Below are 102936 nucleotides of genomic sequence, written 5' to 3'. Positions count from 1 at the left end.
GGATATCCCCTAAGTTGAAAGCCGGTGAGGCAAAAACAAGCGGCCATTGTAGCGACCAGACGCCGACTTATCCACACGAAGGTGGTTCATCGACCAAGAAGAATCACCGTTTCATACCCAAAAAAGTCGACCAGTGGTCTGTGCATAAGCTCTGTGGATAACCGGGGTTAAGGTCATTGCACAAGTGGGGGCGAAACTCGGTGGATAACCGGCCTGTGGATAAGGCGACCTTTCACACACAGGTTATCCGACAGCGCAGCACAGGCTGAACACTGTTTTCCACCGTAGTTGTCATTCTCTGTACATCAGGTAAAACAAGGGCTGAATTGAGTTATCCACAGAAGGATGCGGGCCTAGCTTTTATAAGCTTTACAGAAAAGCTTTAAATACTTTCCTTTCTTATTTTTATATCTACGCAAGGTGCAAGCGCCGAAAAGCCTCTGGAGATCTATTTGTAAGGAAACGCTGGTTGGAAATTGACCTGAAGGCTTGCTTTCTCTAGAATCCCCGGTCTCTTAAAACGGGGGCCATTCCGGCCCGTTGTGGACGAACCAGGTAACACGACAATGAAACGTACTTTCCAACCAAGCACTATCAAACGCGCTCGTACCCACGGTTTCCGTGCTCGCATGGCTACCAAGAACGGTCGTGCCGTCCTGTCGCGTCGTCGCGCCAAAGGTCGTGCGCGTCTGGCAGTTTGATAATCCGGCACTGGAGGTGAGTCAGGACTTCAGTCGGGAAAAGCGTTTGCTTACCCCCCGGCATTTCAAGGCAGTCTTTGACTCCCCTACCGGCAAGGTTCCGGGGAAAAATCTCCTGCTCCTTGCGCGCAACAACGATCTTGATCACCCCCGTCTCGGGTTGGTTATCGGGAAAAAGAGCGTAAAGCTCTCCGTCGAGCGCAATCGCCTCAAACGTCTGATGCGCGAATCGTTTCGCCTGAACCAGGATTCTCTGGTCGGCTGGGACATTGTTATCGTCGCGCGCAAAGGTTTGGGTGACGTAGAAAACCCCGAATTGATTCAGCATTTCGGCAAACTCTGGAAACGACTGGCTCGCAGTTCGCCGGTACCAGCAGTCAAAGCCGAACCTGTAGGGGTAGACAGTCCGGATGCGTAAACTGGCACTCGTTCCGATCCAGTTTTATCGCTATGCCATTAGTCCCCTGATGGCCGATCACTGTCGTTTCTACCCCAGTTGTTCCTGCTACGCGTTAGAAGCCATCGAAAATCATGGCCTTCTTCGCGGTGGCTGGCTGACCTTTCGTCGTTTAGGTCGCTGTCATCCGTGGAATCCCGGTGGTTATGACCCGGTTCCACCTATCCCTACCTCCCGTTCTTCTTCGATGGCCGAGTAATCATGGATATCAAACGCACGATCCTGATCGTCGCCCTGGCAATCGTGTCCTACGTTATGGTTCTTAAATGGAACCAGGACTATGGCCAGGCTGCCCTGCCGACTCAGAATGTTGCCACCAATACGACTGCATCGGGCCTGCCGGATACGGCATCTGGCTCCAACGCTTCCGCCAGTGACGACATTCCACGTGCTGCAAGCGACACCAGCGCACCTGCCGAAACGCCGGTGGCTGTGAGCAAGGACCTCATCCAGATCAAAACGGATGTACTGGACCTGGCTGTCGACCCACAAGGTGGCGATGTTGCCCAGCTGACGTTGCCTAAATATCCACGTCGCCAGGATCACCCGGAAATTCCGTTCCAGTTGTTCGATAACGGCGGTGAACGTACTTATCTGGCGCAAAGCGGTCTGATCGGCACCAACGGTCCGGATGCCAATTCGGCCGGTCGTCCGGTTTATTCCTCGGAGAAGAAGGTTTATCAACTGGCTGACGGTCAGGACCAATTGGTCGTGGACCTGAAGTTCAGCAAGGACGGCGTCAACTACATCAAGCGTTTCACCCTGAAACGCGGCCTGTATGACGTAACCGTTTCCTACCTGATCGACAACCAGAGCGCCCAGCCCTGGACCGGTGCGATGTTCGCCCAGTTGAAGCGCGACGCCAGCGCCGATCCTTCGTCGACCACGGCTACCGGCACCGCGACTTACCTGGGCGCCGCCCTGTGGACAAGTTCCGAGCCGTACAAGAAAGTGTCCATGAAGGACATGGACAAGGCGCCGTTGAAAGAAACCGTCACTGGCGGTTGGGTTGCCTGGTTGCAGCACTACTTTGTGACCGCATGGATTCCGGCCAAGGGCGAAAACAACGTCGTCCAGACCCGTAAAGACAGCAAAGGCAACTACATCATCGGCTACACCGGCCCATCGATGAGTGTTGCACCGGGTGCCAAGGCCGAGACCAGCGCTGTTCTGTACGCCGGCCCGAAAAGCCAGGCCGTGCTGAAAGAGTTGTCCCCAGGTCTGGAACTGACGGTCGACTACGGCATTCTGTGGTTCATCGCCCAACCGATCTTCTGGTTGCTGCAACATATCCACGCCATTGTGGGTAACTGGGGCTGGTCGATCATCTTCCTGACCATGCTGATCAAAGGGATCTTCTTCCCACTGTCGGCTGCCAGCTACAAATCCATGGCGCGCATGCGTGCAGTGGCACCGAAACTGGCCGCGCTGAAAGAGCAACATGGCGATGACCGGCAGAAAATGTCGCAAGCCATGATGGAGCTGTACAAGAAAGAGAAGATCAATCCGCTGGGTGGTTGCTTGCCAATCCTCGTGCAGATGCCGGTTTTCCTCTCGCTGTACTGGGTTCTGCTGGAAAGCGTCGAGATGCGTCAGGCGCCGTTCATGCTGTGGATTACTGACCTGTCGATCAAGGATCCGTTCTTCATCCTGCCGATCATCATGGGTGCAACCATGTTCATCCAGCAGCAGCTGAACCCGACTCCTCCGGATCCGATGCAGGCCAAGGTGATGAAGCTGATGCCAATCATCTTCACCTTCTTCTTCCTGTGGTTCCCGGCTGGTCTGGTGCTGTACTGGGTAGTGAACAACTGCCTGTCGATCGCCCAACAGTGGTACATCACACGTAAGATCGAAGCGGCCGCTAAAGCAGCTGCCTGATTTACACTGTGGATAACCACTCAAAACGCCCCCTAGTGGGGCGTTTTGCTATCTGTCACTTTTGTCTGGATACCGGTTTATGAGCGTTCCTCGTGAAACCATCGCAGCCGTCGCCACCGCTCAAGGTCGCGGCGGTGTAGGCATCGTGCGTATTTCCGGGCCGTTGGCCAGCGTTGCGGCCAAGGCCTTCACCGGTCGCGAGCTCAAGCCGCGATTTGCTCACTACGGTCCGTTTTTCAGTGAAAACGACGAGGTGCTGGACCAGGGCATTGCCTTGTATTTCCCCGGCCCGAACTCGTTCACAGGCGAAGATGTGCTGGAGCTGCAAGGCCATGGCGGTCCGATCGTTCTGGATATGTTGCTCAAGCGCTGCCTGGAACTGGGTTGCCGTCTCGCCCGACCGGGGGAATTCAGTGAGCGCGCCTTCCTCAACGACAAACTGGACCTCGCCCAGGCCGAAGCCATTGCCGACCTGATTGAAGCCAGTTCTGCCCAGGCTGCGCGTAACGCATTGCGCTCCCTGCAGGGTGCTTTCTCGTCACGTGTGCATAACCTTACCGAGCAATTGATCGGCCTGCGCATCTATGTCGAAGCGGCCATCGATTTTCCGGAAGAGGAAATCGACTTCCTCGCCGATGGCCACGTCCTGAGCATGCTCGACAAGGTGCGCGACGAGTTATCCACCGTCATCCGCGAAGCCGGGCAGGGCGCCTTGCTGCGTGACGGTATGACCGTGGTCATTGCCGGTCGTCCGAATGCCGGTAAGTCCAGCCTGCTCAATGCCCTGGCCGGGCGTGAAGCGGCGATCGTGACCGAAATTGCCGGCACCACCCGTGACGTCCTGCGTGAACATATCCACATCGATGGCATGCCCCTGCATGTGGTGGATACCGCCGGTCTGCGCGATACCGATGATCATGTGGAAAAAATCGGTGTCGAGCGTGCCTTGAAAGCCATCGGCGAAGCGGATCGGGTATTGCTGGTGGTCGATGCCATGGCACCGGAAGCCCTCGATCCTTTCGCACTCTGGCCGGAGTTTCTCGAAATCCGTCCCGATCCCGCGAAAGTCACCCTGATCCGCAACAAGGCCGACCTTACGGGCGAAGCCATTGCCCTGGAAGTCAGCGAGGACGGCCATGTCACCATCAGCCTGAGCGCCAAGTCTGGTGGTGTCGGGCTGGAGCTGCTGCGTGATCACCTCAAGGCCTGCATGGGCTATGAACAAACGTCCGAAAGCAGCTTCAGCGCTCGCCGGCGACACCTTGAGGCACTACGTCATGCCAGTGCTGCCCTTGAGCATGGCCGTGCTCAATTGACCCTGGCCGGTGCTGGCGAGTTATTGGCCGAGGATTTGCGCCAGGCTCAGCAGTCGCTGGGTGAAATCACCGGTGCTTTCAGTTCCGATGACCTGCTGGGGCGGATTTTCTCCAGCTTCTGTATCGGTAAGTAGCCCTCCTGTTATTCACAGACAGGCCATTTGTGCCTGTCTGCTCTCTCCTTTTCTGAAAAAAACCTCCAGTGCCGAGCGGACTTCGTCTGCTTGAGCGGAATTCCTGTACCCGAATTTCGAGCAAACAGCACTTTTCTGTGGATTAAGCCCTGTGAATAACCGCGGCTAAGGGCAGTTGATAACAGGGCCTGAAAACTGAACATAACCTCCTCTGTGGATAACCACCCCTTTCATCCACAGGCTTACACCGGTTATCCAAGGGCCTCATTGGCACATGAACACAGGGTTTTGAATCTCTGTACACATTGAAAATAAAGGCCTGTATCAATCTATCCACAGAAAGTCAGGTGTATAGAAATAAACATAAAAACAAAGATTTAATAAATTTCTTTCTTTTTAATTTCTATAACTCCGACTTTTCCACAGCTGGTTAAATTTTGTGCAAAGGGTTCTTTAGGAAGGGCGAAGTCCCTATACTTGTCGACCAGGTCCAAAAACCTGAGCTCAAACTATTCCTGAATTACCTACTTAAGCAGGCACGAGGTGCGTGGTGGATTTCCCTTCCCGTTTTGAAGTGATCGTCATCGGCGGCGGTCATGCCGGTACCGAGGCAGCACTGGCCTCAGCACGTATGGGGGTTAAAACCCTGTTGCTGACGCATAACGTGGAAACCCTCGGTGCCATGAGTTGCAATCCGGCCATTGGCGGGATCGGCAAAAGTCACTTGGTCAAGGAAATCGACGCCCTCGGCGGCGCGATGGCCATGGCTACCGATAAAGGCGGTATCCAGTTTCGCGTGTTGAACAGCCGCAAAGGCCCGGCCGTGCGAGCAACCCGCGCACAGGCAGACCGGGTTCTGTACAAGGCCGCTGTCCGCGAAATCCTGGAAAACCAGCCGAACCTGTGGATATTTCAACAAGCCGCTGACGACCTGATCGTCGAGCAGGAACAAGTCCGTGGTGTTGTCACGCAAATGGGTCTGCGTTTCCTCGCCGATTCCGTGGTGTTGACCACCGGCACGTTCCTCGGTGGACTTATCCACATCGGTTTGCAGAATTTTTCCGGCGGTCGCGCCGGTGATCCGCCATCGATCGCACTGGCTCACCGTCTGCGTGAACTGCCATTGCGTGTGGGTCGTCTGAAAACCGGTACACCACCGCGTATCGATGGCCGGTCTGTGGATTTCTCGGTGATGTCCGAGCAACCGGGTGATACGCCGATCCCGGTGATGTCGTTCATGGGGTCCAAAGAGCAGCATCCGAAGCAAGTCAGCTGCTGGATTACCCACACGAATGCGCGCACACACGAAATCATTGCCGCGAACCTCGACCGTTCGCCGATGTATTCCGCTGCCGGTGAGATCGAAGGGATCGGCCCGCGTTATTGCCCGTCGATCGAAGACAAGATCCATCGCTTTGCCGACAAGGAAAGCCATCAGGTGTTCATCGAACCGGAAGGTTTGACCACCCATGAGCTGTATCCGAACGGGATATCCACAAGCTTGCCGTTCGACGTGCAATTGCAGATCGTGCAATCGATCCGCGGCATGGAAAACGCGCACATCGTGCGGCCGGGCTACGCGATCGAGTACGACTACTTCGATCCACGGGATTTGAAATACAGCCTGGAAACCAAAGTCATCGGCGGTCTGTTCTTTGCCGGGCAAATCAACGGCACAACCGGTTACGAAGAAGCCGGTGCCCAGGGTTTGCTCGCCGGGACCAACGCTGCACTGCGTGCGCAAGGCAAAGACGCCTGGTGCCCGCGTCGCGACGAGGCCTATATCGGCGTGTTGGTCGACGACCTGATTACCCTTGGTACCCAAGAGCCGTACCGGATGTTCACGTCCCGCGCCGAATATCGCTTGATCCTGCGCGAAGACAACGCCGACCTGCGCTTGACCGAAAAAGGTCGCGAACTGGGCCTGGTCGATGACGTGCGCTGGGCGGCTTTCTGCAAAAAACGCGAAAGCATCGAACTGGAAGAGCAGCGCCTGAAAAGCACCTGGGTACGCCCGGGCACCGAACAGGGCGATGCCATTGCCGAAAAATTCGGCACGCCACTGACTCACGAATACAACCTGCTCAATCTCTTGAGCCGTCCGGAAATCGACTACGCTGGTCTGATCGCCGTGACCGGTGGGGGCGCAGAAGATCCACAGGTTGCCGAGCAGGTCGAAATCAAGACCAAGTACGCCGGCTACATCGATCGTCAACAGGATGAAATCGCCCGCCTGCGAGCCAGCGAAGACACCAAATTGCCTGTGGATATCGATTACACGAATATTTCCGGTCTCTCCAAGGAGATCCAGAGCAAGCTCGGTGCGACCCGTCCAGAAACCCTGGGCCAGGCCTCGCGTATACCGGGCGTTACGCCGGCAGCCATTTCGCTGTTGATGATTCATTTGAAAAAACGCGGCGCGGGCCGTCAGTTGGAGCAAAGCGCTTGAGTTCGTTGGTCACTTCGCAACACGCAGAAGAGTTATCCACAGGTGCTCGCCAACTCGGTGTCACGCTGACAGAAACCCAGCACGCACAACTGCTGGGTTACCTGGCCCTGTTGATCAAATGGAACAAGGCTTACAACCTCACCGCCGTGCGTGATCCGGACGAAATGGTTTCCCGTCACTTGCTCGATAGCCTGAGCGTGATGTCGTTCATCGAAAACGGTCGCTGGCTCGACGTCGGCAGTGGCGGCGGCATGCCTGGCATTCCGCTGGCGATCCTGTTTCCCGAGTCCCAGGTGACCTGTCTGGACAGCAACGGCAAGAAAACCCGCTTCCTGACCCAGGTCAAACTCGAACTCAAACTGGATAACCTGCAAGTTATCCACAGTCGCGTCGAAGCGTTCCAGCCTGCCCAGCCGTTCAACGGGATCATTTCCCGGGCGTTCAGCAGCATGGAAAACTTCAGCAACTGGACTCGCCACCTCGGCGATAGCGAAACACGCTGGCTGGCAATGAAGGGCGTTCATCCGGCCGATGAGCTGGTAGCATTGCCGGCAGACTTCCACCTCGATAGCGAACACGCCCTGGCCGTTCCTGGTTGCCAAGGCCAACGCCATCTGCTGATACTGCGCCGCACGGCATGATTGGGAACACAAGCAAGAATGGCTAAGGTATTCGCGATTGCGAACCAAAAAGGTGGCGTGGGCAAAACCACCACCTGCATCAACCTCGCAGCATCCCTGGTCGCGACCAAGCGCCGGGTGCTGTTGATCGATCTTGATCCACAGGGCAACGCCACCATGGGTAGCGGTGTGGATAAACATGGCCTGGAAAACTCGGTCTACGACCTGCTGATCGGAGAATGTGATCTGGCCCAGGCCATGCATTTCTCCGAACACGGTGGTTACCAGCTGTTGCCGGCCAACCGCGACCTCACCGCGGCCGAAGTGGTTCTGCTGGAAATGCAGATGAAGGAAAGTCGTCTGCGCAGCGCGCTGGCGCCGATCCGGGAAAACTACGATTACATCCTGATCGACTGCCCGCCGTCGCTGTCGATGCTGACCTTGAACGCACTGGTTGCCGCCGACGGGGTCATTATCCCCATGCAGTGCGAGTACTTCGCACTCGAAGGCTTGAGCGACCTTGTGGATAACATCAAGCGTATCTCTGAACTGCTGAACCCGAACCTCAAGGTCGAAGGCCTGCTGCGTACGATGTACGACCCGCGCCTGAGCCTGATGAACGATGTCTCGGCGCAGCTCAAGGAACACTTCGGCGAGCAGCTCTACGACACCGTCATTCCGCGCAACATCCGTCTGGCCGAAGCGCCAAGCTACGGCATGCCGGCGCTGGCGTACGACAAAGCGTCGCGAGGCGCCGTTGCCTACCTGGCATTGGCGGGCGAAATGGTTCGTCGTCAACGCAAAAACTCACGCATCGCCGCTGCTCAGGCAACTTAAGGAATCCCCATGGCCGTCAAGAAACGAGGTCTCGGACGTGGACTGGATGCTCTGTTGAGTGGTCCGACTGTCAGCTTGCTTGAAGAACAAGCGACGCAAGCCGATCAGCGCGAGCTGCAACATCTGCCCCTGGATCTGCTCCAGCGTGGCAAGTACCAGCCGCGTCGTGACATGGATCCGCAGGCCCTCGAAGAGCTGGCACAGTCGATCAAGGCCCAGGGCGTCATGCAGCCCATCGTGGTTCGCCCGATCGGCAGCGGCCGCTTCGAGATCATTGCCGGCGAACGTCGCTGGCGCGCCAGCCAGCAAGCCGGGCAGGAAACGATCCCGGCGATGGTGCGCGATGTACCCGATGAAACCGCGATCGCGATTGCGCTGATCGAGAACATCCAGCGCGAAGACTTGAACCCGATTGAAGAAGCGGTGGCCTTGCAGCGTTTGCAGCAGGAGTTCCAGCTGACCCAGCAACAGGTGGCCGAAGCTGTGGGCAAGTCCCGGGTGACCGTGGCCAACCTGTTGCGCCTGATTTCCTTGCCGGAAGTCATCAAGACCATGTTGTCCCACGGCGACCTGGAAATGGGTCATGCCCGTGCTTTGCTCGGTTTGCCGGAAATTCAACAGGTTGAAGGGGCGCGACATGTTGTCGCACGCGGACTGACTGTGCGCCAAACCGAGGCACTGGTTCGTCAGTGGTTGAGTGGTAAACCGGAGCCTGTGGAAGCGGCAAAACCGGACCCGGATATCGCCCGTCTCGAACAGCGCCTGGCCGAGCGCCTAGGCTCTGCGGTGCAGATCCGCCACGGTAAGAAGGGTAAAGGGCAGTTGGTGATTGGCTACAACTCACTGGATGAGCTTCAAGGCGTACTTGCACATATCCGCTGAAACATTTCCTCATGTAGCGCGCAGTCGGAAATCACTACCTGACAGTTGAATAGGGGCAGAACCGCCCCTATACTCTGCGCGCATTTTGTCGGCACAAATTATGCCAAGTTATTGAATTTCGGCAGCCGACCATTGGGGAGTAAAAGTGATGGAAACCCGCACGCCAAACCGCCTGCCCTTCCATCGCCTGGCAGTTTTTCCGGTGTTAATGGCTCAATTTGTCGTGTTGCTGATCGCCGCTTTGGCGCTCTGGTACCGATATGGAGTCGTTGCCGGGTACTCGGGACTCTGCGGAGGCCTGATAGCCTTGCTACCCAATGTTTATTTCGCTCACAGGGCATTTCGGTTTTCCGGCGCCCGAGCAGCCCAGTCCATCGTCCGGTCTTTTTATGCCGGCGAGGCAGGCAAACTGATTTTGACGGCAGTGCTGTTTGCACTGGTGTTTGCAGGTGTGAAGCCACTGGCGCCGATTGCAGTATTCGGTGCCTTCGTGCTGACTCAGTCGGTCAGCTGGTTCGCTCCCCTGCTGATGAGAACAAGACTTTCGAGACCTTAGGGCGTTTGAGGCAACCATGGCAGAAACAACCGCTTCGGGCTATATCCAGCACCACTTGCAGAACCTGACCTTCGGTCAGCACCCTACCGGCGGCTGGGGCTTTGCCCACACCGCAGCAGAAGCCAAGGAAATGGGCTTCTGGGCTTTCCACGTCGATACCCTCGGCTGGTCGGTCGCATTGGGTCTGATTTTCGTTCTCCTTTTCCGCATGGCGGCGAAGAAGGCGACTACCGGTGTACCTGGTGCTTTGCAGAACTTCGTTGAAGTATTGGTCGAATTCGTCGATGGCAGCGTGAAAGACAGCTTCCATGGCCGTAGCCCGGTGGTTGCACCACTGGCACTGACCATCTTCGTCTGGGTGTTCATGATGAACGCCGTCGACCTGGTACCGGTCGACTGGATTCCTCAAGTAGCCATGTGGATCTCCGGCGACGCGCACATCCCGTTCCGCGCCGTGTCGACCACCGATCCGAACGCGACTCTGGCCATGGCCTTCTCGGTGTTCGCGCTGATCATTTTCTACAGCATCAAGATCAAGGGCCTCGGCGGCTTCATCGGTGAGCTGACCCTGCACCCGTTCGGCAGCAAGAACATCTTCCTTCAGGCGCTGCTGATCCCGGTGAACTTCCTGCTGGAATTCGTGACCCTGATCGCCAAGCCGATCTCCCTGGCTCTGCGTCTGTTCGGCAACATGTACGCCGGCGAGCTGGTCTTCATTCTGATTGCTGTGATGTTCGGCAGCGGTCTGCTCTGGCTTAGTGGCCTGGGCGTTGTTCTGCAGTGGGCGTGGGCTGTGTTCCACATCCTGATCATCACCCTGCAGGCGTTCATCTTCATGATGTTGACCATCGTTTACCTGTCGATGGCACACGAAGAAAACCATTAAGACCAGTCTCGACTAGTCTGATGTCCTTCCCGGTAAAACGGGAAGGTGCTCCTTACGGGGCATCTGAAACGATTTGTTTTACCGCTTTAATCTAAAAAACCTAAACCATACGACGTAAAAGTCGGGAGGAAAGATGGAAACTGTAGTTGGTCTAACCGCTATCGCTGTTGCACTGTTGATCGGCCTGGGCGCACTGGGTACCGCAATTGGTTTCGGCCTGCTGGGCGGCAAGTTCCTGGAAGGCGCAGCGCGTCAGCCAGAAATGGTTCCAATGCTGCAAGTTAAAATGTTCATCGTTGCCGGTCTGCTCGACGCCGTAACCATGATCGGTGTTGGTATCGCTCTGTTCTTCACCTTTGCGAACCCGTTCGTTGGTCAAATCGCTGGCTAATTACTCGGATCTTCCGGGTAATTTGGTGTGATGGACAACGTAACTGCGAGGTGTTGGCGTGAACATTAATGCGACCCTGATTGGCCAGTCCGTTGCGTTCCTGATTTTTGTACTGTTCTGCATGAAGTTCGTATGGCCTCCGGTCATTGCGGCACTGCACGAACGTCAAAAGAAGATCGCTGATGGTCTGGACGCTGCCAGCCGTGCAGCTCGCGACCTGGAGTTGGCCCAAGAGAAAGCGGGTCACCAACTGCGCGAAGCGAAAGCTCAGGCAGCTGAAATCATCGAGCAAGCCAAGAAACGCGGTAACCAGATTGTCGAAGAGGCTGTTGAAAAAGCCCGTGTCGACGCTGACCGTGTGAAGGTTCAGGCTCAGGCCGAGATCGAACAGGAACTGAACAGTGTCAAAGACGCGCTGCGTGCCCAAGTGGGCTTGCTGGCAGTCGGCGGCGCCGAGAAGATCCTGGGTGCCACAATCGATCAAAACGCGCACGCAGAGCTGGTTAACCAACTGGCTGCTGAAATCTAAGCGAGGGCGATCATGGCAGAACTGACCACGTTGGCCCGACCTTACGCTAAGGCGGCCTTCGAGCACGCTCAGGCCCACCAGCAACTGGCCAATTGGTCAGCCATGCTCGGCCTGGCTGCAGCGGTGTCGGAAGACGACACCATGCAGCGCGTGCTCAAGGCCCCGCGACTGACGAGCGCAGAAAAGGCCGCCACGTTTATTGACGTGTGCGGCGACAAGTTTGATGCCAAGGCACAGAACTTCATCCACGTCGTTGCCGAAAACGACCGTCTCCCGCTGTTGCCGGAGATCGCCGCTCTGTTCGACCTGTACAAGGCCGAACAAGAGAAATCGGTAGACGTTGAAGTCACCAGTGCTTTCGCATTGAACCAAGAACAGCAAGACAAACTCGCCAAGGTTCTCAGTGCACGACTCAACCGGGAAGTGCGCCTGCAAGTTGCGGAGGACGCTGCCCTTATTGGTGGTGTCGTCATCCGCGCCGGCGACCTGGTTATCGATGGCTCGATTCGCGGCAAAATCGCGAAACTTGCCGAAGCATTGAAATCTTGAGTTTGAAGGGGCAGCAGAGCAATGCAGCAACTCAATCCTTCCGAAATAAGTGAAATTATCAAGGGCCGCATCGACAAGCTCGATGTGACCTCCCAAGCCCGTAACGAAGGCACTGTCGTCAGCGTATCTGACGGTATCGTGCGGATTCACGGTCTGGCCGACGTAATGTACGGCGAGATGATCGAGTTTCCGGGCGGCGTCTTCGGTATGGCCCTCAACCTGGAGCAAGACTCCGTAGGTGCCGTTGTATTGGGCGCTTACCAGTCTCTGGCTGAAGGCATGAGCGCCAAGTGCACTGGCCGCATCCTGGAAGTTCCGGTTGGTAAGGAACTGCTGGGTCGCGTAGTCGACGCATTGGGTAACCCTGTTGACGGCAAAGGTCCACTGGGCAACACCGAGACCGACGCGGTCGAGAAAGTTGCTCCAGGCGTGATCTGGCGTAAGTCGGTAGACCAGCCTGTACAGACTGGCTACAAGGCTGTCGATGCCATGATCCCTGTCGGCCGTGGCCAGCGTGAGCTGATCATCGGTGACCGTCAGATCGGTAAAACCGCTCTGGCGATCGACGCGATCATCAACCAGAAGAACAGCGGCATTTTCTGCGTCTACGTAGCGATCGGTCAGAAACAATCGACCATCGCCAACGTGGTTCGCAAGCTGGAAGAAAACGGCGCCCTGGCCAACACGATCATCGTGGCTGCCAGTGCTTCGGAATCTCCTGCGCTGCAATTCCTGGCACCGTACTCCGGTTGCACCATGGGTGAATTCTTCCGCGACCGCGGTGAAGACGCGCTGATCGTTTATGACGATCTGTCCAAGCAAGCAGTGGCTTACCGCCAGATTTCCCTGCTGCTGCGCCGTCCACCAGGCCGTGAAGCTTACCCAGGCGACGTGTTCTATCTCCACTCCCGTCTGCTGGAGCGCGCATCCCGCGTTTCGGAAGAATACGTAGAGAAGTTCACCAACGGCGCAGTGACCGGCAAAACCGGTTCCCTGACCGCACTGCCGATCATCGAAACCCAGGCTGGCGACGTTTCCGCGTTCGTTCCGACCAACGTGATTTCCATCACCGACGGTCAGATCTTCCTGGAATCGGCCATGTTCAACTCGGGCATCCGCCCTGCAGTGAACGCCGGTGTTTCGGTATCCCGTGTGGGTGGTGCCGCTCAGACCAAGATCATCAAGAAGCTGTCCGGTGGTATCCGTACCGCTCTGGCTCAGTACCGTGAACTGGCGGCATTCGCCCAGTTCGCTTCTGACCTGGACGAAGCGACCCGTAAGCAACTTGAGCATGGTCAGCGCGTTACCGAGCTGATGAAGCAGAAGCAATACGCACCAATGTCGATCGCTGACATGGCGCTGTCGCTGTATGCCGCTGAGCGTGGGTTCCTGACTGACGTTGAAATCGCCAAGATCGGCAGCTTCGAGCAAGCGCTGATTGCTTTCTTCAACCGCGATCACGCCGATTTGATGGCGAAGATCAACGTGAAAGGTGACTTCAATGACGAAATCGACGCTGGCATGAAAGCCGGTATCGAGAAGTTCAAGGCCACCCAAACCTGGTAAGCCGCAGCGGGAGCCGCAAGGCTCCCGCTTGCTAACCTGATAGGTGTTACATGGCAGGCGCAAAAGAGATTCGCAGTAAGATTGCGAGCATCAAAAGCACGCAAAAGATTACCAGCGCCATGGAAAAAGTGGCGGTCAGCAAAATGCGCAAGGCACAAATGCGCATGGCTGCTAGCCGTCCTTATGCGGAGCGTATCCGCCAGGTAATTGGGCATCTGGCCAACGCCAACCCGGAATACCGCCACCCGTTCATGATCGACCGCGAAATCAAGCGTGTCGGTTATGTCGTAGTGAGCAGTGACCGTGGTCTGTGCGGCGGCTTGAACACCAACCTGTTCAAGGCCCTGGTCAAGGACATGGCGGTAAACCGCGAAAACGGCGTCGAGATCGATCTGTGTGTCGTTGGTAGCAAGGGTGCGGCCTTTTTCCGCAACTTCGGCGGTAACGTCGTTGCAGCTATCAGCCACCTGGGTGAAGAGCCGTCGATCAATGATCTGATCGGCAGCGTCAAGGTGATGCTGGATGCCTACCTGGACGGCCGTATTGACCGCTTGTCCGTGGTGTCCAACAAGTTCATCAACACCATGACGCAACAGCCTACCGTGGAGCAGTTGATTCCACTGGTGGCAACCCCGGATCAAGACCTCAAGCACCACTGGGACTATCTCTACGAACCGGATGCCAAGGAGCTGCTGGACGGCTTGATGGTCCGTTACGTGGAGTCTCAGGTCTACCAGGCGGTGGTCGAGAACAACGCGGCTGAACAAGCTGCGCGGATGATCGCGATGAAGAACGCTACCGACAACGCCGGTGATTTGATCAGCGATTTGCAGCTGGTCTACAACAAGGCGCGTCAGGCTGCGATCACCCAAGAGATCTCGGAAATCGTCGGCGGCGCTGCCGCGGTTTAACGGTTCAAATATTCAGAGGATCCAGCTATGAGTAGCGGACGTATCGTTCAAATCATCGGCGCCGTTATCGACGTGGAATTTCCACGCGACAGCGTACCGAGCATCTACAACGCGCTGACTGTACAAAGCGCGGCCGGGACCACCCTGGAAGTTCAGCAGCAGCTGGGCGACGGCGTGGTTCGTACCATTGCGATGGGTTCCACCGAAGGCTTGAAGCGCGGTCTGGACGTTGTCGACTCTGGCGCAGCCATCTCCGTACCGGTCGGTAAAGCGACTCTGGGCCGGATCATGGACGTTCTGGGCAACCCGATCGACGAAGCTGGCCCTATCGCCACTGAAGAGCGTTGGGGCATTCACCGTCCAGCGCCTTCGTTCGCTGAACAGGCAGGCGGCAACGACCTGCTGGAAACCGGCATCAAGGTTATCGACCTGGTTTGCCCGTTCGCCAAAGGCGGTAAAGTCGGTCTGTTCGGTGGTGCCGGTGTAGGCAAGACCGTAAACATGATGGAACTGATCCGTAACATCGCCATCGAGCACAGCGGTTATTCCGTGTTCGCAGGTGTTGGTGAGCGTACTCGTGAGGGTAACGACTTCTACCACGAGATGAAGGACTCCAACGTTCTGGACAAAGTGGCACTGGTTTACGGTCAGATGAACGAGCCGCCGGGTAACCGTCTGCGCGTAGCACTGACTGGCCTGACCATGGCCGAGAAGTTCCGTGACGAAGGTAACGACGTTCTGCTGTTCGTCGACAACATCTACCGTTACACCTTGGCCGGTACTGAAGTATCCGCACTGCTGGGCCGTATGCCTTCCGCAGTAGGCTACCAGCCGACCCTGGCTGAAGAGATGGGCGTTCTGCAAGAACGTATCACTTCGACCAAGGAAGGTTCGATCACCTCGATCCAAGCGGTATACGTACCTGCGGATGACTTGACCGACCCGTCGCCAGCGACCACCTTCGCCCACTTGGACGCTACCGTCGTTCTGTCCCGTGACATCGCTTCCCTGGGTATCTACCCAGCGGTAGACCCACTGGATTCGACTTCGCGCCAGCTGGACCCGAACGTAATCGGCCAGGACCACTACGACACCGCTCGCGGCGTTCAGTACGTTCTGCAGCGTTACAAAGAACTGAAGGACATCATTGCGATCCTGGGTATGGACGAGCTGTCGGAAGCCGACAAGCAGTTGGTAAACCGTGCTCGTAAGATCCAGCGCTTCTTGTCGCAACCGTTCTTCGTGGCTGAAGTCTTCACCGGTGCATCGGGTAAATACGTTTCCCTGAAAGACACCATTGCTGGCTTCAAAGGCATCCTCAACGGTGACTACGACCACCTGCCAGAACAAGCGTTCTACATGGTTGGCGGCATCGAAGAAGCGATCGAGAAAGCCAAGAAACTGTAATCCCGGCGCCCGGCAACGGGCGCTAATTTAGGTTGAGGCAATCAGATGGCTATGACAGTCCATTGCGATATCGTCAGCGCGGAAGGAGAAATCTTTTCCGGTCTGGTCGAGATGGTGATTGCGCACGGTGCACTGGGTGATCTTGGTATCGCTCTGGGTCACGCGCCGCTGATCACTAATCTGAAGCCAGGTCCGATCCGCCTGGTCAAGCAGGGCGGGGAAGAGGAGGTGTATTACATCTCCGGTGGTTTCCTCGAGGTTCAGCCGAACATGGTCAAGGTTCTTGCCGACACCGTGCAACGTGCTGCCGACCTGGATGAAGCCTCCGCTCAGGAAGCCGTTAAGGCAGCCGAGAAGGCCTTGCATGAACGTGGTGCAGAATTCGATTACGGTTCTGCTGCCGCACGTCTGGCCGAGGCTGCAGCTCAGCTGCGCACCGTCCAGCAGATCCGCAAGAAGTTCGGCCACTAAGGCAGCACTTGTTGTGTGATTGATTAAAAAGGGTAGCCTCGGCTACCCTTTTTTCTTTTCCGATTTTTACAACCTGGTCGCAGCCGCTGACCACCCAGGATTGGTAGCCAGTCATGTCTCTTGAAATCGTTATTCTTGCTGCTGGCCAAGGCACGCGTATGCGTTCCGCTTTGCCGAAGGTCTTGCACCCGATTGCCGGCAACTCCATGCTCGGCCATGTTATCCACAGCGCCCGGCAACTTGATCCACAGCGTATCCACGTCGTGATCGGTCACGGTGCCGATGCCGTTCGCGAACGCCTGGCGGCGGATGACCTGAACTTCGTCCTGCAGGATAAACAGTTGGGTACCGGTCACGCCGTTGCTCAGGCAGTGCCATTCATTCAGTCCGACACCGTGCTGGTGCTCTACGGCGATGTGCCGTTGATCGAGGTCGAAACCCTGCAGCGTCTGCTCAAGCAGGTGGGTACGCAGCAGCTGGGCTTGCTGACTGTCGAACTGGATGACCCGACCGGTTACGGTCGCATCATTCGTGACGCAGCCGGCAAGGTTGCGGCCATCGTCGAACAGAAAGATGCCAACGAAGCCGAACGCAAAATCACCGAAGGCAATACCGGAATTGTGGCGTTGCCTTTTGCCCGTCTTGGCGACTGGATGAGCCGACTCTCCAATAACAATGCCCAGGGCGAGTACTACCTGACCGACATCATTGCCATGGCCGTGAGCGATGGTCTGGTGGTGGCCACCGAGCATCCGCACGACGCCATGGAAGTGCAGGGCGCCAATGACCGCAAGCAGCTTTCCGATCTGGAACGGCATTATCAATTGCGCGCCGGTCGTCGTTTGATGGCTCAAGGTGTGACGCTGCGCGACCCGGCAAGATTCGACGTGCGCGGAGACGTGACCGTAGGCCGCGATGTGTTGATCGACATCAACGTGATCCTTGAAGGCAAAGTCGTCATTGAAGATGACGTGGTCATTGGCCCGAACTGCGTGATCAAGGACAGCACCCTGCGCAAAGGCGTGGTCATCAAGGCCAACAGCCATATCGAAGGTGCCATTCTGGGTGAAGGCAGCGATGCCGGCCCGTTTGCGCGTCTGCGTCCAGGTACCGTGCTGGAAGCCCGGGCCCATGTGGGTAACTTCGTCGAGTTGAAAAACGCTCACATGGGCGAAGGCGCCAAGGCCGGTCACCTGGCTTATCTGGGTGATGCCGAAGTGGGCGCGCGCACCAACATCGGTGCAGGCACCATCACTTGCAACTATGACGGCGCCAACAAGTGGAAAACCGTGCTGGGCGAAGATGTGTTCATCGGTTCCAACAACTCGTTGGTGGCGCCTGTGGATATCCTCGACGGCGCGACCACGGCGGCCGGCTCGACCATTACCTCGACTGTGGATAAATCCCAGTTGGCTATCGGGCGTGCTCGTCAGAAGAACATCGATGGCTGGAAGCGGCCGGAGAAAATCAAGAAGAGCTGAGTTATCCACATGTGGATGATCGTCTGAAGTTATTCACAGGCTGATCTTTCGTATTCGCGGGCAAGTCGGATCGTCGCTCCGACTTGCCCGCGATGCTTTTATCCACAGTTCTTTTTATCGCTTGGCGCTTGACGAAGTTTCGCTGATAGGTTTTGATTGCTTCCGTTATCTTTCGAAACGAAACTTACCAGCTCATGTCGAAGCGCAACACACCTCAGCGTCGTCACAACATCCTCGCCTTGCTCAATGAGCAGGGCGAAGTCAGTGTGGATGAGTTGGCCAAGCGCTTCGAAACGTCGGAAGTTACGATTCGCAAGGATCTGGCGGCGCTTGAAAGCAATGGCCTGTTGCTGCGTCGTTACGGCGGGGCGATCACCATGCCTCAGGAGCTGGTCGCCGACCTCGGTCAGCCGGTTTCCAAGTACAAGCAAGCCATCGCCCGTGCCGCCGTCGCGCGGATTCGCGAGCATGCGCGGATCATTATCGACAGTGGCAGTACCACCGCCGCCATGATCCCGGAACTCGGACAGCAACCCGGCCTGGTGGTGATGACCAACTCGTTGCATGTCGCCAATGCCCTGAGTGAACTCGAGCACGAACCGGTGCTGTTGATGACAGGTGGAACCTGGGACCCGCATTCCGAGTCCTTTCAGGGGCAGGTTGCCGAGCAGGTACTACGCTCCTACGATTTCGACCAGTTGTTTATCGGCGCCGATGGCATCGATCTGGTTCGCGGTACAACCACCTTCAACGAACTGCTCGGGCTGAGCCGGGTCATGGCCGAAGTCGCCCGCGAAGTGGTCGTGATGGTGGAGGCCGACAAGATTGGCCGCAAGATTCCCAACCTGGAGCTGCCCTGGAGCAGTGTCCATACCCTTATTACCGATGAACGCCTGCCGCTAGAGGCTCGCGATCAGATTCAGGCCCGCGGCATCAATTTGATTTGCGCGGCTGTCAGTCAGGAGAAATAGCATGTGTGGAATTGTCGGCGCAGTCGCAGAACGTAACATCACCGCCATCCTGGTCGAAGGCCTGAAGCGCCTGGAATACCGTGGGTATGACAGCGCTGGCGTAGCGGTCTACACCAATGACGAAAAACTCGAGCGCGTGCGTCGCCCGGGCAAGGTCAGTGAGCTGGAACAAGCACTGGCTGCCGAGCCTCTGGTCGGTCGTCTGGGCATCGCCCATACCCGTTGGGCCACCCACGGTGCACCGTGCGAGCGCAATGCTCACCCGCATTTCTCCGGCGACCTGGCGGTGGTGCACAACGGCATCATCGAAAACCACGAAGCCCTGCGTGAACAACTCAAGGCCCTGGGTTATGTGTTCACCTCGGACACCGACACCGAAGTCATCGCTCACCTGCTGAACCACAAACTCAAGGATCTGAACGACCTGACCGTGGCCCTCAAGGCAACTGTCAAAGAACTGCACGGCGCTTACGGCCTGGCAGTGATCAGCATGCAGCAACCTGATCGCCTGGTCGCAGCCCGCAGCGGCAGCCCGCTGGTGATCGGTCTGGGCCTGGGAGAAAACTTCCTGGCGTCCGACCAGTTGGCCCTGCGTCAGGTCACCGACCGCTTCATGTACCTGGAAGAAGGCGATATCGCCGAAATCCGCCGCGACAGCGTGCAGATCTGGGACGTCAACGGCCAGGCTGTCGAGCGCGAAGCCGTGCAGTATCGCGACGGCGCCGAAGCCGCTGAAAAGGGCGAGTACCGCCACTTCATGCTCAAGGAAATCCACGAGCAACCGTCCGTGGTGCAGCGCACCCTGGAAGGTCGCCTGAGCCAGAACCAGGTGCTGGTACAGGCATTCGGCCCACAGGCTGCCGAGCTGTTCGCCAAAGTGCGTAACGTACAGATCGTCGCGTGCGGCACCAGCTACCACGCCGGTATGGTCGCGCGTTACTGGCTTGAAGAGCTGGCCGGTATTCCTTGCCAGGTCGAAGTCGCCAGCGAATTCCGCTACCGCAAGGTAGTGGTGCAGCCGGACACCCTGTTCGTGACCATTTCCCAGTCCGGCGAAACCGCCGACACCCTGGCTGCGCTGCGCAACGCCAAGGAACTGGGCTACCTCGCCAGCCTGGCGATCTGCAACGTCGGCATCAGCTCGCTGGTGCGTGAATCCGATCTGACCCTGTTGACCCAGGCCGGTCGCGAAATCGGTGTGGCATCGACCAAAGCCTTCACCACGCAATTGGTTGGCCTGTTGTTGCTGACGCTTTCCCTGGGCCAGGTTCGTGGCACCTTGGCCGAAGGTGTCGAAGCGACGCTGGTCGAAGAACTGCGTCGTTTGCCGACCCGTCTGGGTGAAGCGCTGGCCATGGACAGCACCGTGGAAAAAATCTCCGAGCTGTTCGCCGAGAAACACCACACGCTGTTCCTCGGCCGTGGCGCGCAGTTCCCGGTAGCGATGGAAGGGGCACTCAAGCTCAAGGAAATCTCCTACATCCACGCCGAAGCCTATCCGGCCGGTGAGCTGAAACACGGCCCGTTGGCGCTTGTGGATAACGATATGCCAGTGGTGACAGTGGCGCCGAACAACGAACTGCTGGAGAAGCTGAAGTCCAACCTTCAGGAAGTCCGCGCCCGCGGTGGCCAGTTGATCGTCTTCGCAGACGAGAAGGCCGGCATGACCAACGGTGAAGGCACCCACGTGGTGCACATGCCGCACATCCACGACATCCTGTCGCCGATTCTCTACACCATCCCGCTGCAACTGCTGTCGTACTACGTCGCCGTGCTCAAAGGCACCGACGTTGACCAACCGCGCAACCTGGCGAAGTCGGTCACTGTGGAATAAGTTATCCACAGATGAAAAACCCCCTTCTCAGGGGGTTTTTCTGTTTCTAGGCGGTCGTAATTCGACGTTGGCGCCGTGTGTCCAGCAGATAGACCATGACGCAGGCGTACAAGGTCACCAGGATGAACAGGCCCATACGAATGGCGAAGGCGGTGTAGACATCCTTGCCCGCTGCGCTGTCCTGCACCGATTGGCCGAGCAGAATGATCAGGGTCGCCAGGCTGTTGAGCCAGAAACTCGGTGGTTGTCGGGTCAGGGCCAGGCCATAGAGCTTTCTGGCCGCCAGCAAACCGAACAGCAACATCCACAGAAAGAACATCCACAGGTTGACGAACAGGCTCAGCGCACACCAGAAAAGAATCGCCATCAGGCCACCGAGCAGGGTTGAGCCGAGCAATTCCTGGCCAGCGGTGCGGGCGCTGGTCGCGCAGCTTTGTTGGCCGAGGCTGACGGCTTTCATGATGATTGGCAGGTAGCTGGCCGGGTCGATCATGGCCAACAGGAAAGTCGGCAGCACCACCAGCGTGGCCCGTAGCGCCAGCCAGCCGCTTTCGGTTGGGGTAAGGCTCGGGCCGGGTTTGGCCGCGGGGGCGCTGGCGGGGTCGGGAAACAGCCAATGGCTGATGGTCAGCGCGGTGACGGCCAGGAACAGGCCCTTGACCAGGGCCACGATCACCTCAAGCGCCAGGGCGAATTCAGCGGTTCCGGCCGAGCTGATCAAGGTCAGGCCCACCACCAGGAAAGTCGCCACCAGCGGGTTGCCGCCACGCAAGCCATAACCAAAGGCCAGGAACAGGCACAGTCCGACCAGCAACACGCCACTGAACGGGTAGTAACGCAGCAGGGGAATGAGCAGCAGGCCGGTCCCGGTGGTCAGCATAAGGATCAGGATCAGGCCCAGGCTGGCCTTGAACGGCAACGGTCGGTTCATCGCTGCCAGCATCATCAGCGCCAGCATCGGCGAGAGGAACGGGATGGGCAGGGCCAGACCAAAGCTAGCCGCCAGGCACAGCGCCGTGCCGAAGCTCAGGCGCAGGGCGCGCTGAACCCGGGCCGGGCGCTCAATACGCATAGGACATCCAGCTCATCACGCGCAGGAACAAGCGACCCAGGATATTCAGCGGGTTACTTTCACTCGGGAATGCCATGACTTCGGCCTGTCCGCCGGACCGGATACCTTGCGGGCCGGTCAACTCACCGGGCTCGAACTCGATGATGACCGGAAAGCGCTGGGCAGGGCGTAGCCAATCGCGACTGTTCTCCACTGTCGGCAGGCTGCCCGGCTGGGTGGTCTGGCCGATATCGACGCCATAGCCGACGCTGCGCACATGGCCTTTGAAAATTCTGCCCGGGTGGGCGTCTAGGATGATGGACACTGGCGTCCCGGGCTGGACACTGCCCAGATTGTTTTCGGTCATGTCGGCGCTGATCCACACATCGTGGATAGCGATCAGGGTCATCACCGGAGCACCGGCGGCGGCGAACTGGCCGACATCGGTGCGCAGATCGGTGATCAGGCCGGCCGAGCGCGCGTGGACCTTGGTATTGCTCAAGTCCAGTTCGGCTTTTTCAAGGTTGCTGGCGGCGCTGAGCAATTGGGCGTTTTCGTCTTCATTACCGCCCTGTTGTTCCCGCGCGCGTTGCACTTCGGCCTTGGCCGCGGCGACCTGGCTGATGGATTCTGACAGGGTGGCGCGGGATATCTCCAGGCGGCGCAGCGAGATGGTACCCGGGTCTTCGCTGTACAGGCGTTCAAGCCGCTGGATGTCCTGGCGTGCCTTGAGTTCGTTGGCCTGGGACGCGCGCAGGGAGGCTTGCTTGGAGTCGACGCCGGCGGTGTTGGCGCCCACCTGGCGACGGGTCGATTCAAGGTCGGCGCGGGCGCGATCGACGGCGATCTGGTACTGCTCCGGGTTGACTTCAAACAGCAATTCGCCGGCCTTGACGTCCTGGTTGTTGCGTACATTCACCTTGGTCACCCGGCCGGATACCTCGGCGGCCACCGGCACAATGAAGGCCTGCACTCGTGCCTGTTGCGTGTAGGGGGTGTAGCGGTCGGCCATCAGGTACCAGACCAGACTCAGGATGATCAGCAGCACCACCCAGTTGATCGCTTTTTTCGCAGGGTCGGCGGCAGGTGCCGGGGCTTTCTCGTCGACCGGTTGTTGGCTGTCAGTCATGGGCACTTTCCTTCGGTTCGTCGAGCAGATCGCCCCAATCGGTCCGTTCTTGCATTTGTTTGCGGGTGGCCGGGTCGATCAGCGGCTGGTCGCTGTACCAGCCGCCGCCCAGGGCTTTGTACAGCGCGATCAGGCTGTTGACCGCGGTGCCACGGTTGACCAGGTAGATATCCTGTTGGGCAAACAGGGCCCGCTGGGCATCCAGCACGCGCTGGAAATCGGAATAGCCTTCGCGGTATTGGGCGTTGGCCAGGGTCACCGAACGTTCGGCGGCCACCGATGCATCTCTGAGGATAAGGTCGCGCTCCAGCGCTTTGATCAAGCCGGTCGCGGCATCGTCGGCCTCACGGGCCGCCTGGCGCACGCTGTCCTGGTAGATAACGATCAATTGCTGCAAGCGCGCATCCTGCACGCGGATGTTGTTGGTGATGCGGCCGTGGTCGAAGATGTCCCAGCGCAGGCTGGGGCCGGCCACCATGTCGAGGGTATTGGGCGCAGCGTTGAGCGAACTGGCGGACCAGACGATGCTGCCCAGCAGGCTGATGGAGGGGTACAGGTCGGTCTCGGCCACACCGATCAACGCCGACTGCGCTGCCACTTGCAGTTCGGCAGCGCGTACATCGGGGCGCCGCACCAGCAGGTTGGCCGGCACATCCTGCAAGACCGCAGTATCGAGCAGCGGCACTAAGCCGGTGTTGCGATTGAGGTCAGGGATCGAGCCGGGTGGCCGGCCGATCAGGGTGGACAACGCATTGCGCAGGCTCGCCACTTGGCTCTCGAATTCCGGGATGGTGCTGAGGGTGCCCAGGTACTGGGTCTTGGCTTGTTGCAGATCGAGTTCGGCTTCGGCCCCGCTGTTGAACAGGCGCTCGGTGATCTCGTAGCTGCGCTTCTGCAATTTGGCGTTACTGCGGGCGATGGCCAGGCGCGCCTCGGCGGTGCGCAAGGCGTAGTAGTTTTGCGCCAGTTGCGCGTGCAACAGCACCAAGGCATTTTCATAGTTGGCCTGGGCGGCAAACCAGGACGCATCCGCCGACTCGATGGCACGGCTGAAACGCCCCCAGAAATCCAGCTCCCAGCCGATATCGAAGCCGACGCTGTGTTGCCAGAAATGCGTGTCCTGGGGGTTGGCGCCGCCCGACTGTCGACGGTTCAGGTACAGGCTGTCGGCGCTGGCTTGTTGCAATTGCGGGTAGCGCCCACTCAGGGCGATACCCAATTGTGCCCGGGACTCCATGACCCGCAGCCCAGCGATGTGCAGGTCGGGGTTGTGGGCATCGGCTTCGGCCATCAAATGGTCCAGCACCGGGTCGTTGAACACGCGCCACCATTGGCGGCTGTCGGGTTGCGCGTGTTGTTGGCCGACGATCTCCAGGGCCGGGCTGTTCCAGTGGTCGACCCAGGGCTGGGCCGGCGACTGGAAATCCGGGCCCAGTTGCACGCAGCCCCCCAAAACAACGGTCCCACAGAGCAGTAGCCGGCTGACGCGAGCAGGGCGTGGCATCAAGCGCAAACTCCTCAGACAGGACGCTGATCGTTCGTTGCCTCTATCTTCGGTGTCTCGTTCAACGCCTCGATCTCGGGTGTCTCGTTCATGACCTCGGCAGACGGTTGGTCCTGGACCCATTGCCAGAACAGTTGGTAGCCCACTGCCAGCGCAACCGGCCCGATGAACAAACCGATGAAGCCGCCGCTTACCATGCCGCCCAGGGCGCCAATCAGAATTACCGGCATCGGGACATCGACGCCGCGGCCCAACATCAATGGCTTGAGGACGTTATCGGCCATCCCGGCAATCAGGCTGTAGATGCCAAACACGACGGTGGCCAGGCTGGTCCCTTCAGTGGCGAAGACATAAGCGATCACCGGGATGGTCACCAGCAGCACCGGCAATTGCATGATCCCCATCAACAGCGCCACCATGGCCAGCAGCCCGGCACCGGGGACACCCATGAGCACAAAGCCTACGCCAACCAGCAACATCTGGATGAACGCGATGCCCACTACGCCCTGGGCGACTGCGCGGATGGTTGCAGTGCAAAGCACGGTAATGCGCGGCCCACGCTCTGGTCCGGAAAGGCGCGAGGTGATGGCAAGGGCGCTTCTTTCGCCGTTTTCGCCGTAGGCCATGAACACGCCGGCAATGATCAGGGCACCGATGAACAACAGAAAGCCCACGCCAACGTCGGCCATTTTGCCCAACAACGTCAGGCCGACGGACTTGATATAGGGCAACACCTTCATCACCACGCTGCTCATGTCGGTGGCGGCCTGCATCCAGTAGCCATAGAGCGGCTTGCCAATGAGTGGCAGGGAGGCGATTTTTTCGCTAGGAAGCGGAATCTGCAACGTATCGGACTTGAGGATCGCCAGGGTGCCCTGGACCGATTCACTGATCGAGGTGCCCAGCAGGTAGATCGGTACCATCAGCAAAGCCAGGGCGACCACCACGATCAGGGTGGCGGCACGACCGTCCTTGTTGACCAGCTTGCGCTTGATGAGCCCATGCAGTGGATACAGGGTGATGGCCAGAATCATTGCCCAGAGCATCAGGTTGAGGAAAGGGTGGAAAATCTGGAAGCAGAACAGTACCAGCACCGTAATCAACCCGGCGCGAATCAGTACGTCGAGCAAACCACCGGACAGTGCTCTAGCGGAAATGTTAGTGCGCAACATTGTCGAACTCCTTGCGGTGTCACACAGGTTAGCCAGGCCGTTGAAGTTCAACTCTTCCCTACTAAGTGAATCCATAAAGCAGGATCGACGGACAGCCGTCCAAGCGTTAAAAACCCATAACGCCTTACTTTAAGTAGAGAAAACTTCAACGAGGTACCTACCAAAAACCCAATAGGTAACGGGGTGGTTTGTAGTATAGGAGCAGTCGTATATTCCGCCTGTTTATACAGGCTGGAATTCTGCTGTAGTTGATGGAGTCCGCTGCGAGCCCTTGCCTGAAGCGGTTTGGAAGCTGAACCAATGGCTCTTTTTCTCTACCGGGCATTAGTCGTTGCAACGGGCTGATCAGGATAATTGCCAACAGTTGCACCCGTCGCAAGAAAATAATCCTCATTAATTATCAATAATTAAGGTTTGTGACACGCTTGGTTTTTACTGTGCAGGCGCTAGAGTGCAGTAGCCCATTGATTTACCTGATGGTCGGGCGCCCAACTATGTTGTTGAACATTTGCGCTTAACATTCCGGCCTTCGGTTGCGATTCATCTATCTGAAATGAGGACAGTCCCATGGACCGCTTCCAGGAAATGCAGGTCTTCGCTGCTGTCGCCAAGGAGCAGGGTTTTTCGGCGGCGGCGCGGGGTTTGGGTCTGTCGGCGGCCAGTGTCACCCGAGCGGTAGCGGCGCTGGAGAAGCGAATAGGCACACAACTGCTCACGCGTACCACGCGCAGCGTGTATTTGAGTGAGGCTGGCCAGCGATATCTGGAAGACTGTCGGAGAATTCTCGCCGAGGTGCAGGAAGCCGAGGACTCGGCAGCGGGCAGCCATATCCATCCCCGTGGGCAACTGACCATCACCGCACCGGTCTTGTTTGGCGAGCTGTTTGTCACGCCGTTGATGGTGAATTATCTGACGCAATTCCCCGAGGTTTGCATCAACGCGATGCTGGTGGACAGGGTGGTGAGCGTGGTCGAGGAGGGTGTCGATGTGGCAATTCGCATCGGCGAACTCCCCGACAGCAACCAGCATGCGATTCGGGTTGGCGAGGTGCGGCGGGTGATCTGCGCCTCGCCACAGTTTCTGGCCGGCCATGGTCGGCCCAGGCATCCCCGGGAACTGGCCCAGGCGCCGATTATCGCGACCTCGGCAATCGGCCAACTCAGGAGTTGGCCATTCATTGAAGACGGCGAAACCTTGAGTGTCCGGGCTGAACCGCGACTGGTGGTGACGGCGAATCAGGCGGCCATCACGGCAGCCTGTCTGGGGTTGGGATTCACGCGGGTACTGTCTTATCAAGTGGCGAGCAAGGTAGCTGCCGGTGAGCTGGAAATCATTCTGGCCGACTTCGAACTGCCGCCGTTGCCCATCCATGTGGTCTATCAGGGCGGGCGCAAAGCGCCGGCCCGGGTGCGCAGTTTTGTCGATTTCGCGGTGAAGACCCTGCGCGAGCATCCGGCGCTCACGCGTTGAATTATTTCAACCACTGAAATAATGGATTGCGTTGGCTGGTGATTCTGTTGGTTTGGATGTGAGTAGAAGATACGACCCATCTCTCTCCTGAACAGCACCACTCACCCGAGGTGTCGACCATGCAAGCGATCAAACTCTACAACTTCCCCCGTTCCGGCCACGCTCACCGTGTCGAGTTGATGCTGTCCCTGCTGAAACTGCCGACCGAATTGGTCTTCGTTGACCTCGCCAAGGGCGAACACAAGCAACCGGCGTTCCTCGCGCTCAATGCATTTGGTCAGGTGCCGGTGATTGATGACCAGGGCGTGGTGTTGGCCGACTCCAACGCGATTCTGGTTTACCTGGCGCAAAAGTACGGCAACGGTCGCTGGCTGTCGGCTGATCCGGTAGGGGCCGCCAAGGTCCAGCGCTGGTTGTCGGTGGCTGCCGGTCCGATTGCCTTCGGCCCTGCCCGGGCAAGATTGATCACCGTGTTTGGCGCGCCTTACAACGCTGCGGAAGTGATTGCCTATGCCCATACCGTGCTCAAAGTAATCGATCACGAACTGGCCAATACGCCGTATCTGGCCGGCACTGAACCGACGATTGCCGACGTCGCCGCCTACAGCTACATCGCCCATGCGCCCGAGGGCAATGTGTCGCTCGACGAGTACGCCAACATTCGCGCCTGGCTGGCCCGCATCGAAGCCTTGCCGGGTTTTGTCGGCATGCCGCGCACCGTCGCCGGTCTGCAAAAAACCGCCTGATGCTGGCGGCCCGGCAACACCGGGCCGCCCCGTTCTGCGCCAGTGGCGCAAGGGAGCAGCCGTATGGACCGTTCACCCTGGCATGCCGGCGAGAAACAATTGCAGGCGCATGTGGGCGTTGCCGAACGAATGGAGGCGTTCGGGCGTAAGGTGATTCGCAGCGAGATGCCGGACCAGCACCGCACCTTCTATCAGCAATTGCCGTTCATGCTGTACGCAGCGGTGGATGCCGAGGGTCATCCCTGGGCCAGCATCCTTGAAGGTCAGCCCGGTTTCGCGCACTCGCCAGAACCTGGCCTGCTGCAATTTCGCAGCTTGCCGGCCTTTGATGATCCTGCGCAGTTGAGAGACGGCTCGGCCATCGGACTGCTGGGCATCGAGTTGCACACCCGCCGCCGTAACCGCATCAACGGGCATGTCAGTGCCATGACCACAGATGGTTTCGCGGTGACGGTGGATCAATCTTTCGGCAATTGCCCGCAGTACATTCAGTTGCGCCAGTTTCGCTCGGTGCCGCTGGCCGATCCCTCGACGCGTGTCGCCCAGCATTTCGGCGAACTGGATGACGCGGCCAAAGCGATGATTGCCGAGGCGGACACCTTCTTCGTTGCCAGTTATGTGGACGTCGACGGTGATCGCTCGGTGGATGTTTCTCACCGCGGCGGTCAGGCCGGTTTCGTACAGGTGGAAGGCAATCGCCTGACCATTCCGGACTTCGCCGGCAACCTGCATTTCAACACCTTGGGCAACCTGCTGCTCAATCCCCGGGCCGGGTTGTTGTTCATCGATTTCAATACCGGTGATTTGCTGCAGCTCAGCGGGCGCACCGAAATCATCCTGGACGGTCCTCAGGTCGAGGCGTTCCAGGGGGCCGAGCGCCTGTGGACAATGGATGTCGAGCAAGTCGTGCGCCGTCCCGCTGCCCTGGCGTTGCGCTGGCGCTTCGACGGTGTTTCACCCACCAGTTTGCTCACCGGTACATGGGAGCAGGCCAAGGCGCGTTTGCAGGCCAAGGCCCTGGGTGATCAATGGCGGCCGTTGCGGGTGGCGCGGATTGAAGCGCAAAGCCACAGCATTCGCTCGATTTACCTGGAGCCCGCCGACGGAGCCGGGTTGCCACTGTTCCAGGCAGGGCAGCATTTGCCCCTGCGCTTCAACATTGACGGCGATGTGCACATCCGCACTTACAGTTTATCGAGCGCGCCGTCCGATGATTTTTTCCGCATCAGCGTGAAGCGTGACGGGCGGGTGTCTACGCATTTGCATGAGCAGATTCGTGTTGGCGATGTATTGGAGGCACGGGCGCCGCAAGGGCATTTCACCGTGGCGCCCCATGAGCGTCGGCCACTGGTGTTGCTGGCGGCCGGGGTCGGCATCACGCCGCTGTTGTCGATGCTGCGGGAAGTGGTTTACCAGGGGTTGCGCACCCGCCGTATCCGGCCGACATGGTTCATCCAGAGTTCGCGCACGCTGGCCGACCAGCCGTTTCGCCGGGAGCTGGATCGCTTGCTCGAGGATGCCGGTGAGGCGGTGCGGGTGGTGCGTTTGCTCAGTCAACCGGAAGCCGAGGCGATGCAAGGAGAGGACTTCGACCTCCGCGGCCGGATCGACGTTGCGCTGCTCAAGGAACTGCTGACAGTCGAGGACTACGATCAGCCTGATTTTGTCGTCTGCGGTCCCGGGAGTTTTACCCAGGCGTTGTACGACGGCTTGCGCGAGTTGGACATTCGCGATTCGCGGATTCACGCCGAAACCTTCGGCCCGTCCACCTTGCGCCGGCGACCGGACCCCGATGCGGTGGTCATCGAGCAACCGCCAGCCGCCATTACGTCCGTGCCCGTGGTGTTCCAGCGTTCGGCCAAGGAGGCGCGCTGGCAACCGGATGGCGGCAGCTTGCTGGAGTTGGCGGAAAACCGGGGTCTGCGTCCGGAATTCAGTTGTCGCGGCGGCTCCTGCGGCACCTGCAGCGCGCGCCTGATCAGCGGTCAGGTGCATTACCCACTGCCGCCAGCGGAGGTGCCGGATGACGGACAGGTGCTGATTTGCTGTGCGATTCCGGCGCAGGGGACGCAGCCGTTGGTACTCGATATATGAAGGAAGATTGCTGGTGAACATTGCCCGCCGGTCGATGGCTGGGTAGGGTAGTGAGCAGAACGAAAAAGGGCCGCAGAGGCCCTTTCTGCATTTCAGGAACAGGCGTTTTAATGGTTTTTTTCACTCGCTCGATGGTCTTGCTGATGGCGCTGGCGCTCACCACCGGTTGCGAAAGACAGGATGCACCGCCGCTGGATCAACAGCTTTACGTCTGGCAGCGGCAGTGGACGCCGGCCCACGACGCCGCCCTCAAGGACAGCCGCGCCGATTTTTCGACGTTGCGGGTGCTGGCCTTGCAGGCCTTCCCCAACGCGGGCTGGAGTCGGGCCCGGATTGATCCTGCATTGCTCAAGCTTGATGGCCGGCCGGTGATTGCGGTGATTCGTCTGGATGGGCAGCTCAAGGCGCTGGATCAGGATGAGATCACAGCGCAAATCCAGCAGGTGATCAGCGATTGGCAGGGACAGGGGTTGAACCTCGCCGGCGTGGAAATCGACCACGATGCGGGTAACGCTCGGCTACCGGCATACCGCCAATTTCTTGCGCAGTTGCGCGGAGCATTGCCGACGTCGCTGCCGCTGAGCATCACCGCGTTGCCGTCCTGGCTCGACAGTCGCGAACTGCCGGCGCTGTTATCCACAGTCGACAGCAGTGTGTTGCAGGTACACGCGGTGAGCGATCCTCGTCGTGGCTTGTTTGATGCCGATCAGGCCCGGCAATGGGCGAAGGCCTGGAGCCGAATCACGACGAAACCCTTCTATCTGGCGCTGCCGGCCTATGGCGTGGCGTTGCTGCCGTCGGCGGGTGGCGCACCCGTTGTGGAAAGCGAAGTCACACTGGAGCGCGAAGGCCTGCGCCGGGAGTTGCTCGCCGATCCGCAGTCGTTACGCACCCTCGGTACCGAGCTGCGGACCGATCCACCGAAACATCTGGCGGGCCTGATCTGGTTTCGCCTGCCATTGGCCAACGACCGTCGGGCCTGGAGCTTGACCACTTTGCGCGCCGTGGCGCGAGGTGATGCGCTCGACAGTCAATTGAACCTGAAACTCTCGGCTGACAATGGCCTCTATGACATCGGCATCAGCAACCAGGGCAATCTCGACCGCGCCTGGCCCGAACGCCTGACACTGGCGGTCAGCGGTTGTGAGGGCGCCGATGCCTTGGCCGGTTACGCGTTGCAACAGCGCCCGGATCTGCTTACCTTCACCCGCCTGCGCGATGGCCGAATACCGGCCGGCGGACAGCGTGCCATTGGTTGGGCTCGCTGCGCACACATTGATCAAGGAGGTTCGAATGTTCACCCGTAACTGGCCGCGTCATTTGCTTTGCCTGAGCCTCAGCCTGCCGCTGGGTTCGGCGCTGGCCTGCGGCCCGGACTTCCCCATGCGCCTGCTGGATAACCGAGGCCAGTCGCTGGCGGAACTGCCGGAAGGCAACTTCAGCTTTGAAATCAGTCGCCTCGGCCACGCCATCAACGGGTTGAAGAACGTCTCTGCTGGCGCCGACAACAGCGATGAACCTGACCTTGTAGCGCTGCGGGATCAGGCCGAGCAGGCGGGACTTTCCGCTGAGCAACAGGTGTTGGTGAAACACTTGCGCAGCCTGACCGATGCCCGCCAGGTTGAAAGCTCAGGCGCGCAATTGCCGCCTGAGCTCAGGTTGTACCTGGCGGGCGCCGTGGCATTTGGCGCGGGTGATCCTGCCTTGGCCGCCGGGTATTTCAAGAAAGTGCTGGCCCTGCCCGCTGAGCAACGGGCTTCGCGCAGCACTTGGGCGGCTTACTCGCTGGGGCGCGCGTTGTTCGCCATGAGCGTCGAAGCCGATGCGGCTCCGGATCTGCTCGAGCAATCCGCCAAGGCCTTCGAGCAAGCCCGGCAACTGAGCATCGACGGCTTCAGCGATCCGCTGGAACTGGGGGTCGCCAGCCTCGGCGAAGAAGCCCGGGCGGTGCGCACCGCCGGCGACTGGAACCGCGCCATCGAGCTGTACGCCACGCAGAATCTGCACGGCTCCGCAGTGGGCTACACCTCGCTGAAACTGTTGATGTCGGACCTGATGACGCTACCGGATGATCAAGTGGCCGAACTGCTCAAGGGCCAGCCGGTGCAGCAGTTGGTGACCGCATCGCTGATCAGCCGGTTGGGTTGGTCGTTCGGCGATCAACCGCCCAACGAACAAAAAATGATCAAGCTGCTGCAAAACAGTACCCGTGGCAGTCTCGAAAACGCCGACCGCCTGGCGGCGATGAATTATCAACAGGGCGATTACGCCAGCGCCAAGGCTTTCCTCGAACATGCCGGCGATGGTGGGTTGGCCTGGTGGTTGCGGGCAAAACTGGCGGTGCGCGAGGGCGATAAGACTGCGGCCGCCGCAGCCTATGCCAAAGCGGCCCAGGCCTTTCCGCAGAATGAATCCTGGGGCGAGCGACGGACCCCGGACTTCGATTACGAAACGCTCCAACCCAAATGCCGGGTCGAGGGTGAAAGCGCGATCCTGGCCCTGCAACGCGGGGATTACCTGCAAGCCTTCGATCAGCTGTATCGCAGCCAAAGCATTTACTGGTTCGACGCTGCCACCGTTGCCGAGCGCGTGTTGACCCTCGAAGAACTCAAGCACTACGTCGACACTCAAGTGCCGGCACCGCCGCCGCTCAGCCAGCAGGACCGCGACAACTACGTGCCCTTGCCGGTGGCGGCGAGCCTGCGCAATTTGCTGGGCCGGCGTTTGTTGCGCGAGGGGCATTACGAGGAGGCGCCGGCGTACTTCGATAACGTCGATTTGCAGAACAAGGCCAAGTCGTATGCCATTTTGCGCAAAGAGGCCGACGCCGCTTGGTGGCCGACGACGCGGGCGGCAGCCTTGTTTAACTCGGCTGTCGTCGCGCGTAAGGCGGGAATGGAAATTCTCGGTTACGAAATGGCCCCGGATTTCGCCACGTTTGACGGCAACTACGTGCTGGGCAGCGCGGAACTGAAGGTCGGGCCGCTGGTGGCCGCAGACGAAGTGAGGCGCCAGCAGGCCAGCGCTGCCCAGCCAGATCAGCGTTACCACTACCGGTATGTTGCCACGGCGCTGGCCAGCCAGGCGGCGGACCTTTTACCTCACAGCAGCCAGGCTTTTGCCGCGGTGCTGTGTCAGGCGTACGGATGGAATAGCAGTCTCGAAGAACAAAGTGCGCTGTACCAACGCTATGTCAAAGAAGGTCCCTACGTGGATTGGGCGTTCAACTTCGGCTCTCAATGTCCGTATCCGGATTTCCAGAATGCCGACAAGCGTTATGTAACGCAGGTGACCGATGCCGCGCGTTCGTCACTGCGACCCTATAAAAAACCTCTGCAATATGGCGCAGTGATTGTCATAACGGCTGTCGCGTTGTGGCTGATAAACCGTCGCCGCCGCAAGGTGCAGTGAGGTTCAAGCCTGTTGCACAAAGGTCAGCCGCACGGCGAAACCGATCAACAGGCTGCCGAACAACCATTGTTGCAGGCGCTGGGCTGAGGGGCTGCGTTGCAGCCAACGGCCGAGTGCCGCGCCGACCAGGGCGTATGCGCTGTCGAACAGCAAACCGACACCGACCAGCACCACGCCCAAGGTCGCAAATTGCCCGAGCACCGGCCCGGCCTGTGGGTTGATGAATTGCGGCAGCAGCACCGAGCAGAACAGCAGTGCCTTGGGGTTGAGCAGGTTGGTCAGCAGTCCGCGTCGGATGGCTGCGCCCCAGCACGGTTTTTCGCCGGTTGTGTCGGCGCTGGTGAGGCTCGGCAGCATCGTGGTTCGCAGGCACTGAATGCCGATCCACAGCAGATACGCGGCGCCAGCCAGGCGCACCACGTCGAAGGTCCAGGGCGCCGCCTTGAACAGTGCCGCCAACCCCAGCGCCGCCAATGCCACATGGCAACCCCGGGCGATGCCCAGGCCCACGGCTGTGGCCAGCGCAGCGCCTTTGCCCTGGCGGGCACCGGTCTGCAACAGCAGGATCATGTCGGGCCCGGGCAACAGGTAGACCACTGCCAGTGCCATGAAAAACAGCCAGAGACCTTGCATGTTGCACCCCGTTCGTTGTCGATTTGGTCGTGCCAGTCTAGGGCTGGAGGGCGGGGCAGGTGCTTGCGTTGTCAGCTTCTATCGGGTCGTGTATTGGCATAATCTGCCACTTAATCAAGCTTGAACCATCAGGATCTGCCAAACCATGAAACTCGACGCCTTCGACCGCAAGATTCTCGCCGCGCTGCAACGGGATGGCCGCCTGAGCAATGTGCAACTGGCAGACGAGATCGGCCTGTCGGCATCGCCATGCTTGCGCCGGGTGCGGATGCTTGAAGAGGCGGGGGTGATTCGCGGCTACCAGGCCAATCTGGATCGCGATGAAGTGGGGTTGGGGCTGACGGTGTTTGTCGGGGTCAAGGTCGAGCGTCATAACGATGAACAAGCCGAAGCCTTTCGCCTGGCGGTGACGGCATTGCCCGAGGTGATTTCGGCATTTCTGGTGTCAGGGGAGTCGGATTTTTTGCTACAGGTGGTGGTGCCGGACTTGCGTGCCTATGACCGCTTTCTCACCGGGCGTTTGCTGAAGCTGCCGGGGGTGAGCGACATTCGCAGCAACTTTGCGATTCATACGGTGAAGGCCCCGGGGTCGTTGCCGCTGGAGCATCTGCCGCTGTAGACCGAGTTGCCTGCCATCGCGAGCAAGCTCGCTCCCACAGTGATTGTGTGAACACCACAAATCCAATGTGGGAGCGAGCTTGCTCGCGATGGCAATAGACCAGGCACCCAAGCCCTTCGGGTCTTACATCTGCGTCGCCATCCCCTCCACATTCATCGCCGCCTGGCGCAAGGCCTCTGAGCGGGTCGGGTGTGGATGGCAGGTCAGGGCGATGTCTTCGGCCGAGGCGCTGAATTCCATGGCCACGCAGTACTCGCCAATCATTTCACTCACGCTCGGGCCGACCAGGTGCACGCCGAGGACTTCGTCCGTGCGCTCGTCGGCCAGCACTTTGGCGAAGCCTTCGGTTTCGTGGTTGATCTTCGCCCGACTGTTGGCGGTGAAGGGAAACTTGCCGACCTTGTACGCCCGGCCTTCGGCCTTGAGCTGCTCTTCGGTCTTGCCGACGCTGGCCAGTTCCGGTTTGGTGTAGACCACACTGGGGATCAGGTCGTAATTGACCTCGCCCGCCTTGCCGACGATCTGCTCGACGCAAGCCATGGCTTCGTCCTCGGCCTTGTGGGCGAGCATGGGACCCGAGGTCACGTCTCCAATCACCCAGACCCCGGCGGCTTCGGTGCGATGCCCCTTGTTGGCGAGCATGCCGCGCTTGTCCGTGGCGAGGCCGACGTTCTCCAGGCCCAGGCCCTGTGTATAAGGTCGGCGCCCGATGGCCACCAGCACGTAGTCGGCTTCCAGCAATTCGGCAGCACCGCCAGCGGCAGGCTCGATGCTGAGCTGAACGCCATTGGCGGAGCTGGTGGCGCTGGTCACTTTTGAACTCAACTTGAAACTCAAGCCTTGCTTGCTCAGGGAGCGCTGCAGGGTTTTTCCGGCTTCGATGTCAACGCCGGGGCAGATCCGGTCGAGAAACTCGACCACTGTTACCTGTGCCCCAAGGCGGCGCCAGACCGAACCCAGTTCCAGGCCGATCACGCCGGCGCCGATCACCACCAGATGCTTGGGCACCTCGCTCAGCGCCAGGGCGCCTGTGGAATCGAGGATGCGTTTGTTATCGATGTCTACGCCGGGCAGGGGCGTGGGCTCGGAACCGGTGGCGATGATGATGTCCTTGGCGTTCAGTACGGTCTTGCCCCCGGCGCTATCGGTCACCGTGACTTTGCCCGGCCCGTCGATGTGGCCCCAGCCTCTGATCCAGTCGACCTTGTTCTTGCGAAAAAGAAATTCGATGCCCTTGGTCAGCCCGGTAACGCTTTCATTCTTTTGCTTCATCATCTGGGCGAGGTTGAGGCTGGGTTTGACGTCGATCCCCAGGTTGGCGAATTCCGCACCCATGGCCGCGTCGTACAACTCGGAAGCATGCAGCAACGCCTTGGATGGCATGCAGCCGACGTTCAGGCAGGTGCCGCCGAGTGTGGCGCGTCCTTCTACGCAGGCAGCTTTCAGACCCAGTTGCCCGGCGCGGATCGCCGCGTTGTAACCGCCGGGGCCACCGCCGAGTATCACGACGTCATAAGTGCTCATGGATGTACTCCTGGATCGAAAGGGGAAGGGATGGGTAAAAGTAGTTCCTGGATAAAATTACGATCGTAATATGTGCGTTCTACCGCATTTCGGTCAAGGCTTCAGCTAAGTGACAGGTTGGGAATCTTTAGATGGCGCACTTGAATACGGAAATTTCACCATTTTCGTTATATCGTAACGAATTGTTCTGTAAGCGAAGACACTCTGGGGTGGTATGCAAGTCGATCTCGATGTTGATGAAGCGCCGTTAGCCGGGTTGCCGCGCTTTCAGCAGGCGTTCATTCAAGGGCGGCGTTTGCGCCAGTTCGCCATCGGTGCGGGCGTACTCGCGACGGTGGGTGTGCTGCTGGCGTTTTTTGTCGGGCTGTTTTCGTCGCAAACACTGTGGCCGGCGTTGCTGCTGAACCTTAGCGCGGCGTCTGTGGTGTTGATGGCCGGTTTGCAATCGGCCGGGTGGGTAGCCCAGTGGCGTGCTCGCGCCATGAGTCCCGAAGTGCCGGTGGTCGTTGTCGACGAGTCTGTCGCGCCTTCGGGATGGTATGAGCGTTTGCTGGACCGGATCAGCCACCAATCGCAGCACCTGCTCGGGCAAATCGGCGCGCCGACGCTGTGGCTTGGCGGCTGGGCATCGTTGGCGGTATTGGGCGTCGAACAGGCCTGGAACCTCACGTTGCCCCCGGCAGCGCTGGGCCTGTCGGCCACTGTCGGGGCTGCGTGCTTTTTGCTGTTGGCGTTCGGCCTGTTGGTGATGGAGCGCCATCTGGCGCAGGAAAACACCGCGCAATGGCCTGAAGCCGCTACGTTGGCGCAATTGATCCGTGTGGCGATCATCAGCCTGGTGCTCGGTGTTTTTTGTCTGTTGTTTGCCGATGAAACCTCGGTATGGCCTGTACGCCTGGCGGTGTTGATCGGTCTGCTGCCGGGGCTGGTGGCGGCAGAACTGTTGCTGCGCGCGGTGTTGTCATTGTTCAGCCCGCGCCGCGAACGCCTTGAACCGGAGCTGTTGGCGCGCAGCTTTGTCGCTGACATGCTGCGCTGGCCACCACAGCCATTGCTGGCGTTGCAGCACGAATTGCATAACCGCTTCGGCATCGATCTGCGGCAGATCTGGGCTTTCACTTACATGCGTCGGGCGTTCCTGCCGGTGTTGGCGGTGGTGTCGCTCGTTGGCTGGTCACTGACCGGCATTCACGAAATTGGCCTGCAAGGGCGTGGCATCTACGAACGATTCGGCAAGCCAGTGGAGGTGTTCGGCCCAGGTTTGCATATGGGGTTGCCTTGGCCATTGGGCCGGGTGTTGAGCGTCGAGAATGGCGTGGTTCACGAGTTGGCCACCAGTGTTGGCGAAACCACGGCCCCTGCTCAGGCAGACCCCGCTGAAGGCCCGGCCCCGGCAATCGCCAATCGTTTGTGGGACGCCAGCCATGTGAACGACAAATCCCAGGTGATCGCCAGCAGCCGAGCCGACAAGCAGAGCTTTCAGATCGTCAACATGGACGTGCGCTTCGTCTATCGCATCGGTCTGAGCGATGAGGCTGCGTTGGCCGCCACCTATAACAGTGCCGATGTGCCGATGTTGATTCGCAGCACCGCCAGCCGAATCCTGGTTCACGACTTCGCCTCGCGCACCCTCGACGGTTTGCTTGGCGAGGACAGGGTAGGGCTTGCCGAAGAGATCGGCCGCGCCGTCCAGGCGGACCTGCAAAAACTCGACAGCGGCGTGGAAATTCTTGCCACGGTGGTCGAGGCGATTCACCCTCCGGCCGGTGCAGCCAATGCCTATCACGGCGTGCAAGCGGCGCAGATTGGCGCGCAAGCCTTGATTGCCCGTGAACGCGGCGCCGCCGCTGAGGCCACCAACCAGGCGCAGTTGCAGGCCAGCATCGCCCGCGATCAGGCGACGGCCAGCGCCCGAGAAATCAACGCTGGCGCCCAGGCCGCGAACCTGAAATTCAACGCCGAGCAGAAAGCTTATGCCAGCGCTGGTCAGGCCTTCGTGCTGGAGCAGTATTTCAGTCAGTTATCCCAGGGTTTGGCCAACGCCAAATTGCTGGTGCTCGATCATCGTCTGGGCGGCAGCAGCAATGCGCCGACCATCGACCTCCGTACTTTCGCGCTGCCGGTTGACCCTGCGCCGTCGCGTAAAACCGCTCAGCCAGGAGCTGCCAATTGAGCCAGTCCCATACCCACGATCACGATGACCACGCCGGACACGATCACGGCCATGGCGGGCATCATCACCACGGCCATCACCATCATCACGGCGATCATCAGGAGGCCGGTCCATTCCCGTGGCGTCGGATGGGTTGGGCGGCATTGCTGGTGGCGTTTGCGGTCGCCGCCGCGAGCCTGGTACAGGTGCGTTCAGGTGAGGCCACGGTGATCACGCGCTTTGGCAATCCATCGCGAGTCTTGCTGGAGCCGGGACTGGGTTGGCGCTGGCCGGCACCGTTCGAGGCGGCGATCCCGGTGGATCTGCGACTGCGCACCACGTCCAGCGGTTTGCAGGATGTCGGTACGCGGGACGGTTTGCGCATCATCGTTCAGGCCTACGTGGCGTGGCAGGTGCAGGGCGATCCGGACAACGTGCAACGTTTCATGCGCGCGGTGCAGAACCAGCCCGATGAAGCCGCGCGGCAGATTCGCACCTTTGTCGGCTCCGCACTGGAAACCACCGCCAGCAGTTTTGATCTGGCGAATCTGGTGAATACCGATGCCAGCCAGGTGCGCATTGCCGATTTCGAAGCACAACTGCGCAAGCAAATCGATCAGCAGCTGCTCACCACTTATGGCGTGCGCGTGTTGCAGGTCGGTATCGAACGATTGACGTTGCCTTCGGTGACGCTCACCGCGACGGTCGACCGGATGCGTGCCGAGCGCGAAACAATCGCCACTGAACGCACAGCCATCGGCAAGCGTGAAGCCGCGCAAATTCGCTCCGCCGCCGAGCGTGATGCGCGGATCGTGCAGGCCGATGCCACGGTGAAAGCAGCGGATATCGAAGCACAATCTCGCGTGGAAGCGGCGCAGATTTATGGTCGTGCCTACGCCGGATCGCCGCAGCTTTACAACCTGCTGCGCTCGCTCGACACCTTGGGCACGGTGATAACGCCGGGGACCAAGCTGATTTTGCGCACCGATGCCGCACCGTTTCGGGTGTTGGTTGACGGTCCGCCTAGCCTCGACAACAAGTCCGGATCGCAGCCATGAGTTTGGTTCCACGTGGAACAAATGAGTTGAGCAGCCCCTGGATTCAGGCCGGGCGCTTGGCGTTTCTGGCCTTGTATGCGGTGACAGTATTGGCGGCGTTGGCTTGGGCATTTTCCAATGTGCGGCAGATCGATCCGCAAAATCGCGCGGTGGTTTCGCATTTCGGCGCGCTGGATCGCATTCAGAATGCCGGGCTGTTGTTGGCCTGGCCGCAACCGTTCGAGCGGGTGATTTTGTTGCCGGCGGCGGAGAGGGTAATCGAGCGTCGAGTGGAAGGTCTGTTGCGCAGTGGTGCCGCGATACAGGCAGATCGCGTGGCCAGTTTTGCCACGCCAATCAGTGATGCATTGGCAGGCTCAGGTTATCTGCTGACCGGTGATGCCGGGGTGGTGCAACTGGATGTCCGGGTTTTCTATAAAGTCACCGAACCTTACGCGTTCGTACTTCAGGGCGAACATGTGTTGCCGGCACTGGATCGGTTGGTCACCCGCAGCGCTGTGGCACTCACCGCCGCACGGGATCTGGACACTATCCTGGTCGCTCGCCCGGAATTGATCGGCGCTGACAGTCAGGCGGCGGAACGACGCGAGCGCTTGCGAGGCGATCTGGTGCAGGGCATCAATCAACGGCTGGCCGACCTCGCCGCAGCAGGGCAGGGACTGGGGATCGAAGTGGCGCGGGTCGATGTGCAATCGAGTCTGCCAAGCCCGGCGGTCAATGCCTTCAATGCGGTCCTGACAGCCAGTCAGCAGGCCGACAAAGCCGTGGCCAACGCGCGTACCGAAGCCGAGAAGCTGACGCAAACCGCCAACGAGCAAGCCGACAGAACATTACAAGTTGCCCATGCCCAGGCCAGTGAACGACTGGCCAAAGCATCCACCGACACGGCCACTGTGTTGAGTCTGGCCAAGGCGCAACAACAGGGCACTGACCCGCAAATGCTGCTGCGCATTTATCGCGAGCGGTTGCCGAAAATTCTCGGTCAGGCCGGTTCGGTCACGACGGTCGATCCCAAAGACGATTCCCGCCTGATCATTCAGGGAGCTGCACAATGACCGCTCAAACCGCTGCCGCACCGAGCCTGTTGTCTTCGGCCGAACAGCGCCGCGCCGCGCGCCAGTTGACCCTGGCCATGCTCGCATTGGGCCTGCTCGCGCTGGGCTTGATCTGGCGTTGGCTGGTGCCGGAGCAGACGGGTGTCAGTCAGCTGCTGCTGGGTTTTGCCTCGTTGCTGGTCGCCGTGCCGGTCATGCGCTCGGCCTGGTACAGCCTGCGTTATCCAAGCCTGCACGGCATCACCGATCAATTGATCGCCCTGGCCATGCTGGGCGCCTGGGCCACCGGGGATCTGCTGACGGCGGCCCTGTTGCCGATCATCATGATCTTCGGTCACGTGCTGGAGGAGCGCAGCGTAATCGGTTCCCAGGAGGCGATTCACGCCCTCGGCAAACTGACCCGCAGCCACGCGCGCAAGGTTCAGGCGGACGGCTCCATCATCGAAGTCGACAACGGCACGCTCAAGGCGGGCGACCTGGTCGAGGTCCGCGCCGGGGACCGGGTGCCGGCGGATGGTCGGGTGTTATCCGGCCAGGCCAGCCTGGACACCGCCTCCATTACCGGCGAATCGGTACCGATGGAGGCGGGCGTCGGCATGTCGGTGTTCGGTGGCGCGATCAACCTCGACGGTCTGCTGCGAATCGAAGTGACCCGCACCGGCCATGAATCGACCCTCGGCAAAGTCATCGCCCTGATGCAAAACGCCGAGCGCTCGAAACCGCCGATCACTCGCCTGCTGGAGCGTTACGCCGGCAGCTATATGGTGTTGGTGTTGCTGTTGGCTGCCGTGACCTGGTTTATCACCAACAACGCTCAAGCGATGCTCGCGGTGTTGGTGGCGGCCTGTCCTTGTGCGCTGGTGTTGTCGGCACCGGCCACGGCGATTGCCGGGGTAGCGGTAGCGGCACGCCACGGGATTCTGATCCGCAGTTCTGCGTTCCTCGAAGAGTTGGCGGACCTGACTTCGCTGGTGGTCGACAAGACCGGGACGCTGACCTTCGGCACCTTGCGCCTGCAATCCATCGACAGTCCGCTTGAGGATCGCAGCCATGTCCTGAAGCTCGCTGCCAGCCTTGGCTCGGCCAGCAGTCACCCGGTCAGCCGTGCGCTGGCAGGGTTGGTGACCCAGGAGCATTTCCTGCTGCTTTCTGACATTCATGAGCGCCAGGGCCTGGGCGTGGTGGCGATGACCGAGCAGGGCGAAGCGGCGCTCGGCCGGCCGGAGTTGTTTGCGCAACTGGGCATCAGCACTACGGCTGTTCCCGATCATGACGGCCCGATTGCCGGGCTGGCGCTCAATGGTGAATTCCTCGCCTGGCTGTTGTTGGCCGACAGCGTCAAACCCGAGGCGCAATTTGCCCTGGGTGAGTTGCGCGAGTTGGGCTTGGGTCGCCAGTTGTTGCTCACCGGTGACCGGCACAGCGTCGCGCAAACGCTCGCCCGGGATGTCGGGATCAGTGACGTTGAAGCGCAAGCCCTGCCCGAAGACAAACTGAACCGTGTGCTCAAGGAAATCGACAGCGGCTTTCGGCCGATGGTGGTCGGCGATGGCATCAACGACTCCCTGGCCCTCAAGGCTGGCGTGGTGGGTGTAGCGATGGGCGCGGGCGGTGCAGACATCGCCCTGGCCTCGGCTGACATCGTGCTGATCGGCAGTGACCTGCGCCGCCTCGGTACCTGCGTGCGCCTGAGTCGTCAGTGCCGCCAGACGTTGCAGGTGAATGTAATCATCGGACTGGGCTGGACCCTGGCGATCGTGGCCTTCGCCGCGTTCGGCTGGCTTGGCGCTGCCGGGGCGATGATTGCGGCGCTGCTGCATAACCTCAGCACCTTGCTGGTGTTGGGCAATGCCGGTCGTTTGCTGCGGTTCCAGGAGCCGTTGCTCAAACTGAAGGACGAAGCCTGAAGGCGAATGCTCTAAACCGGGTCATCACGGGGGCTTCAACTTTTTAGAACTGTGCGCCCGGTTCGTAGTCATTGGAGATGAGGGCACATCATTTTTTGTGTTCGCGGCGGCAGGTGCAGGCGTCGCGAATCATTGAAATCGGCTATTAATTCGATAGCCAGCTATTTTTCAAAGATGGTCTACCCTCTGTTTAGACGTCTGAAACAAGGGAGATTCTCCATGCTCGCGCATCTTCCACCGGCCTTACAGAATCTGCAATTACCGCTTCGCCTGAGACTCTGGGATGGCCATGAACTCAATCTGGGACCGGCGCCCAGCGTCACGATTGTGGTCAAGGACCCACAAATGGTCACCCAGTTTACCCATCCAAGCCTGGACGCCCTCGGTGCTGCTTTTGTCGAAGGCAAACTGGAACTCGAAGGCTCCATCAGCGAAGTGATCCGCGTCTGCGATGAATGGAGCCAGGCGTTGCTGGATGAAAACGACGACAATCAGCCGGTTCGTAGCGCCCACGACAAAGAGATGGACGCCAAGGCGATTTCCTACCACTACGACCTTTCCAACGCGTTCTATCAGCTGTGGCTCGACAGCGACATGGCGTACTCCTGCGCTTACTTCGAGACCGGCAGCGAAAGCCTCGAACAGGCCCAGCAAGCCAAGTTTCGTCATCTGTGCCGCAAGCTGCGCCTGCAGCCCGGCGAATACCTGCTGGATGTGGGTTGCGGGTGGGGCGGATTGGCGCGTTTTGCGGCGCGAGAATTTGGCGCGAAAGTGTTCGGTATCACCCTCAGCAAGGAGCAGTTGGCCCTGGCCCGGGAACGCGTAAAAGCGGAGGGCCTGGAGGATCTGGTCGAACTGCAACTGCTCGACTATCGCGATCTGCCACAGGATGGCCGTTTCGACAAAGTGGTCAGCGTTGGCATGTTTGAACACGTTGGCCACGCCAATCTGGCCGAGTACTGCAATACCTTGTTCGGCGCGGTGAAAGAGGGCGGCCTGGTGATGAACCACGGGATCACCGCCAAATACACCGATGGCCGTCCGGTGGGGCGCGGTGCCGGTGAATTCATCGGGAAATATGTGTTCCCCAACGGCGAGCTGCCGCACCTGTCGATGATCTCCGCGGAGATCAGTGAGGCCGGGCTGGAAATCGTCGACGTCGAGAGCTTGCGCCTGCACTACGCACGCACGCTCGATCACTGGAGCGAACGCCTGGAAGACAACCTCGAAGCGGCCTCCAGACTCGTACCGGAGCAAGTCCTGCGCATCTGGCGGCTGTACCTGGCCGGTTGCGCTTACGCGTTTGCCCGGGGCTGGATCAACCTGCACCAGATTCTCGCGGTGAAGGCCCACGCCGATGGCAGTCATGAACTGCCATGGACCCGTGACGATATCTACCTCTAGAGAATCGGTGAAATAAGCCGGGCGACCCGCATGCCGACCTGCTGCAGACGGTGGGTCTCCCGGCCTTCTCCTTTGGCGATTTCGTGGGCGTTGGCGAAGTCATCGTTGAGCATCTGTTCCACCTCGGCGGCAAAGGCTCTGTCGACGGTCAGCAACATCACTTCGAAATTCAGCCGGAACGAACGGTTGTCCAGGTTGGCGCTGCCGATGGCGCTGATTTCGCTGTCGATCAACACCACTTTCTGATGCAGGAATCCGGGTTGGTAACGGAACACCCGCACACCGGCGCGCACGGCTTCGAAAGCGTAGAGGCTGGAGGCGGCGTAGACGATTCGGTGGTCGGGTCGAGACGGCAACAGCAGGCGCACATCCACACCCCGCAGCACCGCCAGGCGCAACGCCGCGAACACGGCTTCATCGGGGATGAAGTACGGGCTGGTGATCCAGACCCGTTCCGTCGCCGCATGGATCGCTTCGACAAAGAACAGAGAACAGGTTTCGTAGGGATCTGCCGGCCCGCTGGCGAGCAACTGGCACAGCACGCCGTCTTCCGGATAAACCTCGGGCAGAATCAGTGGCGGCAGGGCATGAGCCACCCAGAACCAGTCTTCAGCGAAAGACTCCTGCATGCACGCCACCACTGGCCCGCGCACTTGCACGTGGGTATCGCGCCAGGGGGCCAGGGGCGGTTTCTCGCCCATGTATTCATCACCGACGTTGTGCCCGCCAACGAAGCCGAGAATGCCGTCTACGACCACTATCTTGCGATGGTTGCGGAAGTTCACCTGAAAGCGATTGAACCAGCCATTACGGGGGCCAAAAGCATTGACCTCGACCCCGCCATCACGCAGGGCCTGCACGTAGCCGTTGGGCAGGGAGTGGCTGCCGATGCGGTCATACAACAGGTAGATCGCCACGCCTTCGGCGGCTTTCTTCAGCAGCAAAGTCTGCAGGCGTTGGCCGAGGCGGTCGTCGTGGACGATGAAAAACTGGATCAGCACGGCTTCTTTCGCCTGGCTGATGGCATCGAAAATGGCGTCGAATGTCGACTGGCCGTTGATCAACAGCCGCGTCTGGTTATTGGCCAGGCAGGGCATGTGTCCGAGCTTGGGCATCGCTCTGAGTGAGGCGTAGGCAGAAGAAGCGCGGGCGGTGAGGGCTTCTTCTACCCAGGGTCGCCAGTTGAGTTCGGAAACGGCCTTGCGCATCTCCTCGTTGGCCTGCCGCCGGGCCTTGATGTAGCCATCAAAGGTACTGCGGCCGAACATCAGGTACGGGATCAGCGTGAGGTAAGGGATGAAAAACAGCGACAGGGCCCAGGCAATCGAGCCTTGGGCGGTACGGACGGTCAACACGGCGTGTATGGCCGCGATCATGCCCAGCGAGTGCAACAGGGCGATGGTATAACCGAAAATATGCGGTCCGAAATAATCCATGGGGGGCTGCCTTGCTCCTGAAGATTCAATGCTTAACAGACCATGTTCCGTGCAGAATGTCGCTAATTAATTGGCTCATGAACCGAAGCTTGCGGCTGACGTCTAACGGCCACTACTGATCAGGAGTTACTCGATGAACGTTCGTCTGCTGGGTTTGGCCATGGCACTGGGTTTGGCACTTCCTGTGGCGGCTCACGCGCAAATGCTGCAACCAGGATTGTGGGAGCTGACCACGAGCAACATGAAGGTCGACGAGCAGAATATGCCGGACCTGCAATTGATCCTCGGCCAGCTCCAGAACCAGATGACCCCCGAGCAGCGTGCCCAGCTGGAAAAGCAGGGCATCACCATGGGCGGCAAAGGGATCCGGGCGTGCCTGACCCCGGAACAGGTCAAGACCGACAACATTCCGCTGACCGATCCGCAGTCGGGCTGCAAACAGGAAATCACCGACCGCTCCGGCAATCAGTGGAAATTCCGTTTCAGCTGCCCGAGAGCTCAGGGCGCCGGCGTGGCGACGTTCCTCAGTGATCGCGAATTCACTACCAAGGTCAACGGGACGTTCAACGCCACCGGCATTCAGCAGAAGGGCAGCCTAGAATCCCGCGCCGTCTGGTTGGGGCAGGATTGCGGCACGGTGAAGCCAAGAGCTTAAAAGCTTCGCGAGCAGGCTCGCTCCCACATTGGTTTTGTGAACACCACAGATCCAGTGTGGGAGCGGGCTTGCTCGCGAAGGCGTCCTTCCAGCCTTCCTAGATCCCCGGCCGACTCAACCACTCACACGCCGCCTCGACAGCCATCCGGCCAAAATCCTCCCCCGTGCGACTGCGCACACTGACGAACCCCCCAGCCTGTTCCTTTTCGCCAACCACGACCAGGTACGGCACGCTCTGGCTGTGCTGGCGAATCTTGTAGCGGACCTTTTCGTTTCGCAGGTCGGCTTTGGCACGCACGCCTTTTTGGCGCAAGGATTCGGTCACCGCTTGTGCATAAGTCGCCTGGCGGTCATCCATGCTCACGACGACCACGTGGGGTGGAACGCGCCAGTGTTGCAGTTCCTGATGGCTGGACCAGCAGGTTCCGTAGATCCGTTGCTGTAACGTGCCGCTGATGTGATCGAGGGCAAACGCCTGCAAGACTTTAGTGGTGGGGACGTGCGGTCCATGGCTCTGGTACTCGGTGTCCCCCAGGCGGTACAGCGACACTGCTTCGCGCGCCGGCCGTCGACGGATCGAGTGATTGGTCGCTGCCAGTGACTGCATGCGCGCTTCGATGAGGGGCAGGTCTGCCGGGGTCAGCGGTTGCTCGACTGTAAACTCGTAAAAGAAACCGTCGCCCAATTCCTTTCCCGCACGCATTTGTGCATGAGGGTGGAGTTGCTTGACCGCCATGGCCAGCATCAATGCACAGGAGCGGCGCAGGATCTCCAGGCCGTCCGGCTCCCGGGGGGTGACAATACTGACCCGGGCATCCGCCTCGATCATGTATTCGCAGTCCACCAGTACACCATTGACCCTTCCCGCTACGGCCGCGATGGCCAGCTCGGGGCCGATACTGGCGGCCACCTCATGCACGGACAGTGGCTGGTCGTATTCACGCAATGAACCATCGGGCAGGGTGATCTGGATCATGGTCGGCGTACTCACGTGCTTCTAACGAGCGTTATCGCATAAACCGTAGGGGCAAACATTAAGACGTTTGTCGTGCCAGGCAATTTGTCCTGACACGATGGCTGTTTTTGGCCACCCGCGTCAGAACTCGTTTTGCAGGGCTTTGTAGCCGCGCACCAGGTCGACGTTGGTGCGCGCCACGTCTTCGGAAAATTCCGAGGCACTGACGCTCACCGGCGGGTATTGCGAGAGGTCGGTGTTGGGGCCGATCCGCGTGGTGGAGGGTACGTAGAAGACTTCAGGCAGGTCACGACCGTCGACTACCGAGTTGTGCCGCACCACGCAACCGTCACCGACCACGCAGTTGAACAGCACGCTGTTGAAGCCGATGAACACTCGATTGCCCACGGTGCAGGGGCCATGCACGATCGAGCGGTGGGCGATGGAACTGAACTCGCCAATGGTCACCGCCGCACCGGATTTGGAATGGATCACCACGCCGTCCTGGATGTTCGAGTTGGCGCCGATGGTGATCGGCTGCATGTCACCTGAGTCATCGACCTCGTCAGCGCGGATCACCGCGTAGGGGCCGACGAACACGTTTTCGCCGATCACCACTTTGCCGCAGATGATCGCCGTCTTGTCGACGTAGGCCGACTCGGCAATCAGCGGTAAATCTCCTGAAGGGTTCTTGCGGATCATGGCTTGCTCAACGCGTTGTACAGGGTGTTGAGGTTGTACTCGAACAACCCGGTGAAGGTGCTGGCCGGACCACTCGCCGCCAGGGCATCGGAGTACAGTGTGCCGCCGATCTGCGCGCCGCTTTCATCCGCGATCTGCTTGAGCAGGCGAGCGTCCCTGATGTTTTCCATGAACACGGCCTTGACCTTGGCCTGACGAATCTGGGTGATCAGTGCGGCCACTTCGGCAGCTGAAGGTTCGCGTTCGGTGGACAGACCTTGAGGTGCCATGAACTCGATGCCGTAGGCTTGGCCGAGATAACCGAAGGCGTCATGGGACGTCACAATCTTGCGGTTGCCCGGTGGCAATGAGCCGAGCTTGGCCTTGGCTTCGGCGAGCAGGGCGTAGACCTGTTTCAGGTACACCTGGCTGTTGCGCTCATAGTCGGCGGTGTTCGCCGGGTCGGCGGCGATCAGCGCCTTGGTGATGTTGGCGATGTACAACTCGGTGTTCGCCAGGTTATGCCAGGCATGCGGGTCGGGAACGGTTTCGCCGTCTTCATCCAGGCTGCGCGGGATCACGCCGTGGCTCGCGCTGATGACAGGCGCCTGGGTCTCGGTGCTGGTCACCAAGCGATCCAGCCAGGGCTCGAAACCCAGGCCGTTCTTGATGATGAGTTTGGCCTTGAGCAGCGCTTTGGCGTCGTCCGGTGTCGGCTCGTAGGTGTGGGCATCCGCGTCCGGGCCGACCATGTTGGTGATCTGGATATGATCCTTGCCGACCTGCCGGGTCATGTCGGCAAGGATGCTGAAGCTGGTGACCACCTGAAGTTTTTCAGCGGCAGACAGCGACATCGACACCATCAAGCTGAACAGCACAAGTAAAGCGCGCATCGGGTAACACCTCATTGGGATGTGAGCAAAGGCGGGCGGCGCAGCAAGCCGTGCACTGGTCCGAACACCACGGACAACAGATACCCACCGCCGGCCACCAGTACGATTGCCGGGCCACTGGGCAGCGAGTAATAGAACGAGATCAATAAACCGAGACACACCGAGAGGCTGCCGAGAAGGGCGGCGACGACGATCAGCACCGGCAGGCGACGACTCCAGAAACGCGCCGCGGCGGCAGGCAACATCATCAGGCCGACCACCATCAACGCGCCGATCGCCTGGAAACCGATGACCAGATTCAACACCACCAGCGTCAGGAACACGCCGTGGGCCAGTGGGCCGAGTCGGCTGACGGTTTGCAGAAAAAGCGGGTCGAGGGTGTCGAGCAGCAGTGGTTTGTAGATCAATGCCATGGCAATCAGGCTCAGGCCCGAGACCCAAAGCATGCCGGTCAAGGTCGGGCCGTCGACCGCCAGCGCCGAACCAAACAGCAGGTGCAACAGGTCCAGGCGTTTGCCGGCGATGCCGAGAATCAACACGCCACTGGCCAGTGAAATCGGGTAAATCGCCGCGAGACTGGCGTCCTCTCGCAGGCCGGTGCGTCGCGTAATCCAGGCCGCGAGGCCGGCCATGCTCAGGCCGGCACCGAGGCCGCCGATGGTCAACGCCGGCAGGCTCAATCCGGCAAACCAGAAGCCCAGGGCCGCACCGGGAAGGATGCCGTGGGCGACGGCATCGCCGATCAGGCTCATGCGCCTGAGGATCAGAAACACCCCAAGGGGCGCCGTACTGCACGCCAAAAGCAAACCACCGAGCAGCGCCCGACGCATGAACACGAACTCGTGGAACGGTTGCCAAAGATGCGCGGCAGCGATCATCAGGCCACCTGCGCTTGTGGTGGTTGGCGAATCAGTTCGGTGCTCGGGCCGAATGCGCAGCCACTGCTTTTGATCAGCAACGTGTGTGGGATGTGCTCGCGGACAGCGGCGAGGTCATGGCACACGACCACCTGTGTCCGGCCTTCGAGGTGCCATTCGTGTATGTGCTTCCAGAGCAATGCCTGGCCGAGTTCATCGAGGGCCGCGTGGGGCTCATCCAGCAACAGCAAGGGTGCATCGGTCAGGCTCAATCGGGCGAGCAGGGCGCGTTGCAATTCGCCGCCGGAGAGGGCCATCAACGGTCGATCTTCCAGGCCGGTCAGGCACCAATTTTCGAGGACGGTGTTCAGTCGTTGGCTGCGGATCTCGGGTGACTGTTTGTTGCCCCAGAAACCGGCGGCGACCAATGCCTGAAGGCTGATCGGAAATTGCCTGTCCAGGTGTTGTTGCTGGGGCAGGAACGACACACCGCCCTTGAGTGGAACACTCAGTCGAACCTTTCCGGCCAACGGTTTTTGCAAGCCGGCGATGACCTTCAACAGGCTGCTTTTCCCGGAGCCGTTCGCACCGATGATGGCGGTCAGGCTGCCCTTCGACAGTTCGAAGTCCAGCGCGGGTGTGAGTGGCTGCCCCGGTGCACCCCAGCGCAAGGCGTGGCAAGCAATCATGCGAGCTCCCAGTTGAAACGGCTTTCGGCTACGGCGTCATGGGCGTGCAGGCTTTCGGCGTGGATGACACGAATGTGGAAGGCATTGATGCCTGTGGAGCGCTTGAGGGCCAGATTCAAACGGCGTGCGGCGTCCTCGCAGAACATCAGGTTCTGACCATTGGCCAGGGCGAAGGCCTGTTCGTCGGCGCGTTTTACCGCTGTTTGAACGGCGGTGCCGAGTGCGGCTTCGACGTCGTTGATGACGGCGATCAGAGGCAACTCGTCCAGAAAATCAGCCAGCCGTACGCGCAACTTTGCGCTGCTGCGTTGGCTGTGAGGTGTGGCGACGATGCCGTTCGTGGAGCCGAGCCACGCTAAAACGTCGGCGTGCTGCAGTGCCTTGTTGGCGAAGTCATCGACGAACTGCTGCTGAATCAACAGTCGAGAAAGGGCCGCGGAACACGGGCAGGTTGAGGAATAAGGCACATCGATTTTTAGTTCCACGTGGAACATTGCGTTTTTCAAACGTGCTTCGATGCTGACCGGATAGCTTTTCCAGCCAGCCAGTGGACTGATCAGCGCCGGCCTTTTCAGCAACAAATCGGCGTGAAGGGTTAAGTGAGCGCTGCTGGACAGCCCCTCATGGCTCTCAAGAAAACGCTGCAAAACCCGCCGCAATAAAGCCGGTGAAAGGTTTTCCTGCTCCAACAATTCGAGCGCCAGATAGAGCCGTGACATGTGAATGCCGCGCGCGTTGCCATCGTCGAGGCTCACGCCGGCATCGGCCTTTGCATTCAGTCGTTGGCCATCAAACAAAACGGGAAGAGCAATGCCGCACATGCCCACCCACTCCAGTGGCAGGGCTTGGCGTGAGGCCTGCGCGGCGATATCCGGCAGAGTCAGCGCATTCATGAGCAGGTCCATCGTGGGAGTAGATTTGGCATGTTATAGTATAACAATGCAATCGACGATGCCTTTTCCATGAGCGGACTTTCATCATGGGCAACCACCACATGCTCAGCCTGATTTCACGCCATCAACAGAAAAACAAAGAGGCCTAACAGCCAGCGATCCGGCTGCAAGTGAACCTGGCGCTGCTGCCGCCGGAGCTGGAAAAGCGGTTGATCGTGGTCCAGCCGACGCGCCGGTTGTAGCCAACCCAGGCCTCGCCATCGGAAGCGATGCCGGTGAAAAACGTCAGCTGACCGTAGCGGCTGTTGGTTTGTGCCCAATAGCGTTTGCCGGCCGTTTCGAAACCCCGCAGATAGATCGTGCTTCCGGCAGTATTGACGCTGTAGGCGTTGCCATCCGCATCCACGCAGGCCAGCAGGTTGGCGCTGCGGGTGCACTTGGCCAGGCTCGGGGCCTGGGCCATCGCGTCGGCAGCCACCAGCAGGGAAAGCATGATCAATGCAGGTTTAAGGGCGTTGCGCATGGGTTTTCTCACGAGGGGAGCGGCATTCAGCATCGTGTCCTTTGTCCTGCCGGGCAAGAGGGGATGGTTTATTTGCTATGTTACAGTATAACATTGTGTAAGCCCGACACAGCGACCGGGCATCCCTGTGAGGAATATGCAGATGTCCAATCGACTCCCCGTGACCGTTCTCTCCGGCTTTCTTGGCGCCGGAAAAAGTACACTTCTTAATTACATACTACGTAATCGCGATGGATTGCGAGTTGCAGTCATCGTCAATGATATGAGCGAAATCAACGTCGATGGCACCGAAGTCCAGCGTGATGTCAGCCTAAACCGAGCCGAAGAACGGTTGGTGGAGATGAGTAACGGGTGTATTTGCTGTACGTTACGTGAAGACTTGCTGGAGGAGGTGAGTCAACTCGCCAGGGAGGGTCGCTTCGACTATCTGCTGATCGAGTCCACCGGTATTTCCGAACCGCTGCCGGTGGCGGAAACCTTCACCTTCCGCGATGAAAACGGCCAGAGCCTCAACGACATCGCACGTCTCGACACCATGGTCACGGTGGTCGATGGCATGAACTTCCTGCTCGATTACCAGGCTGCCGAAAGCCTGGCTTCCCGAGGAGAAACCCTTGGAGAAGAAGACGAACGCTCGATTACCGATCTGTTGATCGAGCAGGTCGAGTTCGCCGATGTGATTTTGCTCAGCAAGATCGACTTGATCAGCAGCCACCAACGCGAAGAGCTGATCGCCATACTTGAACGGCTCAACGCCCGGGCGGAAATCATTCCGATGGCAATGGGCGAAATCCCCTTGAACAAGATTCTCAACACCGGTCGTTTTGACTTCGAAAAGGCTGCCCAGGCACCGGGATGGTTGCAGGAGCTGCGCGGCGAACACGTGCCGGAAACCGAAGAATATGGCATTGCCTCCAGCGCTTACCGGGCTCGCCGGCCGTTTCATCCGCAGCGTTTCTTCAACTTCATCGACGGTCCTTGGGACAACGGCAAGCTGCTGCGCTCCAAGGGCTTTTTCTGGCTGGCGAGCAAGCACATGGACGCTGGCAGTTGGTCTCAGGCCGGTGGTTTGATGCGCTATGGCTTTGCCGGGCGCTGGTGGCGTTTCGTACCGAAAAACCAATGGCCGCAGGACGAAGAAAGTACCACCGGGATCATGAAAAACTGGAGCGCCGACAGCGGGGACTGTCGCCAGGAACTGGTATTCATCGGCCAGAACATCGACTTCACGCAGCTCACGGCCGAGCTGGACGCATGCCTGCTGAGCGATGAGGAATTGGCGCTGGGCGTAGAGGGCTGGCGTTTGCTGCCTGATCCATTCGGCTCTTGGTATGAAGAGGCCGCCTGATCCACTACTGGCGCTTCAGGGCTTGAGCCAGGTGCCCTGGCTCTGGGCCTCGCAGTACGGCTGCAAATACGCCGCGTCGGTGGCAACGCCGTAATAGTGAATATCCTGTCGGTAGGGCATATTGGCGACTTGGGCGTTGCTGCAGATACCAAATGCGCCACCGGGGCATTGATCGACATACTGCACATCGACTTTCTGCCCCGCCAGGTTCGGTTGGCAGAAACCATCGGCGAAGAGTTTTGGCGGGATGTTGCGGTTCTGCTGGCAAACCTGGACATCAAGCCGCTCGCCCTGGCTGTGAACCACACAAGCCTGGGCCAGCGCCTCGCCTGAAACGAGTGCCAGGAACAACGACAAGCCGATCAACCGCATCCACCACCTCCTCAGAAATCATCAACCATGCTGCAGAATATCCCCACTCATGTCATTGCCGGCCCGTTGGGCGCCGGCAAGACCAGCCTGATAAAGCACCTGCTGGCCCAGCGCCCGGCTGGCGAGCGCTGGGCGGTGTTGATCAACGAGTTTGGCCAGATCGGTCTCGACGCTGCACTACTGACCCAGGACGCCGATGGTATCGCACTGGGGGAAGTGGCCGGGGGCTGCTTGTGTTGCGTCAACGGTGCACCGTTTCAGATTGGTCTTGGGCGTTTGTTGCGCAAGGCACAACCGGATCGGCTGTTCATCGAGCCCTCCGGGTTGGGGCATCCGGCGCAGTTGCTCAGGCAATTGAGCGAAGCGCCGTGGCAAGGCGTGTTGGCTGTCCAGCCTTGTGTGCTGGTGTTGGATGCCCAGGCGCTCGCCGCTGGCAAACCGCTGCCGGATGTTCAACAGCAAGCGCTGGGCCATGCGGGATTGCTGCTGTTGAACAAGTCTGAAGGTGTCGAAGAAGACAGTCGCCAGCGTATCGCCGGGCAATTACCGCCGCTCCCCCTGTGCTGGACGCAACAAGCGGCTTTACCCTTGAGCGAGTTGCCGGGGCTGAATGCCAAAGCGCGGGCAGGTGTGGATAACTTCGTCTTGCCCAAGGGACTGGCACAGCTGCCGGCGGTCTGGAGCGATCCCGCGTTGCCCATTTGCTTGAGTCAGGAACAGGACGGAGGCTGGAGCATCGGATGGCGTTGGCACCCAAGCCAGGTGTTTGATGCCGCTCTGGTTGGCCGGTGGCTTGAAAGCCTTGGCTGGAAACGGGCGAAGCTGGTTATCCACAGTGCCAACGGGTGGATCTCGGCGAATGCGGTGGATAACTCGGCGCTGGACTGGCAGCCCAGTGAATGGCGGCAGGATTCGCGTATCGAGCTGATTTTCAGTGAGCCGCAGAATGCAGAACGGTTGCAGCGTGAGCTGGCAGCGTGCCGACCCGGATCGGGTTAACGGCTCAAGGCCGCCACTTGGTATGGTCCTGACGCCACTGGCTCAGCTCGATCACTTCCGCGCGAGGTTTCGCCACGTCGACCACCGGTTCGGTTTCGTCGAACGGGACCGGGTAGGGCGCCAGCTCAATCTGTGCGCTGTGAGCGCCGAACTGGGTAATGGTGCCGTTGTGGCGGGTTTCGCCCGTCACGGTGAATTCGAAGTTATACACACGGGCCAGGCGTCGCCGACCACTGGCATCCTTGATGAACGCGATTCTTTTCAAGGCCACGTTGCCGTCGAGCAATTCGATCCCGAGCTTGCCGCAATGCTGCTTGACCCGCTCCAGCGCGCGCTCGCGCAAGCCGTGGTTGTGCCATAGCCATGCGCCGGCAGTGGCGAACAGCATCAGCACGAATATATTTCCGAGGGTCAGCATCAACAGGGTGCTCCAACAAGATAGTGTCAGCTTAACTGCGTCGCTGGTCTGTCGTACAGGCTGCGTTTAGTCGCATACTGCGCGGCTAGAATTTCAATCGTTTTACGGAAATCCACCGCATGAAACGTACACCGCATTTGCTCGCTATCCAGTCCCACGTGGTATTCGGTCACGCCGGCAACAGTGCCGCGGTTTTCCCGATGCAACGGGTCGGGGTGAATGTCTGGCCGCTCAACACCGTGCAGTTCTCCAATCACACCCAGTACGGTCAGTGGGCCGGTGAAGTGCTGGCACCGCACCAGATACCTGACCTGGTCGAAGGCATTGCGGCGATTGGCGAGCTGGGCAACTGCGATGCGGTGCTCTCCGGTTACCTCGGCAGTGCGGCCCAGGGCCGGGCAATTCTGACGGGGGTGGCGCGGATCAAGTCGATGAATCCCAAGGCGCTGTACCTGTGTGACCCGGTCATGGGGCATCCGGAGAAGGGCTGCAGTGTTCCGGCGGAGGTCAGTGATTTCCTGTTGGAAGAGGCCGCCGCCGTGGCGGACTTCATGTGCCCGAACCAGTTGGAGCTGGACAGCTTCTCCGGGCGCAAGCCGCAATCGCTGTTCGATTGCCTGGCAATGGCGCGTGCATTGCTGGTGCACGGTCCGAAAGCGGTGCTGGTCAAGCATCTGGACTACCCAGGAAAATCGGCAGAGGCCTTCGAGATGTTGCTGGTGACGGCCGAAGGCAGCTGGCATTTGCAGCGCCCGTTGCTGGCGTTCCCGCGTCAGCCGGTGGGCGTGGGCGATCTGACGTCCGGTCTGTTCCTGGCGCGTGTGCTGTTGGGCGACAGCCTGGTGGCCGCTTTCGAGTTCACGGCGTCGGCGGTGCATGAAGTGCTGCTGGAAACCCAGGCGTGCGCCAGCTACGAGTTGGAACTGGTTCGGGCTCAGGACCGGATTGCGCATCCGCGGGTGCGGTTCGAGGCGACTTCGATCAGCTTTTAATCAGATTTGGGCAGAAAGATCGCAGCCTGCGGCAGCTCCTACAAGGGAATGTGACCTGGTTGTAGGAGCTGCCGCAGGCTGCGATCTTTAGCTTTAAGCGTCGCCCTTGATTTCCTGATAGCGCTTTTCCAGTTCCTGGCGAATCTGCCGGCGCTGTTGGGCCTGCATATAGCGGCGCTTGTCTTCGCTGTTCTGCGGTTGCAACGGTGGTACCGATGCGGGTTTGCGCTGGTCATCCACCGCGACCATGGTGAAGAAGCAACTGTTGGTGTGACGCACCGAGCGTTCGCGGATGTTCTCGGTCACCACTTTGATGCCCACCTCCATGGAGGTGTTGCCGGTGTAGTTGACCGAGGCGAGAAAGGTCACCAGTTCGCCGACATGGATCGGCTCACGGAAAATGACCTGATCCACCGACAGGGTCACCACATAGCGGCCGGCATAACGGCTGGCGCAGGCGTAGGCCACTTCGTCGAGGTATTTGAGCAGGGTGCCGCCGTGGACATTGCCAGAGAAGTTGGCCATGTCGGGGGTCATCAATACCGTCATCGACAGCTGGGCGTTTCCGGGTTCCATAGCATTCTCACGGGTCAAGGCCAGGTTTGAGGGATGCACCTCTGCGGGTGCCTCGGCGGTTTTTTCAAACCAACAGTTATCGGGACGCCGGGCGTAGGGTCGCCGTCACGCCGGATCGATCTGTTTCCATATATTGCACCGCCTTTCTGCCAGAAGTCGCGGTGTTACCCTGCAAAAAGCCCTGCCTCAAGGGCATTTCCTACGTGCAATTCCGATTTTTGTTCTGCTCGATAAGACTTTTCCTGCGTCCGGGGATCGAGCAATGCCATCCAGGGAGTCTCACGCCATGCATGCCATCAGTTTCATTCAGGATCTGGCAGTGATCATGTTGATCGCAGGTGTGGTCACCGTGGTTTTCCACCGCCTGAAACAACCGGTGGTGCTGGGATACATCGTCGCCGGATTCATCATTGGCCCGCACACTCCACCATTCGGCCTGATTCACGACGAAGAGACCATCAAGACCCTGGCCGAGCTCGGTGTGATATTCCTGATGTTCTGCCTGGGCCTGGAGTTCAGCCTGCGCAAGTTGTTCAAGGTCGGTGCCACGGCATTCATCGCGGCATTCCTGGAAATCGTGCTGATGATCTGGATCGGCTACGAGATTGGTCGCTGGTTCGACTGGAACACCATGGACTCACTGTTCCTCGGCGCGATCCTCGCGATTTCCTCGACCACCATCATCGTCAAGGCGCTCAATGATCTGAAGCTGAAGAACGAGCGATTTGCCCAGTTGATATTCGGAGTGCTGATCGTCGAAGACATTCTGGGCATCGGCATCATCGCGTTGCTGTCCAGCATCGCTGTCAGCGGTACGGTCAGCTCCGGCGAGGTGTTTTCCACAGTCGGCAAACTGTCGCTGTTCATGATCGTCGCCTTGGTCATCGGCATCCTGATGGTGCCGCGGCTGCTGGCCTACGTCGCCAGATTCGAAAGCAACGAAATGCTGTTGATCACGGTGCTGGGCCTGTGTTTTGGCTTCTGCCTGCTGGTGGTCAAGCTTGAATACAGCATGGTCCTCGGGGCATTCCTGATTGGCGCGATCATGGCCGAGTCGCGGCAATTACTGAAGATCGAGCGATTGATCGAACCGGTTCGCGACCTGTTCAGCGCCATTTTCTTTGTGGCGATCGGGCTGATGCTCGACCCGAAGATCCTGCTGCAATACGCATGGCCGATTGCGGTGATCACGGTAGCCGTGGTGCTCGGCAAGATGTTGTCCTGCGGCCTTGGTGCATTTATCGCCGGCAATGACGGACGTACCTCGTTGCGCGTCGGGATGGGTCTTTCACAGATTGGAGAATTCTCTTTCATCATCGCGGCACTGGGTATGACGTTGCAGGTCACCAGTAACTTTTTATACCCCGTGGCTGTGGCGGTTTCGGTGATCACGACCCTGCTTACGCCTTATCTGATCCGTGCGGCCGATCCATTGTCGATCAAGCTCGCCAGCGCCATGCCAGAACGTCTGGGACGGGTGCTGGGGATGTATGGCGAATGGCTGCGCAGCATCCAGCTGCAGGGTGAGGGCGCGTTACTGGCATCCATGATTCGCAGGATCTTGCTGCAGGTGGGAGTCAATCTGGCGCTGGTGATCGCGATCTTCTTTTCGGGCGCGTACTTCGCCGAGCGCATGTCGGCTTACCTGCAAGGCTGGATCAGCGACCCGAGCTGGCAGAAGGCATTGATCTGGGGTGGGGCGCTGTTGTTGTCGCTGCCTTTTTTGATTGCGGCGTACCGCAAGCTAAAGGCACTGTCGATGTTGCTGGCGGAAATGGGCGTGAAGCCGGAGATGGCCGGGCGCCACACGCAGCGAGTGCGCCGGGTGATCGCCGAAGTGATCCCGATCCTGTCGCTGCTGGTGATCTTTTTGCTGTTGGCAGCCTTGTCGGCCAGTATTCTGCCGACCAACAAGTTGCTGGTGCTGATCGCCGTGGTCGCGGCCGCCGTGGCGGCGCTGTTGTGGCGCTGGTTCATTCGTGTGCATACGCGGATGCAGGTGGCGTTGCTGGAAACCCTCGACAATCACAAGGAGTCGTCCGGGCATTGACCACCCAGCGGCGTTGACTGGGTCAGCTTTCCAGCCAGACGTCCCGTGCCCAGTGCCAAACCGACTCCCAGGTTTCCTCGGCGATCAGCTCTTCTTCGGCTTGCCAAAGCACCACGGTGCCGTCTTCTTCGACGCAATAGTAGTCATCACCGTCCTGGCAGATCGGGATCAGGCTGCGATCGACGCCGGCGTCCCAGGCGTTGGCAGCAACGTCGGGCAGGTAGGTGTGGGATTGCGGGTCGGTCACGGTGACCGGTTCCAGGCTGCCGTAGACCACATCGCTGACGGTCAGCAGAAACTCTCTGAAGACGAACGGAATATCGATGAACAGTTGTTCTTCGATTTCGACCAGCAGGTCTTCGTCGGGCAATTCCAAGGGGACCGGTACCGGTTCGTTGGCTTCACGCAGTTGTTCGATGATTTCTTCCACGTCCGGGATCCTCTTGCTTGTATGGCGCGGTTTATATGGGGCGGTTTATACAGTAGCTTGCTATAGATGCAACCGCGAAATAGAAAACCCCGGCCTGAGCCGGGGTTTTGTTTGCAGCAAGTGAAGCGCCGGGGAGGATCAGCCGTTCTGGCGGATACCGGCCACCAGCCAAGGCTGGTTTTCGCCCTGCGCACGTTCCATGTTCCAGCTTTCGCTGAAGACTTCGCCCTGGTCGAAACGCGAGGTTTTCGATACACCGGTGAAAGTCAGGGTGGCGATGGTCTTGTCGGCACGATCGTCCACACCGTCCAGCTGTACATTGAGGTTATCAATGTAGGTGGACTGGAAGCCGTCGCCCAGGTCAGCACGCTCACGCTTGAGGAACTCCAGCATTTGCGGGGTCACGAACTCGGCGATCTTGTCCATTTCGTTGGCGTCCCAGTGCTGTTGCAGGGACTGGAAGTGATTGCGTGCCGCTTCGACGAAGTTTCCTTCGTTGAACCAGGCTGGCGCGTTGATCACCGGGCGAGCGGCAACAGGCGCTGGCGAACCACCGAAGATCGAACCGCCGGCAGGCTTTTGTTCGAACGCTTCACGTTGCATCGGCGCGTGGCCAGCCGGAGCGTAGTGCTCCTGCTGCTTGCGACGACGGGCGGCGATAAAGCGGAAGACCAGGAACGCAATGACGGCCATGATCAGGATGTCGAAGATCTGCATGCCCTGGAAGCCGTCACCCATGAACATGGAGGCCAGCAGGCCACCGGCCGCGATACCGGCCAGAGGGCCGAGCCAGCGCGAAGCGCCACCGGCCTTGGCAGCAGCGCCAGCGGCACCGGCAGCACCAGCGGTCGCCGCAGCGCCGCCCATGCCTGGAGAAGAAGGAGCCATCTGGCTGGTCTGGTGAGTCGGCGCAGCGCCTGCGCTTTTGCCACCACCGAAGCGCTTGGCGGCATTGACGTCGAGACTCATCGTCAGGCCGATGCACAACGCCATGGCGATGCTAAGAAAACGTTTCATAAAGGGAATTCCCATTTGTGGAAGGCACGCGCGCCATGTTGCACAGGTGAAGTGTTACTGGCTAGCGGCAGAGTGTTTCGGGCTTTTGCCTGACAGGTCGTGTTCAGCTCCAGTCAGTGCAAGAAGGCCTTTTGACTTTGATCTGTCAGATGAGTGGACAGGGTTTGTAGGACGGTCGCCTAGCGTCGCAGAGCCAGCATGACCACCCCGGCCGTGATCAGACCGATTCCACCCCATTGGCGAAGATCGAGTTTTTCACCCAGCAGGACAACGCCAAGAACAGCCACCAGCACCACGCTGAGTTTGTCCACTGGGGCAACCAGTGACGCCGGACCGACCTTGAGTGCGCGGAAATAGCAGATCCACGATGCACCGGTGGCAAGGCCCGACAACAGCAGGAACAGGTAGCTCTTCGCAGAGATCGATCCCAATGACTGATATTGGCCCGTGGCGTACAAAATCAAGGCCAGGCTGACCAATACCACTATCGTACGTAGCAGGGTGGCGAAGTCGGAGTTGACGTTTTCGATGCCGACTTTCGCGAAAATGGCGGTCATTGCCGCGAATGCCGCCGATAACAGGGCCCAGAATGTCCAGGAGGAAAAAAAGCCCGAGCCCATGTGTTTGCGCCTCCAAGATCAGTTAAGGCCAGCACAGAAAAGCTAGATTGCTTCCAGCTTGGCATACCCCAACATCAGCCACTTGCTGCCTTCGCTGAAGTTCACCTGCACCCGGGCCTGAGCCCCGGCGCCCTCGAAGTTGAGGATCACGCCATCGCCAAACACCGAATGGCGTACGGTCTGGCCGAGGCTGAAGCCGGTCTGCGGAATCTCGCTGCCGCTGAACAGGTTGCTGCCACTCATCGACTGGTTGCCACCGAACGGACGGCTGACACTGTTGGACAGCCGCACCTCCTGAATCAGGCCTTTCGGAACTTCGCGTACGAAGCGCGACACCTTGTTGTAGGTCTCGCTGCCATAAAGGCGTCGGGTTTCAGCATAGGTCATCACCAGGTTCTGCATGGCCCGGGTGATGCCTACGTAGGCCAGACGACGCTCTTCCTCAAGGCGGCCGGGTTCTTCCAGGCTCATCTTGTGCGGGAACAGGCCTTCTTCCATGCCCACCAGGAACACGTAAGGGAATTCCAGGCCCTTGGCGCTGTGTAGGGTCATCAACTGGATGCTGTCTTCGTGCTCGTCGGCCTGGGTATCGCCGGCCTCCAGCGACGCGTGGCCGAGGAACGCTGCCAATGGCGTCAGGTCTTCGTCTTCTTCGCTGTTTTCGAAGTTGCGTGCAGCGCTGACCAGTTCTTCAAGGTTTTCTACCCGGGCCTGGCCTTTCTCTCCTTTTTCCGCTTCGTGATAGGCGATCAGCCCCGACTGCTCGATGACGGTCTGGGTCATCAGGTGCAGTGGCATTTCCATGCACTTGGCGGCGAGGTTCTCGATCAGCTCGATAAACGCGCCCAGGGCGCCGGCCGCGCGACCGGTCAGGCCTTTGTTGGCCACCAGTTGGCGCATCGCTTCCCACATCGACACATCGCTGTGGCGCGCATGGTCGCGGATCGCTTCGACGGTTTTCTCGCCGATGCCACGGGCTGGCACGTTGATCACCCGTTCCAGCGCGGCATCGTTACCGCGGCCTTCGAGCAAGCGCATGTAGGCCATGGCGTTCTTGATTTCGGCGCGTTCGAAGAAGCGCTGACCGCCATAGATGCGGTAGGGAATGCGCTCGCGCAGCAAGGCTTCTTCCAGAACCCGCGATTGGGCGTTGGAACGGTACAGAATCGCGATATCGCTGCGAGACAAGCCGGTTTTCAGCGCACTTTCGATGGTTTCGACAACGTAGCGTGCTTCGTCGTGCTCGTTGAAGGCGGCGTACAGATTGATCGCTTCGCCGTCGCCGCCGTCTGTCCAAAGCTCTTTGCCCAGGCGCCCGGTGTTGTTGGCGATCAAGGCGTTGGCAGCCTTCAGGATGCCGGCGGTGGAGCGATAGTTTTGCTCCAGGCGAATTGTTTCGGCGTCCGGGAAGTCTTCGGAATACTGGTAGATGTTCTCGATTTTTGCGCCGCGCCAGCCGTAGATCGACTGGTCATCGTCGCCTACGACCATCAGGCTGTCGCCACCCTTGGCCAGCAGACGCAACCAGGCGTATTGCACGGCGTTGGTGTCCTGGAACTCGTCCACCAGGATGTGCCGGAAGCGCTTTTGATAGTGAGCAAGCAGGCCAGGGTGATCGCGCCACAGATCGAGGGCGCGCAGCAGCAATTCGGAGAAGTCGATGACGCCCGCACGCAGGCAGGCGGCCTCGTAGGCTTCATAGATGCCGCGCATGGTCGCCAGGAACAGGTCGCCGCTGGCCTGGATGTGTTGCGGGCGCAGGCCTTCGTCTTTCTGGCCGTTGATGAACCATTGGGCCTGACGGGCCGGCCAGCGCTGTTCGTCCAGGCCGAGCTCGCGGATCACCCGCTTGACCAGCCGCTGCTGATCATCGCTGTCGAGAATCTGGAAGGTCTGGCTTAAGCCCGCTTCCTGCCAGTGTGCCCGCAATAAGCGGTGCGCCAGGCCGTGGAAGGTGCCGACCCACATGCCGGCCGGGTTGATACCCATCAGCTGCTCGATGCGCTGGCGCATCTCGGCAGCGGCCTTGTTGGTGAAAGTCACCGACAGGATGGAGTGGGGCGATGCGTTTTCGACCTGGATCAACCAGGCGATACGGTGCACCAGCACTCGGGTTTTACCGGAACCAGCACCGGCCAGGACCAACTGACGACCCACGGAGGCTGCTACAGCCTGGCGTTGGGCATCGTTGAGGGAGTTCAGCAGAAGGGAGAGATCATCGCGCATCGGGGCATTCTAGGGGGCGGCGTCACACCGGGCAAACCCCGCTTCGCTTTAACCGATGAAAGTTATGCGAAGGACGACCGGTCAGTCATCGGCTGCAGGCGTTGGCGGGGCGTGCCTTCAGCATTTTCAGTGGCATCGGCAGCCGAAAAATTTGGCGATTCATTGATCCGCAGCAGTTTGGTCCGGGCAATTGCTTGTGTATGCTCCGAGCAGTTTCGGGCACATGCTCATCATTATAAGAACAAGAACGTCGCCTATGACCCTCAGCTTCGACCTGTCGGGCCCCACTGTGGAACCCCGGGTGATCCGTAAACAGTACGCCATGGAAATGGCGGTCGAACGCACGCGCCTGTTGTATCAGGGCTCGCTACTGCCCACGTTGTTCATGCTGATCAATGGCCTGGTTTGTGCCGGTTTGCTCTGGAGCCCGCAGCGCTATTTCCTGGTCAGTGTCTGGCTGGTGTGGTTGTTGTCTTTGGTGGCATTGCGGGTGATTCAGGTCGCAGCCTTCGATTCGGCCATTCCCAACCGTCAGGCCCATCCCATTTGGCGACGGATGTTTTTGCTGGGCTCCGGCCTCACCGGTCTGACCCTGGCCGGTGCCGGCATCGCCCTGGTTCCCGCCGACAACTTCATTCAGCAAGCCTGGGTCTTCGGCCTCATCGGTGCTGCGGCGCTCTCGGCCAGCGTGGCTTATGCGGTCAGTTTGCCGGCCTTTCTGTCATTCACCTTGCCCTGCCTGCTGCCGGCCATCGCCTATATGTTTTGGGGGGCTGACGAACAGCAGCAAGGCTGGGGCTGGTTCGGGCTGATCCTGCTCGGTGCGTTGAGCGTGGTCGCCTGGCAAGTCAACCGATTGATCGATCGGGGCTTGATGCGGCGCTTTCAGAACCAGGCACTGATCGAGCATCTACAACAGGCGCAACACTGCAGTGATCAGCTCAATCAGAAGCTGGCCACGCAGATAGAGCAGCGCCGACGTGCCGAGGACGAGTTGCGAGAGATCCAGGTGGACCTGGAAAACCGAGTCGCTCAGCGCAGCCTGGAACTGGATGCCGCTAACCAGGCACTGAGCAAGAGTGAGGCGCGTCTGGCGCTGGCATTGAAGGCCAGCGAGTTGGGGTTGTGGGACTGGAATCTGCAAACCGACGAAGTCCATCACACACAGATTCAGGAATTGTTCGGCCTGGAGCCGGAGCAGGTGACGGCAATACTGCGTCACCTCAAGCCGCGCCTTCACCCGGAGGATCTTCCTGCGCTGAAAAGGGCGCTGGTCGAGCATTTGAAGGGCCGCACCGAGGACTATCAAATCGAGTATCGCGTGCGGCATGGCGACGGCCACTGGGTCTGGATCGAAGACCGCGGGCGGGCGGTCGAGCGCGCCAAGAACGGTCGGGTGATTCGCATGGTCGGCACTCGCCGCGACATCAGCGCCAGCAAAGGCCTGGAAGAGCAGCAACAACTGGCGGCGACCGTGTTCGAGGCGGCCAGCGAAGGGATCGTAATTTTCGATCCGAACTACGTCCTGATCGCGATCAATCAAGCCTTCAGTCGGGTGACCGGCTATGACATCGAGGACATGATCGGGCGCAATGTCATTGAGCTGCCATGTAGTCGCGATGCGCGTCGGCATTACGCCGCAATACATCAGGCGCTGGAGCAGCAAGGCAGCTGGCAGGGCGAATTGGTAGAGACCCGCAAGAACGGCGAGATGTATCCGCAATGGCTGCAATTGAATACCGTGCGCGATACCCGGGGAAATGTAAGCCATATTGTGGGCTTTTTCGCCGATCTCTCGGCTCGCCGAGAATCCGAAGAGCGCATGCGCTATCTGACCCATTACGACGAGCTTACCGGTCTGGCCAACCGTGCGATGTTTCGCGAACGACTCAGCGAGGCTCATCAACGAGTGCGACAGGGCGGTTATCGCAGCCTGGCGTTGCTGCACATCAATCTCGATCGGTTCAAGCAACTCAACGACAGCCTGGGGCATGAAGTCGCCGACCAGTTGTTGCAGAAAATGGCCCGACGACTGGTGAATGCATTACCTGAAGCAGACACCATCGCGCGCCTTTCCGGTGATGAGTTTGCCGTGCTGTTCAATTCCTATGGCAACCTTTCGAGCCTGGCCCGGGTGGCGACTCGTCTGGCGAACAAGTTGCGCCTGCCGGTGACCATTGACGGGCATGAGTTGGTGGTCAGCGCGTCGATGGGCATCAGCCTGTTGCCGGACAGCGCGCGGGAAATATCGGCATTGGTCAGTCAGTCGAACATGGCGATGCAGCACGCCAAACACCTGGGTGGCGATAATTTCCAGTTTTACACCGACAGCTTGCAAGCCAGCACGCTGGAGCGTTTACAGCTGGAAAACCACCTGCGCAAAGCCATCGAAGACAAGCAACTGAAGGTGTTTTACCAACCGAAACTTTGCCTGGCCACTGGCAGGTTGAATGCCGCCGAAGCCTTGGTGCGTTGGGATCATCCGACCATGGGCCGGGTGCCTCCGGGGGATTTCATCGGCCTGGCTGAAGAGACCGGATTGATCGGTCCGATCGGTGAATTCGTGCTGCGTCAGGCCTGCTGGCAAGCCTGTGAGTGGCAACGGCAGGGGCTGGAAGCGATTCGGGTGTCGGTCAATCTGTCGGTGCATCAATTGCGCCAGGGCAAGCTGGTCAGTCTGGTGCGTCAGGTGCTGGAGGAAACCGGGCTGGCACCGCAACTGCTGGAACTGGAACTCACCGAAAGCCAGTTGCTGGACAGCGTCGAGCACATCATTGCAACCTTCCAGCAGTTGCGTGATCTCGGGGTGAAACTGGCCATCGATGATTTCGGCACTGGCTACTCGTCCCTGAGCTATCTCAAGCGCATCCCCGTGGATTACGTGAAGATCGATCAGGCGTTTATCCGTGGCTTGAGTGAGGGCAGCGAAGACGCGGCGATTACCCGGGCAATCATTGCCATGGCTCACGGCCTGAAGCTGAAGGTCGTGGCGGAAGGAGTGGAGCGGGAAGAGCAGCTTGAGTTCCTGAAAGCCGAGCGCTGCGATGAAGTGCAGGGCTATTTGATCAGCCGCCCGGTCGAGGCCGAGACGCTGGCCGGTTTGCTGCACGCGCAAGCCGCAAGCTGACGGGGAGGCGTCCTGCCTGAAGTGTCGGGTGGGACGCCTGGGATGCCGGAAGCTATTTATGTTTTTAGTCGGTAATCAATACTTCATCAATATGGTGCAACAACTTGCCTTGATAGAAGATGCTGACGCCGGTGACGTTGGAGTTGCCCATCGCTTTATATTCGACAAACTTGTCGGTTTCGACCTGTAGTGAAACTTCATTGGAATCTTCCAGCTTTAGCTCCAGGCGCAGATCAAAGGACTTGTCTTGCAGTGCCGTCCTTTCCAACACTGGGGTGATGCCAGTGTGGGCGACGGTTACGGTGCCAAGGGCGCGGAACGAAGCGGCGCCTGGCATGCGATCAATTTGTGCGGTCCAGTCTTTTGTTTTAATGCTCATAATATGTAGATCCTTTAATTGATTTTTTGCTTCCTGCGGTATTAATATATTCAGGTTAAGTTGTTTTTGGTGGATGTAATTTTGGTGGTTTTGTAAAGTCGTGTGTTCTGTTGCTGATCAGTCACAATGCATTGCATGTAACTTCAATTTAATAATCTAAGGTGTTTTTGTTCTTTGAATCCGTGCACCCGACGGCGCCCCTGGGCAGGCGCCCTGAGTGCTACATGAAGCGCGGGCACCTGAAATCGAGGGATTCGGTAACGCATTGAGCAGGCAAAAAGCCAATTCATGTAGTATAACTACAAGCGTGCTACATCCCCGGCAGCTGCCAATAACAAAGAGTCCAGCCCCTTGAATCTGCTGCAACACATCGCCCAGTCTCGCCACCTGTTACGCAAGTCGGAGCTCAAGGTCGCCGACCACGTGCTGCTTGATCCTGCGGCCGTGATGCACAGCTCCATGGCCGACCTGGCCCACAGCGTGGGCATCAGCGAACCGACCATCGTGCGTTTTTGCCGTGCCATCGGTTGTTCCGGTTTTCAGGACCTGAAGCTGAAGCTGGCCCAGAGCCTGGCGGCAGGTGCGAGTTTCGGCCAGTTTGCGATCCATGAGGATGATTCGGTCGCCGACTACAGCCTGAAAATCTTCGACACCACCCTGCATACGTTGATGGAGGTCCGCGAGAAGCTTGATCCGCTGGAATTGCAGCGGGCGGTGACGCTGATGTCCCAAGCCCAGCGTGTCGAGTTCTACGGCTTCGGCGCCTCGGGTGCGGTCGCGGCGGACGCCCAGCACAAGTTCTTCCGCTTGCTGCTCACCGCGGCGGCGTATTCCGACCCGCACATGCAGGCGATGTCGGCCGTGACGCTCAAGCCAACCGACGTGGCGATCTGCATTTCCCAGTCCGGGCGTTCCAAGGACCTGCTGATCACCGCCAACCTGGTGCGTGAAAGCGGTGCGTCGTTGATCACCCTGTGCCCGAGCCAGACGCCATTGGCCGAGCTGTCTACGGTCAATCTGGCGATCGATGTGCATGAAGACACTGAAATCTATACGCCGCTGACTTCGCGTATCGCCCACCTGGTGGTGATCGACGTGCTGGCGATGGGCGTGGCCATGGCGCGTGGCCCGAGCCTGGTCAACCACCTCAAGAGCGTCAAGCGCAGCCTGCGCAGCTTGCGGTTGTCGCCCAAGTCGGTGAAAGCGCTGGACGATTGATTTCAAGGCTGGCACCGACCCTGTGGCGAGGGAGCTTGCTCCCGCTCGGCTGCGTAGCAGTCGCAAAATCTTAGGGCCGCCTCGCGCCCCAGCGGGAGCAAGCTCCCTCGCCACAGCGCCCAACCAACATTCATCAGTCTGTAACGCCCGAGCCGCCAAACCGTCATCCCTCGCGCCTATCTTGAAACTCCCGTACTCGCCTTGGGAGACTCGAAATGGCCATGCCCTACGAAGAACGCAACAGCGCTGTCAAAACCCGTCGTCAGCAAGAAGATCAGCGCCGCATGGAATTCCGCCGCGCCATCGAAGATCGCTGCGAACGCCGTCAGCTTCTGGCCGAAATTGGCGATTTTCCGGAGTTGGAACTCAACTTCTGGCAGGCATCTCCCTCGGCGTCCCGTCGAAACGCTCAACCAGCGCGCTGATCTGAATCCGTTCGCTACGGATAAACGCCAGGAAGGCGTGAGCCACCGGTGACAGGCGTTTCGCCTTGGCCTGCACCAGGCACCAACTGCGAAACAGTGGCAGCTCTTCGACCGGTAGCTCGATCAGTCCACCGGTTGCCAGCTCAAGGCTCAGGGCGTGGCGCGTCAACAGCGCAACGCCCAGGCCTGCCAGTACACATTCACGCTGAGCTTCTGCAGACGAGACCTCCTGGGTCTGGTTGAAGTGCACGCGCTTCTCTTTGAAGTATTCTTCGCACGCCAGCCGCGTCCCGGAGCCTGGCTCACGCAGCAGCAGTGTGTAGGGCTCGAGATCCTGCAAGCGCAGCGGACCCATATGACACAGCGGGTGATCCGGTGGCGCCACGGCGACGATCGGGTTGTTCAGGAACGGCAGGAATTCCAGGCCCATGTCCTGAGGCACCATGGACATGATCACCAGGTCGTCGCGGTTGTCCGACAGACGTCGAATGACCTGACCGCGATTGACCACCGTCAGTTGCAGGTTCACTTCCGGGTGCTGGCGTTTGAACGCGGCAAACAGATGCGGCACGAAGTATTTGGCGCTGGATTCGATCGCCAGTTTCAGTTGTCCCTGCAACGAGCCCTGCATGTCCGACAGCTGCATGTCGAGGTTTTCCAGGCGCCCGAAAATATCCCGACTGGCCCGCTGTAACGCTTCAGCCGCTTCGGTCATGTAGAGTTTTTTGCCGACGTAATCGAACAAAGGCTGGCCGATCAGCTCTTCAAGTTGACGAATCTGCAGGCTGACGGCAGGTTGTGTGAGCGACATTTCCTCGGCCGCGCGGCTGTAGGAGCGCAAATCACAGACCTCGTTGAAGATCTGCAGTTGACGCAAAGTCATACGCATCAATGACTTACGCATTATCTGATCGCTCTCGTCGCAGGCTGGTGAATCAACTATAAGTCTTTACTTATGCGTGACCCAATTATTATTCATTTTTGTTAATCCCTTGTGGGCGCTAGTGTGGACCTGCGACCAAATTGAAACATTTGGTCACTCGCCGACCTGGTCTAGCAGGTCGTGGGTACCACCGGCTCAAGGGAAACTCCAAGTGATAACAAAGATCCTGATCGCCAACCGTGGTGAGATTGCCGTACGAATCGTACGTGCCTGCGCCGAAATGGGCATTCGCTCGGTCGCGATCTATTCCGATGCCGACCGTCATGCCTTGCACGTCAAGCGTGCGGACGAGGCCCACAGCATTGGTGCCGAACCGCTGGCCGGTTACCTGAACCCGCGCAAGCTGGTGAACCTGGCTGTGGAAACCGGTTGCGATGCACTGCACCCCGGCTATGGCTTCCTTTCGGAAAACGCCGAGCTGGCGGAGATCTGCGCCGAACGCGGGATCAAATTCATTGGCCCGTCGGCTGAAGTCATTCGCCGCATGGGCGACAAGACCGAAGCCCGCCGCAGCATGATCAAGGCCGGTGTACCGGTGACCCCGGGCACTGAAGGCAACGTGTCGGGCATCGAAGAAGCCCTGACCGAAGGCGATCGCATCGGTTACCCGGTGATGCTCAAGGCCACGTCCGGTGGTGGCGGCCGCGGCATTCGTCGCTGCAACAGCCGTGAAGAACTCGAACAAGCATTCCCGCGTGTCATTTCCGAAGCCACCAAGGCGTTCGGTTCGGCGGAAGTGTTCCTGGAGAAGTGCATCGTCAATCCGAAGCACATCGAAGCGCAGATTCTTGGCGACAGCTTCGGCAACGTGGTGCACCTGTTCGAGCGTGACTGCTCGATCCAGCGCCGCAACCAGAAGCTGATCGAGATCGCCCCGAGCCCGCAACTGACCCCGGAACAGCGCGCCTACATCGGCGACCTGTCGGTGCGCGCAGCCAAGGCCGTGGGTTACGAGAACGCCGGCACCGTGGAGTTCCTGCTCGCCGAGGGCGAGGTGTACTTCATGGAGATGAACACCCGGGTGCAGGTGGAACACACCATCACCGAAGAAATCACCGGCATCGACATTGTCCGCGAGCAGATTCGCATCGCCTCCGGCCTGCCGCTGTCGGTGAAACAGGAAGACATCCAGCACCGTGGTTTCGCCCTGCAATTCCGGATCAACGCCGAAGACCCGAAAAACAACTTCCTGCCGAGCTTCGGCAAGATCACCCGTTACTACGCACCCGGCGGCCCCGGCGTACGTACCGACACGGCGATCTACACCGGCTACACCATCCCGCCGTACTACGACTCCATGTGCCTGAAACTGGTGGTGTGGGCGCTGACCTGGGAAGAGGCGATGGACCGTGGCTTGCGCGCCCTGGACGATATGCGTCTGCAAGGGGTCAAGACCACCGCCGCGTACTACCAGGAAATCCTGCGCAATCCGGAATTCCGTAGCGGCCAGTTCAACACCAGCTTCGTTGAAAGCCACCCTGAACTGACCAACTACTCGATCAAGCGCAAACCCGAAGAGCTGGCCCTGGCCATCGCCGCCGCCATCGCCGCCCACGCAGGCCTGTGAGGAATAGAACAATGAGCAAACCCCCTGTTTCTAAAAAGATAAACGTTACCGACACTATCCTGCGCGACGCCCACCAATCGCTGCTCGCGACCCGCATGCGCACCGAAGACATGCTGCCGATCTGCGACAAGCTCGACAAAGTCGGCTACTGGTCGCTGGAGTGCTGGGGCGGCGCGACCTTCGACGCCTGCGTACGCTTCCTCAAAGAAGATCCGTGGGAGCGTCTGCGGCAGCTGCGCGCTGCGCTGCCTAACACCCGTCTGCAAATGCTGTTGCGCGGCCAGAACCTGCTGGGCTACCGCCACTACAGCGACGACGTGGTTAAAGCCTTCGTCGCCAAGGCAGCGGTCAACGGCATCGACGTGTTCCGCATCTTCGACGCCATGAACGACGTGCGTAACCTGCGCGTGGCCATCGAAGCCGTGAAAGCCGCCGGCAAACACGCCCAGGGCACCATCGCCTACACCACCAGCCCGGTGCACACCATCGAGGCCTTCGTGAACCAGGCCAAGCAAATGGAAGCCATGGGTTGCGACTCGGTGGCGATCAAGGACATGGCCGGCCTGCTGACCCCGTACGCCACCGGTGAACTGGTCAAGGCTCTGAAGGCCGAGCAATCGCTGCCAGTGTTCATTCACTCCCACGACACCGCTGGCCTGGCCGCGATGTGCCAAATGAAGGCCATCGAAAACGGCGCCGATCACATCGACACCGCAATCTCCAGCTTCGCCTGGGGCACCAGCCACCCGGGTACCGAGTCGATGGTTGCCGCCCTTAAAGGCAGCGAGTTCGACACCGGCCTGAACCTGGAGCTGCTGCAGGAGATCGGTCTGTACTTCTACGCCGTGCGCAAGAAGTACCACCAGTTCGAAAGCGAGTTCACCGCCGTCGACACCCGTGTTCAAGTCAACCAGGTTCCGGGCGGGATGATTTCCAATCTGGCCAACCAGTTGAAAGAGCAGGGCGCACTCAATCGCATGAGCGAAGTGCTGGCCGAAATCCCGCGTGTTCGTGAAGACCTCGGCTTCCCGCCGCTGGTGACCCCGACTTCGCAGATCGTCGGCACCCAGGCGTTCTTCAACGTGCTGGCCGGCGAGCGCTACAAGACCATCACCAACGAAGTGAAGCTGTACCTGCAAGGCGGCTACGGCAAGGCGCCGGGCACCGTGAACGAACAACTGCGTCGCCAGGCCATCGGCAGCGAAGAAGTGATCGACGTCCGCCCGGCTGACCTGCTCAAGCCGGAAATGACCAAGCTGCGTGCCGACATCGGCGCACTGGCCAAGTCCGAAGAAGACGTGCTGACCTTCGCCATGTTCCCGGACATCGGTCGCAAGTTCCTCGAAGAACGCGCCGCTGGGACTCTGACACCTGAAGTGTTGCTGCCGATTCCTGAAGCTGGTGGCGTCGCCTCTGTTGGTGGGGAAGGCGTGCCAACCGAGTTCGTCATCGACGTTCACGGCGAAACCTACCGCGTCGACATCACCGGTGTCGGCGTCAAGGCCGAAGGCAAGCGTCACTTCTACCTGTCCATCGACGGCATGCCGGAAGAAGTGGTGTTCGAACCGCTCAACGAATTCGTCGGCGGCGGCAGCAGCAAGCGCAAGCAAGCCACTGCACCGGGTCACGTCAGCACCACCATGCCGGGCAACATCGTCGACGTGCTGGTCAAGGAGGGCGACACCGTCAAGGCAGGCCAGGCGGTGTTGATCACCGAAGCGATGAAGATGGAAACCGAAGTCCAGGCAGCCATCGCCGGTAAAGTCACCGCCATTCACGTGGCCAAGGGCGACCGGGTGAACCCGGGCGAAATCCTGATCGAGATCGAAGGCTGAGTTAACAACCTCGATACAACGCTTTAAACCTCGGGGGGGCATGTGCTCCCCTTTTTTTCGCCCGAAATTCAAACCACAGCCTTCGCCGAAGGCTGCGGTTTTTTGGATTCAGGACTGTTGCGTTCTGCACTCCACCAACCCTTTAACCTGACCCGAAGCCGTCTGGTTCTCATCGCTCAGCCACTTCTCGAACCCGGCGCCAATCGCCGGCCATTCCGAGTCCAGGATCGAGTACCACGCGGTGTCCCGATTTTGCCCTTTGACCACCATGTGCTGGCGGAACACACCCTCAAAGCTGAACCCCAGGCGCTCGGCCGCGTATTTGGAGCGGGCGTTGGCGTTGTTGCATTTCCATTCCAGGCGGCGGTAACCCAGGGCAAAGGATTCCTTGGCCAACAGGTAAACCGCCTCGGTGCTTTTCGGCGAGCGCTGCATCGGCGCGCCGAAGGTGACGTGGCCGATTTCGATGCGGCCCTGGGTCGGGACGATGGACATCAGGCTGAGAATGCCCTGGACCTCGCCGCTGGCGCGGTCGATTACGCTGAAGAAATACGGGTCGCTGCTGGCCGCGTGGTTGTTCAGCCAGTCGTTGAAGACGCTGCGCTCAGGGAAGGGGCCGTAAGGCAGGTAGTCCCACAGCTTCGGGTCGGCGCCCGGGCCTTGCAGGGCTTTGTACAGACCGTCGCCGTGGCGTGCTGGGTCGAGTTTTTCCAGGCGGATGTAACGCCCTTCGATCAGTTGAGTCGTGGGGGCCGGGGCGCCTTTCCAGTCGGCGAGTGAAATCGACATGCTGTTCTCCTTGAACCTAGATGGCTTTGCGAAACTGGATGAAACCCGGGCGTTCGGCGATGCGCTCGTAGAGCTGGATCGCGGTGGCGTTGGATTCGTGGGTCAGCCAGTGGACCTTGTTGCAACCGTCGGCCTTGGCCGTGGTGTAGACGAACTCGATCAACTGGCGGCCGACGCCGGTGCCACGGGTTTCCGGGACCACCAGCAAGTCTTGCAGGTAGCAGGAGTTTTCGATGGCCCAGTTCGAACGATGGTAGATGAAATGCACCATGCCCACCGCTTTGCCGTCGGCCCAGGAGAGGGCGGCGTGGGTTGGCTCGTTCGGATCGAGCATGCGCTGCCAGGTGCTTTGGGTGACGGCATCCGCCAGTTCGGTTTTGTAGAAGCGCAGGTAGGCTTGCCACAGCGGCAACCAGGCCGCGTGATCACCGGCGGTGACTTGGCGAATGTCGACTTGACTCATGGTGACTTCCTTAGCGCATCAATTGGGCGAGGGTTTGGTCGTTGACGTCGGTGCTGGCGGCCAGCCCTTCGCGCACACCGGCGATGTCGGCGGGGCTGCGGTTCTGGCTGAGCTTGCGCTTGCCTTCCAGACGGTCGATGGGAATGGCGAAACCGACGATGGCCTTGAGCATGCCGTCGATGTAATCGGCGGGGGCATCGGCCACTGACCACGGTTGGGCGCGGCCAGCTTCATGGCGGTCGGTGAGGGTGCTGACTATGTCGAGCAGCCGCCCGCCATCGCTGAAGGTTTCGGCTCGGCCATAGGCGTGTACGGCGACGTAGTTCCAGGTTGGCACGACTTTGCCGTGTTCGGCCTTGCTCGGGTAGAAGCCAGGGCTGACGTAGGCGTCGGCACCGGCAAAAATCAGCAGGGCTTCGGCGCCGTCGCGCAGGTCTTTCCACTGTGGATTGGCTTTGGCCAGATGCCCGTACAACGTGCCGTTCGAGCCTTGTTCGCAATGCAGCAGCACCGGTACATGGCTGGCTTGCAAACCGCTTTCACCGTGGGTCACCAATATGGCGAGTCGGGTGGCGAGGATCAGTTCATGCAGTTGGGACAACTCGTCGATGGCAAAAGCACGTGGCGTGTACATGGAGATATTTTCCTTGGCGAATGCCTGCATCCTAGGCAGGCTATTGGTCTGTTGTAAGAGCCATTAATGACCAATTTCATGGGTCCATTGCGATGACTAGCGAACCACTGTCCCTGACCTTCAACCCGGCAGGTATCGAACTTGATCGTCGCCAGGGGCTGAGTCGTCAGCTCTACCAGGCATTGCGCACGCGTGTGTTGGACGGACGACTGGCCAGCGGTACGCGTCTGCCTGCCAGTCGTGATCTGGCAGCAGCGCTGGCGATTTCCCGCAACAGTGTGGTGCGTGCCTACGATCAGCTGTACGCCGAAGGGTTTATCGAAGGGCGGGTCGGCGACGGGACTTATGTCGCGCAATTGCCCCAGGCAACCGTGCCGGCAAAAAAACTATCCACAAAAGTATCCACAGGGTTTTCAACAGGGTTACCCACAGCCTTATCCACAAATTGGCTCGATTTGCCTGTGGATCCATCCAGCGTAGTTATCCACAACGACCCGTTGACTCGGGTCAAAAACAACCATTTGGCCACTCCGCCAAGCGGTCCGCCCCGGGCATTTCGGGTCGGTGTTCCGGCGTTCGATCTGTTTCCATTCGAGGTCTGGGCCAAGCTGAATGCGGCTTTCTGGCGCAAGCCGGATTTTCAACAGCTGTGCTACGGCGACCCGGCAGGCGATGCACGCTTACGCGGGATGATCGCCGCGTATTTGCGCAGTTCGCGGGGCATGCAGTGCACAGCTGAACAAATTCTGATCACCAGTGGCGCGCAGCAGGGAATAAGCCTTTGTGCACAGTTGCTGGTGGAGCCCGGTGACGGGGTGGCGATTGAAAATCCGGGGTATCGGGCGGCCGGTCATGCCTTCGCTGTGGCGGGCGCTCGGCTGCACGGGGTCGCGGTGGACAGCGAGGGCATCAATTGCAGCGAACTGTCAGCACTCGATGATTGTCGGCTCACCTACGTCACGCCGTCCCACCAGTATCCCACCGGCGTGGTCATGAGCCTGGCGCGACGCCTGGAGCTGCTGGCCTGGGCCGAACGCACCCAAGGCTGGATCGTCGAGGATGATTACGATGGGGAGTACCGCTACAGCGGCGCGCCACTGGCGCCTTTGGCCGCGCTCGATCGTCACGGGCGGGTGTTGTATGTCGGTACATTCGGCAAGGTCGCGTTTCCGGCGTTGCGTCTCGGTTATCTGGTGCTGCCGCCGGGGCTGGTGCAAGCCTTTGCGCAGCGGCGTGCGGTGGACGTGCGGCATTCCGAAGTCAGCACACAGGCGGTGATGGCCGAGTTCATGGCGGCCGGGCATTTCCAGCGGCACATCCGGCGCATGCGGCGTGCGGCGCTGAGTCGGCGCAATACCTTGCTCAATGGTTGGCCGCTGGATATTCCAGGCATTGGCAAGCTGCCCACCGTCACCGCGGGACTGCACATGACTGTGCCGGTCGACAGCCTGGCCCGTGAACGCGAGCTGATCGAGTTGGCGAGCAGTGTCGATGTCGAGGTCAACGGCTTGAGCAGTTATTGGCTGCCGGAGTCCGCAACCCCGATGGATCAACGCGCCGGTCTGGTGCTGGGTTTTGCCGCGGTACCCGAAACGGCAATCGAGGCGGCGCTGCAACGGTTGCGGGCGGTGTGGCGTGTTGGCTGAAGCGCGCGGATTGGCAGTCCGTGCGCTTATGGGCTTCCCGGTGTTGTTCCAGAAAGCCAATTGGCGCTCCCGGGCTTACGAGAAGAACAGCGTGCGTGCCAGTTGCGGGCTGATCTCGCTGCGATAGATTGCAATCACCTGCGGGTTGGTGGTGGCCGAGCGCAGGTCGAATGCACCCGCCAGCAGTCGTTGATCCCGCAGTTTCAGGTGTGCAGCGGTGAAGGCGTCGACCGGTGCGTCCTGGCTGGCATAGTGGAAATGCGCGTACCACAGCACTTGCTGGTTTCGGCGCTCGCGAATTTCATATTCCTGCATGTAGTCTTTGCGCGGACCCTTGAGCCGGCGTCGATCACCGCTGCGCACAATGTCGATTTCATTTTTGCTGAGCAGCCACTGCACGCGGGCGGCCGTGGGTGGTTGCTGTTTGGTCATGTCGATGCGTATCCGTTGACCGTTGGCGTACAGTCGGTCGTGCGCCTCCTTCAATTCCACGCTCAGATCCGTCGCGGCAACTGCGGGTCCATCGGTTGTATTTGAGTCGATCAGGGATTGCTCCAGGGTCCTGGCACTTTGTTCGAAATGCTCGGCTTTTTGCTGGAACAGTTCCTCGATTTCCACCGGGATGCGGCCGGGCTTCTTCGCGTTCGCTTCGGTTTGCTGGATAAAGCTTTCCAGGCCATCGAGCAGCGTCCGGCCGTGGGCCATTTGCGTGTCGAGTGCCGGTGCTTGCACCGTCGGACGGCGACGTCTGGCCGGAACCCGTTCAAGCCAGACCCCGGGTGTTTTTTCGTGAAAGGTGGCGATGACCTTGCCGGTCATGGGCGCGCGCACATCAAGCAGAACCGGCTCACCCGGTGCTGAAGGACGTACTTCACCAACGACCGTGCCATTGAAGCGAGTTTTTACTACTCGTTTGCGCGATGCCGGGGCCGGCCTGGAAGGTCCTGGTCGCGGCTCTTTGGGCGGCGCTTCTCGTAGCAACTGCACCAGGTAGCCCTCGGTGTCTTGCTGGAATTCGCTGACCCGATTGCGCAAATGCTTGAACGGTTGCTCCTGGACTGCGTCCTTGTGGTTGACGGCGAAGTCTTCGAAGGATTGCTCGATGTCCACGAACTGTTCGAGCATTCCGCTGAGTGCCTCGATACGTTCACCTGCCACCCAGGCGCTTTCTTGCAGCATCAGCTCCTGCGAGGTCTGGATAACCAGATTGGTCGTGTCGAGCAGGCGTGCGAATTCGCTTCGTGCTTCGTTCAGCGCAATGCTGTCACCTTCGTTGAGGCATACCTCGCGGGCCAGCGAAACCTGTAGCGCCTTGAGGTCGTTCAAGGTGTAAGCCGGCAGTTTTGTTCTGTAGGTGCTGACCATTTCCGCAGCACTTCTACCCAGGCGACTCAACTCCTGGAAACGTGATTGAGCAAACTCGACTTTGCCGATCACGCCCTCGGTCAGGTCGATCATTTTTTGATAGGTCGCACGGTCGCCAGCCCCGCCTGCCGTTTCTTCAGCATCCAGCAACGCCAGGGTCTCCTGCAGGGATTGGGTGAAGGCTGGACCTTTTTGATCGAGCCATGTCTGGTTGAAAAACAGCTGGGTGCCGAGCATCTCGACCATGTCGGTGCGGAAACTGGAAACCGTTTCGAGCAGGTTCAACGATTTTAATTGTTCAATGGGGGCCGCGTATTGGCTGGTACGTTGGTCGAGTTTCTCGAGGAACTGCTGTTGAATGGCAGGCCGTGTCTCGTCGCTGGCGACTTTCATTTTGTTGAATGCATCCGTCAGCTCTGTGCGTGCGCTTTCACGTTGGTTATTGAATTCGGCCAATTGCTGTTTGAGCTCGGTGACTCGCTGGCTATTCTTTTGTTTCAGCGCCTCGCGCCGACTTGGCAAACCGCCGCCCCGCAGACGCAGGCGCGTATCGACAAACCAATCACCCCGTTGATTGTTGATCAATGCAGGGCCGTTGCGTGGGGGTTGCTGCCGTGAGTCGACTATCGATACCTCACCGGTTTCCTCAACGGCCACTTCGAACCAGCGCTCACCGACCGGGGCGTAGTACCGGGTTCCGTGGCGATAGAGATGACGATAGATACCGCTGGCACTATCAGGTGGAGTGAGTGGATCGGGCTTGGTGACTTTGAAGCGGTCCAGGGTTGTCGCCAGGCTCAGGGCGGCACCTGTCAGCACGGATATTCGATGCTGTGAAGAGGCAGGCTCGACGCCGGTATCGGGTAACTGAACAACCACAACCGGCGGGGATGCCGGTTTTTCCTCAACTTCGGTCGCGACCTTTGACGAGGGTTTTTCTTCGATTCTGCGGGCAGTCGCATGGCGCGTGCTGGCGTGATGGGCGAGCACCATGGCCAGGGTCAGCAGCAGGTCGGTCATCGCTGTTTTCTGCTGTTGTCGGTCACCGCTCTCGCTGGCGTCTACCGTTTGTTGGAGGTCATCCAGTACCTGCCAGATCCAGGCGGCCGTGCCGACGGTGCGGCCGAGAAAAGGCAGCGCTGCGTTTAGAATCATCCACGCCGCTTGCTTGAAGGTCGCCCAGCGATTCTGCGCATTGGACACCGATTGCTGTTGCGCCAGCTCGACCAGCGCGTTGACGTTGGCCTTGAACAGGTTGGACAGATAATCAGGCGCGACGACTCCGGTACCCAGGGAAAGCGTGCCGCCCATTTGCAGCGGGGTCAGTGGGTCAGCCAGGAGTTGCGAGAGGGACCAGACCGAAGGCAGATCACCGGTGAACACATAGTTCGCGTAATTGGCGCGTACGCTGTCCGGCAACCAGGCGAGCACCGATTGACGCAGTGTCGGCGTGTGTTTGATGGCATAGACCAGGTTTGCCGTTGTCGGGTACTGGCTCAATGGCTGATCGAGCAGCGGGCGGTAAAGCAGGCACGGGCCTTTGTCCATTTGCCGTGGACCGATCACGAACATGTTGGCCACTTCGTCCGCAGAGCCACTCAGGCGCCAGCCTGGATTGAACGCCAGTTGGCGAATGACAATTTCCTGGCCATCCACCCAGCGGTTGACATCAAGCACCTGAACCACGGCCGCGATATAGCGGTAACCCCGCTCATCAATCCCGCCCTGCGCGCGAATCTTTTGCTGCAACGCCAGGATTGGCAGCTCGACCCGCAAGTGGCTGGTGAACAGATTCTGGCGCCGCAGGCTCTCAAGGGGATCGTCGAGCAGTTTGCTTTTGATCAGCGTCGGATAGGTCTTGCCGATGTCGACGCTGGTGATCAGCGCCTCCAGGTAACTCACCGTCAACCATGTCGGCAGTGCTGCGGTGCTGGTGCTGTGCACGGTTTTGTTGCCCAGCGGCAGGGCAATCAGGTTTTGCAGTGCCAGGTCGACCAGGCTCAGCGTGGTGCGCTCGGGCTCCACCAGCGGCACGAAGGCACCCCAGACCACCACGCTATCGACCACGATCTCGATGTCCGCCAGATTCAGCCGTGCGGCATCGGCGTGATCTTTGAGCATGGCATCGCGCAACTGATCCAGGGCGAACTCGCGGATCGGCTTGATCCCGTCCAGGAAGGACTGACCGGCGTTCTGATTCTGTACCTGTGCCAGATCCATCAGATGACGGCTGTAAGCCGTGAGATCGCTGGATGAGGCGCTGGCCATCCAGTCCGGCAAGGCTTGCTCGACCCAATTGAATCGAGAGGGTTTTTGTTTGTCCTTTGGGTCGAGTTCGTTCGTTGAGCGGCTGATGTGCGGTGCCAGGTCAGGATTCACCGCGGCAGTATCGTTCGCCAGGGCGCCAATCGAGTCCGCTTGCAGGGCAATCAGGTTGCACGCCAGATGGTCGAAGTAATTGCCCTCCGGCTCGATCAGGCGCCATTGCAGGGTGTTTCCGGGTGTTTGTCCATCGGTGTACGTCAGTAAGGATTCGCCCAGCTCCTGCAACGAGTCGTATGTCTGAAAGCCATGGGTAATGGTGTGAGTAATGATGAGGCTGCGGGTGCCTTGGGTTCCGATCAGTACCGCCATGTCGAGGATGTTGAGGTGAGTCGAGACGTCATCGTTCAAGCAGTCGAGGTCGATCAGGCACGCCCGCGAATGATAGGGATCGTGAGGCCCGCGCGTGCTTTTGTCCGGGTAAGCGAACAGGTTGCGGGCCATGGCGTAACGGTCGGTGTCCCAGTTCGAGTTCGTGTCGATATTCCACAGTTCGCGCAGTGATTTGGACAGGCTTTGCCACCGCGGAGCGGACGCTCGGGTGTACTGGTTCCAGTAGTCGACCTGTTGCTCTTGAAACGCGACAAACAGCAGGGGCGCCAACTCGTTGAGCAGTCGCCCGATGGCATCGATGCTGACGGGCAGGTGCGCCGGAAATGGCTCCAGCGGTCGCAGCGTGAGGTAGTGCTCGCCATCGAGGTAGACCACGGGCGTGGCCGCTACGCCATGGCGTACCAGAGCGTCGGTCAACGATTCAAAGTGACGGGGTCCGGGAATGACACGCTGTTCATGAAAGGTCCAGGTCGGGGTAACCACCATGGCCAGGCGCGGGTCGATGTGCAGGTTCGGGTACAGCGCTTTCAGGGCCGGTTGCAAGGCATGGGTGGCAACCTCCCTGATCGAGGGGCCAGCCACCAATTGGGTAAGCAAGGCGTCCTGATCGGCTGAGAGATCGGGTACGGAAGGGGGGGTGGAAGTTTCGGGCATGGGTCACATCCTTTGTGGGGGCTGGCACCGTTGAACGTTCGGTGTGCGATCCCCTGCAAGGTAGTGACGGGCAGGACGGCGTTGGCGGTAAATAAATATTGCGGGCAAAAAAAAGACCTGCGCAAACGCAAGTCTTGATTACGACGGGAGCCACGGATCGCCGGGTCGAGCAGTTCCGTGGTGTCCTTGTTCGGGTTCAGGTAACCCACCATGTCGTAGCCAGGGTACATAGTTAAACATCGAAGTTGTAGTTGTAACAAAGTTATATGCAACACTTTCAGGATTGACCGGGCGTATCAATACGCATAAATAATTAGTGCGTAACGGAGGAAGTGTGCGCGCTAGCGAAATCGATAATTGCTGCCGTGTATTTTTATTGCCGTTTTATAAGTTTATTTATCATTCGATTCTATGAAGTCGTGACCTGAATTCGGGTGTTTTTTTGCTTGGACTCATCAAGGAATATTTCTATGAAACATTTACACGCAAAGTGCCTGAAAGCAGCGATGGAAGCAACGAGGTGCCAGGGCCTGCGGCAGGTAACAGGCGACCACTTTACTGCAACGATTGATGGTGCTGCCTTTAACGCCGACGACGTTCAAGGTTTTATCAGTTTTGGTGTAAGGATTGTGGTGGGAGTCATTAATGAGGGAAATAATCGGCGATATATATCCGTGGCGGCCGATGATGATCTTGGTGACGGAGAGCATGATGTCAGTCTCGATGGAAAAGTCACCATCGGCTATATGATAGAAAACGTCGGGGAGCCGACTCTGGAATATCCAGCGGAGTCTGGTCGAGCCCATATTTGTTGTGAAGGTGGTCGACAGGAGTTCTCTGGTTCTTTCAATGTAACATTGATTGAAGAATCACCTTACAAAGAAATTGAAGCAACTTTCAAAGTGACCAATTTGCATCGCCTGGCCTGAGTTTTAACAATAAAACCTCCTGCCAGCAACGGCAGGAGGTTTTTCTGATCTCAAGTCCCGGACTTGATCTTGGTCCAGGCCCGGGTCCGCGCACGTTCGGCATCGCGCGGCAGCGGTTGCAGGGTGTAGAGCGTGCCCATCGCCGCATCGGTCGGATACAGGTTGGGGTTGTTGCGGATCGCCGGGTCGACCAGTTCCGTGGCGTCCTTGTTCGGGTTCGGATAACCCACGAAGTCACTGACCGGTGCAATCACTTGCGGCTGCAGCAGGTAGTTGATGAAGGTGTAGGCGTCTTCGGGGTTTTTCGCCCCCTTCGGAATCGCCAGCATGTCGAACCATATCGGCGCGCCTTCCTTCGGCAAACGCATGTCGACGATCACACCGTTCTTGGCTTCCTTGGCGCGGTTGGCGGCTTGCGAGAAGCTGCCGGAATAGCCGACTGCGACACAGATGTCACCGTTGGCAATGTCGGCCATGTACTTGGACGAGTGGAAGTAGGTGATGTACGGACGGATCTTCATCAGCAGTGCTTCAGCCTTGGCGTAGTCCGCAGGCTTCTTGCTGTTGGGGTCCAGGCCGAGGTGTTGCAGGGCCAGCGGCAGGATCTCCGAGGGCGAGTCGAGCAGGGCGACACCGCACTGTTTGAGCTTGCTGATGTTCCCTTCCTTGAAGATCAGGTCCCAGCTGTCTATCGGCGCGTCGGCGCCAAGGGCTGCCTTGACCTTGTCCGGGTTGAAGCCGATCAGGATGGTCCCGTACATGTACGGCACCGCGAACTTGTTGCCCGGGTCGTTGGCTTCGATCAGCTTCATCAGCTTGGGATCGAGGTGGTTCCAGTTCGGCAGCTTGCTGCGGTCCAGGGGCTGGAATACCCCGGCTTCGATTTGCTTGGCGAGGAACACGTTGGACGGCACCACCACGTCGTAGCCGGAGTTGCCGGTCAGCAGCTTGGCCTCCAGCGCTTCATTGGTGTCGAAGATGTCGTAGACCAGTTTGGTCTGGGTGTTCTGGGCCTTGAAGTCCTCCAGGGCCTTGGGCGTGATGTAGTCGAACCAGTTGTAGACGCGCAACGTTCGCTCTTCAGCGTGTGCATTGCCGCCGAGCAGCGTGGCGCACAGGGCTGGAAAAATAAAACGCTTAAGACTTTTCATGCTTCTACTTCCTCATCAAGCGCTTTCAAAACCTTCGAGAACGTTCACGGCATTGATGCCGATTTCTTCCACGGCATAGCCGCCTTCCATGACGAACAGCGTGGGTTTGCCGAGCGCCGCGATGCGCTTGCCCATGGCCAGGTAATCCGGGCTGTCGAGTTTGAATTGCGAGATCGGATCGTCCTTGAAGGTATCGACGCCCAGGGACACGACGACGATGTCGGCACCGTAGCTTTCGATCTCTTTGCAGGCTTGTTCCAGCGCTGCGCTCCAGGTGTCCCAGCCTGAACCGGCGGCCAACGGATAGTTGAAGTTGAACCCTTCGCCAGCGCCTTCGCCACGTTCATCTTCATAGCCGAGGAAGAACGGGAACTCGGCTTCCGGGTGGCCGTGGATCGAGGTGAACAGCACGTCGCCGCGCTCGTAGAAAATCGACTGGGTGCCGTTGCCGTGGTGGTAGTCGACGTCGAGGATCGCGACCTTTTTGTGGCCTTGATCAAGGAACGCCTGGGCGGCGATGGCGGCGTTGTTGAGGTAGCAATAACCGCCCATCAAATCGCTGGCGGCGTGGTGTCCCGGTGGACGGCACAGGGCGAAAGCAGATCGGGCGCCGCGCTGGATTTCCGCTTGGGCGGTGAGCGCAACTTGTGCTGCGCTGTACGCCGCTTGCCAGGTGCCGGCGGTGATCGGGGCGCCGCCGTCGAAACTGTAATAGCCGAGCTGGCCGTGAAGGCTGGTCGGTTTGATCGCACGCAAGGTGCGTGCAGGCCAGGTGTAGGGCAGCAGGTCACCGTCGGTGTTGAATTCGGTCCAGCGTGCCCAGGCACCCTTGAAGAAATCGAGGTAGTCGCGACTGTGGATGCGCGCGATCGGCTCCAGGCCGAAATCCTTTGGCGCTTCGACAGGGCCAAGGTTCTGGTTCTGCACGCGTTGCAGCACATGATCGGCGCGCGATGGCATCTCGAAGCACGGCTTGAGCTGGCCGTCGATAAGTTCGCAACGGCCATGGTGCAGGTGGTGATCGTCAGAGTAGATCGTCAGCATTTGTTGTTCTCCGCAGGGCTGATTCGGTTGCCCCCAGTGTTGCGGCGCACGGCGAATCGGAGAACGGCAGGAAAGGCCAAAAGGGGATCGATATGGCCAAAACATCTGACCGAAATTCGCCCCTTGCTCCCACAGGATTATCCGTGTGGTCGGAACTGGCTGGGCGCCACACCACTCCAGCGCACAAAGGCATGGCGAAAGCTCGCGGTCTCGCTGAAGCCCAACGCCTCGGCAATCTGATAGATCGGCAATTGATCTTCGCACAGCATTTGCTTGGCTTGCTCAAAGCGCAGTTCGTCGAGCAACTCCTGATAGCTGCAACCCATGTCCTTGAGATGCCGGCGCAAGGTCCGCGCCGAACAGTTCATTTGCTCGGCCAGCCCCTCCAGCCCGGGCGCGGCGTTCAGTTGCGCGCTGAGCAATTGGCGGATCCGTCCCAGCCAGGCCTGACGCCCGGTGAACTCGATGTTCTGTTTGCGGCAGCGTTCGGCCATGGCTTGGTGGGTGATGACATCGGCCAGCGGCAGTGGCTGGTCGAGCCAGCGCTTGTCGAAGGCGAAGGCGTTGTTCCGCGCTCCGAAGTGCATTGGGCAGTTGAAGTGTTCGGCGTAGGTCGCTTCGTAGTCGGGCGCGGCATGTTCGAAGCGTGCGCCGAGCAAGGGCAGGGGATGGCCGAGCAGGTCGTCACAGGTGACTTTCAGCGACACCAGGCAGAACTCGGCATTGAACACCGCCATGGCCGGACTCTCGCGGTAATCGGCGGCGGCGAACCAGATGCGCTCGCCATCGTCTTCCAGGCTCAGTTCGAAAAGTGTTCCCAGCAGCGCCGGATAGCGCATCGCCAGACGCAAAGCGTCACCGAAGGTGGCACTGGTGAGCAGGGCGTAACCGAGCATGCCGTAGCAGGAAACGTGCATCCGCCGGCCCAGTTCCAGGCCGATGTCACGCTTGAGGGCAACGGCGTTGGCACAGACCTGCATTTCCTGATTGGTGGTGATGCGCGTGTCGGCACGGTTCAGATCCGCCGCACTGATGCCGCTTCCGGCCAGCAGCGCTTCGCTGGACAAGCCTTGTGCCTTGAAGGCATCGAGTACCAGGGAGACCGCGTTGAGCGTGGTGAGGTGGGAGTGGAGCATGAGGACTTCCAGCCTTGGGATGGCTGGAGCGCAGCAAGTTGTATGCCGAGCGAGAGTCCCAATGTGGGAGCGGGCTTGCTCGCGAAGAGGGTGGATCAGCAACATTGATGTCATCTGACACGCCCTCTTCGCGAGCAAGCCCGCTCCCACAGGGTTATGTGTTGATTCAGCTCAGTTCGCCGCACAGGTCGAGTTCGACGAGCCGACGGACTTCTTCTGTCTCAAGCCCCGCCCCCAACAACCCATGCAACTTGCCGAACGCCGCTTCACGGGTCATGCCGCCACCGGACAACACGCCCACACCGCGCAAGCGACTGCCGGCTTCATAGACGTCCAGTACAACCCCGCCTTCGTGGCATTGCGTGACCGCTACCACGACCACGCCTTTGTCCCGTGCACGGCTGAGGCTGGCGAGAAACCCGGGGTTGTCGCTCGGGCCGGTGCCGCTGCCGTAGCACTCCAGCACCAGGCCCTGAATACCGCTATCGAGCAAACCATCCAGCACCTCGGCGCCGATGCCGGGAAACAGCGGCAGCACGGCGACGCTCGCCAATTGTTTGGGCTGGTTGTAATTCAACTGTGTTGGTAGCGAAGGCACTTTCACACCGCCACCCTGACGCTCCAGGCGCTTGAACGGATGCCGACCAAAACTGCGTACCTTGGCACAACGGGTCGGGTCCAGCAGTTCGCCATGGAAGTACAGATGCACGCCCGGCGCCAGGCCCTGGCCCAGTGCAACCAGCGCACCGCCGATGTTTTCCCAGGCGTCGCTGTCAGTCACACCGGCCGGCAGCATCGAGCCGGTGAAGCACACGCGGGCATGCAGTCCCAACAATTGAAAACTCATGGCCGCCGCGCTGTAGGCCAGGGTGTCGGTGCCATGCAGGATCAGCACGCTGTCGCAACCCTGAACGTCCACTGCATCGACCACTGCTTCACGCAATTGCTGCCAGTACGTCGGGGTCATGTTGGCGCTGTCGATCAGCGGCGACATTTCACGGAAGCGCCATTGCGGCACCACCAGCTCAGGCTGGCTGTGCAGATAGTCGCGCATCCGCGCTTCGAAGCCGGACGCCGGGGCCAGACCGTTGGCGCTGGCCTGCATGCCGATGGTGCCGCCGGTGTAGAGCACCATGACGTGCTGGGCGGCAGGGTAGGTCGGGGCATTCATGGGAGGTTCTCCAAAAATGATGACAGCTTGTTTCCGAGCATGACGCCGGTCGCAAGCTGTGTCACGTCGGGCGCAGGGGATGCGCCCGGTTTTTTACCGATCAGCGTTGCGCTGCGGTCACGCCTGCCGGAGCAGCTTCAGCCTTGGCGGCTGGTGCTGGCGGGTTCGCCGGCCAGGCTTTCAGGTCCAGATCCAGATCCGGGAATTTGCTCGAATCGAATACCGGCGTGGTGATCCCGGCGGCGCGCTGGTCATCGTAGTCACGCAGGATGCGCATGCCGACCTTGAACAGCATGAACAGCGCGATCAGGTTGACGAACGCGAGCATGGTCATGGTGATGTCGGCGAAGGCAAATACGGTGCCGAGGTTTTCGATGGCGCCCCAGAAAATCAGCACCAGTACCAGCGCGCGATAGCCCATCAGCGCCTTGCGGTTTTCACCGATCAAAAAGCGCAGGTTGCTCTCGCCCAGGTAGTAGTTGTAGAGGATCGAGGTGAACACGAACAACGCCAGGGCCACGGAGATGAACATCCGGCCCCAGTCACCGACCACGGCGGCCAGCGAGTTCTGGGTCAGGGCAATACCGTCGCCTTCGAAGCCCGGGGTGTAGAAGCCGGAGAGCAGGATCAACAGTGCGGTGCAGGTGCAGATCACGAAGGTATCGAGGAACACGCTGAACGCCTGAACCACGCCTTGCGCCACCGGGTGCTCGACCGCCGCCACCGCCGCCACGTTAGGCGCACTGCCCAGGCCTGCTTCGTTGGCGAACACGCCACGCTTCACGCCCATGACGATGGCGCTGCCGATCAGGCCGCCGAAGGCCTGGTCCAGACCGAAGGCGCTCTTGACGATGGTCATCAACATGCCTGGTACGTGGTCGAATTGCAGCACGATCACGTAGAGGGTCACGCCGATGTACACCAGGGTTTTCACCGGCACCAACAGGTCGGCGACCTTGGCGATGCGCTTGATCCCGCCGATGAACACCAGACCCAAAAGTACAGCCAGACCGATGCCGGTGTAAGTGGTGTCGAGGCCGAACGCGTTGTTCAACGAGTGCGTCACGGCGTGGGCTTGCAGGCCGTTGAAGGCGAAGCCGAACGTCACCAGCAGCAGGAACGCCATCAGCATGCCCAACCAGCGTTTTTGCAGGCCGTGCTGGATGTAATAGGACGGGCCTCCGCGGAACTGGCCTTCGGAATCGCAGCGCTTGTAGAGCTGGCCGAGGGAGCATTCGAAGAAGCTGCTGGACATGCCGACCAGCGCGGTCACCCACATCCAGAACACGGCACCGGGGCCACCGAGGGTCACGGCAATACCGACACCGGCAATGTTGCCCGCACCGACGCGGCCGGCGAGGCTGAGCATCAGGGCCTGGAACGAACTGAGTTGCCCGGCGCTGCTTTTGAGGCTGTCGCGGAACACCGCGAACATGTGGAAGAAGTGACGCAATTGAACGAAACGCGAGCGGATCGTGAAGTAACTACCGAGCCCGACAATGAGCACGATCAGTACTTTCCCTGAGAGGAAGTCGTTAATGACTTCGAGCATGGATTATTCCTCGCTGTTTTTTGTGTAGGCAACAATGCTGGCCGGACAGACACATCGAGTTACACCCGTTGGCGCACGGCACAATGGGCGGTTCGAGGTTCGTCCCGGTTTCATATCGCGGGTTTGTTATTAGTTCGGGTTTCGCATGGGTTGTGGCCTCGCTACCGACGACCGCTCATGCGAAGAGGGGCGGCACTATACCGATGACAGTGCCGTCCGTCTGCACGGTTGTGGTGCATTCGGTGAAGCGAAGCCTTTGAAGCACCTGACATTTTTGCTGTCAGGTTATGTGAGAGCTGCTCTTGGTGGGAGCGGACTTGCTCGCGAAAGCGGTGTATCAAACACATCATTGTTGAATGTGCCGCCGCCTTCGCGAGCAAGCCCGCTCCCACATTGGTCAGTCCCCAGACATACGGTTCTCAGGATCAAACAGTTAAAAAAAAGGGCCTGGGGACTAAATCCCCAAGCCCTCAAAAGGTGAGAGGTGTCTAGTCCCTCGACCTGGTGAGCGGTGCTACAAGTAACGCGTCGGGTTATGCCTTCAGAGGCACCAGACGCGGAGCAATCATGTTTTCCGGGCGCAGGATGTCGGCGAGCATGGCTTCGTCGAGCAAACCTTCTTCGCGCACCAGTTCCAGCACGCCACGGCCGCTTTCAAGGGCGAGGCCGGCAATGCGGGTGGCGTTTTTGTAGCCGATGTACGGGTTCAGCGCGGTGACCAGGCCGATCGAGTGCTCGACCAGTTCACGGCAGCGTGCTTCGTTGGCGGTGATGCCGACGATGCAGTGCTCGCGCAGCATGTCCATGGCGCGTTGCAGCAGGCGGATCGAGTCGAAGATCTTGAAGGCGATCAGCGGCTCCATCACGTTCAGTTGCAACTGGCCGCCTTCGGCCGCGATGGTCAGGGCCAGGTCGTTACCGATGATCTGGAACGCCACCTGGTTGACCGCTTCCGGAATAACCGGGTTGACCTTGCCTGGCATGATCGAACTGCCTGGTTGACGCGCCGGCAGGTTGATCTCGTTGATGCCGGTGCGTGGGCCGCTGGACAGCAGGCGCAAGTCGTTGCAGATCTTCGACAGCTTGACCGCGGTACGCTTGAGCATGCCGGAGAACAGCACGAAGGCGCCCATGTCGGAGGTAGCTTCGATCAGGTCGGCGGCCGGTACCAGCGGTTGACCGCTGATCACTGCCAGACGCTGAACGGCCAGGAGCTGGTAACGCGGGTCGGCGTTGATGCCGGTGCCGATCGCGGTGCCGCCCAGGTTCACTTCGGTCAGCACTTCTGGTGCCAGAGTCTTCAGGCGTGCCAGGTCTTCGCCCAGGGTGGTGGCGAACGCACGGAATTCCTGACCCAGGGTCATCGGAACGGCGTCTTGCAGCTGGGTACGACCCATCTTCAGGACGTGGTTGAATTCATCACCCTTGGCCGCGAACGCCTGAATCAGGCTGTCGAGGCTGGCGAGCAGGGCGTCGTGACCGAGCAACAGACCCAGACGGATTGCCGTCGGGTAGGCGTCGTTGGTCGACTGCGCCATGTTCACGTCATCGTTCGGGTGCAGGTACTGGTACTCGCCTTTCTGGTGACCCATGGCCTCCAGCGCGATGTTGGCGATGACTTCGTTGGCATTCATGTTGGTCGAAGTGCCAGCGCCGCCTTGAATCATGTCCACCACGAACTCTTCGTGGAAGTCGCCGCGGATCAAACGTGCACAGGCTTCGCTGATGGCAGCGTGCTTGGCTTCGCTCAGGTGACCCAACTCACGGTTGGCGTCAGCAGCGGCCTGTTTAACCATGGCCAGGCCGACAACCAGTTTCGGGTAGTGCGAAATCGGAACGCCCGAAAGGCGGAAGTTATTCACCGCTCGCAGGGTCTGGATACCGTAATACGCTTGAGCCGGTACTTCGAGGGCGCCAAGCAGGTCATTTTCTGTGCGGAATGATGCAGCGGAGGACATGATAGAAATCATCTCAATATGGACCCGGTCTGTGCCGGAACGCTGCGAATGCTAGGCCTGTGGAGAATTTTGGGCCAATGCTGTTAAACACTAGGCTATGCATATTCGGCATAATGCCCGTGTGACGCCGGCTTGACGGCGAACGTGTGACCTAAATTGGTGCGTGTCCGGGAGGACGTGATGAATCTGGAAAGCAAATGGCTGGAGGACTTCAGTGCCCTGGCCGCCACCCGCAGTTTCTCCCAGGCCGCCGAGCGGCGTTTCGTGACGCAGCCGGCGTTCAGTCGGCGAATCCGTAGCCTTGAAGCCGCGTTGGGGCTGACCCTGGTCAACCGTTCGCGCACGCCGGTGGAACTGACGGCGGCAGGGCAGCTGTTTCTGGTCACCGCACGCACCGTGGTCGAACAGCTCGGTGAAGTGCTGCGCCATCTGCATCACCTGGAAGGCGGGCAGGGCGAAGTGATGCAGGTCGCTGCGGCGCACTCCCTGGCGCTGGGTTTCTTTCCGCGCTGGATCGCGCAGTTGCGCAACGAAGGCCTGAACATCGCCACGCGGCTGGTGGCGACCAACGTCGGCGACGCCGTGCATGCCTTGCGCGAAGGCGGTTGCGATCTGATGCTGGCGTTCTACGACCCGGACGCCGCCATGCAGATGGACCCGGAAATATTCCCCTCGCTGCACCTTGGCCACACCGAGATGCTGCCGGTGTGTGCCGCCGACGCCGATGGCAAACCACTGTTCGATCTGGAAGGCGAAGGCAGCGTGCCGCTACTGGCCTACAGCGCCGGTGCGTTTCTCGGCCGTTCGGTGAACCTGCTGTTGCGTCAACGGGCGCTGCGTTTCACCACCATCTACGAAACCGCCATGGCCGACAGCCTGAAAAGCATGGCCCTGGAAGGCCTGGGCATCGCCTGGGTGCCGCAACTGAGCGTGCGCGCCGAGCTGGCGCGAGGTGAGCTGGTGGTCTGCGGCGGCCCGCAGTGGCATGTACCGCTGGAGATTCGTCTGTATCGATGTGCGCTGGTACGCAAGGCGAATGTAAGGCTGTTGTGGCGCAAACTTGAAGGCGGCGCGGCCCAAGGCACAACCGGTTCTTGAGGTAGACGAGGAAACCTGTGGGAGCGAACCTGCTCGCGATGACGGACTGGCATTCAACATCAAGGGTGACTGTCCCGATGCTTTCGCGAGCAGGCTCGCTCCCACAGGGGAACTGCGACGCGTGTTGGCTGACCTTGGAGTCAATAAAACCGGGGCCTCCGGTCATTTGACAGATGGTCGCACGGGGGGCTGTTTATCTGTCTCATTGCGGTATACTGCGCGGCCTTCGGCCGGTTACGACCGGCCATAATTCGTACAATCAAGCCACGCATCCTGCGTGGCTTGTTGTTTTTTGACGCGCCTGCGGGCGCCCAGAGAGAAGAGGCACGACGATGAGTGCACTGGTTGGCGTGATCATGGGCTCCAAGTCCGATTGGTCCACCCTTAGCCACACCGCCGATATGCTGGAAAAGCTCGGCATTCCCTACGAGGTGAAAGTGGTTTCTGCCCACCGCACCCCGGACCTGCTGTTCCAGTACGCTGAAGAAGCCGAGGCGCGTGGCATCGAGGTGATCATCGCCGGTGCCGGTGGCGCGGCCCACTTGCCAGGCATGTGTGCAGCCAAGACTCACCTGCCGGTGCTGGGTGTACCCGTGCAATCGGCAATGCTGTCGGGCGTTGATTCGCTGCTTTCCATTGTGCAGATGCCAGCGGGCATTCCGGTCGCCACCCTGGCCATCGGCAAGGCGGGCGCGATCAACGCAGCGCTGCTGTCGGCAAGTATCCTTGGCGCCAAGCACCCGCAGTTCCATACGGTGCTGAAAACCTTCCGTGCTGAGCAGACAGACAGCGTCCTGGAAAATCCAGACCCACGCATCGCCTGAGGTTGTTGACGATGAAGATCGGTGTAATCGGTGGCGGCCAGTTGGGTCGCATGTTGGCGCTGGCGGGCACTCCGCTGGGCATGAACTTCGCTTTCCTGGACCCGGCGCCGGATGCTTGCGCAGCCGCGTTGGGCGAACACCTGCGAGCCGATTACGGTGATCAGGATCACCTGCGTCAGCTGGCCGATGAAGTCGATCTGGTGACGTTCGAGTTCGAAAGTGTTCCGGCCGAGACCGTGGCCTTCCTGTCGCAATTCGTCCCGGTCTACCCGAGCGCCGAAGCGCTGCGCATCGCCCGCGATCGCTGGTTCGAGAAGAGCATGTTCAAGGACCTGGGGATTCCTACCCCGGCGTTCGCCGACATTCAGTCCCAAGCTGACCTGGATGCGGCCGTGGCTTCCATCGGTCTGCCGGCGGTGCTGAAGACCCGTACCCTGGGTTATGACGGCAAGGGTCAGAAGGTCCTGCGCACCCCTGAAGATGTGTTCGGCACCTTTGCCGAGCTGGGCAGCGTGGCCTGCTTGCTGGAAGGCTTCGTGCCGTTCACCGGTGAAGTTTCGCTGATCGCCGTGCGTGCCCGCGACGGTGAAACCCGCTTCTATCCGCTGGTACACAACACCCACGAAAGCGGCATTCTCAAGCTGTCCGTGGCGAGCACCGATCACCCGTTGCAAGACCTGGCCGAAGACTACTCCAGCCGTGTGCTCAAGCAGCTGAATTACGTCGGCGTGATGGCGTTCGAGTTCTTTGAAGTCGACGGTGGCCTCAAGGCCAACGAAATCGCCCCGCGGGTGCACAACTCAGGGCACTGGACCACCGAAGGCGCCGAGTGCAGCCAGTTCGAAAACCACTTACGGGCTGTTGCCGGGCTGCCGTTGGGTTCGACCGCCAAGGTTGGGGAGAGCGCGATGCTCAACTTCATCGGCAAGGTGCCGGATACCGAGAAGGTCGTGGCCATCGCCGATTGCCATCTGCATCACTACGGCAAGGCGTTCAAGGTCGGCCGCAAGGTCGGTCACGCCAACCTGCGTTGCGCGGATCGCGAAACGCTGACCGCGCAGATCCTCAAGGTCGAAGCGCTGATCGCCGAATAGTTTCATGTGGCAGCGGCGGAACCATTCAGGGACCGCCGTTCTCTCATGGCAGGATGCCAAAGTCTGACTAGGCTTTGGCTAGGTGTCCTGTCTCACCAATGCTGTTCCTTTTTGACGGTGTCTGTTGCCGTCATGCTGCGTTGCCGCTCCTCGCCATAGCCAGCTATGACTCGTCGCGGCGCCTTGCCTGACAACAACAGCCACTCGCCAAAAGAGGAACATTATTGGTGAGACAGGACACATCTACCAAATCAGAGGGAAATGCCATGGGAATCATCGGAACCATCTTTATCGGCTTGATTGTCGGCCTGCTGGCGCGGTTCCTGAAACCGGGCGATGACAGCATGGGCTGGATCATGACCATCCTGCTCGGTATCGGCGGTTCGCTGGCGGCCACTTACGGCGGCCAGGCTCTGGGCATCTATCAGGCTGGCCAAGGCGCAGGCTTCATCGGTGCGCTGGTGGGTGCCGTTGTGTTGCTGGTGATCTACGGCCTGGTCAAAAAGAACTGAACCAAGTGACAAAGTCCTCTCGGCCACACAAGCCGGGAGGGCTAGAATGCTCGGCGTTTCCTGATCCTTCCTATACCGAGCACCTTCATGCACCGTCTTCTGCTGACTCTTCTTTTATTGGGAACGGGCCTTGCCCATGCCGGCGAACTGCCGGAAACCGACTGGCTCGAATTGATGCCCAAGTCGGACCAGAAGGCCCTCGAGGCCATGCCTGAAATCGACCACAACTCCCCTGAAGCAAATGGCACTTTCACCGACAAGGGTGGGATGAAACAGGCCAAAGGCTTGCCGGCGGTGATGTACTCGACCAAGACCGTTGCGTCGATGAACGACAAGAACATCCGCATTGGCGGTTACCCCGTGCCGCTGGAGTCCGATGCCAAGGGCCGCAGTACGTTGTTCTTCCTGGTGCCGTACCCGGGCGCGTGCATCCACGTGCCACCGCCGCCGCCCAACCAACTGGTGCTGGTGCGCTATCCAAAGGGCCTGAAACTGAACGATATCTACACGCCGCTGTGGGTCACCGGCACGTTGAAGGTCGAGAAGGTCAGCAATGACCTGGCCGATGCGGCGTATGCGCTGGATGCGGCGAAGGTCAGAGTCGTAAAAGAGTCCGACTTGTAGAGATGCAAATGTGGGAGCGGGCTTGCTCGCGAAGGCGGTGTAACAGCCAACGATGATGTTGAATGTTATGGCCCCTTCGCGGGCAAGCCCGCTCCCACATTTGTTTTGTGGTGTTGCTTAGAGCGGCTTGCTACCGACGCTCACGCCCAGCGTATGGCTGGCACCTGGTTTCAGGTTCACCACATCCCCCATCACATTCGCCGTCTCGATGCACAGCATGTGCTGCCAACCATCGTCGGCCATGTCGCTGAACGCGGCGGCGCGGTCGATCCACGGGTTCCAGATCACCGCGGTGCACGAGCTCATGCTGGTCAGTTCGATGCGTCGCTCCCAAGCCGGATCGACGATGCTCAGCAGTGGCGGGGCGTCGAGATAGATGCGATCGGTCTCCCCGGTAAAGCGCAGATCACCGGACTGTTGCCTGGTTTTCCAGTTGTCCAGGGTTTCGATGTAGTTGAGGCCATCCACGCCTTCGACGTGCACCTCGCGCACATCGCTGACGGCAAAGTAACTGTGCAGCGCCTGGCTGATGCTGACGGTTTCAGCGCCCCGGTTGTGGCTGATCAGATGGATGTGCAATTGCTCGTCGAGGCGAATGCTCAACGTCAAATCCACCTGGTGCGGCCAGCCGGGAAAGCCGCCTTCGGGGTAGGGCAGGAGGAATTCGACCTTCAGGCTTTCGCCTTCGGCTTCGATGCCGCCCAGTTCCCAATCCATCGCTCGCACGAAACCGTGAGCCGACGGCGCTTCATTGCTGGTGCGCATCGCCTGAACGCTTTGCGGGTTGCGCGCAAAGTTGCCGAACCACGGCCAGCACACCGGCACGCCAGCGCGGATGCTCTTGCCAGTCTTGAACACGGCTTCGTCGTTGAGCCAGATCAGCGGCGGCTGGCCGGCCAATTGATAGCTGAGGATATGCGCGCCTTGCTGGGCCACCAGTAATTCGGCCTGACCGTGGCGGATGCGCCAGCAGTTCAGTTCATCCAGTTTTACGGCTTCAACATTGGGCATGCTCATGGGACAGCTCTCGATCAAAAACGTGGACGACTATCGACCGCAAAACGGCTACCAGGTTTAGAAGCTCTTTCAGCGAGCCCGAGGCGGAACCGAACGGGTGCGACCGCTGCCGTCAATGGCAACGAACACAAACACCGCTTCGGTTACTTTACGCCACTCGCTGGACAGTGGATCGTCGCTCCAGACCTCGACCATCATCTTGATCGAGCTGCGGCCGATTTCCAGGGCCTGTGTATAAAAGGAGAGCTGAGCGCCCACCGCCACCGGAACCAGAAACGCCATGCGGTCGATTGCAACGGTGGCAACGCGCCCACCAGCGACCTTGCTGGCCATCGCGGTGCCTGCCAAATCCATCTGCGCCACCAGCCAGCCGCCGAAAATATCGCCAAAGCCGTTAGTTTCGCGAGGAAGCGCGGTGATTTGCAGGGCCAGGTCGCCTTGCGGGATCGGATCTTCTTGTTCGAGCTCTATCATTCCGGGGGTGCCTCTGACCCGTGACTCTTCGTTGGTATTGCTGGTGGTAGCCGTCTTCGGGAAAAACGATTCAGCACCGAACATACTACGTTCGTCACGTTTTCCATCAGGCGCCTAAAGGGAAACTCTGCGAAATCGCCTATGAACCTGACAGGCGTTTTCGCACAGCAACCCCTCAAAAACCGGAGCAAGCATTGAGTATATCGGTCGGTAGACTCCGCGACGACCGTCCGGTTCTCATTTTGACTGTCAAAAACGCACCTCTATGTGCTTTTTCGAACAATTTGCTATCGTGCCGGACCTGCCCAAACCTCAGCCAGCGTTGTTGAGGTTGCAGATCCGACTATAAGAGAAGCCCTTGCCATGACCACAGCGCCCTCGAGCATCGCGCAGCCAGACCAACCCGCACGTCCGCTGACCCGCAACGACTACAAGACTCTATCGCTGTCTGCCCTGGGCGGCGCGCTGGAGTTCTACGATTTCATCATCTTCGTGTTCTTCGCCACTGTGGTGGGCAAGCTGTTCTTCCCGGCGGACATGCCTGAGTGGCTACGCCTGATGCAGACCTTCGGCATCTTCGCCGCCGGCTACCTGGCGCGGCCGCTGGGCGGCATCGTGATGGCGCACTTCGGCGACCTGCTGGGCCGCAAGAAAATGTTCACCCTGAGCATTTTCATGATGGCGGTGCCGACCTTGATCATGGGTTTGCTGCCGACTTATGCGCAGATCGGCATGTGGGCGCCGATTTTGTTGCTGCTGATGCGGGTGATCCAGGGCGCGGCCATTGGCGGTGAAGTGCCGGGGGCGTGGGTCTTCGTTTCCGAGCACGTTCCGCAGCGGCATGTCGGCTACGCATGCGGCACCCTGACCAGCGGCCTGACGGCGGGCATCCTGCTCGGCTCGCTGGTCGCCACGGCGATCAACAGCCTCTATACCCCGGTGGAAGTCGCGGATTACGCCTGGCGGACTCCGTTCCTGCTGGGTGGTGTGTTCGGTCTGTTTTCGGTGTACCTGCGTCGCTGGCTGCACGAAACCCCGGTGTTCGCCGAACTGCAACAGCGCAAGGCCCTGACCGAAGAAGTGCCGCTGCGAGCGGTGCTGCGTGACCATCGTGGCGCCATCGCCATTTCGATGCTGCTGACCTGGCTGCTGTCGGCCGCCATCGTGGTGTTGATCCTGATGACCCCGACTGTGTTGCAGACGGTCTATCACTTCTCGCCAACCACGTCCCTGCAGGCGAACAGCGTGGCGATCGTGTTCCTGAGTTTTGGTTGCGTCATTGCTGGCGCACTGGCCGATCGCTTCGGTGCGGGACGAGTCTTCGTGATCGGCTGTACCGCATTGCTGGCCAGTTCCTGGACCTTCTACCACAGCCTGGCAGACCATCCCGACTGGCTGTTCCAGATGTATGCCCTGACCGGTCTGCTGGTCGGCACCATCGGCGCGGTGCCCTATGTGATGGTCAAGGCGTTCCCGCCAGTGGTGCGTTTCAGCGGCTTGTCGTTCTCGTACAACGTGGCCTACGCGATTTTCGGTGGTCTGACGCCGATGATCGTCAGCCTGTTGCTCAAGGAAAGTGCGATGGGGCCTGCCTATTATGTGGCGGTGCTGTGTGGGGTGGGGATCCTGGTCGGCGCTTGGCTATGGAAGAAGGGCCGTTGATCCGTTAGTAGTGGCAACGGTGCGCGCTGCGTTTCCGGCTAAGTTCCGCCAATTCCTACATTTACAGTTACAACTGAAAGGCCAGCCTTCCGAGCGGAGTGCTGGCCTTTCATCCAATTGTCATATTTCAGCCATAGAGTGTTCACACGGCCTGCTGATACTTGGCCCCGAATAACACACCCTATCTGCTAGGAGTAAGGCATGAAACTGAAGCGTTTGATGGCGGCAATGACTTTTGTCGCTGCTGGCGTTGCGACTGCCAACGCGGTTGCCGCTGTTGACCCTGCTATCCCGAGCTACACCAAGACCACTGGTGTGTCGGGCAACCTGTCCAGCGTTGGTTCCGATACCCTGGCCAACCTCATGACCCTCTGGGCCGAGAACTACAAAAAAGAATACCCGAACGTAAACATCCAGATTCAGGCCGCTGGCTCCGCCACTGCGCCACCTGCGCTGACTGAAGGCACCTCCAACCTGGGCCCGATGAGCCGCAAGATGAAGGACACCGAACTGGCTGCCTTCGAGCAGAAGTACGGCTACAAGCCAACCGCTATCCCGGTTGCCGTGGACGCCCTGGCTGTATTCGTACACAAGGACAACCCGATCCAGCACCTGACCATGGAACAGGTCGACGCGATCTTCTCGTCCACTCGTCTGTGCGGCGCCAAGACCGAAGTCAAAACCTGGGGCGACCTGGGCGTGACCGGCGACCTGGCCAACAAGCCGGTTCAACTGTTCGGTCGTAACTCGGTATCCGGCACCTACGGCTACTTCAAGGAAGAAGCCCTGTGCAAAGGCGACTACAAGCCTAACGTGAACGAACAACCAGGCTCGGCTTCGGTCGTGCAGTCGATCAGCTCCTCGCTGAACGGCATCGGTTACTCGGGCATCGGCTACAAGACCGCAAGCGTGAAGACTGTGGCCCTGGCCAAGAAAGGCAGCCAGGACTTCGTCGAAGACACCGAAGAAAACGCCCTGAACGGCAAGTACCCGCTGTCGCGCTTCCTGTACGTGTACGTCAACAAGGCCCCGAATAAGCCTCTGGCCCCGCTGGAAGCCGAGTTCGTGAAACTGGTTCTGTCGAAACAGGGCCAGGAAGTTGTAGTGAAAGACGGTTACATCCCACTGCCGGCCAAAGTAGCTGCCAAAGCTCTGGCTGACCTGGGTCTGGCGGAAGGCGGCGCTGAAGTCGCAAAAAAGTAACAAATTGAGTCCGAGGTGAATCCCTCGGACTCACATGGGGGTGGCAGGAGCCGCCCCCATACACCTCTAATTCTCTATCCGCTGCTGGTTACCGCTAGCGGCGGATTTGTTGCGTCACTGCATTGTCATCTTTCTGTCATACAGGATCGCTAGGGTGTGCGCATGAATGATCTGGCCAATTCCAACATGACTACTAATCCCCCCAAGCGAATTGATTTCAATACGCCTGAGCTACAACGCAAGCGCCGCATTCGCGCGCTCAAAGATCGCCTGACCCGCTGGTACGTCCTCGTTGGCGGCCTCGCTGTTCTGGGCGCGATCACCTTGATCTTCTTCTTCCTTGCCTACGTCGTCGCGCCCCTGTTCCAGGGTGCCAGCCTGACGTCCAAGGACGCCATCACGCCAGCCTGGATGCAAGACGCCGGCAAGCCGCTGATGATCTCCCTGGAAGAGCAGAACCAGGTTGCGATGCGGGTTTCCGACAAGGGTCAGGCATTGTTCTTCGACATCGACAGTGGCGCTGAATTGAAGCGCGTCGATCTGTCGATCCCGGCCGGCACCACCGTGACCTCCATCGGTGAAGACCAGCCAGGTCACCCGCTGGTGGCTGTGGGGCTGTCCAACGGCCAGGCCCTGGTGTTCCGCCATACCTATAAGGTCAGCTACCCGGACGGCAAGAAAACCATCACCCCGGCCATCGAGTACCCGTATGGCGAAGCGCCGATCGCGGTGAACGAAGCCGGCGGTGCGCTGGAGCACGTCAGCCTCAACGCCAACGATTCGACCCTGATGCTGGTCGGCTCCACCGGTTCGCAACTCAATGTTCTGTCGCTGACCAGCGAAGAGAACATGATGACCGGCGAAGTCACCAACGAGCAGAAGCGCATCGAACTGCCGCAGATGAACGAGCCGGTGAAGAGCATCTTCGTCGACCCGCGTCAGCAGTGGCTGTACGTGATCAACGGGCGTGCCCAGGCCGACGTGTTCAGCCTGCGCGACAAGAGCCTCAACGGTCGCTACAAACTGGCGGAAAACGGCGAAACCGAAGTCACCGCCAGCACCCAACTGGTGGGCGGCATCTCGCTGATCATCGGTGACTCCAAGGGTGGCCTGGCCCAGTGGTTCATGGCTCGCGACCCCGATGGCGAGCAACGCCTGAAGCAGATCCGCACCTTCCAGATGGGCACCACGCCTATCGTTGAAATCACCGCCGAAGAACGCCGCAAGGGCTTCGTTGCCCTCGACGCTTCCGGCAAGCTCGGCGTGTTCCACAGCACCGCCCACCGCACCTTGCTGGTGGAACCGGTTGCTGAAGGCCAGGGCATTTTCGGTCTGTCGCCTCGTGCCAACCGCTTGATCGTGGAAGCCGGCGGCAAGTTGCACCCGCTGCTGCTCGACAACCCGCACCCGGAAGTCTCGTGGAGCGCACTGTGGAGCAAGGTCTGGTACGAGAACTACGACGAGCCTAAATACGTCTGGCAATCGACCGCGGCCAACACCGACTTCGAACCCAAGCTGAGCCTGTCGCCGCTGACCTTCGGTACCCTGAAAGCCGCGTTCTACGCCATGCTGCTGGCCGCTCCACTGGCCGTTGCCGCAGCGATCTACACCGCGTACTTCATGGCTCCGGGCATGCGCCGCAAGGTCAAGCCGGTGATCGAGTTGATGGAAGCGATGCCGACGGTGATCCTCGGTTTCTTCGCCGGTCTGTTCCTCGCACCCTATGTGGAAGGGCATTTGCCGGGCATCTTCAGCCTGCTGATGTTGCTGCCGATCGGCATCCTGGTCGCCGGTTTCACTTTCAGCCGCCTGCCTGAGTCGATCCGCCTGAAAGTCCCGGATGGCTGGGAAAGTGCGCTGCTGATTCCGGTGATCCTGTTTGTGGGCTGGCTGTCGCTGTACATGAGCCCGTTCATGGAGAACTGGTTCTTCGGCGGCGACATGCGCATGTGGATCTCCCACGACCTGGGCATCACCTACGACCAGCGCAACGCCCTGGTGGTCGGCCTGGCCATGGGCTTCGCGGTCATCCCGAACATCTACTCGATCGCCGAAGACGCCGTGTTCAGTGTGCCTCGCGGCCTGACCCTGGGCTCCCTGGCCCTCGGTGCCACGCCGTGGCAGACCATGACCCGCGTGGTGATCCTCACCGCGAGCCCGGGCATCTTCTCGGCGCTGATGATCGGCATGGGCCGTGCGGTCGGTGAAACCATGATCGTGTTGATGGCCACCGGTAACACCCCGGTCATGGAAATGAACCTGTTCGAAGGCCTGCGCACCCTGGCGGCCAACGTTGCAGTGGAAATGCCCGAATCGGAAGTCGGCGGCAGCCACTACCGCGTGCTGTTCCTCTCGGCGCTGGTGCTGCTGTTGTTCACCTTCGTCATGAACACCCTCGCAGAACTGATTCGTCAGCGTCTGCGCAAGAAATACTCGTCGCTTTAAGCAAAGGTAGAAGTCTGTGAAACAGAACTCCCTGAAAGGATGGTTCAAGAGCGGCGCCCCCGGCGTCTGGATCAGCGGTGGCGCGGTGTCCATCGCGGTCATCATGACCATTGGCCTGCTGGCAGTGATTGCCGTGCGTGGCCTGGGTCACTTCTGGCCGGCTGACCTGGTGCATGCCAGTTACGACGTACCGGGCCAGGCCAATCACCTGGTGATCGGCGAAATCGTACAGAAGGAAGAAGTGCCACGTGCCCGACTGAAGAGCGCCGGCCTGCCGGTGCCTGACGAAGGCCCGGAGTTCATGACCCGCGAGCTGATCAAGGTCGGCAACCGCGACCTGAACGGCAACGACTTCACCTGGATCGTCGGCGAGTGGCTGACCAAACAGACGACGCCGCCGGAGCTGATGGCCATCGAGCGTCGCGAGTGGGGCAACTTCTACGGTTACCTGGTCAACGTTAAACAGGATGGCAAGGTTGTCGCTGAAGGCGAAGCCGCATGGCCTGAGTTGCAGGCCCGTGTCGACCGCGTCAACAAGCTGGCGGCACAGCTCAAGAACCTGGAAAAAACCGACATCGGCGCGATCAACGCCGGTCTCGAGCGCATCCGCCTGAACGGTCGCAAGCTGGAGCTGGATGGCAAACTCGACGCCACCGCACAAGCGGACATGGAGTCGGAGCGCGCCGAACTCAATGCCCGCTATCAGGATGTTGAAGCGCGCCTGAACGATCTGCATGCGCAGTTCAACCGCGACAGCCTGACCGCCCGCGATGCGAACGGTAAGGAAATCGAAATCGGCATCGGCAAAGTGGTTCACGCCTATCAGCCGAACGCCATGAGCACGACCACCAAGATCGGTTTCTACTTCAGTAAGGTCTGGGAGTTCCTGAGCGACGACCCGCGTGAAGCGAACACCGAAGGCGGTATCTTCCCGGCCATCTTCGGCACCGTGATGATGACCCTGATCATGGCGATGATCGTGACCCCGTTCGGCGTGCTGGCGGCGGTGTACCTGCGTGAATACGCCAAGCAGAACGCGCTGACCCGGGTGATCCGCATCGCGGTGAACAACCTGGCGGGCGTTCCGGCCATCGTTTACGGTGTGTTCGGCCTGGGCTTCTTCGTCTATGTGCTGGGCGGCTCGCTCGACCGTCTGTTCTTCCCGGAAGCACTGCCGGCACCGACCTTCGGTACGCCGGGTCTGCTCTGGGCTTCGCTGACCCTGGCGCTGCTGGCGGTGCCGGTGGTGATCGTGGCCACCGAAGAAGGCCTGGCGCGGATTCCTCGCACCGTGCGTGAAGGCTCGTTGGCCCTCGGCGCGACCAAGGCTGAAACCTTGTGGAAGATCGTGTTGCCGATGGCCAGCCCGGCGATGATGACCGGCATGATCCTCGCCGTGGCCCGCGCCGCGGGTGAAGTGGCGCCGCTGATGCTGGTGGGCGTGGTGAAACTGGCGCCGTCGTTGCCGGTGGACGGTAACTACCCGTACCTGCACCTGGACCAGAAGATCATGCACCTGGGCTTCCACATCTATGACGTCGGCTTCCAGAGCCCGAACGTCGAAGCCGCGCGACCGCTGGTGTACGCCACGGCGCTGCTGCTGGTGCTGGTGATCGCGACATTGAACCTGTCTGCGGTGTACATCCGTAACCACCTGCGCGAGAAGTACAAGGCGCTGGATAGCTGATTTCTTATGTGGGAGCGAGCCTGCTCGCGAAGCTTTTGGCGCCAGTGATGGCCCCTTCGCGAGCAAGCTCGCTCCCACAAAAAATGAACCGAATTTGTTAGCACAGGGAGCCTCCCATGCAGCACGAAGCACATACCCACGGCATCAACATGTCGGCCCTGGGTCGCGACAAGCAGAGCCTGAACCTCGAGCAGGAAACCGTGGCCATCGAAGTACCGGGCCTGAGCCTGTTCTATGGCGAAAAACAAGCGCTGTACGACGTCAGCATGAACATCCCGAAACAGCGCGTGACCGCCTTCATCGGCCCGTCCGGCTGTGGCAAGTCCACGCTGCTGCGTACCTTCAACCGCATGAACGACCTGGTTGACGGCTGCCGCGTTGAAGGCGAGATCAACCTCTACGGCAACAACATCTACCGCAAGGGCGAGGACGTGGCCGAACTGCGTCGTCGCGTCGGCATGGTGTTCCAGAAGCCCAACCCGTTCCCGAAAACCATCTACGAAAACGTGGTTTACGGCCTGCGCATCCAGGGCATCAACAAGAAGCGCGTCCTCGACGAAGCCGTTGAGTGGGCGTTGAAAGGCGCGGCACTGTGGGACGAGGTCAAGGACCGTCTGCACGAGTCGGCACTGGGCCTGTCCGGTGGTCAGCAGCAGCGTCTGGTGATTGCCCGCACCATCGCCGTAGAGCCGGAAGTGCTGCTGCTCGACGAACCCTGCTCGGCACTCGACCCGATCTCCACGCTGAAAGTCGAAGAGCTGATCTACGAACTGAAATCCAAGTTCACCATCGTGATCGTGACCCACAACATGCAACAGGCCGCGCGGGTTTCCGACTACACGGCGTTCATGTACATGGGCAAACTGGTGGAATTCGGCGACACCGATACCCTGTTCACCAACCCGGCGAAGAAGCAGACCGAAGACTACATCACCGGTCGCTACGGCTAGCAGCAGCCACGAGCCGCAAGCTTCAAGCGGCAAGTCAGAGCGGTTCGGGTACGACACACATCAGCTTGCAGCTTGTAGCTTGCAGCTCACAGCTTTTGCGGAGCAGACAACATGATTTCTAAGGAAGGCCTTACACACCACATCTCCCAGCAGTTCAACGCCGAACTGGAGGAAGTGCGCAGCCACCTCCTGGCCATGGGCGGGCTGGTCGAGAAGCAAGTCAACGACGCGGTGACCGCGCTGATCGAGGCCGACTCCGGCCTGGCCCAGCAGGTGCGCGAGATCGACGACCAGATCAACCAGATGGAACGCAACAT

90 protein-coding genes (1 of these 90 cut by a window edge) are annotated in these 102936 nt (G+C 59.7%); 55 read left to right on the top strand and 35 right to left on the bottom strand.

Annotated features, from left to right (window positions below):
* Positions 1 to 566: 566 nt before the first annotated feature.
* From rpmH to glmS, 21 genes are all read left to right on the top strand, one after another.
* Positions 567 to 701 carry a 50S ribosomal protein L34 gene (gene rpmH, locus AC3IP0_RS28340; protein ID WP_003213577.1) on the top strand — a complete coding sequence of 45 codons (135 nt, stop codon included), beginning with the start codon at positions 567 to 569 and terminating at the stop codon, positions 699 to 701.
* A 16-nt stretch (positions 702 to 717) separates the two neighbouring features.
* Positions 718 to 1119 carry a ribonuclease P protein component gene (gene rnpA, locus AC3IP0_RS28335; protein ID WP_489319833.1) on the top strand — a complete coding sequence of 134 codons (402 nt, stop codon included), beginning with the start codon at positions 718 to 720 and terminating at the stop codon, positions 1117 to 1119.
* Positions 1112 to 1357, top strand: a complete 246-nt coding sequence (gene yidD / locus AC3IP0_RS28330; protein WP_010565858.1) for a membrane protein insertion efficiency factor YidD — start codon at positions 1112 to 1114, stop codon at positions 1355 to 1357. The genes rnpA and yidD overlap by 8 nt, the downstream gene beginning before the upstream one ends.
* 2 nt (positions 1358 to 1359) lie before the next feature.
* Entirely contained in the window at positions 1360 to 3039 is a 1680-nt protein-coding gene (yidC, locus tag AC3IP0_RS28325; protein ID WP_489326380.1) for a membrane protein insertase YidC, read from the top strand.
* Between the two features lie 79 nt (positions 3040 to 3118).
* Complete coding sequence (gene mnmE, locus AC3IP0_RS28320) at positions 3119 to 4489, top strand: tRNA uridine-5-carboxymethylaminomethyl(34) synthesis GTPase MnmE (RefSeq protein WP_489326378.1); 1371 nt, start codon at positions 3119 to 3121, stop codon at positions 4487 to 4489.
* A 550-nt stretch (positions 4490 to 5039) separates the two neighbouring features.
* Positions 5040 to 6938, top strand: coding sequence for a tRNA uridine-5-carboxymethylaminomethyl(34) synthesis enzyme MnmG (gene mnmG, locus AC3IP0_RS28315; protein WP_223443616.1), 1899 nt, complete (start codon positions 5040 to 5042; stop codon positions 6936 to 6938).
* A complete protein-coding gene (rsmG, locus tag AC3IP0_RS28310) occupies positions 6935 to 7579 on the top strand; it encodes a 16S rRNA (guanine(527)-N(7))-methyltransferase RsmG (protein WP_007969895.1) in 645 nt (214 codons plus the stop codon). Before mnmG ends, rsmG begins: the two co-directional genes overlap by 4 nt.
* Positions 7580 to 7597: 18 nt before the next feature.
* Positions 7598 to 8395, top strand: coding sequence for a ParA family protein (locus AC3IP0_RS28305; protein ID WP_046038783.1), 798 nt, complete (start codon positions 7598 to 7600; stop codon positions 8393 to 8395).
* Positions 8396 to 8404: 9 nt separating this feature from the next.
* Entirely contained in the window at positions 8405 to 9277 is an 873-nt protein-coding gene (locus tag AC3IP0_RS28300) for a ParB/RepB/Spo0J family partition protein (RefSeq protein ID WP_150753779.1), read from the top strand.
* Positions 9278 to 9425: 148 nt separating this feature from the next.
* Positions 9426 to 9833 (top strand): F0F1 ATP synthase subunit I, encoded by a 408-nt coding sequence (locus AC3IP0_RS28295; protein WP_008045685.1) that lies wholly within the window; start codon positions 9426 to 9428, stop codon positions 9831 to 9833.
* 16 nt (positions 9834 to 9849) lie between these two features.
* Complete coding sequence (gene atpB, locus AC3IP0_RS28290; RefSeq protein ID WP_489317760.1) at positions 9850 to 10719, top strand: F0F1 ATP synthase subunit A; 870 nt, start codon at positions 9850 to 9852, stop codon at positions 10717 to 10719.
* A gap of 133 nt (positions 10720 to 10852) precedes the next feature.
* Positions 10853 to 11110: a F0F1 ATP synthase subunit C gene (gene atpE / locus AC3IP0_RS28285; RefSeq protein ID WP_003097235.1), complete on the top strand. Its 258-nt coding sequence runs from the start codon at positions 10853 to 10855 to the stop codon at positions 11108 to 11110.
* Positions 11111 to 11168: 58 nt separating this feature from the next.
* Positions 11169 to 11639, top strand: coding sequence for a F0F1 ATP synthase subunit B (locus AC3IP0_RS28280; protein WP_008045681.1), 471 nt, complete (start codon positions 11169 to 11171; stop codon positions 11637 to 11639).
* A 12-nt stretch (positions 11640 to 11651) separates the two neighbouring features.
* Complete coding sequence (locus AC3IP0_RS28275) at positions 11652 to 12188, top strand: F0F1 ATP synthase subunit delta (RefSeq protein ID WP_008045680.1); 537 nt, start codon at positions 11652 to 11654, stop codon at positions 12186 to 12188.
* 21 nt (positions 12189 to 12209) lie between these two features.
* Positions 12210 to 13754: a F0F1 ATP synthase subunit alpha gene (gene atpA / locus AC3IP0_RS28270; RefSeq protein ID WP_030132553.1), complete on the top strand. Its 1545-nt coding sequence runs from the start codon at positions 12210 to 12212 to the stop codon at positions 13752 to 13754.
* Positions 13755 to 13804: 50 nt separating this feature from the next.
* A complete protein-coding gene (gene atpG, locus AC3IP0_RS28265) occupies positions 13805 to 14665 on the top strand; it encodes a F0F1 ATP synthase subunit gamma (RefSeq protein ID WP_008045673.1) in 861 nt (286 codons plus the stop codon).
* A gap of 27 nt (positions 14666 to 14692) precedes the next feature.
* A complete protein-coding gene (gene atpD, locus AC3IP0_RS28260) occupies positions 14693 to 16072 on the top strand; it encodes a F0F1 ATP synthase subunit beta (protein WP_008045671.1) in 1380 nt (459 codons plus the stop codon).
* A gap of 45 nt (positions 16073 to 16117) precedes the next feature.
* Positions 16118 to 16543: a F0F1 ATP synthase subunit epsilon gene (locus AC3IP0_RS28255; protein ID WP_007969909.1), complete on the top strand. Its 426-nt coding sequence runs from the start codon at positions 16118 to 16120 to the stop codon at positions 16541 to 16543.
* 113 nt (positions 16544 to 16656) lie between these two features.
* Complete coding sequence (glmU, locus tag AC3IP0_RS28250) at positions 16657 to 18024, top strand: bifunctional UDP-N-acetylglucosamine diphosphorylase/glucosamine-1-phosphate N-acetyltransferase GlmU (protein ID WP_489317759.1); 1368 nt, start codon at positions 16657 to 16659, stop codon at positions 18022 to 18024.
* A gap of 194 nt (positions 18025 to 18218) precedes the next feature.
* Positions 18219 to 18995 (top strand): DeoR family transcriptional regulator, encoded by a 777-nt coding sequence (locus AC3IP0_RS28245; protein ID WP_489317758.1) that lies wholly within the window; start codon positions 18219 to 18221, stop codon positions 18993 to 18995.
* A 1-nt stretch (position 18996) separates the two neighbouring features.
* Positions 18997 to 20829: a glutamine--fructose-6-phosphate transaminase (isomerizing) gene (gene glmS, locus AC3IP0_RS28240; RefSeq protein ID WP_489317757.1), complete on the top strand. Its 1833-nt coding sequence runs from the start codon at positions 18997 to 18999 to the stop codon at positions 20827 to 20829.
* A gap of 46 nt (positions 20830 to 20875) precedes the next feature.
* On the opposite strand, the gene AC3IP0_RS28235 is transcribed toward glmS, so the two are convergent.
* From AC3IP0_RS28235 to AC3IP0_RS28220, 4 genes are read right to left on the bottom strand one after another with little or no spacing between them, the layout of a single operon-like run.
* Positions 20876 to 21901 carry a DUF2955 domain-containing protein gene (locus AC3IP0_RS28235; RefSeq protein ID WP_489317756.1) on the bottom strand — a complete coding sequence of 342 codons (1026 nt, stop codon included), beginning with the start codon at positions 21899 to 21901 and terminating at the stop codon, positions 20876 to 20878.
* Positions 21891 to 23009: an HlyD family secretion protein gene (locus tag AC3IP0_RS28230; protein ID WP_489317755.1), complete on the bottom strand. Its 1119-nt coding sequence runs from the start codon at positions 23007 to 23009 to the stop codon at positions 21891 to 21893. Before AC3IP0_RS28230 ends, AC3IP0_RS28235 begins: the two co-directional genes overlap by 11 nt.
* Positions 23002 to 24513 carry an efflux transporter outer membrane subunit gene (locus AC3IP0_RS28225; protein WP_489317754.1) on the bottom strand — a complete coding sequence of 504 codons (1512 nt, stop codon included), beginning with the start codon at positions 24511 to 24513 and terminating at the stop codon, positions 23002 to 23004. The genes AC3IP0_RS28230 and AC3IP0_RS28225 overlap by 8 nt, the downstream gene beginning before the upstream one ends.
* A 14-nt stretch (positions 24514 to 24527) precedes the next feature.
* A complete protein-coding gene (locus AC3IP0_RS28220; protein ID WP_489317753.1) occupies positions 24528 to 25685 on the bottom strand; it encodes an AI-2E family transporter in 1158 nt (385 codons plus the stop codon).
* A 567-nt stretch (positions 25686 to 26252) separates the two neighbouring features.
* Here AC3IP0_RS28220 and AC3IP0_RS28215 point away from each other — a divergent pair.
* From AC3IP0_RS28215 to AC3IP0_RS28195, 5 genes are all read left to right on the top strand, one after another.
* A complete protein-coding gene (locus AC3IP0_RS28215; protein ID WP_489317752.1) occupies positions 26253 to 27155 on the top strand; it encodes a LysR family transcriptional regulator in 903 nt (300 codons plus the stop codon).
* Positions 27156 to 27274: 119 nt separating this feature from the next.
* A complete protein-coding gene (locus tag AC3IP0_RS28210; RefSeq protein ID WP_489317751.1) occupies positions 27275 to 27901 on the top strand; it encodes a glutathione S-transferase family protein in 627 nt (208 codons plus the stop codon).
* Between the two features lie 63 nt (positions 27902 to 27964).
* Entirely contained in the window at positions 27965 to 29995 is a 2031-nt protein-coding gene (locus tag AC3IP0_RS28205; RefSeq protein ID WP_489317750.1) for a pyridoxamine 5'-phosphate oxidase family protein, read from the top strand.
* 110 nt (positions 29996 to 30105) lie between these two features.
* Entirely contained in the window at positions 30106 to 31302 is a 1197-nt protein-coding gene (locus tag AC3IP0_RS28200; protein ID WP_489317749.1) for a DUF3142 domain-containing protein, read from the top strand.
* Positions 31289 to 33406 carry a hypothetical protein gene (locus AC3IP0_RS28195; RefSeq protein ID WP_489317748.1) on the top strand — a complete coding sequence of 706 codons (2118 nt, stop codon included), beginning with the start codon at positions 31289 to 31291 and terminating at the stop codon, positions 33404 to 33406. Before AC3IP0_RS28200 ends, AC3IP0_RS28195 begins: the two co-directional genes overlap by 14 nt.
* A 3-nt stretch (positions 33407 to 33409) precedes the next feature.
* Here AC3IP0_RS28195 and AC3IP0_RS28190 read toward each other — a convergent pair whose 3' ends face one another.
* Complete coding sequence (locus AC3IP0_RS28190; protein WP_489317747.1) at positions 33410 to 34039, bottom strand: LysE family translocator; 630 nt, start codon at positions 34037 to 34039, stop codon at positions 33410 to 33412.
* Between the two features lie 145 nt (positions 34040 to 34184).
* On the opposite strand from AC3IP0_RS28190, the gene AC3IP0_RS28185 reads away from it, so the two are divergent.
* Positions 34185 to 34658, top strand: coding sequence for an Lrp/AsnC family transcriptional regulator (locus AC3IP0_RS28185; protein ID WP_489317746.1), 474 nt, complete (start codon positions 34185 to 34187; stop codon positions 34656 to 34658).
* Between the two features lie 123 nt (positions 34659 to 34781).
* On the opposite strand, the gene lpdA is transcribed toward AC3IP0_RS28185, so the two are convergent.
* Complete coding sequence (gene lpdA / locus AC3IP0_RS28180; protein ID WP_489317745.1) at positions 34782 to 36182, bottom strand: dihydrolipoyl dehydrogenase; 1401 nt, start codon at positions 36180 to 36182, stop codon at positions 34782 to 34784.
* Positions 36183 to 36396: 214 nt separating this feature from the next.
* Here lpdA and hflK (AC3IP0_RS28175) point away from each other — a divergent pair, with 214 nt between their 5' ends.
* From hflK (AC3IP0_RS28175) to cfaB, 5 genes are all read left to right on the top strand, one after another.
* The gene (gene hflK / locus AC3IP0_RS28175; protein WP_489326377.1) at positions 36397 to 38355 is read left to right on the top strand and encodes a protease modulator HflK; all 1959 of its coding nucleotides are present in this window, start codon (positions 36397 to 36399) and stop codon (positions 38353 to 38355) included.
* Positions 38352 to 39392, top strand: a complete 1041-nt coding sequence (gene hflC / locus AC3IP0_RS28170; RefSeq protein WP_489317743.1) for a protease modulator HflC — start codon at positions 38352 to 38354, stop codon at positions 39390 to 39392. Before hflK (AC3IP0_RS28175) ends, hflC begins: the two co-directional genes overlap by 4 nt.
* Complete coding sequence (gene hflK, locus AC3IP0_RS28165; protein WP_489317742.1) at positions 39389 to 40447, top strand: protease modulator HflK; 1059 nt, start codon at positions 39389 to 39391, stop codon at positions 40445 to 40447. Before hflC ends, hflK (AC3IP0_RS28165) begins: the two co-directional genes overlap by 4 nt.
* The gene (locus AC3IP0_RS28160; protein WP_489317741.1) at positions 40444 to 42354 is read left to right on the top strand and encodes a cation-translocating P-type ATPase; all 1911 of its coding nucleotides are present in this window, start codon (positions 40444 to 40446) and stop codon (positions 42352 to 42354) included. The genes hflK (AC3IP0_RS28165) and AC3IP0_RS28160 overlap by 4 nt, the downstream gene beginning before the upstream one ends.
* Positions 42355 to 42573: 219 nt before the next feature.
* Positions 42574 to 43758 carry a C17 cyclopropane fatty acid synthase CfaB gene (gene cfaB / locus AC3IP0_RS28155; RefSeq protein WP_489317740.1) on the top strand — a complete coding sequence of 395 codons (1185 nt, stop codon included), beginning with the start codon at positions 42574 to 42576 and terminating at the stop codon, positions 43756 to 43758.
* Here cfaB and cls read toward each other — a convergent pair.
* A complete protein-coding gene (gene cls / locus AC3IP0_RS28150; protein WP_489317739.1) occupies positions 43755 to 45194 on the bottom strand; it encodes a cardiolipin synthase in 1440 nt (479 codons plus the stop codon). The genes cfaB and cls overlap by 4 nt on opposite strands.
* 133 nt (positions 45195 to 45327) lie before the next feature.
* Here cls and AC3IP0_RS28145 point away from each other — a divergent pair, with 133 nt between their 5' ends.
* Positions 45328 to 45849, top strand: coding sequence for a DUF3617 domain-containing protein (locus AC3IP0_RS28145; protein ID WP_489317738.1), 522 nt, complete (start codon positions 45328 to 45330; stop codon positions 45847 to 45849).
* Positions 45850 to 45946: 97 nt separating this feature from the next.
* Here the strand turns inward: AC3IP0_RS28145 and AC3IP0_RS28140 are convergent, their stop codons facing one another.
* From AC3IP0_RS28140 to AC3IP0_RS28110, 7 genes are all read right to left on the bottom strand, one after another.
* Positions 45947 to 46825, bottom strand: coding sequence for a His/Gly/Thr/Pro-type tRNA ligase C-terminal domain-containing protein (locus AC3IP0_RS28140; RefSeq protein WP_489317737.1), 879 nt, complete (start codon positions 46823 to 46825; stop codon positions 45947 to 45949).
* 120 nt (positions 46826 to 46945) lie between these two features.
* On the bottom strand, positions 46946 to 47506 hold the full coding sequence (locus AC3IP0_RS28135) for a gamma carbonic anhydrase family protein (protein ID WP_489317736.1): 561 nt from the start codon (positions 47504 to 47506) through the stop codon (positions 46946 to 46948).
* Positions 47503 to 48378: a metal ABC transporter substrate-binding protein gene (locus AC3IP0_RS28130; RefSeq protein ID WP_489317735.1), complete on the bottom strand. Its 876-nt coding sequence runs from the start codon at positions 48376 to 48378 to the stop codon at positions 47503 to 47505. The genes AC3IP0_RS28135 and AC3IP0_RS28130 overlap by 4 nt, the downstream gene beginning before the upstream one ends.
* Positions 48379 to 48389: 11 nt before the next feature.
* Positions 48390 to 49256: a metal ABC transporter permease gene (locus tag AC3IP0_RS28125; RefSeq protein ID WP_489326376.1), complete on the bottom strand. Its 867-nt coding sequence runs from the start codon at positions 49254 to 49256 to the stop codon at positions 48390 to 48392.
* Positions 49256 to 49924, bottom strand: coding sequence for a metal ABC transporter ATP-binding protein (locus AC3IP0_RS28120; protein ID WP_489317733.1), 669 nt, complete (start codon positions 49922 to 49924; stop codon positions 49256 to 49258). The genes AC3IP0_RS28125 and AC3IP0_RS28120 overlap by 1 nt, the downstream gene beginning before the upstream one ends.
* Positions 49921 to 50817 carry a GTP cyclohydrolase FolE2 gene (gene folE2 / locus AC3IP0_RS28115; RefSeq protein ID WP_489326374.1) on the bottom strand — a complete coding sequence of 299 codons (897 nt, stop codon included), beginning with the start codon at positions 50815 to 50817 and terminating at the stop codon, positions 49921 to 49923. Before folE2 ends, AC3IP0_RS28120 begins: the two co-directional genes overlap by 4 nt.
* Before the next feature lie 145 nt (positions 50818 to 50962).
* The gene (locus AC3IP0_RS28110; RefSeq protein WP_489317731.1) at positions 50963 to 51340 is read right to left on the bottom strand and encodes a glutamine synthetase; all 378 of its coding nucleotides are present in this window, start codon (positions 51338 to 51340) and stop codon (positions 50963 to 50965) included.
* 142 nt (positions 51341 to 51482) lie between these two features.
* On the opposite strand from AC3IP0_RS28110, the gene zigA reads away from it, so the two are divergent.
* Positions 51483 to 52688: a zinc metallochaperone GTPase ZigA gene (zigA, locus tag AC3IP0_RS28105; protein WP_489317730.1), complete on the top strand. Its 1206-nt coding sequence runs from the start codon at positions 51483 to 51485 to the stop codon at positions 52686 to 52688.
* A 15-nt stretch (positions 52689 to 52703) separates the two neighbouring features.
* On the opposite strand, the gene AC3IP0_RS28100 is transcribed toward zigA, so the two are convergent.
* Entirely contained in the window at positions 52704 to 53060 is a 357-nt protein-coding gene (locus tag AC3IP0_RS28100; RefSeq protein WP_223443696.1) for an NADH:ubiquinone oxidoreductase, read from the bottom strand.
* Positions 53061 to 53087: 27 nt separating this feature from the next.
* On the opposite strand from AC3IP0_RS28100, the gene AC3IP0_RS28095 reads away from it, so the two are divergent.
* Positions 53088 to 54059, top strand: a complete 972-nt coding sequence (locus AC3IP0_RS28095) for a CobW family GTP-binding protein (RefSeq protein WP_489317729.1) — start codon at positions 53088 to 53090, stop codon at positions 54057 to 54059.
* A 4-nt stretch (positions 54060 to 54063) separates the two neighbouring features.
* On the opposite strand, the gene AC3IP0_RS28090 is transcribed toward AC3IP0_RS28095, so the two are convergent.
* Positions 54064 to 54477, bottom strand: coding sequence for a DUF3301 domain-containing protein (locus tag AC3IP0_RS28090; RefSeq protein WP_046038851.1), 414 nt, complete (start codon positions 54475 to 54477; stop codon positions 54064 to 54066).
* A 119-nt stretch (positions 54478 to 54596) separates the two neighbouring features.
* Between AC3IP0_RS28090 and pdxY the strand changes: the two genes are divergently transcribed.
* Entirely contained in the window at positions 54597 to 55469 is an 873-nt protein-coding gene (gene pdxY, locus AC3IP0_RS28085; RefSeq protein WP_489326373.1) for a pyridoxal kinase PdxY, read from the top strand.
* Positions 55470 to 55562: 93 nt separating this feature from the next.
* On the opposite strand, the gene AC3IP0_RS28080 is transcribed toward pdxY, so the two are convergent.
* A complete protein-coding gene (locus AC3IP0_RS28080) occupies positions 55563 to 56045 on the bottom strand; it encodes an acyl-CoA thioesterase (protein ID WP_007934430.1) in 483 nt (160 codons plus the stop codon).
* Positions 56046 to 56331: 286 nt separating this feature from the next.
* On the opposite strand from AC3IP0_RS28080, the gene AC3IP0_RS28075 reads away from it, so the two are divergent.
* Entirely contained in the window at positions 56332 to 58095 is a 1764-nt protein-coding gene (locus AC3IP0_RS28075; protein ID WP_489317726.1) for a cation:proton antiporter, read from the top strand.
* A 22-nt stretch (positions 58096 to 58117) separates the two neighbouring features.
* Here the strand turns inward: AC3IP0_RS28075 and AC3IP0_RS28070 are convergent, their stop codons facing one another.
* The 4 genes from AC3IP0_RS28070 to uvrD form a co-directional block, all read right to left on the bottom strand.
* Positions 58118 to 58525: an SMI1/KNR4 family protein gene (locus tag AC3IP0_RS28070; protein ID WP_003187120.1), complete on the bottom strand. Its 408-nt coding sequence runs from the start codon at positions 58523 to 58525 to the stop codon at positions 58118 to 58120.
* A gap of 138 nt (positions 58526 to 58663) precedes the next feature.
* On the bottom strand, positions 58664 to 59542 hold the full coding sequence (locus AC3IP0_RS28065) for a Tim44 domain-containing protein (RefSeq protein WP_489326372.1): 879 nt from the start codon (positions 59540 to 59542) through the stop codon (positions 58664 to 58666).
* Between the two features lie 179 nt (positions 59543 to 59721).
* Positions 59722 to 60162, bottom strand: a complete 441-nt coding sequence (locus AC3IP0_RS28060) for an EamA family transporter (RefSeq protein WP_007971691.1) — start codon at positions 60160 to 60162, stop codon at positions 59722 to 59724.
* A gap of 42 nt (positions 60163 to 60204) precedes the next feature.
* Positions 60205 to 62388 carry a DNA helicase II gene (gene uvrD, locus AC3IP0_RS28055; protein ID WP_489317724.1) on the bottom strand — a complete coding sequence of 728 codons (2184 nt, stop codon included), beginning with the start codon at positions 62386 to 62388 and terminating at the stop codon, positions 60205 to 60207.
* 256 nt (positions 62389 to 62644) lie between these two features.
* Here uvrD and AC3IP0_RS28050 point away from each other — a divergent pair, with 256 nt between their 5' ends.
* Positions 62645 to 65515: an EAL domain-containing protein gene (locus AC3IP0_RS28050; protein WP_489317723.1), complete on the top strand. Its 2871-nt coding sequence runs from the start codon at positions 62645 to 62647 to the stop codon at positions 65513 to 65515.
* A 64-nt stretch (positions 65516 to 65579) separates the two neighbouring features.
* Here the strand turns inward: AC3IP0_RS28050 and AC3IP0_RS28045 are convergent, their stop codons facing one another.
* Positions 65580 to 65894 (bottom strand): hypothetical protein, encoded by a 315-nt coding sequence (locus tag AC3IP0_RS28045; protein ID WP_489317722.1) that lies wholly within the window; start codon positions 65892 to 65894, stop codon positions 65580 to 65582.
* Between the two features lie 351 nt (positions 65895 to 66245).
* Here AC3IP0_RS28045 and hexR point away from each other — a divergent pair, with 351 nt between their 5' ends.
* Positions 66246 to 67112, top strand: a complete 867-nt coding sequence (gene hexR / locus AC3IP0_RS28040; RefSeq protein WP_007954250.1) for a transcriptional regulator HexR — start codon at positions 66246 to 66248, stop codon at positions 67110 to 67112.
* 215 nt (positions 67113 to 67327) lie between these two features.
* Positions 67328 to 67537: a PA3496 family putative envelope integrity protein gene (locus tag AC3IP0_RS28035; protein WP_046038865.1), complete on the top strand. Its 210-nt coding sequence runs from the start codon at positions 67328 to 67330 to the stop codon at positions 67535 to 67537.
* Here the strand turns inward: AC3IP0_RS28035 and AC3IP0_RS28030 are convergent.
* Positions 67479 to 68441 (bottom strand): LysR family transcriptional regulator, encoded by a 963-nt coding sequence (locus AC3IP0_RS28030; protein ID WP_150671917.1) that lies wholly within the window; start codon positions 68439 to 68441, stop codon positions 67479 to 67481. The genes AC3IP0_RS28035 and AC3IP0_RS28030 overlap by 59 nt on opposite strands.
* Positions 68442 to 68631: 190 nt before the next feature.
* Here AC3IP0_RS28030 and AC3IP0_RS28025 point away from each other — a divergent pair, with 190 nt between their 5' ends.
* Together AC3IP0_RS28025 and oadA are read left to right on the top strand one after the other, a co-directional pair.
* Entirely contained in the window at positions 68632 to 70047 is a 1416-nt protein-coding gene (locus AC3IP0_RS28025) for an acetyl-CoA carboxylase biotin carboxylase subunit (RefSeq protein ID WP_046038868.1), read from the top strand.
* A gap of 11 nt (positions 70048 to 70058) precedes the next feature.
* A complete protein-coding gene (gene oadA, locus AC3IP0_RS28020; RefSeq protein WP_489317721.1) occupies positions 70059 to 71882 on the top strand; it encodes a sodium-extruding oxaloacetate decarboxylase subunit alpha in 1824 nt (607 codons plus the stop codon).
* A 108-nt stretch (positions 71883 to 71990) separates the two neighbouring features.
* Here the strand turns inward: oadA and AC3IP0_RS28015 are convergent, their stop codons facing one another.
* From AC3IP0_RS28015 to AC3IP0_RS28005, 3 genes are read right to left on the bottom strand one after another with little or no spacing between them, the layout of a single operon-like run.
* Positions 71991 to 72671 (bottom strand): GNAT family N-acetyltransferase, encoded by a 681-nt coding sequence (locus AC3IP0_RS28015; protein WP_489317720.1) that lies wholly within the window; start codon positions 72669 to 72671, stop codon positions 71991 to 71993.
* A 16-nt stretch (positions 72672 to 72687) separates the two neighbouring features.
* The gene (locus tag AC3IP0_RS28010; RefSeq protein ID WP_489326370.1) at positions 72688 to 73134 is read right to left on the bottom strand and encodes a GNAT family N-acetyltransferase; all 447 of its coding nucleotides are present in this window, start codon (positions 73132 to 73134) and stop codon (positions 72688 to 72690) included.
* Between the two features lie 10 nt (positions 73135 to 73144).
* Positions 73145 to 73768: an FMN-binding negative transcriptional regulator gene (locus tag AC3IP0_RS28005; RefSeq protein WP_489317718.1), complete on the bottom strand. Its 624-nt coding sequence runs from the start codon at positions 73766 to 73768 to the stop codon at positions 73145 to 73147.
* 92 nt (positions 73769 to 73860) lie between these two features.
* Here AC3IP0_RS28005 and pdxR point away from each other — a divergent pair, with 92 nt between their 5' ends.
* Complete coding sequence (gene pdxR / locus AC3IP0_RS28000) at positions 73861 to 75414, top strand: MocR-like pyridoxine biosynthesis transcription factor PdxR (protein ID WP_489326369.1); 1554 nt, start codon at positions 73861 to 73863, stop codon at positions 75412 to 75414.
* Between the two features lie 75 nt (positions 75415 to 75489).
* Here pdxR and AC3IP0_RS27995 read toward each other — a convergent pair whose 3' ends face one another.
* Positions 75490 to 80088 (bottom strand): hypothetical protein, encoded by a 4599-nt coding sequence (locus tag AC3IP0_RS27995; RefSeq protein ID WP_489326367.1) that lies wholly within the window; start codon positions 80086 to 80088, stop codon positions 75490 to 75492.
* Between the two features lie 470 nt (positions 80089 to 80558).
* Here AC3IP0_RS27995 and AC3IP0_RS27990 point away from each other — a divergent pair, with 470 nt between their 5' ends.
* Entirely contained in the window at positions 80559 to 81017 is a 459-nt protein-coding gene (locus tag AC3IP0_RS27990) for a hypothetical protein (protein WP_489326365.1), read from the top strand.
* Between the two features lie 50 nt (positions 81018 to 81067).
* Here AC3IP0_RS27990 and AC3IP0_RS27985 read toward each other — a convergent pair whose 3' ends face one another.
* The 6 genes from AC3IP0_RS27985 to AC3IP0_RS27960 form a co-directional block, all read right to left on the bottom strand.
* Positions 81068 to 82168, bottom strand: coding sequence for a polyamine ABC transporter substrate-binding protein (locus AC3IP0_RS27985; protein ID WP_489326364.1), 1101 nt, complete (start codon positions 82166 to 82168; stop codon positions 81068 to 81070).
* 15 nt (positions 82169 to 82183) lie between these two features.
* The gene (locus tag AC3IP0_RS27980) at positions 82184 to 83212 is read right to left on the bottom strand and encodes a histone deacetylase family protein (RefSeq protein ID WP_489317712.1); all 1029 of its coding nucleotides are present in this window, start codon (positions 83210 to 83212) and stop codon (positions 82184 to 82186) included.
* Between the two features lie 137 nt (positions 83213 to 83349).
* Positions 83350 to 84348: an AraC family transcriptional regulator gene (locus AC3IP0_RS27975; protein WP_489326362.1), complete on the bottom strand. Its 999-nt coding sequence runs from the start codon at positions 84346 to 84348 to the stop codon at positions 83350 to 83352.
* A gap of 166 nt (positions 84349 to 84514) precedes the next feature.
* Entirely contained in the window at positions 84515 to 85519 is a 1005-nt protein-coding gene (locus AC3IP0_RS27970; protein WP_489326360.1) for an asparaginase, read from the bottom strand.
* A gap of 100 nt (positions 85520 to 85619) precedes the next feature.
* Positions 85620 to 87071 (bottom strand): alanine/glycine:cation symporter family protein, encoded by a 1452-nt coding sequence (locus AC3IP0_RS27965; protein ID WP_489326359.1) that lies wholly within the window; start codon positions 87069 to 87071, stop codon positions 85620 to 85622.
* 533 nt (positions 87072 to 87604) lie between these two features.
* The gene (locus tag AC3IP0_RS27960; protein ID WP_489326358.1) at positions 87605 to 89029 is read right to left on the bottom strand and encodes an aspartate ammonia-lyase; all 1425 of its coding nucleotides are present in this window, start codon (positions 89027 to 89029) and stop codon (positions 87605 to 87607) included.
* A 180-nt stretch (positions 89030 to 89209) separates the two neighbouring features.
* On the opposite strand from AC3IP0_RS27960, the gene AC3IP0_RS27955 reads away from it, so the two are divergent.
* The 5 genes from AC3IP0_RS27955 (at position 89210) to AC3IP0_RS27935 (ending at position 93181) form a co-directional block, all read left to right on the top strand.
* On the top strand, positions 89210 to 90127 hold the full coding sequence (locus AC3IP0_RS27955; RefSeq protein ID WP_489317708.1) for a LysR substrate-binding domain-containing protein: 918 nt from the start codon (positions 89210 to 89212) through the stop codon (positions 90125 to 90127).
* Between the two features lie 332 nt (positions 90128 to 90459).
* The gene (gene purE / locus AC3IP0_RS27950; RefSeq protein ID WP_103395969.1) at positions 90460 to 90951 is read left to right on the top strand and encodes a 5-(carboxyamino)imidazole ribonucleotide mutase; all 492 of its coding nucleotides are present in this window, start codon (positions 90460 to 90462) and stop codon (positions 90949 to 90951) included.
* Positions 90952 to 90962: 11 nt separating this feature from the next.
* A complete protein-coding gene (locus AC3IP0_RS27945; protein ID WP_489317707.1) occupies positions 90963 to 92045 on the top strand; it encodes a 5-(carboxyamino)imidazole ribonucleotide synthase in 1083 nt (360 codons plus the stop codon).
* A gap of 266 nt (positions 92046 to 92311) precedes the next feature.
* Positions 92312 to 92557: a GlsB/YeaQ/YmgE family stress response membrane protein gene (locus AC3IP0_RS27940; protein ID WP_007928514.1), complete on the top strand. Its 246-nt coding sequence runs from the start codon at positions 92312 to 92314 to the stop codon at positions 92555 to 92557.
* A gap of 87 nt (positions 92558 to 92644) precedes the next feature.
* Complete coding sequence (locus AC3IP0_RS27935; RefSeq protein ID WP_489317706.1) at positions 92645 to 93181, top strand: DUF3299 domain-containing protein; 537 nt, start codon at positions 92645 to 92647, stop codon at positions 93179 to 93181.
* Between the two features lie 117 nt (positions 93182 to 93298).
* Here AC3IP0_RS27935 and AC3IP0_RS27930 read toward each other — a convergent pair whose 3' ends face one another.
* Both AC3IP0_RS27930 and AC3IP0_RS27925 read right to left on the bottom strand, forming a co-directional pair.
* Positions 93299 to 94198 (bottom strand): D-hexose-6-phosphate mutarotase, encoded by a 900-nt coding sequence (locus tag AC3IP0_RS27930; RefSeq protein WP_489326356.1) that lies wholly within the window; start codon positions 94196 to 94198, stop codon positions 93299 to 93301.
* 69 nt (positions 94199 to 94267) lie between these two features.
* Positions 94268 to 94672 (bottom strand): acyl-CoA thioesterase, encoded by a 405-nt coding sequence (locus AC3IP0_RS27925; protein WP_007942704.1) that lies wholly within the window; start codon positions 94670 to 94672, stop codon positions 94268 to 94270.
* 363 nt (positions 94673 to 95035) lie between these two features.
* On the opposite strand from AC3IP0_RS27925, the gene AC3IP0_RS27920 reads away from it, so the two are divergent.
* From AC3IP0_RS27920 to phoU, 6 genes are all read left to right on the top strand, one after another.
* Positions 95036 to 96334, top strand: coding sequence for an MFS transporter (locus AC3IP0_RS27920; protein WP_489326355.1), 1299 nt, complete (start codon positions 95036 to 95038; stop codon positions 96332 to 96334).
* A gap of 201 nt (positions 96335 to 96535) precedes the next feature.
* Positions 96536 to 97537 (top strand): phosphate ABC transporter substrate-binding protein PstS, encoded by a 1002-nt coding sequence (locus AC3IP0_RS27915; RefSeq protein ID WP_095943424.1) that lies wholly within the window; start codon positions 96536 to 96538, stop codon positions 97535 to 97537.
* 411 nt (positions 97538 to 97948) lie between these two features.
* On the top strand, positions 97949 to 99982 hold the full coding sequence (locus AC3IP0_RS27910) for an ABC transporter permease subunit (protein WP_489319832.1): 2034 nt from the start codon (positions 97949 to 97951) through the stop codon (positions 99980 to 99982).
* 16 nt (positions 99983 to 99998) lie between these two features.
* Positions 99999 to 101669, top strand: a complete 1671-nt coding sequence (pstA, locus tag AC3IP0_RS27905) for a phosphate ABC transporter permease PstA (protein ID WP_489317703.1) — start codon at positions 99999 to 100001, stop codon at positions 101667 to 101669.
* 116 nt (positions 101670 to 101785) lie between these two features.
* On the top strand, positions 101786 to 102619 hold the full coding sequence (gene pstB, locus AC3IP0_RS27900) for a phosphate ABC transporter ATP-binding protein PstB (protein WP_007971742.1): 834 nt from the start codon (positions 101786 to 101788) through the stop codon (positions 102617 to 102619).
* A gap of 111 nt (positions 102620 to 102730) precedes the next feature.
* Positions 102731 to 102936: the start of a phosphate signaling complex protein PhoU gene (gene phoU / locus AC3IP0_RS27895; RefSeq protein ID WP_046038908.1), read on the top strand. The gene runs 556 nt beyond the window's last position; the window shows 206 of its 762 coding nt (coding positions 1–206); it begins with the start codon at positions 102731 to 102733; the stop codon falls past the right edge of the window.

The sequence above is a fragment of the Pseudomonas sp. GL_103 genome (genome assembly GCF_057835175.1).
The sequence above is the reverse complement of the archived record's forward strand: the minus strand, read 5'-3'. Positions and strand labels throughout refer to the sequence as shown.

Coding starts and splice junctions, on each gene's coding strand:
- AC3IP0_RS28235 (WP_489317756.1), bottom strand. CDS start 21,901: ATGCGTATTGAGCGCCCGGCCCGGGTTCAGCGCGCCCTGCGCCTGAGC.
- AC3IP0_RS28210 (WP_489317751.1), top strand. CDS start 27,275: ATGCAAGCGATCAAACTCTACAACTTCCCCCGTTCCGGCCACGCTCAC.
- AC3IP0_RS28090 (WP_046038851.1), bottom strand. CDS start 54,477: ATGCTGACCCTCGGAAATATATTCGTGCTGATGCTGTTCGCCACTGCC.
- AC3IP0_RS27930 (WP_489326356.1), bottom strand. CDS start 94,198: ATGAGCATGCCCAATGTTGAAGCCGTAAAACTGGATGAACTGAACTGC.
- AC3IP0_RS28015 (WP_489317720.1), bottom strand. CDS start 72,671: ATGTCGATTTCACTCGCCGACTGGAAAGGCGCCCCGGCCCCCACGACT.
- AC3IP0_RS28065 (WP_489326372.1), bottom strand. CDS start 59,542: ATGAAACGTTTTCTTAGCATCGCCATGGCGTTGTGCATCGGCCTGACG.
- yidD (WP_010565858.1), top strand. CDS start 1,112: ATGCGTAAACTGGCACTCGTTCCGATCCAGTTTTATCGCTATGCCATT.
- AC3IP0_RS27965 (WP_489326359.1), bottom strand. CDS start 87,071: ATGCTCGAAGTCATTAACGACTTCCTCTCAGGGAAAGTACTGATCGTG.
- lpdA (WP_489317745.1), bottom strand. CDS start 36,182: ATGAGCACTTATGACGTCGTGATACTCGGCGGTGGCCCCGGCGGTTAC.
- mnmE (WP_489326378.1), top strand. CDS start 3,119: ATGAGCGTTCCTCGTGAAACCATCGCAGCCGTCGCCACCGCTCAAGGT.
- AC3IP0_RS27910 (WP_489319832.1), top strand. CDS start 97,949: ATGCAAGACGCCGGCAAGCCGCTGATGATCTCCCTGGAAGAGCAGAAC.
- atpG (WP_008045673.1), top strand. CDS start 13,805: ATGGCAGGCGCAAAAGAGATTCGCAGTAAGATTGCGAGCATCAAAAGC.
- AC3IP0_RS27955 (WP_489317708.1), top strand. CDS start 89,210: ATGAATCTGGAAAGCAAATGGCTGGAGGACTTCAGTGCCCTGGCCGCC.
- AC3IP0_RS28140 (WP_489317737.1), bottom strand. CDS start 46,825: ATGATCCAGATCACCCTGCCCGATGGTTCATTGCGTGAATACGACCAG.
- AC3IP0_RS28080 (WP_007934430.1), bottom strand. CDS start 56,045: ATGGAACCCGGAAACGCCCAGCTGTCGATGACGGTATTGATGACCCCC.
- AC3IP0_RS28060 (WP_007971691.1), bottom strand. CDS start 60,162: ATGGGCTCGGGCTTTTTTTCCTCCTGGACATTCTGGGCCCTGTTATCG.
- AC3IP0_RS28110 (WP_489317731.1), bottom strand. CDS start 51,340: ATGCGCAACGCCCTTAAACCTGCATTGATCATGCTTTCCCTGCTGGTG.
- AC3IP0_RS28050 (WP_489317723.1), top strand. CDS start 62,645: ATGACCCTCAGCTTCGACCTGTCGGGCCCCACTGTGGAACCCCGGGTG.
- atpA (WP_030132553.1), top strand. CDS start 12,210: ATGCAGCAACTCAATCCTTCCGAAATAAGTGAAATTATCAAGGGCCGC.
- AC3IP0_RS27960 (WP_489326358.1), bottom strand. CDS start 89,029: ATGTCCTCCGCTGCATCATTCCGCACAGAAAATGACCTGCTTGGCGCC.
- AC3IP0_RS28160 (WP_489317741.1), top strand. CDS start 40,444: ATGACCGCTCAAACCGCTGCCGCACCGAGCCTGTTGTCTTCGGCCGAA.
- AC3IP0_RS27980 (WP_489317712.1), bottom strand. CDS start 83,212: ATGCTGACGATCTACTCTGACGATCACCACCTGCACCATGGCCGTTGC.
- oadA (WP_489317721.1), top strand. CDS start 70,059: ATGAGCAAACCCCCTGTTTCTAAAAAGATAAACGTTACCGACACTATC.
- glmU (WP_489317759.1), top strand. CDS start 16,657: ATGTCTCTTGAAATCGTTATTCTTGCTGCTGGCCAAGGCACGCGTATG.
- cls (WP_489317739.1), bottom strand. CDS start 45,194: ATGGATTATTTCGGACCGCATATTTTCGGTTATACCATCGCCCTGTTG.
- yidC (WP_489326380.1), top strand. CDS start 1,360: ATGGATATCAAACGCACGATCCTGATCGTCGCCCTGGCAATCGTGTCC.
- AC3IP0_RS28225 (WP_489317754.1), bottom strand. CDS start 24,513: ATGCCACGCCCTGCTCGCGTCAGCCGGCTACTGCTCTGTGGGACCGTT.
- folE2 (WP_489326374.1), bottom strand. CDS start 50,817: ATGAATGCGCTGACTCTGCCGGATATCGCCGCGCAGGCCTCACGCCAA.
- hflK (WP_489317742.1), top strand. CDS start 39,389: ATGAGTTTGGTTCCACGTGGAACAAATGAGTTGAGCAGCCCCTGGATT.
- hflK (WP_489326377.1), top strand. CDS start 36,397: ATGCAAGTCGATCTCGATGTTGATGAAGCGCCGTTAGCCGGGTTGCCG.
- zigA (WP_489317730.1), top strand. CDS start 51,483: ATGTCCAATCGACTCCCCGTGACCGTTCTCTCCGGCTTTCTTGGCGCC.
- AC3IP0_RS27985 (WP_489326364.1), bottom strand. CDS start 82,168: ATGAAAAGTCTTAAGCGTTTTATTTTTCCAGCCCTGTGCGCCACGCTG.
- AC3IP0_RS28045 (WP_489317722.1), bottom strand. CDS start 65,894: ATGAGCATTAAAACAAAAGACTGGACCGCACAAATTGATCGCATGCCA.
- glmS (WP_489317757.1), top strand. CDS start 18,997: ATGTGTGGAATTGTCGGCGCAGTCGCAGAACGTAACATCACCGCCATC.
- rpmH (WP_003213577.1), top strand. CDS start 567: ATGAAACGTACTTTCCAACCAAGCACTATCAAACGCGCTCGTACCCAC.
- AC3IP0_RS28100 (WP_223443696.1), bottom strand. CDS start 53,060: ATGCGGTTGATCGGCTTGTCGTTGTTCCTGGCACTCGTTTCAGGCGAG.
- AC3IP0_RS27920 (WP_489326355.1), top strand. CDS start 95,036: ATGACCACAGCGCCCTCGAGCATCGCGCAGCCAGACCAACCCGCACGT.
- AC3IP0_RS28200 (WP_489317749.1), top strand. CDS start 30,106: ATGGTTTTTTTCACTCGCTCGATGGTCTTGCTGATGGCGCTGGCGCTC.
- AC3IP0_RS28190 (WP_489317747.1), bottom strand. CDS start 34,039: ATGCAAGGTCTCTGGCTGTTTTTCATGGCACTGGCAGTGGTCTACCTG.
- AC3IP0_RS28300 (WP_150753779.1), top strand. CDS start 8,405: ATGGCCGTCAAGAAACGAGGTCTCGGACGTGGACTGGATGCTCTGTTG.
- AC3IP0_RS28030 (WP_150671917.1), bottom strand. CDS start 68,441: ATGCGTAAGTCATTGATGCGTATGACTTTGCGTCAACTGCAGATCTTC.
- atpD (WP_008045671.1), top strand. CDS start 14,693: ATGAGTAGCGGACGTATCGTTCAAATCATCGGCGCCGTTATCGACGTG.
- AC3IP0_RS27990 (WP_489326365.1), top strand. CDS start 80,559: ATGAAACATTTACACGCAAAGTGCCTGAAAGCAGCGATGGAAGCAACG.
- pstB (WP_007971742.1), top strand. CDS start 101,786: ATGCAGCACGAAGCACATACCCACGGCATCAACATGTCGGCCCTGGGT.
- AC3IP0_RS28220 (WP_489317753.1), bottom strand. CDS start 25,685: ATGTTGCGCACTAACATTTCCGCTAGAGCACTGTCCGGTGGTTTGCTC.
- AC3IP0_RS28135 (WP_489317736.1), bottom strand. CDS start 47,506: ATGATCCGCAAGAACCCTTCAGGAGATTTACCGCTGATTGCCGAGTCG.
- AC3IP0_RS27940 (WP_007928514.1), top strand. CDS start 92,312: ATGGGAATCATCGGAACCATCTTTATCGGCTTGATTGTCGGCCTGCTG.
- AC3IP0_RS27975 (WP_489326362.1), bottom strand. CDS start 84,348: ATGCTCCACTCCCACCTCACCACGCTCAACGCGGTCTCCCTGGTACTC.
- AC3IP0_RS28245 (WP_489317758.1), top strand. CDS start 18,219: ATGTCGAAGCGCAACACACCTCAGCGTCGTCACAACATCCTCGCCTTG.
- AC3IP0_RS28010 (WP_489326370.1), bottom strand. CDS start 73,134: ATGAGTCAAGTCGACATTCGCCAAGTCACCGCCGGTGATCACGCGGCC.
- atpE (WP_003097235.1), top strand. CDS start 10,853: ATGGAAACTGTAGTTGGTCTAACCGCTATCGCTGTTGCACTGTTGATC.
- AC3IP0_RS28215 (WP_489317752.1), top strand. CDS start 26,253: ATGGACCGCTTCCAGGAAATGCAGGTCTTCGCTGCTGTCGCCAAGGAG.
- atpB (WP_489317760.1), top strand. CDS start 9,850: ATGGCAGAAACAACCGCTTCGGGCTATATCCAGCACCACTTGCAGAAC.
- AC3IP0_RS28275 (WP_008045680.1), top strand. CDS start 11,652: ATGGCAGAACTGACCACGTTGGCCCGACCTTACGCTAAGGCGGCCTTC.
- AC3IP0_RS27935 (WP_489317706.1), top strand. CDS start 92,645: ATGCACCGTCTTCTGCTGACTCTTCTTTTATTGGGAACGGGCCTTGCC.
- AC3IP0_RS28035 (WP_046038865.1), top strand. CDS start 67,328: ATGGCCATGCCCTACGAAGAACGCAACAGCGCTGTCAAAACCCGTCGT.
- AC3IP0_RS28130 (WP_489317735.1), bottom strand. CDS start 48,378: ATGCGCGCTTTACTTGTGCTGTTCAGCTTGATGGTGTCGATGTCGCTG.
- AC3IP0_RS27995 (WP_489326367.1), bottom strand. CDS start 80,088: ATGCCCGAAACTTCCACCCCCCCTTCCGTACCCGATCTCTCAGCCGAT.
- purE (WP_103395969.1), top strand. CDS start 90,460: ATGAGTGCACTGGTTGGCGTGATCATGGGCTCCAAGTCCGATTGGTCC.
- AC3IP0_RS27925 (WP_007942704.1), bottom strand. CDS start 94,672: ATGATAGAGCTCGAACAAGAAGATCCGATCCCGCAAGGCGACCTGGCC.
- AC3IP0_RS28120 (WP_489317733.1), bottom strand. CDS start 49,924: ATGATTGCTTGCCACGCCTTGCGCTGGGGTGCACCGGGGCAGCCACTC.
- pdxR (WP_489326369.1), top strand. CDS start 73,861: ATGACTAGCGAACCACTGTCCCTGACCTTCAACCCGGCAGGTATCGAA.
- pdxY (WP_489326373.1), top strand. CDS start 54,597: ATGAAACGTACACCGCATTTGCTCGCTATCCAGTCCCACGTGGTATTC.
- AC3IP0_RS28145 (WP_489317738.1), top strand. CDS start 45,328: ATGAACGTTCGTCTGCTGGGTTTGGCCATGGCACTGGGTTTGGCACTT.
- uvrD (WP_489317724.1), bottom strand. CDS start 62,388: ATGCGCGATGATCTCTCCCTTCTGCTGAACTCCCTCAACGATGCCCAA.
- AC3IP0_RS27945 (WP_489317707.1), top strand. CDS start 90,963: ATGAAGATCGGTGTAATCGGTGGCGGCCAGTTGGGTCGCATGTTGGCG.
- AC3IP0_RS27915 (WP_095943424.1), top strand. CDS start 96,536: ATGAAACTGAAGCGTTTGATGGCGGCAATGACTTTTGTCGCTGCTGGC.
- AC3IP0_RS28205 (WP_489317750.1), top strand. CDS start 27,965: ATGGACCGTTCACCCTGGCATGCCGGCGAGAAACAATTGCAGGCGCAT.
- AC3IP0_RS28125 (WP_489326376.1), bottom strand. CDS start 49,256: ATGATCGCTGCCGCGCATCTTTGGCAACCGTTCCACGAGTTCGTGTTC.
- AC3IP0_RS28295 (WP_008045685.1), top strand. CDS start 9,426: ATGGAAACCCGCACGCCAAACCGCCTGCCCTTCCATCGCCTGGCAGTT.
- AC3IP0_RS28185 (WP_489317746.1), top strand. CDS start 34,185: ATGAAACTCGACGCCTTCGACCGCAAGATTCTCGCCGCGCTGCAACGG.
- AC3IP0_RS28005 (WP_489317718.1), bottom strand. CDS start 73,768: ATGTACACGCCACGTGCTTTTGCCATCGACGAGTTGTCCCAACTGCAT.
- cfaB (WP_489317740.1), top strand. CDS start 42,574: ATGCTCGCGCATCTTCCACCGGCCTTACAGAATCTGCAATTACCGCTT.
- AC3IP0_RS28195 (WP_489317748.1), top strand. CDS start 31,289: ATGTTCACCCGTAACTGGCCGCGTCATTTGCTTTGCCTGAGCCTCAGC.
- AC3IP0_RS27970 (WP_489326360.1), bottom strand. CDS start 85,519: ATGAATGCCCCGACCTACCCTGCCGCCCAGCACGTCATGGTGCTCTAC.
- AC3IP0_RS28255 (WP_007969909.1), top strand. CDS start 16,118: ATGGCTATGACAGTCCATTGCGATATCGTCAGCGCGGAAGGAGAAATC.
- AC3IP0_RS28230 (WP_489317755.1), bottom strand. CDS start 23,009: ATGACTGACAGCCAACAACCGGTCGACGAGAAAGCCCCGGCACCTGCC.
- AC3IP0_RS28095 (WP_489317729.1), top strand. CDS start 53,088: ATGCTGCAGAATATCCCCACTCATGTCATTGCCGGCCCGTTGGGCGCC.
- AC3IP0_RS28075 (WP_489317726.1), top strand. CDS start 56,332: ATGCATGCCATCAGTTTCATTCAGGATCTGGCAGTGATCATGTTGATC.
- AC3IP0_RS28305 (WP_046038783.1), top strand. CDS start 7,598: ATGGCTAAGGTATTCGCGATTGCGAACCAAAAAGGTGGCGTGGGCAAA.